This is a genomic window from Superficieibacter sp., assembly GCF_032071645.1.
Taxonomy (GTDB): Bacteria; Pseudomonadota; Gammaproteobacteria; order Enterobacterales; family Enterobacteriaceae; genus Superficieibacter.
The window spans coordinates 1-87,064 of record NZ_DAMAPU010000015.1 but is presented as its reverse complement, the minus strand read 5'-3'; the positions used below and the strand labels follow the sequence as shown (position 1 = coordinate 87,064).

Annotated in this window: 71 protein-coding genes, 2 pseudogenes and 2 CRISPR repeat arrays; of the genes and pseudogenes, 51 read left to right on the top strand and 22 right to left on the bottom strand. The window is 55.7% G+C overall.

Annotated features, from left to right (window positions below):
- Positions 1-256 precede the first annotated feature (256 nt).
- Together mltA and tcdA are read left to right on the top strand one after the other, a co-directional pair.
- The gene (gene mltA / locus RT197_RS18920; RefSeq protein WP_312952705.1) at positions 257-1,378 is read left to right on the top strand and encodes a murein transglycosylase A; all 1,122 of its coding nucleotides are present in this window, start codon (positions 257-259) and stop codon (positions 1,376-1,378) included.
- A 538-nt stretch (positions 1,379-1,916) separates the two neighbouring features.
- A complete protein-coding gene (gene tcdA, locus RT197_RS18915; RefSeq protein ID WP_312952700.1) occupies positions 1,917-2,723 on the top strand; it encodes a tRNA cyclic N6-threonylcarbamoyladenosine(37) synthase TcdA in 807 nt (268 codons plus the stop codon).
- On the opposite strand, the gene csdE is transcribed toward tcdA, so the two are convergent.
- Positions 2,714-3,157, bottom strand: a complete 444-nt coding sequence (csdE, locus tag RT197_RS18910) for a cysteine desulfurase sulfur acceptor subunit CsdE (protein ID WP_312952699.1) — start codon at positions 3,155-3,157, stop codon at positions 2,714-2,716. The genes tcdA and csdE overlap by 10 nt on opposite strands.
- Positions 3,154-4,362, bottom strand: coding sequence for a cysteine desulfurase CsdA (csdA, locus tag RT197_RS18905; protein ID WP_312952698.1), 1,209 nt, complete (start codon positions 4,360-4,362; stop codon positions 3,154-3,156). Before csdA ends, csdE begins: the two co-directional genes overlap by 4 nt.
- A 193-nt stretch (positions 4,363-4,555) precedes the next feature.
- On the opposite strand from csdA, the gene RT197_RS18900 reads away from it, so the two are divergent.
- From RT197_RS18900 to rlmM, 4 genes are all read left to right on the top strand, one after another.
- Positions 4,556-4,783: a YgdI/YgdR family lipoprotein gene (locus RT197_RS18900; protein WP_312952697.1), complete on the top strand. Its 228-nt coding sequence runs from the start codon at positions 4,556-4,558 to the stop codon at positions 4,781-4,783.
- A gap of 346 nt (positions 4,784-5,129) precedes the next feature.
- Positions 5,130-6,047, top strand: a complete 918-nt coding sequence (gene gcvA, locus RT197_RS18895) for a glycine cleavage system transcriptional regulator GcvA (RefSeq protein WP_312952696.1) — start codon at positions 5,130-5,132, stop codon at positions 6,045-6,047.
- Between the two features lie 20 nt (positions 6,048-6,067).
- Positions 6,068-6,463 (top strand): DUF423 domain-containing protein, encoded by a 396-nt coding sequence (locus RT197_RS18890; protein ID WP_312952695.1) that lies wholly within the window; start codon positions 6,068-6,070, stop codon positions 6,461-6,463.
- Entirely contained in the window at positions 6,456-7,556 is a 1,101-nt protein-coding gene (rlmM, locus tag RT197_RS18885) for a 23S rRNA (cytidine(2498)-2'-O)-methyltransferase RlmM (RefSeq protein WP_312952694.1), read from the top strand. The genes RT197_RS18890 and rlmM overlap by 8 nt, the downstream gene beginning before the upstream one ends.
- 82 nt (positions 7,557-7,638) lie before the next feature.
- Here rlmM and xni read toward each other — a convergent pair whose 3' ends face one another.
- From xni to queF, 5 genes are all read right to left on the bottom strand, one after another.
- A complete protein-coding gene (xni, locus tag RT197_RS18880) occupies positions 7,639-8,394 on the bottom strand; it encodes a flap endonuclease Xni (RefSeq protein ID WP_312952693.1) in 756 nt (251 codons plus the stop codon).
- 111 nt (positions 8,395-8,505) lie between these two features.
- The gene (locus RT197_RS18875) at positions 8,506-9,873 is read right to left on the bottom strand and encodes an L-serine ammonia-lyase (RefSeq protein ID WP_312952692.1); all 1,368 of its coding nucleotides are present in this window, start codon (positions 9,871-9,873) and stop codon (positions 8,506-8,508) included.
- Positions 9,874-9,924: 51 nt separating this feature from the next.
- Positions 9,925-11,214, bottom strand: a complete 1,290-nt coding sequence (locus tag RT197_RS18870; protein WP_312952691.1) for an HAAAP family serine/threonine permease — start codon at positions 11,212-11,214, stop codon at positions 9,925-9,927.
- Between the two features lie 457 nt (positions 11,215-11,671).
- Positions 11,672-13,036 (bottom strand): nucleotide 5'-monophosphate nucleosidase PpnN, encoded by a 1,365-nt coding sequence (gene ppnN / locus RT197_RS18865; protein ID WP_312952690.1) that lies wholly within the window; start codon positions 13,034-13,036, stop codon positions 11,672-11,674.
- Between the two features lie 114 nt (positions 13,037-13,150).
- Positions 13,151-13,996: an NADPH-dependent 7-cyano-7-deazaguanine reductase QueF gene (gene queF, locus RT197_RS18860; RefSeq protein WP_312952689.1), complete on the bottom strand. Its 846-nt coding sequence runs from the start codon at positions 13,994-13,996 to the stop codon at positions 13,151-13,153.
- 68 nt (positions 13,997-14,064) lie between these two features.
- Here queF and syd point away from each other — a divergent pair, with 68 nt between their 5' ends.
- The 8 genes and pseudogenes from syd (at position 14,065) to RT197_RS18820 (ending at position 22,552) form a co-directional block, all read left to right on the top strand.
- Positions 14,065-14,610: a SecY-interacting protein gene (gene syd, locus RT197_RS18855; RefSeq protein WP_312952688.1), complete on the top strand. Its 546-nt coding sequence runs from the start codon at positions 14,065-14,067 to the stop codon at positions 14,608-14,610.
- Between the two features lie 633 nt (positions 14,611-15,243).
- The gene (locus tag RT197_RS18850; RefSeq protein WP_312952687.1) at positions 15,244-15,573 is read left to right on the top strand and encodes a YqcC family protein; all 330 of its coding nucleotides are present in this window, start codon (positions 15,244-15,246) and stop codon (positions 15,571-15,573) included.
- A pseudogene (gene truC / locus RT197_RS18845) lies at positions 15,573-16,339 on the top strand (tRNA pseudouridine(65) synthase TruC). Before RT197_RS18850 ends, truC begins: the two are co-directional and overlap by 1 nt.
- A gap of 15 nt (positions 16,340-16,354) precedes the next feature.
- Positions 16,355-16,804, top strand: coding sequence for a flavodoxin (locus RT197_RS18840; RefSeq protein ID WP_312952686.1), 450 nt, complete (start codon positions 16,355-16,357; stop codon positions 16,802-16,804).
- A 467-nt stretch (positions 16,805-17,271) separates the two neighbouring features.
- Positions 17,272-18,624, top strand: a complete 1,353-nt coding sequence (locus tag RT197_RS18835) for an MFS transporter (protein WP_312952685.1) — start codon at positions 17,272-17,274, stop codon at positions 18,622-18,624.
- A gap of 2 nt (positions 18,625-18,626) precedes the next feature.
- Positions 18,627-19,967: an enolase C-terminal domain-like protein gene (locus tag RT197_RS18830; protein WP_312952684.1), complete on the top strand. Its 1,341-nt coding sequence runs from the start codon at positions 18,627-18,629 to the stop codon at positions 19,965-19,967.
- Positions 19,968-19,982: 15 nt separating this feature from the next.
- Positions 19,983-21,323 (top strand): glucarate dehydratase, encoded by a 1,341-nt coding sequence (gudD, locus tag RT197_RS18825; protein WP_312952683.1) that lies wholly within the window; start codon positions 19,983-19,985, stop codon positions 21,321-21,323.
- A gap of 86 nt (positions 21,324-21,409) precedes the next feature.
- Positions 21,410-22,552 carry a glycerate kinase gene (locus RT197_RS18820; RefSeq protein WP_312952682.1) on the top strand — a complete coding sequence of 381 codons (1,143 nt, stop codon included), beginning with the start codon at positions 21,410-21,412 and terminating at the stop codon, positions 22,550-22,552.
- A gap of 39 nt (positions 22,553-22,591) precedes the next feature.
- Here RT197_RS18820 and barA read toward each other — a convergent pair whose 3' ends face one another.
- Complete coding sequence (gene barA, locus RT197_RS18815) at positions 22,592-25,342, bottom strand: two-component sensor histidine kinase BarA (protein ID WP_312952680.1); 2,751 nt, start codon at positions 25,340-25,342, stop codon at positions 22,592-22,594.
- Positions 25,343-25,399: 57 nt separating this feature from the next.
- Here barA and rlmD point away from each other — a divergent pair, with 57 nt between their 5' ends.
- From rlmD to eno, 5 genes are all read left to right on the top strand, one after another.
- Complete coding sequence (gene rlmD, locus RT197_RS18810; protein ID WP_312952679.1) at positions 25,400-26,698, top strand: 23S rRNA (uracil(1939)-C(5))-methyltransferase RlmD; 1,299 nt, start codon at positions 25,400-25,402, stop codon at positions 26,696-26,698.
- Between the two features lie 52 nt (positions 26,699-26,750).
- Positions 26,751-28,988: a GTP diphosphokinase gene (gene relA / locus RT197_RS18805; RefSeq protein WP_312952678.1), complete on the top strand. Its 2,238-nt coding sequence runs from the start codon at positions 26,751-26,753 to the stop codon at positions 28,986-28,988.
- Positions 28,989-29,064: 76 nt separating this feature from the next.
- Positions 29,065-29,856 carry a nucleoside triphosphate pyrophosphohydrolase gene (gene mazG, locus RT197_RS18800; protein WP_312952677.1) on the top strand — a complete coding sequence of 264 codons (792 nt, stop codon included), beginning with the start codon at positions 29,065-29,067 and terminating at the stop codon, positions 29,854-29,856.
- 225 nt (positions 29,857-30,081) lie between these two features.
- A complete protein-coding gene (gene pyrG, locus RT197_RS18795; RefSeq protein ID WP_312952675.1) occupies positions 30,082-31,719 on the top strand; it encodes a glutamine hydrolyzing CTP synthase in 1,638 nt (545 codons plus the stop codon).
- 78 nt (positions 31,720-31,797) lie between these two features.
- On the top strand, positions 31,798-33,096 hold the full coding sequence (gene eno / locus RT197_RS18790; protein WP_312952674.1) for a phosphopyruvate hydratase: 1,299 nt from the start codon (positions 31,798-31,800) through the stop codon (positions 33,094-33,096).
- A gap of 54 nt (positions 33,097-33,150) precedes the next feature.
- Here eno and RT197_RS18785 read toward each other — a convergent pair whose 3' ends face one another.
- Positions 33,151-33,975, bottom strand: a complete 825-nt coding sequence (locus RT197_RS18785) for a MurR/RpiR family transcriptional regulator (protein ID WP_312952672.1) — start codon at positions 33,973-33,975, stop codon at positions 33,151-33,153.
- A gap of 165 nt (positions 33,976-34,140) precedes the next feature.
- Here RT197_RS18785 and RT197_RS18780 point away from each other — a divergent pair, with 165 nt between their 5' ends.
- The 3 genes from RT197_RS18780 to queE are packed head-to-tail and all read left to right on the top strand — an operon-like array spanning position 34,141 to position 37,126.
- Positions 34,141-35,697: a PTS transporter subunit EIIC gene (locus RT197_RS18780; protein ID WP_312952671.1), complete on the top strand. Its 1,557-nt coding sequence runs from the start codon at positions 34,141-34,143 to the stop codon at positions 35,695-35,697.
- The gene (locus RT197_RS18775) at positions 35,694-36,401 is read left to right on the top strand and encodes an N-acetylmannosamine-6-phosphate 2-epimerase (RefSeq protein WP_312952704.1); all 708 of its coding nucleotides are present in this window, start codon (positions 35,694-35,696) and stop codon (positions 36,399-36,401) included. Before RT197_RS18780 ends, RT197_RS18775 begins: the two co-directional genes overlap by 4 nt.
- Before the next feature lie 53 nt (positions 36,402-36,454).
- Positions 36,455-37,126: a 7-carboxy-7-deazaguanine synthase QueE gene (gene queE / locus RT197_RS18770; RefSeq protein WP_312952670.1), complete on the top strand. Its 672-nt coding sequence runs from the start codon at positions 36,455-36,457 to the stop codon at positions 37,124-37,126.
- 392 nt (positions 37,127-37,518) lie between these two features.
- A CRISPR array of direct repeats spans positions 37,519-38,645; the repeat unit is 29 nt; unit sequence GTGTTCCCCGCGCGAGCGGGGATAAACCG.
- A 175-nt stretch (positions 38,646-38,820) separates the two neighbouring features.
- Here queE and queD read toward each other — a convergent pair.
- On the bottom strand, positions 38,821-39,183 hold the full coding sequence (queD, locus tag RT197_RS18765; protein ID WP_312952669.1) for a 6-carboxytetrahydropterin synthase QueD: 363 nt from the start codon (positions 39,181-39,183) through the stop codon (positions 38,821-38,823).
- A gap of 302 nt (positions 39,184-39,485) precedes the next feature.
- On the opposite strand from queD, the gene cysJ reads away from it, so the two are divergent.
- The 3 genes from cysJ to cysH are packed head-to-tail and all read left to right on the top strand — an operon-like array spanning position 39,486 to position 43,786.
- The gene (gene cysJ / locus RT197_RS18760; protein ID WP_312952668.1) at positions 39,486-41,291 is read left to right on the top strand and encodes an NADPH-dependent assimilatory sulfite reductase flavoprotein subunit; all 1,806 of its coding nucleotides are present in this window, start codon (positions 39,486-39,488) and stop codon (positions 41,289-41,291) included.
- Positions 41,291-43,003 (top strand): assimilatory sulfite reductase (NADPH) hemoprotein subunit, encoded by a 1,713-nt coding sequence (gene cysI, locus RT197_RS18755; protein WP_312952667.1) that lies wholly within the window; start codon positions 41,291-41,293, stop codon positions 43,001-43,003. Before cysJ ends, cysI begins: the two co-directional genes overlap by 1 nt.
- A gap of 48 nt (positions 43,004-43,051) precedes the next feature.
- Positions 43,052-43,786 (top strand): phosphoadenosine phosphosulfate reductase, encoded by a 735-nt coding sequence (gene cysH / locus RT197_RS18750; RefSeq protein ID WP_312952666.1) that lies wholly within the window; start codon positions 43,052-43,054, stop codon positions 43,784-43,786.
- Positions 43,787-43,836: 50 nt separating this feature from the next.
- Here the strand turns inward: cysH and cas3 are convergent, their stop codons facing one another.
- The gene (gene cas3, locus RT197_RS18745) at positions 43,837-46,536 is read right to left on the bottom strand and encodes a CRISPR-associated helicase Cas3' (protein ID WP_312952665.1); all 2,700 of its coding nucleotides are present in this window, start codon (positions 46,534-46,536) and stop codon (positions 43,837-43,839) included.
- A gap of 611 nt (positions 46,537-47,147) precedes the next feature.
- Between cas3 and casA the strand changes: the two genes are divergently transcribed.
- The 7 genes from casA to cas2e are packed head-to-tail and all read left to right on the top strand — an operon-like array spanning position 47,148 to position 53,026.
- Entirely contained in the window at positions 47,148-48,713 is a 1,566-nt protein-coding gene (gene casA, locus RT197_RS18740; RefSeq protein WP_312952664.1) for a type I-E CRISPR-associated protein Cse1/CasA, read from the top strand.
- The gene (casB, locus tag RT197_RS18735) at positions 48,700-49,302 is read left to right on the top strand and encodes a type I-E CRISPR-associated protein Cse2/CasB (RefSeq protein ID WP_312952663.1); all 603 of its coding nucleotides are present in this window, start codon (positions 48,700-48,702) and stop codon (positions 49,300-49,302) included. Before casA ends, casB begins: the two co-directional genes overlap by 14 nt.
- Positions 49,303-49,323: 21 nt before the next feature.
- Positions 49,324-50,382 carry a type I-E CRISPR-associated protein Cas7/Cse4/CasC gene (gene cas7e, locus RT197_RS18730; RefSeq protein ID WP_312952662.1) on the top strand — a complete coding sequence of 353 codons (1,059 nt, stop codon included), beginning with the start codon at positions 49,324-49,326 and terminating at the stop codon, positions 50,380-50,382.
- Positions 50,383-50,391: 9 nt separating this feature from the next.
- Positions 50,392-51,117, top strand: coding sequence for a type I-E CRISPR-associated protein Cas5/CasD (gene cas5e, locus RT197_RS18725; RefSeq protein ID WP_312952661.1), 726 nt, complete (start codon positions 50,392-50,394; stop codon positions 51,115-51,117).
- Positions 51,117-51,821, top strand: a complete 705-nt coding sequence (gene cas6e, locus RT197_RS18720) for a type I-E CRISPR-associated protein Cas6/Cse3/CasE (protein ID WP_312952703.1) — start codon at positions 51,117-51,119, stop codon at positions 51,819-51,821. The genes cas5e and cas6e overlap by 1 nt, the downstream gene beginning before the upstream one ends.
- Complete coding sequence (gene cas1e, locus RT197_RS18715) at positions 51,822-52,739, top strand: type I-E CRISPR-associated endonuclease Cas1e (RefSeq protein WP_312952660.1); 918 nt, start codon at positions 51,822-51,824, stop codon at positions 52,737-52,739.
- A 2-nt stretch (positions 52,740-52,741) separates the two neighbouring features.
- The gene (cas2e, locus tag RT197_RS18710) at positions 52,742-53,026 is read left to right on the top strand and encodes a type I-E CRISPR-associated endoribonuclease Cas2e (RefSeq protein ID WP_312952659.1); all 285 of its coding nucleotides are present in this window, start codon (positions 52,742-52,744) and stop codon (positions 53,024-53,026) included.
- 105 nt (positions 53,027-53,131) lie between these two features.
- Positions 53,132-54,625: a CRISPR direct-repeat array (repeat unit 29 nt; unit sequence GTGTTCCCCGCGCGAGCGGGGATAAACCG).
- 138 nt (positions 54,626-54,763) lie between these two features.
- On the opposite strand, the pseudogene RT197_RS18705 reads toward cas2e, so the two are convergent.
- Positions 54,764-55,795 (bottom strand): annotated as a pseudogene (locus tag RT197_RS18705) (aminopeptidase); the annotation flags it as partial.
- 248 nt (positions 55,796-56,043) lie between these two features.
- On the opposite strand from RT197_RS18705, the gene cysG reads away from it, so the two are divergent.
- The 13 genes from cysG (at position 56,044) to rpoS (ending at position 67,201) form a co-directional block, all read left to right on the top strand.
- Entirely contained in the window at positions 56,044-57,447 is a 1,404-nt protein-coding gene (gene cysG, locus RT197_RS18700) for a siroheme synthase CysG (protein WP_312952702.1), read from the top strand.
- A 9-nt stretch (positions 57,448-57,456) separates the two neighbouring features.
- Entirely contained in the window at positions 57,457-58,365 is a 909-nt protein-coding gene (cysD, locus tag RT197_RS18695; RefSeq protein WP_312952658.1) for a sulfate adenylyltransferase subunit CysD, read from the top strand.
- A 9-nt stretch (positions 58,366-58,374) separates the two neighbouring features.
- Complete coding sequence (gene cysN, locus RT197_RS18690) at positions 58,375-59,802, top strand: sulfate adenylyltransferase subunit CysN (RefSeq protein WP_312952657.1); 1,428 nt, start codon at positions 58,375-58,377, stop codon at positions 59,800-59,802.
- Positions 59,802-60,407, top strand: a complete 606-nt coding sequence (cysC, locus tag RT197_RS18685; protein WP_312952655.1) for an adenylyl-sulfate kinase — start codon at positions 59,802-59,804, stop codon at positions 60,405-60,407. The genes cysN and cysC overlap by 1 nt, the downstream gene beginning before the upstream one ends.
- A 51-nt stretch (positions 60,408-60,458) precedes the next feature.
- Positions 60,459-60,782, top strand: coding sequence for a DUF3561 family protein (locus tag RT197_RS18680; protein ID WP_312952653.1), 324 nt, complete (start codon positions 60,459-60,461; stop codon positions 60,780-60,782).
- A 175-nt stretch (positions 60,783-60,957) separates the two neighbouring features.
- The gene (gene ftsB, locus RT197_RS18675) at positions 60,958-61,269 is read left to right on the top strand and encodes a cell division protein FtsB (protein WP_312952652.1); all 312 of its coding nucleotides are present in this window, start codon (positions 60,958-60,960) and stop codon (positions 61,267-61,269) included.
- Positions 61,270-61,287: 18 nt separating this feature from the next.
- A complete protein-coding gene (ispD, locus tag RT197_RS18670) occupies positions 61,288-61,998 on the top strand; it encodes a 2-C-methyl-D-erythritol 4-phosphate cytidylyltransferase (RefSeq protein ID WP_312952651.1) in 711 nt (236 codons plus the stop codon).
- Positions 61,998-62,477: a 2-C-methyl-D-erythritol 2,4-cyclodiphosphate synthase gene (gene ispF / locus RT197_RS18665; protein WP_312952650.1), complete on the top strand. Its 480-nt coding sequence runs from the start codon at positions 61,998-62,000 to the stop codon at positions 62,475-62,477. Before ispD ends, ispF begins: the two co-directional genes overlap by 1 nt.
- Positions 62,474-63,523 carry a tRNA pseudouridine(13) synthase TruD gene (truD, locus tag RT197_RS18660; protein ID WP_312952649.1) on the top strand — a complete coding sequence of 350 codons (1,050 nt, stop codon included), beginning with the start codon at positions 62,474-62,476 and terminating at the stop codon, positions 63,521-63,523. The genes ispF and truD overlap by 4 nt, the downstream gene beginning before the upstream one ends.
- Positions 63,504-64,262, top strand: coding sequence for a 5'/3'-nucleotidase SurE (surE, locus tag RT197_RS18655; protein WP_312952648.1), 759 nt, complete (start codon positions 63,504-63,506; stop codon positions 64,260-64,262). The genes truD and surE overlap by 20 nt, the downstream gene beginning before the upstream one ends.
- Positions 64,259-64,885, top strand: a complete 627-nt coding sequence (locus RT197_RS18650) for a protein-L-isoaspartate(D-aspartate) O-methyltransferase (protein ID WP_312952647.1) — start codon at positions 64,259-64,261, stop codon at positions 64,883-64,885. The genes surE and RT197_RS18650 overlap by 4 nt, the downstream gene beginning before the upstream one ends.
- A gap of 123 nt (positions 64,886-65,008) precedes the next feature.
- Positions 65,009-66,148, top strand: a complete 1,140-nt coding sequence (gene nlpD, locus RT197_RS18645; protein ID WP_312952646.1) for a murein hydrolase activator NlpD — start codon at positions 65,009-65,011, stop codon at positions 66,146-66,148.
- Positions 66,149-66,208: 60 nt separating this feature from the next.
- The gene (gene rpoS / locus RT197_RS18640) at positions 66,209-67,201 is read left to right on the top strand and encodes an RNA polymerase sigma factor RpoS (protein WP_312952645.1); all 993 of its coding nucleotides are present in this window, start codon (positions 66,209-66,211) and stop codon (positions 67,199-67,201) included.
- 191 nt (positions 67,202-67,392) lie between these two features.
- Here rpoS and pphB read toward each other — a convergent pair whose 3' ends face one another.
- The 3 genes from pphB to mutS form a co-directional block, all read right to left on the bottom strand.
- Complete coding sequence (gene pphB / locus RT197_RS18635; protein ID WP_312952644.1) at positions 67,393-68,049, bottom strand: protein-serine/threonine phosphatase; 657 nt, start codon at positions 68,047-68,049, stop codon at positions 67,393-67,395.
- A complete protein-coding gene (locus RT197_RS18630) occupies positions 68,022-68,345 on the bottom strand; it encodes a hypothetical protein (RefSeq protein ID WP_312952643.1) in 324 nt (107 codons plus the stop codon). Before RT197_RS18630 ends, pphB begins: the two co-directional genes overlap by 28 nt.
- Before the next feature lie 66 nt (positions 68,346-68,411).
- Positions 68,412-70,979, bottom strand: a complete 2,568-nt coding sequence (gene mutS / locus RT197_RS18625) for a DNA mismatch repair protein MutS (protein WP_312952701.1) — start codon at positions 70,977-70,979, stop codon at positions 68,412-68,414.
- A gap of 691 nt (positions 70,980-71,670) precedes the next feature.
- Here mutS and RT197_RS18620 point away from each other — a divergent pair.
- A complete protein-coding gene (locus RT197_RS18620) occupies positions 71,671-72,444 on the top strand; it encodes a type IV toxin-antitoxin system AbiEi family antitoxin domain-containing protein (protein ID WP_312952642.1) in 774 nt (257 codons plus the stop codon).
- Positions 72,437-73,354, top strand: coding sequence for a nucleotidyl transferase AbiEii/AbiGii toxin family protein (locus RT197_RS18615; RefSeq protein ID WP_312952641.1), 918 nt, complete (start codon positions 72,437-72,439; stop codon positions 73,352-73,354). Before RT197_RS18620 ends, RT197_RS18615 begins: the two co-directional genes overlap by 8 nt.
- 154 nt (positions 73,355-73,508) lie before the next feature.
- On the opposite strand, the gene RT197_RS18610 is transcribed toward RT197_RS18615, so the two are convergent.
- The 7 genes from RT197_RS18610 to RT197_RS18580 all read right to left on the bottom strand — a co-directional run bounded on the left by RT197_RS18610 (position 73,509) and on the right by RT197_RS18580 (position 80,408).
- Positions 73,509-74,792, bottom strand: a complete 1,284-nt coding sequence (locus RT197_RS18610; RefSeq protein WP_312952640.1) for an MFS transporter — start codon at positions 74,790-74,792, stop codon at positions 73,509-73,511.
- 93 nt (positions 74,793-74,885) lie between these two features.
- On the bottom strand, positions 74,886-75,347 hold the full coding sequence (locus RT197_RS18605) for a RidA family protein (RefSeq protein WP_312952638.1): 462 nt from the start codon (positions 75,345-75,347) through the stop codon (positions 74,886-74,888).
- Between the two features lie 18 nt (positions 75,348-75,365).
- Entirely contained in the window at positions 75,366-76,526 is a 1,161-nt protein-coding gene (locus RT197_RS18600; protein ID WP_312952637.1) for a M20 family metallopeptidase, read from the bottom strand.
- Between the two features lie 18 nt (positions 76,527-76,544).
- Positions 76,545-77,624 carry an alanine racemase gene (locus RT197_RS18595; protein WP_312952636.1) on the bottom strand — a complete coding sequence of 360 codons (1,080 nt, stop codon included), beginning with the start codon at positions 77,622-77,624 and terminating at the stop codon, positions 76,545-76,547.
- A 15-nt stretch (positions 77,625-77,639) separates the two neighbouring features.
- Positions 77,640-78,311: a helix-turn-helix transcriptional regulator gene (locus RT197_RS18590; protein WP_312952635.1), complete on the bottom strand. Its 672-nt coding sequence runs from the start codon at positions 78,309-78,311 to the stop codon at positions 77,640-77,642.
- Between the two features lie 169 nt (positions 78,312-78,480).
- On the bottom strand, positions 78,481-79,401 hold the full coding sequence (locus RT197_RS18585) for a LysR family transcriptional regulator (RefSeq protein ID WP_312952634.1): 921 nt from the start codon (positions 79,399-79,401) through the stop codon (positions 78,481-78,483).
- A 29-nt stretch (positions 79,402-79,430) separates the two neighbouring features.
- Complete coding sequence (locus RT197_RS18580; RefSeq protein WP_312952633.1) at positions 79,431-80,408, bottom strand: MBL fold metallo-hydrolase; 978 nt, start codon at positions 80,406-80,408, stop codon at positions 79,431-79,433.
- Between the two features lie 189 nt (positions 80,409-80,597).
- On the opposite strand from RT197_RS18580, the gene treZ reads away from it, so the two are divergent.
- From treZ to RT197_RS18560, 4 genes are all read left to right on the top strand, one after another.
- Positions 80,598-82,385: a malto-oligosyltrehalose trehalohydrolase gene (gene treZ / locus RT197_RS18575; RefSeq protein ID WP_312952632.1), complete on the top strand. Its 1,788-nt coding sequence runs from the start codon at positions 80,598-80,600 to the stop codon at positions 82,383-82,385.
- Positions 82,382-84,910: a malto-oligosyltrehalose synthase gene (gene treY / locus RT197_RS18570; protein ID WP_312952631.1), complete on the top strand. Its 2,529-nt coding sequence runs from the start codon at positions 82,382-82,384 to the stop codon at positions 84,908-84,910. Before treZ ends, treY begins: the two co-directional genes overlap by 4 nt.
- Before the next feature lie 142 nt (positions 84,911-85,052).
- Positions 85,053-85,979 carry an aminoimidazole riboside kinase gene (locus RT197_RS18565; RefSeq protein WP_312952630.1) on the top strand — a complete coding sequence of 309 codons (927 nt, stop codon included), beginning with the start codon at positions 85,053-85,055 and terminating at the stop codon, positions 85,977-85,979.
- 214 nt (positions 85,980-86,193) lie between these two features.
- The gene (locus RT197_RS18560; protein ID WP_312952629.1) at positions 86,194-86,559 is read left to right on the top strand and encodes a nitrous oxide-stimulated promoter family protein; all 366 of its coding nucleotides are present in this window, start codon (positions 86,194-86,196) and stop codon (positions 86,557-86,559) included.
- Positions 86,560-87,064: the final 505 nt, after the last annotated feature.

Sequence of the window (87,064 nt, the reverse complement as noted above, 5' to 3'; positions counted from 1 at the left end):
CGACCTTCGGGTTATGAGCCCGACGAGCTACCAGGCTGCTCCACCCCGCGTCCGTGGAAGCGCACTATACTCTCCTGGCTTTCTGATGCAACCCTTTTTTCAACAGAAGTCACAATTATGTCACTGACTGTATAAAAAGAGGACGGATGGTTCACTTTTTAAGCGGAATTCGTTTCTGGTTACGTATCTGCGTTTCATTAGAGGGTGGGGTTTGTTATCTTCAACACGTCTCCCGGGTAACGAAAAGATGAATAATATGAAAGGATGTTGGGGTAAGTATCTGCTGACAGGCGCAATGATTGCCATGCTGGCAGCCTGTAGTTCCAAACCGACCGATCGCGGTCAACAGTATAAAGACGGGAAATTAACCCAGCCTTTCTCCCTGGTGAATCAGCCGGAAGCCGTCGGCGCGCCGATTAATGCCGGTGATTTTGCCGAGCAGGTAAGCCAGATCCGCAGCGCCTCGCCGCGTCTTTATGGTTCGCAGAGTAATGTGTATAACGCCATCCAGGAATGGCTGCGGGCAGGCGGGGATACGCGCACCATGCGGCAGTATGGGATTGATGCCTGGCAGATGGAAGGCACTGATAACTACGGTAACGTGCAGTTCACCGGCTATTACACGCCCGTTGTGCAGGCTCGTCACACGCGTCAGGGCGAGTTCCAGTATCCTATCTACCGGATGCCACCGAAGCGCGGGAAGCTGCCTTCACGGGCGAGCATTTATGCGGGCGGCCTGAGCGACAGCTATGTGCTGGCATACAGTAATTCACTGATGGATAATTTCATCATGGATGTGCAGGGCAGCGGCTATATCGATTTTGGCGACGGCTCGCCGCTGAACTTCTTTAGTTATTCCGGCAAAAACGGCTGGCCCTACCGCAGTATCGGTAAAGTGTTGATCGACCGTGGCGAAGTGAAGCGGGAAGATATGTCGATGCAGGCGATCCGCCACTGGGGAGAAACCCACAGCGAAGCGCAGGTGCAGGAGCTGTTGGAGCAGAATCCTTCTTTCGTATTCTTTAAACCACAGTCTTATGCGCCAGTGAAGGGCGCGAGCGCCGTACCGCTGATTGGTCGCGCGTCGGTCGCCTCTGACCGGAGTATTATTCCGGCGGGGACCACGCTGCTGGCGGAAGTGCCGCTGCTGGATAACAACGGCAAATTTAGCGGCCAGTACGAGTTGCGCCTGATGGTGGCGCTGGACGTGGGCGGAGCGATTAAAGGCCAGCACTTTGATATTTATCAGGGGATTGGTTCTGAGGCCGGTCATCGCGCGGGCTGGTATAATCACTACGGTCGCGTCTGGGTGCTGAAAACAGCGCCGGGGGCGGGTAACGTGTTTAGCAGCAGCGGCGGGAATGTGTTCAGCGGCTAACCCCTCACCCCGACCCTCTCCCTAAGGGAGAGGGAGAAGGGCGGCGCTGGGGACGGATAACGTGTTTAGTGGCTGATCCTTCAATGTGGGGGAGGCGGGCTAACGCCCCCCTCACCCCGACCCTCTCCCTGAGGGAGAGAGAGAAGGGCGGCGCTGGGGACGGGTAACGTGTTTAGTGGCTGATCCTTCAATGTGGGAAAGGCGGGCTAACGCATCCCCTCACCCCAACCCTCTCCCCCGGGGAGAAGGCGAAGGGCGGCGTTGGGGACGGGTAACGTGTTTAGCGGCTGATCCTTCAATGTGGGGGAAGGCAGGCTAACGCTCCCCCTCACCCCAACCCTCTCCATAAGGGAGAAGGGCGGCACCGGACGCAACCAGCGTGAGGTGGAGAAAATCGGCGGACCTAACCACGAACGCGATCGGTCCCCTCTCCCGGCGGGAGAGGGTTAGGGAGAGGGGGAAAGCCCCCCCCCTCGTCGCCAAAAAATCAGAGGGCCAAATCCCCTCCGCACTTACAGTTTTCACATTCTGAGGTTCTATGTCTGTAGTAATCAGCGATGCCTGGCGTCAGCGCTTTGGTGGCACCGCACGTTTATATGGTGAGTCAGCGCTCCAGCTTTTCGCCGACGCGCATTTCTGCGTGGTGGGGATTGGCGGCGTCGGTTCATGGGTGGCGGAAGCGCTGGCGCGTACCGGTATTGGCGCAATCACGCTGATTGATATGGATGACGTTTGCGTCACCAATACCAACCGGCAGATCCACGCCCTGCGTGAAACCGTAGGCCTGGCAAAAGCTGAGGTGATGGCCGAACGCATTCGCCAGATCAACCCGGAATGCCGGGTAACGGTCATTGATGATTTCGTCACGGCGGAAAACGTCGCAGGCTATATAAATCAGGGCTACAGCTACGTTATTGACGCCATCGACAGCGTGCGCCCGAAGGCTGCGCTGATTGCGTACTGCCGCCGGAATAAAATTCCGCTGGTGACGACCGGTGGGGCGGGCGGACAGATCGATCCGACGCAGATCCAGGTCAGCGATCTGGCGAAAACCATTCAGGACCCGCTGGCGGCAAAACTGCGCGAGCGGCTGAAAAGTGATTTTGGCATCGTTAAAAACAGCAAAGGCAAGCTTGGCGTGGATTGCGTATTTTCCACCGAAGCGCTGGTGTATCCACAGTCGGACGGCTCCGTCTGCGCGATGAAAAGCACCGCTGAGGGGCCAAAGCGGATGGACTGCGCGTCCGGTTTTGGTGCGGCAACGATGGTAACGGCGACCTTTGGATTCATCGCCGTTTCCCATGCGCTGAAAAAGATGATGGCAAAGGCCGCGCGTCAGGCCTGACGCGCGGCTTCCAGTATCGCCTCGCCGAGCGCGTTCAGTCCCTGATTACGTGACGCGCTAAGCTGGTTGCGCAGCCCCAGTTCATCAAACAGCGCCAGCGGATCGCCCGCCAGTAATTCCGCAGCGCGTTTTCCTTCCACGGCGGTCAACAGCACCGCCAGCAGGCCGCGCACGATGCGGCCTTCGCTGTCGCCAAAAAAGTGTAGTTTTCCTTCCGGGGAGACGCGCCAGCCCAGCCATACCCGATTCTCACAGCCGGGAATTTCCCGCGCCTGCGCCCGTAGATCGTCAGGCAGCGCCGGAAGCTGTTTGCCTAACAGGATTAACTGGCGATATTTATCTTCCCACTGACTGAGCGGGGCGAAGGTATTTTTTAACGTCTCTTCCGTGACCGTGGTGCCGAACGGATGTCCGGCGAGGGCTGCACTTGTCATTCATCCACCAGTATCGCAAGAGCACGGTCAACGGCGCTGACCAGTGCGGTAACATCGTTCTGTGTATTATAAGGCGCAAAGGAGAGCCGCAGGGTGCCGTCCACGCCTAATGCCGCCAGTAGCGGCTGGGCGCAGTGCTGACCGGCGCGCAGGGCGATGCCGTAGCCCGCCAGTAGCGTCACCATGTCGCTGTGATGAACGCCGGCAAAATTAAAGGCCAGCAGGCTGGAATCCTGCACGCGCCAGGAGCGAAAGCCAGGGCGCTTCGCCAGCGCATCTTCGGCAAGCGTGGCAAGACCCCGGCTCCAGCTTTCAGCCTGGGCGATGTCGGTGTTTTCCAGCCATTCCAGCGCGGCGCTAAGGCCAATCACCCCCGCCACGTTTGGCGTTCCCGCTTCCAGGCGATAAGGCACCGGCTGGGTTTTATAGCCGTTAAAACTGACTTCGGTGATCATCTTTCCACCGCCAAGCCACGGCGACATACTCTCCAGCAGCTCCGCTTTGCCGAATAACACGCCGATACCGTTAGGGCCGTAAAGTTTATGGCCAGAGAAGGCGTAGAAGTCGATATCCAGTTTTTGTACGTCCGCCGGGTAGTGAACCGCGCCTTGCGCGCCATCAACCATTACCACGATGCCGGAGGCATGGGCGATTTTGATGGCCTGCGCCAGATCCGGACAGCCGCCGGTAACGTTGGACATCTGACCCAGCGCCAGGATGCGGCTGCGCGGGGTGATGATTTCTGGCAGGCGCGCGACGTCCGGTAAATAGTCCGCGCCCAGCGGCAGTTTGACGATTTTCGCACCGGTTTGCTCCGCCACCATCAGCCACGGCACAAAATTCGCGTGATGCTCCGCCTCGCTGACGATGATCTCATCGCCGGGCTTCAGGCGCGGGCGGGCGTAGCACTGGGCCACCATATTAATGGCTTCGGTGGTGCCGCGCGTCCAGACGATATTTTTGCCTGAAGGCGCATTCAACAGCCGGGCCACCCGGTCGCGCGCCGCTTCATAACGCTCGGTCAGACGCTGCGCCTCGGCAAACTGGCTGCGGTGTACGTTCCCGGCACTCAGGCTGTAAAACTGCTGCGTGGCATCAATGACCGCCTGCGGTTTAAGCGCGGTAGCCGCGCTGTCGAGATAAACGCCCGCATCAGCCAGCGCCGGAAATTGCGCGCGAAATTGCGCAGGATTGAACGTAGTCATAGCACTCCTCATCATCGTCAGCGGGATCGTCGCGCAATTCATTCCCCGGCGCAAGCATGTTGAAAACCATCGGAATTATCCTGTAATCCTGGCAGGTTTCCCACGGTGGGTTATGCTGATATCTGTTAGGTGAATGTTTTTGCCTGTTACTAAATGATGGTTCTATAGCATTTATTGCTAAAAGGAGAAGAAGATGAAAAAGACTGCCGCAATTATTTCTGCCTGTATGCTGACTTTTGCCCTGAGCGCCTGTTCAGGTCCGAACTATGTAATGCATACCAATGATGGCCGCACCATCGTTTCTGACGGGAAACCGGTGACGGATAACGATACCGGCATGATTTCCTACAAGGATGCCAACGGTAACAAGCAGCAGATCAACCGTGCTGATGTGAAAGAGATGGTTGCTCTGGAAAAATAAGCACTAAATAAGCAAAAAAAAGCACCGCATTTTGCGGTGCTACATTAATCACTATGGACAGACAGGGTAAATGTACAGGAAGTGAAAGAGGTAGCCAGGCTACCGAGGCCTGAATCGCAGACCTAATGCAAACACAACAACACAACATCACAACCGTAAGCCAAAAGTTCATCAGAACACGCATCCCAACAAAACTTTTCGTTCCGGCTCAGGAAGTGCGGCCACTATAGGTATTTGCTGGTAGAAGCTCAACGGACAAATTATAATGGCTCAGATAAAAAAAACTAATAGGTTACACCCCGTGTCCTGTTTGTTAATTTGCGTTAACATTTGAGCCAGAATCCCTATGTCAAAGCGATTACCCCCTCTCAATGCATTACGTGTATTTGATGCAGCCGCCAGGCATTTAAGTTTTACTCGCGCCGCCGATGAGCTTTTTGTGACCCAGGCTGCAGTCAGTCATCAAATCAAGTCTCTTGAGGATTTCTTAGGGCTGAAGCTCTTTCGCCGACGTAATCGATCGCTATTGCTGACCGAAGAAGGGCAGAGTTATTTCCAGGATATAAAAGAGATATTTTCGCAATTAACCGACGCAACACGTAAACTTCAATCGCGCAGTGCCAAAGGGGCGCTGACGGTGAGTTTGCTGCCCAGTTTTGCGATTCACTGGCTGGTTCCTCGTCTCTCCAGCTTTAACTCAGCTTATCCGGGAATTGACGTCAGAATTCAGGCGGTCGATCGTGAAGAAGACAAACTGGCGGACGATGTTGACGTCGCCATTTTTTACGGACGGGGAAACTGGCACGGCCTGCGCGTTGAAAAACTGTACGCCGAATATCTGCTCCCGGTGTGCGCGCCTGTCCTGCTGACCGGCGAGAAAGCGTTGAAAACGCCTGCCGATTTAGCGCAACATACGCTGTTACATGATGCATCCCGTCGCGACTGGCAGACCTACACTCGCCAGTTGGGCCTGAATCATATTAATGTCCAGCAGGGACCGATTTTCAGCCATAGCGCGATGGTGCTCCAGGCCGCAATTCACGGGCAGGGCGTGGCGCTGGCAAATAACGTGATGGCGCAAACTGAAATCGAGGCGGGCCGCCTGGTCTGCCCGTTTAATGATGTTCTGGTCAGTAAGAATGCGTTTTATCTGGTTTGTCATGACAGTCAGGCAGAACTGGGTAAAATAGCCGCTTTTCGTCAGTGGATCCTGGCAAAAGCAGCCAGCGAGCAGGAAAAATTCCGCTTTCGTTACGAACAATAAATGACTTTAGGGTAATAACCATGACCAGCCGTTTCATGCTGATTTTCGCCGCGATTAGTGGCTTTATTTTTGTGGCGCTGGGCGCGTTTGGCGCACACGTGTTAAGTAAGTCGTTGGGGCCCGCCGAAATGGGCTGGCTGAATACCGGCCTTGAATATCAGGCATTTCACACCCTTGCCATCTTCGCGCTGGCGGTTGCCATGCAGCGCCGCATTAGCATCTGGTTTTACTGGAGCAGCGTGTTTCTGGCGCTTGGCACGGTGCTGTTCAGCGGCAGCCTTTATTGTCTGGCGCTTTCGCATTTGCGCCTGTGGGCGTTCGTCACGCCGGTAGGCGGCGTATGTTTTCTTGCTGGCTGGGCGCTCATGTTAGTTGGCGCAATTCGTTTGAAGCGTAAAGGCATTGTTCATGAATAAGCTTGTTTTACTGTGTCGCCCCGGTTTTGAGAAAGAGTGCGCGGCAGAAATTACCGATAAAGCCGCCCGTCTGGAAGTGTTTGGCTTTGCGCGCGTGAAAGAGAACGCGGGCTACGTTATTTTCGAATGCTACCAGCCGGAAGAGGCCGACAAACTGGCTTCCGGGCTGCCTTTTAGCTCGCTGATTTTTGCCCGCCAGATGTTTGTGGCCGGTGAGCTGCTGCAAAATCTGCCGCCGGAAGATCGCATTACGCCGATTGTCGGCATGTTGCAGGGCGTGGTAGAGAAGGGCGGCGAGCTGCGGGTCGAAGTCGCAGACACCAACGAAAGCAAAGAACTGATGAAGTTCTGCCGTAAATTTACCGTGCCGTTACGCGCCGCGCTGCGCGAGGCGAAAGTGCTGACCAGCTACGAAACCGCAAAGCGTCCGGTGGTCCATGTGTTCTTTATTGCGCCGGGCTGCTGCTATACCGGCTATTCGTACAGCAATAATAATTCCCCGTTCTATATGGGCATTCCGCGGCTGAAGTTTCCCGCCGATGCGCCGAGTCGCTCAACGCTTAAGCTCGAAGAAGCGCTGCACGTGTTTATTCCGGCGGATGAGTGGGACGAGCGTCTGGCAAACGGCATGTACGCCGTCGATCTCGGTGCCTGTCCCGGCGGCTGGACCTATCAGCTGGTGAAACGCAATATGTGGGTTTATTCGGTGGATAACGGTCCGATGGCGCAAAGCCTGATGGATACCGGCCAGGTAACCTGGCTGCGTGAAGACGGATTTAAGTATAAGCCGACCCGCAATAACATCTCCTGGATGGTCTGCGATATGGTGGAGAAGCCCGCCAAAGTTGCCGCGCTGATGGCGCAGTGGCTGGTAAACGGCTGGTGTCGCGAAACTATTTTTAACCTCAAGCTGCCTATGAAAAAGCGCTATGAAGAGGTGTCGCATAACCTGGCTTATATTCAGGGAAAACTGGATGAACAGGGAATTAACGCCCAGATCCAGGCGCGTCAGCTGTATCACGATCGGGAAGAAGTGACCGTGCACGTTCGCCGGATGTGGGCCGCCGTCGGCGGTCGTCGCGACGAGCGTTAAGGCTAAACTTCTTTCGACACGCTGCCAGTGTGACGCTGGCAGCGCTTTCCTGTGAATTGCCGCACCCTCGTCACACCTCAAACTATCTGCGCAGTCGAAGCTGCTGCAAATTCCCGTCAATATGCAAATCCGCACGGAGCTGCGCAACCTCCCGGCAAATAAACGCCATCTCGCGATTTTCCTCCAGCTTTTTACGCCATTTCTGTGGCACCTCGTCGAGACGGGCGTAAATCTCTTCCAGCGTGGAGAATTCCGTCAGTAACTGGGTAGCGCTTTTCGCACCAATGCCCGCCACGCCGGGGATTTTTGAACTGCCGATCCCGGCAAGTCCCCAGTAATCAGGGAGCTGCTGCGGCGTCACGCCGAACTCCTGAGCGATGAACGGCGCATCCAGCCAGCGTTTCTGGAAGTAATCGCGGATGCGGATTTCCGGCGAAAGTAGCTGGCAGTAGCCTTTATCCGTGGAGACAATTGTCGCCTGATGTCCGGCCTGCGCGACTTTCATCGCCAGCGTCGCCGCGAGATCGTCGGCTTCGTTACCCGCCGATTCCCAGCTGCGCACGCCGCTGCGGGCAAACGCCGCACGCAGTTGCGCCATCTCTTTTTGCAGATCGTCCGGCATCGGCGCGCGGCCCGCTTTGTATTCGGGCAGCTTCTGGTGACGCCAGCTGGCGCTGCGCGCTTCATCGTCAAACACCGCCACCGCGTGCGTTGGCTGACTGTGCAGGATCAACTGCTCCAGCGCGTGCTGGCAGGCGTCCACGCAGGGCGATCCCTGCACCGCATGGATTCGGCGGATCAGATTTAACGCATCGACAATGAGTAGGTGAACGGTCACGGGCATCCTCCTTTGAAACCTTTATGAAGGGTATCACCGCGAACAGTCGGAGGCTACAAAGCGAGGGAAAATCAGGAAGATGCCTCGCAAAACGAGGCATCTGAGGAGGCTTTAATCGCAGGTGACAATTTTCATCGCCAGCCCACCGCGCGAGGTTTCGCGGTACTTGGCGTTCATGTCTTTGCCGGTTTCATACATGGTCTCAATGACTTTATCGAGGCATACGCGCGGCTCACTGGTACGGCGTAACGCCATCCGCGCGGCGTTTACAGCTTTCACCGCCGCGATAGCATTACGCTCAATGCACGGCACCTGGACCTGTCCGGCGACCGGATCGCAGGTCAGACCGAGATTGTGCTCCATGCCGATTTCCGCCGCGATGCACACCTGACCAGGGCTACCGCCCAGCAGTTCGGTCAGGCCCGCCGCCGCCATTGAGCAGGCCACCCCGACCTCACCCTGACAGCCCACTTCTGCCCCGGAAATCGACGCGTTCATTTTATACAGCGAGCCAATTGCACTGGTCACCAGCAGGTAACGGGCCAGCGAGTTAGCATTTACTTCGCGAATGAATTTATCGTAGTAGGCCAGTACTGCCGGAACAATTCCGCACGCGCCGTTGGTTGGTGCCGTCACTACGCGCCCACCGGCGGCGTTTTCTTCATTTACCGCCAGCGCGAACATGTTGATCCAGTCCACGACCGCCATCGGATCGCTGGTGGTTTTATCCTGGCTGACCAGCATCCGGCGCAGCGCGGCGGCGCGACGTGGCACCCGCAGTTTGCCCGGCAGGACGCCTTCGGTGGTGCTGCCGTGCTCAATGCCGCCGCGCATCACCGCCCAGACGTTGCTGAAATGCTGCTCCAGCTCCGCTTTTGAGTGCAGGGCAAGTTCGTTCTGCATCATCAGCCCGGACAGGGACAGGCCGCTGTCGCGACAGTGCTGCTGAAGGTCCGCCGCCGATTTGTACGGATACGGCACGCTGACCGGCGCATCGTCGGACTGGCCGAAGTGGGCCTCATCGACAATAAATCCGCCACCGATTGAATAATACGTCTGGCTGTGCACCACTTTCTCGCCCGCCAGCGCGGTGATGCGCATTCCGTTCTCATGCAGCGAGAGGTTGTCGGCATGGAAGTTCATGCATTGATCAACCGGGAATTCTACTTCGTGCTCGCCGTGCGCCAGCAGCAGTCGTCCGTGGGTATTCACGTCCTGAATAAAAGCAGGGATCGCCGCAATATCCACGCTGTCCGGCAGGTTTCCTGCCAGTCCCATGATAATGGCGATATCCGTATGGTGGCCTTTACCGGTCAGAGAAAGCGAACCGTAAACATCCACCACCACGCGAGTAACGTCGAACAAGATGCCCTTAGCAATCAGATCGTCGGTGAATTGTTTACCCGCTTTCATCGGGCCAACGGTATGCGAGCTGGAAGGGCCAATGCCGATTTTAAAAATATCGAAAACGCTAATCATAATGCGTCCATGAGGTCATAAAGCGCGCCATCCGAAGATGGCGCGGGGGGATTAGCTGAACAGCGAGTAGAAGATCGCGGACATGGCAACCAGGCCCATCAGCACAACGAAGACGTTGCTGAGATGGCCGCTGTATTTACGCATTGCCGGGACTTTACGAATCGCGTACATCGGCATCAGGAACAGGATCATGGCGATAATCGGGCCGCCCATGGTTTCGATGATGCCAAGAATGCTTGGGTTAAGGGTGGCGACAATCCAGGTCGTTACCAGCATGAACAGCGCGGTAATGCGGTTCAGTTTGTTGATTTCGATGGATTTACCTTTGCCGCGCAAGGATTTGATAATGATGCCGTTAAAGCCTTCACGCGCGCCCAGGTAGTGGCCAAGGAAGGATTTAGTGATGGCAACAATGGCGATGGTCGGGGCCATCCACGCAATGATCGGCGCGTTAAAGTGGTTCGCCAGATAAGACAGAATGGAGATGTTCTGCGCTTTTGCTTCTGCGAGGTCGGCCGGGGAAAGGCTCAGTACGCAGCTGAAGACGAAGAACATTACCGTCAGCACCATCATGATGTGGGCGAAGGCCAGAATGCGGGAGCATTTTTTCTCGGCGTCCACACCGTACTCTTCACGTTTTGCCACGGCAAAAGAGGAGATGATCGGCGAGTGGTTGAAGGAGAAAACCATGACCGGGATCGCCAGCCACAGAGTCATCCACAGGCCGTTGCCGGTGGACGCTGCGCTATCAAAAGACAGGGTTTCGAACGCTGCGCCGCTCCACTGCGGGATCAGGTACAGCGCCAGCAGCATCAGAGCGATAACGAACGGGAACACCAGGATGCTCATCGCCTTCACGATCATCTGCTCGCCGAAGCGCACGATAGTCATCATGCCGACAATCAGGATCAGCGACAGAATAGCGCGCGGCGGCGGGGTCATCATCAACTGGTGGGTCATGAAGGTTTCCACCGTGTTGGTGATCGCCACGCTATACACCAGCAGGATCGGGTAGATGGCGAAGAAGTAGAGCACGGTGATCAGCGCGCCAGCTTTGATACCGAAGTGTTCTTCCACGACTTCTGTAATATCTTCGCCCGGATTTTTACCGGAAAGCACGAAGCGGGTCAGGCCACGGTGCGCAAAGAAGGTCATTGGGAAAGCGATAATCGCCATGATAATCAGCGGCAGCATACCGCCAACGCCTGCGTTGATGGGCAGGAACAATACGCCCGCGCCAATCGCCGTGCCGTAAAGGCCCAGCATCCACATGGTGTCTGTTTTACGCCATGTACTCTGCGCTTTTGCAGAGGTAATGGTGCTGGTTTGAGTGGTTTCCATCTGTTTCTCCTGAGGGATCTAAAGTCATTTTTCTGGTCAAATACAATGCAAAACAACAAATCGGTAACATAAAATTCGTTTCGTAAGCGTTTTTTTATAATTTTTGCCCGTAACTATTTTCGCCGCGAAAGATACATTTATGTTATGAATGCATCAGTGATCGCGATCCCAATTACAATAATCTACTTCTTATGTGAGGTTATTTAGACCTTCGAACTGCCATTTTTTACCCACATAGAGTTTATGGGCGCGAAGGCTACCATCTGTAGCACGCAAAATGAAAGTCAGCGGGAAGAGTTACGCAGTTTTCGCTGTAAAAATTGATTTTGATGGGGTTTATGCGGGCTTTAAGATAATTAAATCAAATAAGTCACCGGATGCGGCGGGCAGGGAATCGATTCATGCGGATTAAAACAGACGCAAGCGATAAGGGCGACTTATGGGTCGCCCTGGTGAGTTATTTGCAGATTTCGTAACAGGGGATGTAGGCGGAGCCGGGTAGCTTCATGCGGTGCTGGGCGACAAAACCCTGAAGCAGATCGTCCATCCGGCGCATCATGTCGCTGTCGCCGTGAATTTTGTAGGGACCGTATTTTTCAATCGCCCGAATGCCCACTTCCTTCACGTTACCCGCGACAATACCGGAGAAGGCGCGACGCAGGTCGGCGGCCAGCACGTCAATTGGCTGATCGGGATACAGCTTCAGATTAGCCATATTTTCATGCGACGGTTCAAACGGCTGCTGAAGATCCGACGCAATGCGGATGGACCAGTTAAAGCTGTAGGCGTCGCCGGTTTCGCGACGGCACTCTTTCACCAGCGGCATCGCTTTTTTCATCTGACGGGCCACTTCGGCGGCGTCATCGATAATGATCTGATAATGACGGCGGGCCGCTTCACCGAGGGTGCTGACGATAAACTCATCCAGCACGCGGAAGTAGTCGGCGCTCTCTTTTGGCCCGGTGAGGATCAGCGGCAGCACCTGCTCTTTGTTAGCCGGATTCATCAGAATACCGAGCAGATAAAGCAGCTCTTCCGCCGTACCCACGCCGCCGGGGAAGATGATAATGCCGTGCGCAATACGCACGAACGCTTCCAGACGTTTTTCGATATCCGGCATGATGATCAGTTCATTGACCAGCGGGTTAGGCGGCTCAGCGGCGATGATTGACGGTTCGGTCATGCCGATAAAACGTCCGTCTTTGTAGCGCTGCTGCGCGTGGCCGACCGCCGCGCCTTTCATCGGCGCTTCCATCGCGCCCGGCCCACAGCCGGTGCAAATATTCAGCTCGCGCAGCCCCAGTTGGGTGCCGACGCGACGTGCGTAGAGATACTCTTTTTCATTGATGGAGTGACCCCCCCAGCACACCACCATGCTCGGCGCTTCACCAACGTGCAGCGCGCGGGCGTTACGCAGGATCGAAAATACCAGGTTGGTGATATGGCTGGAGCTTTCAAGATCGAGGTCAGGATAGCGGACGGTATTGTGGATTTGACCGTAGACGAACAGGATATCGCGCAGAACGGCGAACAGGTTGGCCTGCAATGAACGGATAATTTGCCCGTCCACAAACGCGTCTTCCGGCGGATTAATCAGTTCCAGTTTGACGCCGCGCTCGCGACGCAGAATGTTAATATCAAAACTCTCAAAACGTGACAGTAACTCTTTACTGTTATCAGTCAGACTCCCTGAGTTAAGAACGGCAAGTGAACAGTTACGAAACAGTTGATAAAGGTCGCTACTGGCGGTGCGCTTAAGCATATCCACTTCCAGTTGCGATAACATATCCATTGAGCCGAGAGGGCTTACATGTGTAATCAAGTGAACTCCTTATGGGGCGAAAATCGCCGCTCCCTCTGATTACAATAGCCTCCGCACGCCCCTTTTCACAACCCGCGACCGGTGACCAGCCGCAGATATTGTGAAAAAAATAACTTACTGGCGCACCAGCCTGCCGGTGGCGGGCGTAAAGTGTGTGTTACTGCGCCACGGGTTAATGTCCAGCCCGCCGCGACGGGTGTAGCGGGCATAAACGCTTAATGACTCCGGCTGGCAGAAACGCTGGATATCGTTAAAAATGCGCTCCACGCACTGCTCGTGAAATTCGTTGTGATGGCGGAAAGAAACCAGATAGCGCAGCAGCTTTTCACGGTTAATCGCCGGGCCGCGATACTGAATTTGCACTGAACCCCAGTCGGGCTGATGGGTGATCAGGCAGTTCGATTTCAGCAGATGGCTGACCAGCGTCTCTTCAACCACCTCGTCCTCTGCCGCATCCGCGAGGTAATCGGCATTAAACTGATAGTTATCAATATCGATATCCTGATCGTCAATGCAAACGCCATTGAACGTGGCGATGGGATGGCCTTCCAGCTCGCTTAGCCGGTAAAGATCCACCCGCACTTCACCCTGTGCGCAGGCGCTTAAGTCGCGCTGTAAGGTTTCGCGAACGTCGTCCCAGCTGGCAAAGCGCGTCTGGTTGAAGCTGTTCAGGTACAGCTTGAAACTTTTTGACTCCACCAGCCTGGTGCTGGCGTGATCGAGCTCCACCTGGCCGACCGCCACCTGCGGTAGCCCTCTGGCGTTGAGCCAGGAAAGCTCGTACAGCGTCCAGATATCCGCGCCGTGGAAGGGGAGGCTGTCGGCTTTCAGCCCCAGCGGATCGCGGTTGAGACTTCTCGGCACGCCCTGAAGCAGGCTGGCATCGTAGGTATCGCGGTAGCTCGTGGCTTTACCGAGGGTCAGGCCCGCAAGCGCCTGATGGTTTTCACTGTAAGACATGTTTCACCGTTATAAAGCAGGTACACTATGGCGCAAGTGTATCCTGGCAGACCGAAAGAGAGAAATCAGTGGACTCACAGACCGCACAAGCGCTGGGCGCGTTTACCGACCGTTACTGCGACGCATGGCGTCAGCAGCATGAAAGCTGGCCGCAGAGCGAGGAGCTACACGGCGTGGCGTCGCCCTGTATTGTTTCATCATCCAGCCACGTCGTGCTCTGGCAGCCGCAGCCGTTTACCGGCGAGCAAAATTTGGATGCGGTGGAGCGGGCGATGGATCTCATCATCCAGCCCGCCGTTCACGCTTTTTACACCACGCAGTACGCCGGGGATATGCCCGCACGCTTCGGCACGCAGGCGTTAATGCTGCTCCAGACCTGGAGCGAAGACGATTTTCGCCGCGTTCAGGAAAACCTGATTGGTCATCTGGTGACGCAGAAACGCCTTAAGCTTGCTCCAACGCTGTTTATTGCCACGCTGGACAGCGAGCTGGACGTCATTTCGGTCTGCAATCTGAGCGGGGAAGTGATCCAGGAAACGCTGGGAACGCGTAAACGTAGCGTCCTTGCCCCTTCGCTTGCGGAATTTCTTACCTGCCTGGAACCGATTTTGTAATCCATTGCCCTTATGATCTTGTAAGAGATCTCTCACAAAGCCTGTGAGAGATCGCCAGCGCGTTCATGCGAATTGTCTAATCGCAATCTTTGAGAATCTCTTATAAATCAATAGAATGATTTGTATAGTCATATTTTCGGGACGACCTTTACTTAAGACATTGGCTTAAGGCTGGTTGTAAGACTGACAGGAATAGACGATTCTATGTTCGCCGACAGGGAGTGGCGTTAAGAAGTGATTATCAGGATGATGACGCTTCGCAGGGATACACCAGGACGGTGCTTCAGGGAAGGCTTCAGGATGAAGTTAAGGGATATGCAGGAAGCATAGCAAGGACACCTCCAGGACGGAGAACGTGAGTCGGTCAGGATGTCCGACGGGTCAGGATGGCCAGGAACGCTTAGGGAACAAGTGTAATCACATCGGGGTGGTGTGTTGCAGGATGCGCTGTTTAAGGATGAACGGGTCAGGAGACCCACAGGAAAAGTTGTCACGGATGAGCAGGGAGCATCAAAAAAAGTAGCGGGACGGCTGCGAAACGAATCGGGGGCACTGTTTTTACAGTGCCCCCTTTTTTTGTTTCCCGCAAACAAATGCTATTCTTCGCGCCAGTTTTCTTTTGTTGAGGTTTCTATGACACTCCACGATAGCGTGCGCGAGCAGCTTGGCATCATTGAAGCGCTGCTGCGCCATCACCACCACTGGCAGAGCGCCGCGCCGGACGCCAGCGTTTTTGACAGTACCCAGCCGTTTTGCATGGATACCCTGGAGCCGCTGGAATGGCTTCAGTGGGTGCTGATCCCCCGGATGCACGTGCTGCTCGACAGCGGACAGCCGCTGCCGCAGAGTTTTGCCATCGCGCCGTACTACGAAATCGCCCTTGATGCCGCACATCCGATGCGCGAGCACATTTTGCCCACGCTACAGCAACTGGACGCTTTTTTTGCGGACGAAGAGGCCTGATGCTGGAAATCATTTATCAGGACGAATGGCTGGTGGCGGTAAATAAACCGTCCGGCTGGCTGGTGCATCGTAGCTGGCTGGATCGCGATGAAAAAGTGGTGGTCATGCAGACCGTGCGCGACCAGATTGGTCAGCATGTTTTTACCGCCCATCGCCTGGATCGCCCTACCTCCGGCGTGCTGTTAATGGGCCTGTCGAGCGAGGCGGGCCGCCTGCTGTCGCAGCAGTTCGAGCAGCACCAGATGCAAAAACGCTATCATGCGATCGTGCGCGGCTGGCTGACGGATGACGCGCTGCTGGACTACCCGCTGGTGGAGGAGCTGGACAAGATTGCCGATAAATACGCCCGCGAAAATAAAGATCCGCAGCCTGCGGTCACGCATTATCGGGGGCTCGCCACCGCCGAACTGCCGGTGGCGACCGGGCGCTATCCGACTACCCGCTATTCCCTGGTGGAAATGGAGCCGAAAACCGGGCGTAAGCATCAGCTTCGTCGCCATATGGCCCATCTGCGCCACCCTATTATCGGCGACAGCAAGCACGGCGATCTGCGGCAGAACATTTTGGCTGCCAGCGCCTGATGCTGCACGCCAGTCAGCTTACGCTGACGCACCCGTTTACCGGGCAGCCGCTGGTGTTGCAGGCCGGGCTGGACCCGGTCTGGATGAACGCGCTGACCCATTTCGGCTGGCGTCATCTTCTCCCCGATAATGAAAGGGTTGAGTTTCCGTCAGACTGCGGCCAGGATAACGGCACCGACGCATAATCAGGAAGTGAAGTAATGGCTGAGATTGGCATTTTTGTAGGCACCATGTACGGAAACGCGCTGCTGGTCGCGGAAGAGGCGGAAGCCATCCTTAACGCGCAGGGCCACCACGCCAGAGTTTTTGAAGATCCGCAGCTAGCGGACTGGGAACCCTATAAAGAGGGCTACGCGCTGGTGGTGACCTCCACCACCGGTCAGGGCGAACTGCCGGACAGCATTGTGCCGTTATATCAGGGTATCCACGATAAGCTCGGCTATCAGCCTGAATTACGTTACGGAGTGATTGCGCTCGGCGACAGTACCTACTCCCACTTCTGCGGCGGCGGCAAGAAATTTGATGCGTTACTTCAGGAACAGCACGGTCAGCGTATCGGTGAAGTGCTGCTGATTGATGCCAGCGAAGATCCTGAGCCAGAGACGGTTTCCAGCCCGTGGGTGGAGCAGTGGGGCGCACTCATCAAATAAAGGGGCAGCCCTTCTCCCGCGCGCTTGCCCGTAAGCCGGTCATCACGAACCGGCTTTATTTTATGCTGGCTGAGGCAATTTCACGTCGGTGACAACCATGTAAAAAACGGGATTTTTGGCGGGCCTTTTCACCGCGTCAAGAGAGCTGTTTCACACTCCTGCAATGCCGTTCCCGCTGTCCACCCTTTAATCGCTATCGATTTTCATTTCCGTGAAGCACCGCCCACTGCGTTGTGCTAACGCCATAAATCCCTGTGCGCGCCCCTGTTAATGCTGTGCTCATGCACGGTGAGGGCGCATACCTCTCTTCTTATACTTTTCCTGTCAGTCAAAAAAGACGCAGTACGCCGGGCATTAACGACCCAATGTAAAAAAACTGCGAAAACATCAACACGTCATTCTGATTACCCTACGGTTGTGCTGTTCAGAATGAACGTAGCTACGGGCTATGATTCAGGAGTACAACAATGAGTTCATTAAGCAATACGGCGAGCGCCGCTGAAAAGCGGACTAACGCGCGCTACTGGATTGTGGTGATGCTGTTTATCGTCACTTCCTTCAACTACGGCGACCGTGCCACCCTGTCGATTGCCGGTTCCGAAATGGCAAAAGATATCGGGCTGGACCCGGTAGGGATGGGATACGTTTTCTCTGCCTTTTCCTGGGCCTATGTCATAGGCCAGATCCCTGGCGGTTGGCTGCTTGACCGCTTCGGCTCAAAACGCGTCTATTTCTGGTCGATCTTCATCTGGTCACTGTTTACCCTGTTACAAGGGTTCGTGGATATCTTCAGCGGCTTCGGCATCATCGTTGCGCTGTTTACCCTGCGCTTCCTCGTCGGCCTCGCTGAATCGCCTTCCTTCCCCGGCAACAGTCGCATCGTCGCGGCGTGGTTCCCGGCGCAGGAGAGGGGAACGGCCGTCGCCATCTTCAACTCCGCGCAGTATTTTGCCACCGTTATTTTCGCCCCGATTATGGGCTGGTTAACGCATGAAGTGGGCTGGTCACACGTCTTCTTCTTTATGGGCGGGCTGGGGATCATCATCAGTTTCATCTGGCTTAAAGTGATCTATGAGCCGAATCAGCACCCGGGTGTGAACAAAAAAGAGCTGGAGTACATTGCCGAAGGCGGCGCGCTGATCAATATGGATCAGAAGAAAGATCAGCAAAAAGTGCCGATGAGCGTCAAGTGGGGGCAGATCAAGCAGTTGATCGGTTCGCGGATGATGATCGGGATTTATCTCGGCCAGTACTGCATTAACGCGCTGACCTACTTCTTTATCACCTGGTTCCCGGTGTATCTGGTGCAGGCGCGCGGCATGTCAATTCTGAAAGCGGGCTTTGTGGCATCGGTTCCGGCCATCTGTGGCTTCGTCGGCGGCGTGCTGGGCGGGATCATTTCCGACTGGCTGATGCGGCGAACCGGCTCGCTCAACATCGCCCGTAAAACCCCGATTGTGCTGGGGATGATGCTCTCCATGGTAATGGTGTTCTGTAACTACGTGAGCGCCGAATGGATGATTATCGGCTTTATGGCGATGGCCTTCTTCGGTAAAGGCATTGGCGCGCTGGGCTGGGCAGTGATGGCGGATACCGCGCCGAAAGAAATCAGCGGTCTGTCCGGTGGGCTGTTCAATATGTTCGGTAACATCTCCGGCATCGTGACGCCTATCGCTATCGGTTACATCGTCGGCACTACTGGCTCCTTCAACGGGGCATTGATTTACGTCGGTATCCACGCGCTGGTGGCGGTACTCAGCTATCTGGTGCTGGTCGGCGATATCAAACGTGTTGAACTTAAACCTGTAGCAGGACGGTAAACATGACCATGCAATCCAGTCCCATTATTACTGACATGAAGGTCATTCCGGTGGCCGGTCATGACAGTATGCTGCTGAATATCGGCGGCGCACATAACGCTTACTTCACCCGTAACATCGTCGTGCTCACCGACAGCGCCGGTAATACCGGCGTAGGTGAAGCGCCCGGCGGCGAGGTGATCCTCAAAACGCTGACCGACGCCATCCCGATGGTCATCGGTCAGGAAATTGCCCGCTTGAACCAGGTGGTACAGCGGGTTCATAAAGGCAACCAGGCCGCGGACTTCGACACCTTCGGCAAAGGTGCCTGGACCTTCGAACTGCGGGTGAATGCCGTCGCCGCGCTGGAAGCGGCGCTGCTCGATCTGCTCGGTAAAACCCTGAACGTGCCGGTCTGTGAATTGCTGGGACCGGGCAAACAGCGCGATGCGGTTACGGTGCTCGGCTACCTGTTCTACGTCGGTGACCGTACTAAAACCGATTTGCCGTATCTGGAGACCACGCCAGGCCAGCACGACTGGTATCACCTGCGCCATCAGGAAGCGCTGAACAGCGAGGCGGTCGTGCGGCTGGCGGAAGCTTCGCAGGACCGCTATGGCTTCAGGGACTTTAAGCTGAAAGGTGGCGTGCTGCCAGGCGAGCAGGAAATCGACACCGCCCGCGCGCTGAAGAAACGCTTCCCGGACGCGCGCATTACCGTGGACCCCAACGGGGCCTGGCTGCTTGATGAAGCCATCGCATTGTGCAAAGGGCTGAATGACGTGCTGACCTACGCGGAAGATCCGTGCGGAGCCGAGCAGGGCTTCTCCGGGCGCGAAGTGATGAGCGAGTTCCGCCGCGCCACCGGCCTGCCGGTCGCCACCAACATGATCGCCACCAACTGGCGTGAAATGGGCCATGCGGTGATGCTGAACGCGGTCGATATCCCCCTGGCCGACCCGCATTTCTGGACGCTCTCCGGCGCGGTACGCGTGGCGCAACTGTGCGACGACTGGGGGCTGACCTGGGGCTGCCACTCCAACAACCACTTTGATATTTCGCTGGCGATGTTTACTCACGTCGGCGCGGCGGCTCCGGGTACGCCGACCGCCATCGATACCCACTGGATCTGGCAGGAGGGCGATGCGCGCCTGACTAAAAATCCGCTGGAAATTAAAGACGGCAAAATTGCCGTCCCGGACGCGCCAGGTCTTGGTGTGGAGCTTGACTGGGATCAGGTGCAGCGTGCGCATGAAGCGTACAAAAAGCTGCCAGGCGGTGCGCGTAACGACGCAGGCCCGATGCAGTATCTGATCCCCGGCTGGACATTTGACCGTAAACGTCCTGTTTTCGGCCGTCACTGATAAAAGGATGAACGAATGACAACGCAAACTTCTACTCCCGTTGTGACCTCCATGCAGGTGATCCCGGTTGCCGGGCACGACAGTATGCTGATGAATTTAAGCGGTGCCCATGCGCCTTTCTTTACCCGCAATATCGTCATCATTAAAGACAATTCAGGGCATACCGGGGTGGGTGAAATCCCCGGCGGTGAAAAAATTCGCCAGACGCTGGAAGATGCCGCCAAACTGGTGACGGGCAAAACGCTCGGCGAGTACAAAAATACTTTAAACGCCGTGCGCAATACTTTTGCCGACCGCGATGCGGGCGGGCGCGGATTGCAAACCTTTGACCTGCGCACCACCATTCACGTCGTCACCGGTATTGAAGCGGCGCTGCTGGATTTGCTCGGTCAGCACCTCGGCGTGAACGTGGCCTCGCTGCTCGGCGACGGTCAGCAGCGTAGCGAAGTGGAAATGCTCGGCTACCTGTTCTTCGTCGGCAACCGCAAAGCGACGCCGCTCGAGTACCAGAGCCAGCCGGATGAAAAGTGCGACTGGTATCGTCTGCGTCATGACGAAGCGATGACCCCGGACGCGGTAGTGCGTCTGGCGGAAGCGGCATATGAAAAATACGGCTTCAACGATTTCAAACTGAAAGGCGGCGTGCTGGCGGGCGAGGAAGAAGCCGAATCGATCGTCGCGCTGGCAAAACGTTTCCCGCAGGCGCGCGTAACGCTCGATCCGAACGGCGCATGGTCGCTCAACGAAGCGATCGGCATCGGCAAATACCTGAAAGGAACGCTGGCCTATGCGGAAGATCCGTGCGGGGCCGAGCAGGGCTTCTCCGGTCGCGAAGTGATGGCTGAATTCCGTCGCGCCACCGGTCTGCCGACCGCCACCAATATGATCGCCACCGACTGGCGGCAGATGGGCCACACGCTGTCCCTGCAATCGGTCGATATTCCGCTGGCGGACCCGCACTTCTGGACCATGCAGGGATCGGTGCGCGTGGCGCAGATGTGCCACGAATTCGGCCTGACATGGGGCTCTCACTCCAATAACCACTTTGATATTTCGCTGGCGATGTTTACCCATGTAGCCGCCGCCGCGCCGGGCAAGGTGACCGCTATCGATACCCACTGGATCTGGCAGGAAGGCAACCAGCGCCTGACCAGACAGCCGTTTGAAATTAAAGGCGGCATGGTGCAGGTGCCGACCACGCCGGGTCTGGGCGTTGAACTGGATATGGATCGGGTAATGAAAGCCCATGAGCTGTACCAGAAACACGTACTGGGCGCGCGCGACGATGCGATGGGAATGCAGTACCTGATCCCGAACTGGACGTTTGATAACAAGCGCCCCTGCATGGTGCGTTGATACGGTGCCGGTTCCTGCGCGAACCGGCATTTTTTTCCCTCCTTCGGATGTATGCTCACAGCAGTTAACACGCGTAAGGACAGCCTATGAAAATTGTTATCGCACCTGATTCATACAAGGAAAGTCTGAGCGCCTTAGAGGTGGCGACCGCGATAGAACAGGGATTCAGCGAAATCTTCCCTGACGCGCAGTATGTGAAACTGCCGCTGGCAGACGGCGGGGAGGGCACCGTTGAAGCGATGGTCGCCGCCACGGAAGGACGAATAATTCATGTGAATGTGACCGGGCCGCTTGGCGAGCCGGTGAATGGCTTTTACGGCATTTCCGCCGACGAGCAGAGCGCCTTTATTGAAATGGCGGCGGCAAGCGGTCTGGAGCTGGTGCCTTCTGCCCGGCGCAATCCGCTGCAAACCACTTCCTGGGGCACCGGGGAGCTGATCCGTCACGCGCTGGATGCCGGTGCCCGGCATATCATCATCGGCATTGGCGGCAGCGCGACAAACGATGGCGGAGCCGGAATGGTGCAGGCGCTGGGGGCGAAACTGCTCGATGAACAGGATACGCAAATCGCCCAGGGCGGCGGGGCGCTGGAGACACTGGTGCGGATAGATATCAGCGCGCTGGACCCGCGTCTGGCGGAATGCCGGATTGAAGTGGCCTGCGACGTGACCAATACCCTGACCGGCGAAAAAGGTGCAACGGCGATTTTCGGCCCGCAGAAAGGCGCGACGAAGACGATGATCCCCCGGCTGGATGGCGCACTGGAGCACTTCGCGCAGATTATCGCCCGCGATCTGGATATTCAGGTGCTGGATCTGGCGGGCGGCGGTGCGGCTGGCGGCATGGGCGCGGCGCTGTACGCGTTTTGCGGCGCGCAACTGCGTCAGGGCATTGAAATTGTTACCGACGCGCTGAAGCTGGACCAGCAGGTTGCGGATGCGGATTTAGTGATCACCGGCGAAGGGCGCATCGACAGTCAGACCATTCACGGCAAAGTCCCGGTGGGCGTCGCCCGGATAGCAAAACGCTATAACAAACCGGTGATCGGCATTGCCGGAAGCCTGACGGCTGACGTCGGCGTGGTTCATGAACACGGACTGGATGCGGTATTTAGCGTGCTGTACACCATTTGCACGCTGGAAGAGGCGCTGGATAACGCGGGTGAAAACGTGCGCATGAGCGCACGCAATATTGCCGCCGTGCTGAAAGCCGGGCAAAGCCTGGCATAATGCTTTCAGGCCGGATCATCCTCCGGCCTTTTCGCAAGTTTAACCCCGGGCGAGATGCGCGCCCGCTTCCCGCGTCACATTGTCGATTTCATCTACCAGCTCCAGCAGTTCCGGCTCCAGCTCATCAGCGGGCGTGCCGCTGCGTAACTGTTGTTCAATTAACTGACAGAGGTTTTTCAGGCACGGCACCCCGCTGTAGCCGCAGCTACCATGCAGTTTATGAATAATATCCACCAGGCTGTCGCTGCTTTCGCCCGCAAGCTGTTGCTCCACGCGGGCGCGAACTTCCGGCAGGAATTGCACCAGCATCTGAAGCATCTCACGGGCGAGATCCGCTTTGCCCGCCGCCTGGCGCAGGGCCAGATCCCAGTCCAGAGTGGCGTTCTGATTCACAGGGATCTCTACCGCTTCGGGCCGATTCACCGCCATCTGCGGACCGGGCTTATAGCGCAGCAGCATGTTATGCAGCTTATTCTCTTCAATGGGCTTCGCCAGATAGTCATTCATCCCTGCGCCGAGCAGTTTCTCTTTTTGCCCGGCCATCGCGTGCGCGGTCACGGCCACAATCGGCGTTTGCTGCTGGTGAGGAATTTGACGAATTAATTCGCAGGCGCGAATGCCGTCCATTTCCGGCATCTGAATATCCATCAGAATCGCATCAAACTGCATCTGCTTCGCGCGGTTGACCGCTTCCTGCCCGCTATCGCACAGTTCTACGTGCAGCACCAGATCGTCGAGAAGCGCGCCAATCAGCTTCAGGTTGGCGGGATTATCGTCCACCGCCATCACCGACATCGCCAGCTTGTTATCGTCAGCCAGCGGCGGCGGGACGTTGCTGATGCGGCAAAACTCCGTCAGCGCGGGCAGCAGCCGCACCGGGTTTAATGGCTTGAGCAGGCAGGCCGCCGCGCCGTCCTGCTTCAGCGCCTCCGCATTCACCTGCGCATGGCACGGCAGTGCCAGCAGCAGATAGTCAGTCATCGCCCGCGCCCGCACCAGTTTTTCCTGATGCATACTCAGCTCGCGCACCGCCACCGGCACGCCGATCAGCAGAATATCGTAGCGATCCTCCGGCAGTGCGGCGAGGGTCGGGCTGTAAATCACGTCCAGCGGCGTGGTCGTCAGTAAATCAAGAGTGGATTGCGCGGCGGTGGCGTTCGCCTCAACGTAAGCCAGGCGTTTACCGATCAGGCACTGGGTCATCGGCCCTTCGGAAATAACGTTCGGATTGAGGTCCAGGCTCAGGTGGAACCAGAACGTGGAGCCGCGATTCGGCTGGCTGTGGAACGAAATATCGCCGCCCATTTCGTTGACCAGACGCTGGGTGATAGCCAGTCCCAGCCCCGTGCCGCCGTGGCGACGAGAGATACTGGCGTCGGCCTGACGAAAGGCCTGGAACAGCCGCGACTGGTCAGCCTCCGGGATGCCGATCCCGGTATCGCGGATCTGCACCTCAAGCTGGACGTTGGTATGACTGAGCGCGCGCTTATCGACCACAATGTCGATATTTCCATGCTCGGTAAATTTAATCGCATTCCCCAGCAGATTGGTAATGACCTGCTGAAGACGCAGCGGATCGCCGATAACGTTATCCGGCACGTCATTTTTAATGTTCAGCGTCAGCTCAAGACCTTTATCGTGCGCCGCTTGCGCCAGCAGCGTCACCACTTCATCCAGCAGGCTGCGCAGCGGGAACGGAATGCTCTCCAGCAGAAGTTTACCGGCCTCCAGTTTGGAGAAGTCCAGCACGTCATTAATGATGGTCAGCAGGTTATTGGCAGAGCGCTCGATGGTATTGAGGTGATCGCGCTGGGTCGGATTGAGCTCGGTTTTCAGCGTCAGACGGGTAAAGCCAATCACCCCGTTCAGCGGCGTGCGCAGCTCGTGCGACATATTGGCGAGGAATTCGGATTTAATGCGCGCCGCTTCCTGAGCGCGTTTTTTCGCCAGCCCCAGCTCGACGTTCTGGATCTCCATCTGCTCAAGGGTTTCGCGCAAATCAGAGGTTGCCTGATCGACGTTGTGCTGCATCTCTTCGTGGTAGGCCGCCAGCGACATCGCCATCGAGTTGATGCCGTTTTTCAGCATATCCAGCTCGCCCAGCATAAAACCTTCCACCCGGCTATCAAGCTGCCCGCGACGAATACGGTCAACGGTATTCACCATATTGCGGATCGGGCTGGTCACGTCACGCATTAACCGCCAGCCGAACACCAGCGCGATACCGATGCAGAACAGCATCATCAGGGTGGAAATAATAATTTCCTGATACTGCTGAAGCCGTACCGATTTTAAATCCAGCTCCAGCGCCACGTAACCGAGCATATTGTCCGGCGCTTTGGCGTCGGAGGTGGCGGATTCATCGGGTGAATAGCTTTCTGACAAAATGGGCGTACGCAGGATCATCATATCCCCTGAGCGGACGACTTTCAGGCGACGCGGCCAGGCTTCGTCATTGGACAGGCGCAGCACGTCAGGGTCAAGATGATAATTTGAGGTCACAAACAGCCGATTGTGTTCATCATAGACCGAAATCGCCCGTACAATATCGGAGTGGCGGCGGTGCAGAACGCTGATTAACTGCACGAGCGATTCGCGGTTTTGCAGATTCATCCCGTATTCGCTGGAGACGGCCAGCGGTTCAATAATGCTGGCTCCGGCATCTTCAAGCTGGCGCTGTAGATCGTTATAACGATGGACAACAAAGAAGATACTGAGCAGCAAACCGATTAGCACGGTAGGGGCCAGGATCAAAATCATCATGCGAGCACGCAGGCTGTAGTTGGTCATGGAGTTCCGTTATGGGACAATTAGAGTCATTCTGTATGATTGAGAAAATTCTCGACGATGGCGCAATTCTACTCTGCAAAACGACGCGTGACGACGCGTCAGATCATAACCGTGACGGTAAATGACCTCGATCCTTTCGGCCAGGGCGTTGCCCGCCATCATGGAAAAGCGTTATTCATTGCTGGCCTGCTGCCGCAGGAGAGCGCGGAAGTCGTTATTACCGGAGACAAAAAGCAGTATGCCCAGGCGCAGGTAAAACGTCGACTGAACGACAGCCCGGAGCGCGTTACCCCACGCTGCCCGCATTTTGGCATCTGCGGTGGCTGTCAGCAGCAGCACGCCAGCGTTCCGCTTCAGCAGTGCAGCAAGCAAGCGGCGCTTTCCCGACTGATGAAGCGTGAGGTGGATGAAATCATTGCCGCCGAGCCGTGGGGTTACCGCCGCCGCGCGCGGCTGAGTCTGAATTATCAGCCGAAAACCCAGCGCTTACAGATGGGGTTTCGTAAAATCAGCGCCAGCGATATCGTGGATATACATCAGTGCCCCGTTTTGGTGCCCCGTCTTGAAGCATTACTTCCGGCGCTGCGTGAGTGTCTCACCGATTTAAAAAGCGCACGTCATCTGGGGCATGTGGAACTGGTGCTGGCCGACAACGGCCCGCTGATGATCCTGCGCCATACAGCGCCGCTTCCCGATGCCGATAAAGAAAAACTGGAACGCTTTTCGCATTCTCACGACCTTGCGCTGTACCTTGCGCCGCAAAGCGAGATACTGGAACCCTTAACGGCGAATCAGCCCTGGTATCAGTCCGGCGGACTACGCTTAGCGTTTAGCCCGCGCGATTTTATTCAGGTCAACGATGCGGTGAATCAGCAAATGGTGGCGACCGCGCTGGCATGGCTGGATGTTAAGCCTGACGACTGGGTGCTGGATCTGTTCTGCGGAATGGGGAATTTTACGCTACCTTTGGCGCAGCGGGCGGCAAGCGTGGTGGGCGTAGAAGGCGTGGCAGCGCTGGTGGCGAAAGGTCAGCAGAATGCCGCACAAAATGAATTGCATAATGTAACGTTTTTTCATGAGAATCTTGAAGAGGATGTTACGCAACAGCCGTGGGCACAGCACGGATTTGATAAAATACTGCTCGACCCGGCCCGCGCCGGTGCGCCGGGAGTAATGCAGCATATAATAAAATTAGCCCCGGAACGGGTGGTTTACGTTTCCTGTAACCCGGCGACGCTTGCGCGAGACAGCGAAGCGTTGCTGGCCGCCGGATATCAAATCCAGCGGCTGGCGATGCTTGATATGTTCCCGCATACGGGGCATCTGGAATCAATGGTGTTATTTGAGCGCCAATAAATTGTAGCGGCTTGCTGAATCCGGCAGGCCCGGTCCCTGAAAGGAGAGGACGATGGTTGCGGTAAGAAGTTCACATATTAATAAAGCGGGCGAGTTTGACCCGAAAAAATGGATCGGCAGTCTGGGCATTTCCAGCCAGCAGTCGTGTGAACGCTTAACCGAGACCTGGGCCTACTGTCGCGAGCAGACGCAGGGCCATCCTGATGCCGACCTGTTACTGTGGCGCGGCGTGGAGATGGTCGAAATCCTCTCCATGCTGAGCATGGACATCGATACCCTGCGCGCGGCGCTGCTGTTCCCGCTGGCAGACAGCAACGTGGTTAGCGAAGAGGCGCTTGAGGACGCGGTGGGCAAACCGGTGGTTTTACTGATCCACGGCGTGCGCGATATGGCGGCGATCCGTCAGCTCAAGGCCACCCACACCGATTCCGTCTCGTCCGAGCAGGTTGATAACGTGCGGCGGATGCTGCTGGCGATGGTCGATGATTTCCGCTGCGTGGTCATCAAACTCGCCGAGCGGGTGGCGCACCTGCGTGAAGTTAAAGACGCGCCGGAAGATGAACGCGTGCTGGCGGCCAAAGAGTGCACCAACATCTATGCGCCGCTGGCTAACCGTCTTGGCATCGGGCAGCTGAAATGGGAGCTGGAAGATTACTGCTTCCGCTATCTGCATCCGGCGGAGTACAAACGCATTGCCAAACTGCTGCACGAGCGCCGTCTCGATCGCGAGCAGTACATTGAGGAGTTCGTCGGCCATCTGCGGTCTGAAATTAAAACCGAAGGCGTGAAAGCCGAAGTCTACGGGCGACCAAAACACATCTACAGCATCTGGCGCAAAATGCAGAAAAAACATCTCGCGTTTGACGAGCTGTTTGACGTGCGCGCGGTGCGTATCGTTGCCGAGCGTCTCCAGGATTGCTACGCCGCGCTGGGGATCGTACATACCCACTATCGCCATCTGCCGGACGAGTTCGACGACTACGTTGCCAATCCGAAACCCAACGGCTATCAGTCGATTCACACCGTCGTGCTGGGGCCGGGCGGTAAAACCGTTGAAATTCAGATCCGCACTAAGCAGATGCACGAAGATGCTGAACTGGGCGTTGCCGCGCACTGGAAGTACAAAGAAGGGACCGTGGCGGGCGGCGCGCGTTCCGGGCATGAAGATCGCATCGCCTGGCTGCGCAAGCTGATTGCCTGGCAGGAAGAAATGGCGGACTCCGGCGAAATGCTCGACGAAGTGCGCAGCCAGGTCTTTGACGACCGGGTATACGTCTTTACGCCGAAAGGCGACGTGGTGGATTTGCCCGCTGGCTCCACGCCGCTGGATTTTGCCTATCACATCCACAGCGATGTCGGTCACCGCTGTATCGGGGCCAAGATCAGCGGCCGTATTGTGCCGTTTACCTATCAGTTGCAGATGGGCGATCAGATCGAAATCATCACCCAGAAGCAGCCGAATCCAAGCCGCGACTGGCTGAATCCGAACCTCGGCTATGTCACCACCAGCCGTGGGCGCGCCAAGATCCACAACTGGTTCCGCAAACAGGATCGTGACAAAAACATCCTTGCGGGACGGCAGATCCTCGATGATGAGCTCGAGCATTTGGGTATCAGCCTGAAAGAGGCGGAGAAATTCCTCCTGCCGCGCTATAACTTCAATGAAATCGAGGAGTTACTGGCGGCCATCGGCGGCGGCGATATTCGTCTCAACCAGATGGTTAATTTCCTGCAATCGCAGTTTAATAAACCGAGCGCCGCCGAGCAGGACGCGGCGGCGCTGAAGCAGCTCCAGCAAAAAACCTATGCGCCGCCGAATCGCAGCAGTAAAGACGACGGACGGGTCGTTGTTGAGGGCGTGGGCAATCTGATGCATCACATTGCCCGCTGCTGCCAGCCGATTCCTGGCGATGAAATTGTTGGCTTCATCACTCAGGGGCGCGGGATTTCCGTCCATCGCGCCGACTGCGATCAGCTTGCCGAACTGCAAACCCATGCGCCGGAACGTATCGTCGATGCCGTCTGGGGCGAAAGCTACTCGGCGGGTTACTCGCTGGTGGTGCGCGTCACCGCTAACGATCGCAGCGGCCTGCTGCGCGACATCACCACCATTCTGGCGAATGAGAAGGTGAATGTGCTGGGCGTTGCCAGCCGCAGCGATACCAAACAGCAGCTTGCCAACATCGACATGACCATCGAAATCTATAACCTCCAGGTACTGGGCCGGGTGTTAAGCAAACTTAACCAGGTGCCGGATGTGATTGACGCCAGACGTCTGCACGGCGGCTAACGGCGGCCTTGTCTTTTTCTTCCCCCGGCTGGGCAATCCGCGCCGGGGGATCTCTTTTGTTAATCAGGAAATCCTCATGACTCAAATAACCCGCCTGCTCACCATCATGCAGCGTCTGCGTGACCCGCAAAACGGCTGTCCGTGGGACAAAGAGCAGACTTTCGCCACCATCGCGCCTTACACCCTCGAAGAAACCTACGAAGTGCTGGATGCCATCGCGCGCGAAGATTTTGACGATCTGCGCGGCGAGCTGGGCGACCTGCTGTTTCAGGTGGTGTTTTATGCGCAGATGGCGCAGGAAGAAGGGCGTTTTGATTTTAACGATATCTGCGCTGCCATCAGCGACAAGCTGGAACGTCGCCATCCGCATATTTTTGGCGACGCCAGCGCCGAAAACAGCGAAGAGGTGCTGGTGCGCTGGGAACAAATCAAAAGCGACGAGCGGGCGCAGAAAGCGCAGCACTCCGCGCTGGACGATATTCCGCACAGCTTCCCGGCCCTGATGCGCGCGCATAAAATTCAGAAGCGTTGCTCGGCGGTAGGTTTTGACTGGACCTCTCTCGGCCCGGTACTGGATAAAGTCCATGAAGAAATCGACGAAGTCATGCACGAAGCGCAGCAGGCGGTGGTCGATCAGCAGCGGGTGGAAGAAGAAATGGGCGATTTGCTGTTCGCCACCGTCAATCTTTCCCGTCATCTGGGCGTCAAAGCGGAGGTCGCATTGCAAAAAGCGAACCTTAAATTTGAACGCCGTTTCCGCGAAGTGGAGCGCATTGTGGCGGCGCGTGGCCTCGAAATGACCGGGGTTGACCTCGAAACGATGGAAGAAGTCTGGCAGCAGGTAAAACGCCAGGAATATGATCTCTAACGATTTTCGCGTCGAGCGGCGTTTTGTGCGATTTTTTAAATAACAAGCGCTTGATTTGCGTCAAAAACATTTCGCCAAAAGTGGCTATTTTCTCACTCCTTAACTCGTTGGACCTGATTGAAGAGGGGGAAGAATGAAAGTTTGTGGCGCTCGTCATGTTCCGGTATACTACTTTCCCGTCCTGGTTATTCCATCGTCTTTTAAACCTAACTTCTCAGGTTCAGCATGACAACGAACTATATTTTTGTGACCGGCGGGGTCGTTTCCTCTCTGGGTAAAGGCATTGCCGCAGCCTCCCTCGCAGCCATTTTAGAAGCCCGTGGCCTCAATGTGACCATGATGAAACTGGATCCGTACATTAACGTCGATCCGGGCACCATGAGCCCAATCCAACACGGGGAAGTGTTCGTTACTGAAGACGGCGCTGAAACCGATCTGGACCTCGGCCACTACGAGCGCTTCATCCGCACTAAAATGAGCCGCCGTAACAACTTCACCACGGGTCGCATCTATTCCGACGTTCTGCGTAAAGAGCGCCGTGGCGACTACCTGGGCGCGACCGTTCAGGTTATCCCACATATCACCAATGCCATTAAAGAGCGCGTGCTGGAAGGCGGCGAAGGGCATGACGTGGTACTGGTTGAAATCGGCGGTACGGTCGGCGATATCGAATCTCTGCCGTTCCTGGAAGCGATTCGCCAGCTGGCGGTTGATATTGGTCGTGAACACGCGCTGTTTATGCACCTCACGCTGGTGCCTTACATGGCTGCCGCAGGTGAAGTCAAAACCAAGCCGACCCAGCACTCCGTAAAAGAACTACTCTCCATCGGTATCCAGCCGGATGTCCTGATTTGCCGCTCCGACCGCGCCATTCCTGCCAATGAGCGTGCGAAAATTGCTTTGTTCTGTAACGTTCCAGAAAAAGCCGTTATTTCTCTGAAAGACGTCGATTCGATTTATAAAATTCCTGGCCTGTTGAAATCACAGGGGCTGGACGATTATATTTGTAAACGATTCAGCCTGAACTGTCAGGAAGCAAATCTGTCAGAATGGGAGCAGGTGATTTATCAGGAAGCGAATCCGGCGGGTGAAGTCAACATCGGTATGGTCGGCAAGTACATCGAACTGCCGGACGCCTACAAATCAGTGATCGAAGCGTTGAAGCACGGCGGCCTGAAAAACCGTGTGACCGTCAACATCAAACTGATTGATTCGCAGGATGTCGAAACGCGCGGCGTGGAGATCCTCAAAGATCTGGATGCCATTCTGATCCCCGGCGGCTTTGGCTACCGTGGTGTTGAAGGCAAAATCGCCACCGCGCGTTATGCGCGTGAAAACAATATTCCGTACCTGGGCATTTGCCTGGGGATGCAGGTTGCATTGATTGAGTTTGCCCGCAACGTGGTGGGCATGGACAACGCCAACTCAACTGAATTTGTGCCAGACTGTAAGTACCCGGTTGTGGCGCTGATCACTGAATGGCGTGATGAAGAAGGCAATGTTGAAGTGCGTACCGAAAAGAGCGATCTCGGTGGCACAATGCGCCTGGGCGCACAGCAGTGTCAGCTTGGCGATGACAGCCTGGTACGCCAGCTGTACGGTACGCCGACGATTGTCGAGCGTCATCGTCATCGTTACGAAGTCAACAATATGCTGTTGAAACAAATTGAAGCTGCGGGCCTGCGCGTTGCAGGCCGTTCCGGTGATGATCAGTTAGTCGAGATCATTGAAGTGCCGAATCATCCATGGTTCGTCGCCTGTCAGTTCCACCCGGAATTTACTTCCACCCCGCGTGACGGGCATCCGCTGTTTGCAGGCTTTGTGAAAGCCGCCAGCGAGTACCAGAAGCGTCAGGCGAAGTAAAAGAGTTAGAACGGCAACGCCCCATGCGGGGCGTTGTTTGTCTGGAGTTTTAGTTTAACTTGTACTGAGGAAAACCTAATGTCCAAAATCGTTAAAGTCATCGGTCGTGAAATCATCGACTCCCGTGGTAACCCGACTGTTGAAGCCGAAGTACACCTGGAAGGTGGTTTCGTTGGTATGGCAGCTGCTCCGTCAGGTGCTTCAACGGGTTCCCGCGAAGCGCTGGAACTGCGCGATGGCGACAAATCCCGTTTCCTGGGTAAAGGCGTAACCAAAGCCGTTGGCGCGGTTAACGGCCCGATCGCTCAGGCTATCCTTGGCAAAGACGCCAAAGATCAGGCTGGCATCGACAAAATCATGATCGACCTGGATGGTACTGAAAACAAATCCAACTTCGGTGCGAACGCTATCCTGGCCGTGTCTCTGGCTAACGCCAAAGCTGCTGCTGCCGCTAAAGGCCAGCCGCTGTACGAGCACATCGCTGAACTGAACGGCACCCCGGGCAAATACTCCATGCCGGTTCCGATGATGAACATCATCAACGGTGGTGAGCACGCAGACAACAACGTTGATATTCAGGAATTCATGATTCAGCCAGTAGGCGCGAAATCCCTGAAAGAAGCCGTACGTATGGGTTCTGAAGTGTTCCACAACCTGGCTAAAGTGCTGAAAGGCAAAGGCCTGAACACTGCTGTTGGCGACGAAGGCGGCTATGCGCCGAACCTGGGTTCCAACGCTGAAGCGCTGGCTGTTATCGCTGAAGCTGTTAAAGCCGCTGGCTACGAGCTGGGCAAAGACATCACTCTGGCGATGGACTGTGCAGCATCTGAATTCTACAAAGACGGTAAATACGTTCTGGCTGGCGAAGGCAACAAAGCGTTCACCTCTGAAGAATTCACCCACTTCCTGGAAGATCTGACCAAACAGTATCCGATCGTTTCCATCGAAGATGGTCTGGACGAATCTGACTGGGCTGGCTTCGCTTACCAGACCAAAGTACTGGGCGACAAAATCCAGCTGGTTGGTGACGATCTGTTCGTAACCAACACCAAGATCCTGAAAGAAGGCATCGAAAAAGGCATCGTTAACTCCATCCTGATCAAATTCAACCAGATCGGTTCTCTGACCGAAACTCTGGCTGCAATCAAGATGGCGAAAGACGCTGGCTACACCGCTGTCATCTCTCACCGTTCTGGTGAAACTGAAGATGCCACCATCGCTGACCTGGCTGTGGGCACCGCTGCTGGCCAGATCAAAACCGGTTCCATGAGCCGTTCTGACCGCGTTGCTAAATACAACCAGCTGATTCGTATCGAAGAAGCGCTGGGCGCGAAAGCACCGTACAACGGTCGTAAAGAGATCAAAGGCCAGGCATAATCGTCTGCTCTTAAGCTCTTAATAAAAAACCCGCTTCGGCGGGTTTTTTTATGCCTACAGCAGCAGGGGCAGCGTCGCGCTGGCGGTTTGCTGGCTGGCCTCGCCGTAATGCGGGTCATGGGACATTAGCGCTGAGATCACCAGTTCCACCAGCAGCATCGCGCCCACTTTGGCATTGAGCGCCCCGGCGCTGAGCGGGCCTTCAGGCCTGGCGGCTACCAGCAGAATATCGCTGAGCGACGCCAGCGGACTGCGCGGCGTATTGCTGATGACCAGCACCTGCGCACCGCTTTTACGCGCCAGTTTGACGACGTGGAGCAGGTCGCGGGTAGAGCCGGAGCTGGAAATCGCCACCACCACATCCGTCGGACCCAGCGCGGTGGCATTCATCGCCGCGCGGTGCATATCACTAAAAAGCTGACCGGCCTTGCTGAGGCGCAGCAGCTTGTAATGCAGATAATCGCCGATAATCGCGCTGGCGGCGACACCGTAAATTTGCACGGAACGCGCCCGATGCAGCACCGCGGCGGCCTGCTCCAGCACGCTGCGATCCAGCAGCCTGGCGGTATCGCGCAACGCCTGCACCGACTCATCCACCAGCGTATCTATCTCATCGCCCTGTTCACGCGGAGCCTGTGAACGCTGCACGTCCAGCGCCAGCGCCATTTTGAATTCGGTATAGCCCTTGCAGCCCAGCGCCCGGCACAGGCGGGTCACGCTGGCTTCGCTGGTTTCGCTCTCGCGCGCCAGTTCGGTGATGGTCATATACAGCACCCGCGCGGGATCGGCCTGCACATACTCCCCCAGCTTTTGCTGAGTGGGACTGTAGCCCGCCAGGCTTTGTCGCAGACGGAGTAGTACATTTTCATTTTCAGCCATGCCAGTTTCCTTTCACATCTTCATGCCGCTCAGTGTGGCGGAAATCGGGCCTCCGGTGCCAGTCATTTTAAAAAAGTATGATCAACCTCTGCTTTATTGATGATAATTTTCACTAATAAATATTTATATGGTAAAAATTTTCAACATAACAAGAGGGCGGGGAACATGACACTATTTAGCGGAGCCTCTTCCGGGGGCTGGTTTGAGAAAGCACAGAGGTTTGGCAAGTCCTTTATGCTGCCCATCGCCGTCCTTCCGGCGGCGGGTCTGCTGCTTGGCATCGGCGGCGCGTTGTCGAATCCGAATACCCTGACGGCATATCCCTTTTTAGACGTCGGCTGGCTACAGGCGATCTTCACCATTATGAGCAGCGCGGGCGCTATTGTCTTCGCCAACCTGTCGGTGCTGTTTGCGGTGGGCGTGGCGGTGGGGCTGGCTAAAACCGATAAGGGAACGGCGGGACTGGCGGCGCTGCTGGCTTTCCTGGTGATGAATGCCACCATTAATGCGCTGCTGACGCTAAGCGGCGAGCTGGCGCAGAGTAATCCGGGCGCGGCAGGGCAGGGAATGGTGCTCGGCGTACAGACGCTGGAGACCGGCGTTTTTGGCGGCGTGGTGATCGGCCTCGTCACCTGCGCGCTGCATCACCGATTTAATAAAATCGCGCTGCCGCAGTTCCTCGGCTTTTTCGGCGGCTCGCGGTTTGTACCCATTATCAGCTCGCTGGCGGCGATTGTGGTCGGGGCGCTGATGACCGTTATCTGGCCACATTTCCAGAAGCTGATTTTTGGCCTCGGCGGTCTGGTGGATGCGACCGGTTATCTGGGCACGCTGCTGTACGGTTTTATCCTGCGGATGCTTGGCCCGTTCGGGCTGCACCATATCTTTTACCTGCCATTCTGGACCACTGCGCTTGGCGGCAGTGAAATCGTCAACGGACAGCTGGTGGAAGGCACCCAGCGTATTTTCTTCGCCCAGCTTGCCGATCCGAGCACCCAACAGTTTTACGCTGGCACCTCGCGTTTTATGTCGGGTCGCTTTATCACCATGATGTTCGGCCTGATCGGCGCGTGCCTGGCGATGTATCACACCGCCAAACCGGAGAATAAAAAGCGCGTGGCCGGGTTACTGCTTTCAGCGGCGCTCACCTCCTTTTTAACCGGCATTACCGAACCCATTGAGTTCTCATTTCTGTTTGTCGCGCCGGTGCTGTATGTCATTCATGCGTTCTTTGACGGACTGGCGTTCATGCTGGCGCACATGCTGCACATCACTATCGGGCAGACCTTTTCCGGCGGATTTATCGACTTCATCCTGTTCGGCATTTTGCAGGGCGAAGCCAAAACGCACTGGCTGTACGTCCCGCTGGTCGGCGTGCCGTGGTTCTTCCTGTACTACTTTACGTTCCGCTTTTTGATTACGCGTTTCGATTTCCTTACGCCTGGCCGGGAAAAAGAGCAGGCGGCGGTGGTGAGCGTCAGCGGCAGCGAGCGTGCGCAGGCTATCGTCGCCGCGCTGGGCGGGCGGGAAAATCTTGATGAAGTGGACTGCTGCGCGACAAGACTGCGGATCTCGGTGAAAGAGAGCCGCAAAGTAGACGATGCGGCGCTGAAAGCGACTGGCGCACGCGGGGTGATCCTGCGCGGTAACGGCGTCCAGGTGATCTACGGCCCGCACGTCACGATTATCAAAAACGAAATTGAAGAGATGTTGGTGGGATAAAAACGATGTTAGAACAAATCAAAGGCAAACTGGTGGTTTCCTGTCAGGCGCTGGCCGACGAACCGCTGCACAGTGCGTTTATTATGTCGCGAATGGCGCTGGCGGCGGAGCAGGGAGGCGCGGCGGGTATCCGCGCCAACAGCGTCGTGGATATTCAGGCGATTAAAGAGCAGGTGGATCTGCCGGTCATCGGTATTATCAAGCGCGACTATGCGGACAGCGACGTTTTCATCACCGCGACGCTGCGTGAGATCGACGAACTGATGACGGCGGCCCCGGAGATGATCGCCCTCGATGCCACCCTGCGACCGCGACCGGGCGGAGAAGCGCTCGCAACTCTGGTCAGACAGATTCGCCAGCGTTATCCGCAGGTGCTGCTGATGGCTGACATTGCCAGCGCTGAGGATGCCAAAAGCGCAGAACAGCTTGGTTTTGACTGCGTCGGCACCACGCTGTATGGCTATACCGCCGCCTCAGCGGGCCACCGCCTGCCGGAGAACGACTGCGCATTTTTGCAGACGGTGCTCGCCGCCGTCACCCTGCCGGTGATTGCCGAAGGCAATGTCGATACGCCGGCGCTGGCGGCACGCTGCCTCGCCCTTGGCGCGCATTCTGTTGTGGTCGGCGGGGCGATCACCCGTCCGCAGCAAATCACCGCCCGGTTTACGGCGGCAATTGCGCAACAGAGCGCGAATCGTACATGATCGTTACGCCAGGATCTGCGATAATTACGGTTTAGACGCTAAACGAGATGATTATGCAGTACCCGATAAATGAGATGTTCCAGACCCTCCAGGGTGAAGGTTACTTTACCGGCGTTCCCGCCATTTTTATTCGTTTACAGGGATGCCCGGTAGGCTGCGCGTGGTGTGATACCAAGCATACCTGGGATAAGCTTGCGGATCGGGAAGTATCGCTTTACAGCATTCTGGCGAAAACCAAAGAGAGTGATAAGTGGGGCGCGGCAAGCAGTGAAGATCTGCTGGCGATTATTGACCGTCAGGGCTACACCGCGCGCCACATCGTCATCACCGGCGGCGAACCCTGCATTCATGATTTACTGCCGCTGACCCTGCTGCTGGAGAAAAACGGCTTTAGCTGCCAGATTGAAACCAGCGGCACCCACGAGATCCGCTGTACGCCGAACTCCTGGGTCACGGTGTCCCCGAAAGTCAACATGCGCGGCGGTTATGACGTGCTGGAGCAGGCATTGCAGCGCGCGGATGAAATCAAGCACCCGGTCGGTCGCGTGCGGGATATCGAAGCGCTGGATGAACTGCTGACCGTACTGAAAGATGATAAACCGCGTGTGATCGCGCTTCAGCCGATCAGTCAGAAAGAAGATGCGACCCGCCTGTGCATCGAAACCTGTATCGCCCGCAACTGGCGACTGTCGATGCAAACGCATAAATATCTGAATATTGCTTAAAGTTTTGGCTGTATCCGGCTAACTTTTCATTTTACTACCAGCCAAATCGGCGCGTTTTGGGAGCAACATGGTTGTCTCCTTCAAAGCGCCGACTTTTCCCCTCTGTTCTTCAAACGCTGGTCAGCGATTTGTTTTCATTCCTGCACTGGATTTAGCGCCAGCACCGCACGTAACCGCACGTAATAGTTAACGTTTTCTTGATGGTGGAGAGAGAATCGCCATCGGTGTGGTAGCGCCGGGAGGGGCGTTGAGTGGTTTAAAGGGTTTCTCCTGGTAAAACAACGGGTTGGCGGATCTTTAACAAAATAGATTTGTTGTGAAAATGTTGGTGGTGAGTTGGTGGGATGTTTGAAGGGGAAAAGATCTTTTTTAAACAATGGGATAGGGTTGGAGTGTTCCCCGCGCGAGCGGGGATAAACCGGTGGCGCTTGGTGTCCTAAAGTTCTCGGGTAAGTGTTCCCCGCGCGAGCGGGGATAAACCGCGTATCTCCCGGCAATATAGAATAGCAGGAGCGTGTTCCCCGCGCGAGCGGGGATAAACCGTTCTTCAAAAAGAGCTAGTTGGGACTAACGACGTGTTCCCCGCGCGAGCGGGGATAAACCGCGTCCAGACTGTTCCCGCAGCTGGGCGCTTTCGTGTTCCCCGCGCGAGCGGGGATAAACCGCAAAACATGGAATCAAAAATGATAAAAACAATGTGTTCCCCGCGCGAGCGGGGATAAACCGATTTTGTAATAACGAAACGAAAACCGAATTCAGTGTTCCCCGCGCGAGCGGGGATAAACCGAGCAAATGAACCAGGCGCAGGTGCTGGCGCAGGTGTTCCCCGCGCGAGCGGGGATAAACCGACTTCTGGCTGCATCCAAAGGCCACCGACACGGTGTTCCCCGCGCGAGCGGGGATAAACCGGTTGATATCGCAAACCGGCTCCTTAAAGGTGAGTGTTCCCCGCGCGAGCGGGGATAAACCGAATTGGTCGGTACCAACGACGCGCGTTCGATAGTGTTCCCCGCGCGAGCGGGGATAAACCGGATTTTGTTGGCATCAACTGTAATGATATTCGGTGTTCCCCGCGCGAGCGGGGATAAACCGGCCCGAGACAAGGGCGCGTTGTGCGAACCTGAGTGTTCCCCGCGCGAGCGGGGATAAACCGAAATCTGCTGCTGTTGCTCATCGCTCATATCTGTGTTCCCCGCGCGAGCGGGGATAAACCGAAATCTGCTGCTGTTGCTCATCGCTCATATCTGTGTTCCCCGCGCGAGCGGGGATAAACCGACAAATCCTCAGGCACTGGCCTGATTCAGGATGTGTTCCCCGCGGGAGCGGGGATAAACCGATCGTTGCGCTGTGGGGTTGACTAATGTTGTTGTGTTCCCCGCGCGAGCGGGGATAAACCGTCTTTCGCGGCCTTCAGTTCCGGTACGGTTGTGTGTTCCCCGCGTGAGCGGGGATAAACCGCTCTCGTCGACGCTCAGGTTGCTAACTCCAACGTGTTCCCCGCGCAAGCGGGAATAAACCTGGCAAGAGAAGAAGGACGGGGCGAAACAATACGTGTTCCACTGCCGAGGCAAAAATAAACCCAACCAACCCCGTTAAGCCCGACTTCTGGCACGAACATTTCTATCCATACCCGGCCGTGGTTTACCACAGATGCTTTACATCTGTAGCAGGATTATAAGCAAGCAGCCCCGCCATTACTCGCCGCGATAAATACACCCTGCCGTACAGGTCTCTTTCACCATCACCGCGCTTAGCAACGGTACGACGGGCTTAACCTGATCCCAGATCCACTTTGCCAGCACTTCGCTGGTGGGATTGGAAAGACCTGGAATATCATTCAGATAGTAGTGATCCAGACGATCGTAAGTCGGCTTAAACGCCGCTTTCAGTTCAGCAAAATCGATAATCCAGCCGGTATGCGGATCGACTTCACCGGTAATTTCAAGGCGCACCATAAAGGAGTGTCCGTGCAGACGACCGCATTTGTGGCCTTCCGGGACGTGCGGCAGATGGTGGGCGGCTTCAAAGGTGAAATCTTTAAACAACGTGGTGGACATGATCAACTCTCAGGCTTACGAAAAACCGCCGCATAGTACCGGAAAGTACATTTTTTAGCATTAACTAAAATGGCCGCCGTGTGCAGGCCACAAAAATCATCGCGCGAATGCAATTTTTTACTTTATAAATCATGTGGTTATTCAATCGTTTTTATTGTTAATAACTATCTGTAAATAAGGTTAGTCCTTTTGGTTATTTATTATTTCCATCCCGTCTTTAATTGTTATTATCCAGGTCGTTAACCTTACATTCTCTTCTGTTTTTCGTTGAAAACAGCTTTGCTACTGGAACATAACGACGCATGACGACTCAGGCTCCACCTTCCGCTTTGCTTCCGCTGACCCCGGAGCAGATGGCGCGCCTTCAGGCGGCCACCACCGATCTAACACCGACCCAGCTTGCGTGGGTATCCGGCTATTTTTGGGGCGTGCTGAATCAGCAACCCGGTGCCGCAGTAGCCACGCCTGCGCCGGTTGCTGAAACCACCACCATTACCCTGCTGTCGGCTTCGCAAACCGGCAACGCGCGCCGGGTAGCGGAAGCGCTGCGTGACGATCTGCTGGCGGCAAAACTTAACGTGAACCTGGTCAACGCGGGCGACTATAAATTCAAACAAATCGCCAGTGAAAAACTGCTCGTCGTTATCGCCTCCACGCAAGGGGAAGGGGAGCCGCCGGAAGAAGCGGTTGCCCTGCATAAATTCCTCACCTCTAAAAAAGCACCTAAGCTCAACAATACCGCCTTTGCCGTCTTTGGCCTTGGCGACACCTCCTATGAATTTTTCTGCCAGTGCGGGAAAGATTTTGATAGCAAACTGGCGGAGCTGGGCGGTGAACGCTTGCTGGATCGCGTCGATGCCGACGTTGAATACCAGAATGCCGCCGCCGAATGGCGTGCGCGCGTGGTCGATGTCCTCAAATCCCGCGTGCCGAAAGAGACGCCTGCCCAGGCGGCCGTCACTGCGACCGGCGCGGTGAACGACGTCCACTCCAGCCCCTATACTAAAGAAGAACCGCTGACCGCGACGCTGGCTGTGAATCAGAAAATCACCGGCCGCGACTCACAAAAAGATGTGCGCCATATTGAAATCGACCTCGGTGACGCCGGGCTGCGCTATCAGCCGGGCGACGCGCTGGGCGTGTGGTATCAGAACGATCCGGCACTGGTCAAAGAGCTGGTCGAGCTGCTGTGGCTGAAAGGCGATGAACCGGTGACGGTCGACGGGAAAACTCTGCCGCTGGCAGAAGCGCTGGAATGGCATTTTGAGCTGACGGTTAACACCGCCAACATCGTCGAGAACTACGCCACGCTGTCTCGCAGTGAAACGCTGCTGCCGCTGGCGGGCGATAAAACCCAGCTTCAGCACTATGCGGCGACTACCCCGATTGTCGATATGGTGCGCTTTTCCCCCGCGCAGCTGGATGCCGACACCTTAATTGGCCTGCTGCGTCCGCTGACGCCGCGCCTCTACTCCATCGCCTCGTCGCAGGCGGAAGTGGAGAACGAGGTGCATATCACCGTCGGCGCAGTGCGTTATGACATCGAAGGACGTGCCCGTGCGGGTGGCGCATCCAGCTTCCTCGCCGATCGCGTCGAAGAAGACGGCGAAATCCGCGTGTTCATTGAACATAACGATAACTTCCGTCTGCCCGCCAACCCGGAAACCCCGGTCATTATGATTGGCCCTGGTACGGGCATCGCACCGTTCCGCGCCTTTATGCAGCAGCGTGCGGCGGATGAAGCGCCGGGCAAAAACTGGTTGTTCTTCGGCAACCCTCATTTCACCGAAGATTTTCTCTATCAGGTGGAATGGCAGCGTTATGTTAAAGAGGGGGTACTAAGCCGTATCGATCTGGCCTGGTCCCGCGATCAAAAAGAAAAAGTCTATGTACAGGACAAACTGCGCGAACAGGGCGCAGAGCTGTGGCGCTGGATCAATGACGGCGCGCACATTTATGTCTGCGGCGACGCCAATCGCATGGCGAAAGACGTTGAGCAGGCGTTGCTGGAAGTGATTGCTGAATTCGGCGGTATGGATGTCGAATCGGCGGATGAATTTTTAAGTGAGCTGCGCGTAGAGCGCCGTTATCAGCGAGATGTCTACTAATGAGCGAAAAACATCCAGGCCCACTGGTGGTCGAAGGCAAACTGGTCGATGCCGAGCGCATGAAGCTGGAAAGCAACTACCTGCGTGGCACCATTGCCGAAGATTTAAATGACGGTCTGACCGGCGGCTTCAAAGGCGATAATTTCCTGCTGATCCGCTTTCACGGGATGTATCAGCAGGATGACCGCGATATCCGCGCCGAACGCGCCGAGCAGAAACTGGAACCGCGCCATGCGATGATGCTGCGCTGCCGTCTGCCAGGTGGGGTGATCACCACCAAACAGTGGCAGGCGATGGATAAATTCGCCGACGACAACACCCTTTACGGCAGTATTCGCCTGACTAACCGTCAGACGTTTCAGTTCCACGGCATTCTGAAGAAGCACGTCAAACCGGTACACCAGTTACTGCATTCGGTCGGGCTGGACGCGCTGGCGACCGCCAACGACGTAAACCGTAACGTGCTGTGTACGTCCAACCCGTATGAGTCCGAGTTACACGCGCAAGCCTACGAGTGGGCGAAAAAAATCTCCGAGCATCTGCTACCGCGCACCCGCGCCTATGCGGAGATCTGGCTCGATCAGGAAAAAGTCGCCACGACCGATGAAGAGCCGATCCTCGGTCAGACCTATCTGCCGCGTAAGTTTAAAACCACGGTGGTGATCCCGCCGCAGAACGATATCGATCTGCACGCCAACGACATGAACTTTGTCGCGGTGGCGGAGAACGGCAAACTGGTCGGCTTCAACCTGCTGGTGGGCGGCGGTCTTTCCATTGAGCACGGCAACAAAAAAACCTACGCCCGTACCGCGAGCGAGTTTGGTTATCTGCCGCTGGAGCACACGCTGGCGGTGGCGGAAGCGGTGGTCACCACCCAGCGCGACTGGGGCAACCGTACCGACCGTAAAAACGCCAAAACCAAATACACGCTGGAACGGGTGGGCGTTGAGACGTTTAAAGCGGAAGTGGAACGCCGCGCGGGCATTACGTTCGAACCGATCCGCCCATATGAGTTCACCGGGCGCGGGGATCGCATTGGCTGGGTAAAAGGCATCGACAATAAATGGCACCTGACGCTGTTTATCGAGAGCGGTCGTATTCTGGATTATCCGGGTCGTCCGCTGAAAACCGGGCTGCTGGAGATCGCCAAAGTCCACAAAGGCGAGTTCCGCATTACCGCTAACCAGAACCTGATTATTGCTGGCGTCCCCGACAGCCAGAAGAACAAAATCGAAAAGCTGGCCCGCGAGCATGGCCTGATGAACGCAGTGACGCCGCAGCGTGAAAATTCTATGGCCTGCGTGTCGTTCCCCACCTGCCCGCTGGCGATGGCGGAAGCGGAACGTTTTCTGCCGTCGTTCACCGATAAAGTGGAAACGATTCTGGAAAAACACGGTATTCCTGACGAGCATATTGTGATGCGCGTTACCGGCTGCCCGAATGGCTGCGGACGCGCGATGCTGGCCGAGCTGGGGCTGATCGGCAAAGCGCCGGGTCGCTACAATGTGCATCTTGGCGGCAACCGCATCGGTACGCGCATTCCGCGCATGTACCGGGAAAATATTACCGAACCCGAAATTCTCGACACTATCGACGAGTTAGTCGGGCGCTGGGCAAAAGAGCGCGAAGCGGGTGAAGGCTTCGGCGATTTTACGGTGCGTGCGGGCATCGTGCGCCCGGTGCTCGATCCCGCCAGGGATTTATGGGACTAACCCTTTTCCCTCTCCTGCGGGAGAGGGAACCCGACTAAAGAGGTCACTATGTCCGTACTTAATCTGAACGCGCTGAACGAGTTAGCCAAAGACGAGCGCGCGCAGGCGCTGGCCGACACCAACGCCCAACTGGAGCAGCGCAGTGCTGAAGAGCGCGTGGCGTGGGCGCTGGAAAATTTGCCCGGTGAATACGTGCTCTCGTCGAGCTTTGGCATCCAGGCAGCGGTCAGCCTGCATCTGGTAAATCAGGTAAGCCCGAATATCCCGGTGATCCTTACCGATACCGGCTATCTGTTCCCGGAAACCTACCGTTTTATTGATGAGTTAACGGATAAACTCAACCTCAATCTGAAAGTGTATCGCGCCCGGGAAAGCGCGGCCTGGCAGGAAGCGCGCTACGGCAAACTGTGGGAGCAGGGTGTCGAAGGGATCGAGAAGTACAACGACATCAACAAAGTCGAGCCGATGAACCGCGCGCTTGCCGATCTCAACGCGCAAACCTGGTTTGCGGGCCTGCGCCGCGAGCAGTCCGGCAGCCGCGCCAGCCTGCCGGTGCTGGGCATTCAGCGCGGCGTGTTTAAAGTCCTGCCCATCATCGACTGGGATAACCGCACGGTATATCAGTACCTGCAAAAACATGGTCTGAAGTACCATCCGTTGTGGGATGAAGGCTATTTGTCGGTGGGCGACACGCATACCACCCGCAAATGGGAGCCTGGCATGGCAGAGGAAGACACGCGCTTCTTTGGCCTGAAGCGCGAGTGCGGGCTGCACGAGGGGTGACCGGACGGTATCAGGGCGCAGCAATGCGCCCTTGAGTCATTTTAAATCGGTTATCCCGTTAAGCCCGCGCGTTTACTGTAATAGCGGGCTTCTCCGCTATTTGATACCAGCACAATCTGTCCTTTCGGGCGATGATACTTTTGTCGGAACTGCTCCAGTTTTTCTTCATCGGGGAGGTTGAATTCCCCGGCATTTTTTCGCCACCACGGGATCCGCACCGACAACCGGCTCATTTCCCAACAGAAATCGCCCTCTGTGACCACAGGATGCAGTGTGCCTTCTTCATCCTGCCAGGCGAGATAGAGATCCACGCTCTCTTCGCCCAGACGAGTAGAAAACTCCCTGTCGTTACTCCATAAAAAGTCGCTGGCTTCCCGATCGTAGCCTTTATCATGACGCAGCAGATTCTGCGCGGCGACGGAGCGTTGGCTAAGCACTTTGCCGAATGCTAAATCGGAAAGCGTTTGCAGCCCTGCGGGAGCGGGCAGGGTTTGCTCATAAACGCCGTCTACCAGGTGGCGGGCATTTTCCGGCATCCGAATTTCACCGTATTGTCGCAGCAGAGCCTGCGTCCGCCACAGACAGGCATGATCGGCATACACATAGCCAGTGCCGCGAAGCTCCTGGCCCAGCCATCCCGGTTCCGCCTGCGCCTGCCACTCTGGGGCTAAAATGTGCAATACTGGCGGCTGGCGCTCATCAGGCAGCGCCGTTTTACGCTCACCGTGAGCATCGCGAATATGCCGCTGTAATCTCCCGGCGCGCTGGATCAGTAAATCAATCGGGGCCAGATCGGAGATCATCCAGTCAAAATCGAGATCGAGACTTTGTTCAACAACCTGCGTGGCGATAAGTACCTTTCCCTTACGCCCTGAAGCGGGCGCATGATGACCGAACCACTCCAGCGTTTTATTCTCAATCGCCAGTCGGTCGGCGAAGGCAAACCGGCTATGAAACAACAAAAGATCCTGTTCAGGAATGAGGCCTTCCTCCAGTAGTTGCTGAAATATTTCCCGCGCATCATCCACGGTATTACGGATCCAACACACGCATTGCCCGGCTTCCACCACGCGGTAAATCGTGTCGATCGCCTCGCTTCGCTGCTGAAGCCAGTTAATCGCAACGCTGCGCCGTACTTCAGGGCGCGTTGCCAGCGGCTGTTCTGCCAGTCCTGCGGCGGACAGATGGGTCAGCCACGGATAATCTGCCTCACTGCTGGCATCCGTGCTGGAAAATCCTGCGCCCTCATTGAATGCAATGAGCAATCTTTCCCGCAGCGTGGCGGGGAGGGTGGCGCTCAGAATAATCGCGCTGCCGCCCTGCGAGGCATGAAAGCGCAACAGTCCCTCCAGCAATTTCACCATATAGCCGTCGTAAGCGTGGACTTCGTCCAGCAACAGAATTTTGCCGCACATGCCTAACAGCCGGAGCGACTGATGGCGAAAAGGCATGACCGCCATCAGTAGCTGGTCGAGCGTGCCGACCCCCACTTCTGCCAGCAGCGCTTTTTTACGTGAGTCGGCGAACCAGGCGTGGCATTCACTGGTCGCGCTGTCGTCATCGCGCGCGTAGTTATCACCCATCGTCTCTGACGGCTGCCAGATCGAGTGACGAAAAGCGTCCGACATTTCCCGTCCGCCGTGCGCCAGAAGCAATGAAGGTCGGGCACCATCGGCAAACAGTGCGTGGTAAGCCTCTGCCAGCCGTTTATACATGGCATTGGCAGTGGCCATTGTCGGCAACCCCACATAAAGCCCATGCCCTTTGTCAGCGGACATCAGGCGATGAGCAAGGATCAGCGCGGCTTCTGTTTTTCCTGCTCCTGTGACGTCTTCCAGTATCACAAGCTGCGGTCCGGGCGCAGAAATATCAAGCGTACTCGCCCGCTGCTGAAGGGGCGTTAGCGTCTGGATAAAAGGGAAAAGCGCATGGTGATCGATATACTGGCTACGGGGCGATACCGGCGGCAGGCTGGCAAGCGCCCGTCGGGCTTTTTCGCAGGCCAGCGGCCAGTAATCCTTAAGCGGCATTGGCGTGCTAACCAGCGGAAACATTTCCTGATCCGAACCCATCCAGTCTGCCAGCGTCATTATTCCGGCGAAAATCCAGCTTTGCTGTTTTAATTTCTTTTTGGCTGCTTTTGTTTTCCATGATTCAGGAAGCTGGAAAGGAAATAGCTCTATTAAGTCCTCAATGTAATGACCGGCTGCGACAATATCCTCATCAGTGAAAGCGAGTGAACTACCGTTTTTAAGTGTATTGGGGGGGATGCCATGATGCCCGGTGCTCATTAACATCCAGGTATTTAATGCGCTCTTGAATTTTTCACGATTTTCTGGAGCGGGATAAGGGAGGATATTATTTTCGCCGTCGATCCATGCTTCTAATAATAATTCCCATAAATAGAACCCCAGTGAATCATGTCTCTCAAGGGCTGCCACGCCGCTGACAGGCGACACCAGAGGTGAACCCGGGAACGCAGCGTACTGTTGAAATCCTCTGGCAAATTTGCCGATGTCATGGCAGGCAAAAAGCCAGGCGATATAATTTCCGACATCCTCACTGCTAATGTCACATTCAATCAATGTATTTCTACAATTAAAAATATTGGCTTCGGTTATATAATATCCACAAGCGGCGACATCAAGGCAATGATATGGCAGTAAATGATAGGGATCATTGTTCTCGCTGGTTTCTTTATTTGTTTTACCCCAGTAACGGAGATAGTCAGGGATTATTATTGGTGCCATATTTTAATTCTCTGAAAAGGGGATATAGTAGAAGGGATTTTAAAGCGAGAAAGGAAAAGTGGGCAGAGATTTTTGCAACCCAATCGAAAGAATTATCCCCGCTGACGCGGGGAACGTCGTATGAGGCGACCAGGTAGCCGGTTCATCCCCGCCGATGCAAGGAACATACAGGCAAGAGAATAGCATAAGTCGTTAAATACTGTGTTCTGATTATTTTACTATGAGGTATCCATGTAGCCTTGTTTGATGGAGAGCATGTAGCCTTAAATATACTGCTTTACACCACAAAAATGATGCTGCTATCATCGCCTTCAACAGAAAAACCCCAAGGTTGGGGTGGTTTCTGGATAAGGAACGTCCAACCCTGGGGCAGCCTGAAGAACTGCATCTTACTATGGAATGGGCGTCCGGGTCACCGGTTACAAGGGCAAGGTTTCTTATGTTAATTAATCTCGCGCTTAGCCACACAGAAATAGTGCTGCTTTTGGCTTTTTTCTGTTCTGGACTGAAGCGGTAACGTCCAGTTGGCTCCTTCGGGAGCCAACTTCCTGGGTGTAGTTCCAGCCCTCGCTAACTGATTTTGCTGCACTCCCCTATACAGGAGTAACTCTATGGATTTAACCAGGGAAAAATGGTTACCCGTTTTCCTCTCAGACGGCAAGAAAACCAAAATCTCGCTCTACGATCTGTTCGATGAGTCGGTGCGGGATGTCGCCTGGCCCCGGCCCGACTTTCAGGGGGACGGATGGAAAATGTTAATTGGCCTTCTGCAATGCTCTATAGCCCCAGAGGACGAAGACGACTGGGAGGAGGTTTGGCAAGAGGGCATTGAGCCAAAACGTTGGACAGAGGCTTTGCAGACTCTTTCGCCTGCCCTACAGTTCGGCGAACAAAAACCCGCCTTTTTGCAAAGCTTTGATCCCCTTGATAGTGAATACCTCTCTGTCGCCAGCCTGCTCATTGATGCGCCTGGTGGTAACACGCTCAAACTGAATAAAGATCATTTTATTAAAAGGGGATGCGTTGAGCGCATTTGTCCTCATTGTGCGGTTATTGCACTGTTCTCCGTTCAGACCAACTCGCCCGCAGGCGGAGCCGGGTATCGCGTCGGAATGCGCGGCGGTGGACCACTTACTACGCTGGTGGTGCCTGAAGATGAAGCCAGGTTTCCGCTGTGGAAAAAACTGTGGCTGAACGTTCTGCCACAGGACAATCTCCCCGGCGTCGCACAGTTTCCGCTTATCTTCCCGTGGCTTGCGCCCACGAAAACCAGTGAAAAACCGGGTAACGTTGTCACCCCGGAAAATGCCCACCCGTTGCAGGCGTACTGGGGAATGCCCCGGCGTATTGAACTGGATTTTACCCATGCCGAAGCCGGAAAGTGCGATTTATGCGGCGAGCACCATGATTCACTGCTGAGCCAAATGCGCACGAAAAATTATGGCGTGCAGTATGAGGGCTGGCGACATCCGTTTTCTCCGTATCGGCAGGCATTAAAAGATGCCTCCGCGCCATGGCTTGCCCTAAAAGGGCAACCGGGCGGCCTGAGCTATAAAGACTGGCTGGGACTGCTCATGGAGCGCGAAGACAAATTTAACAAAATGCAGCCCGCGAAGGTGGTGCAGGCAGCCGGACGGCGGAAAAATCTGGGGCTGTGGTGTTTTGCCTGGGATATGGATAACGCCAAAGCGCGCTGCTGGTATCAGCATTGTATACCGCTGTTCAACCTTCCGCGCTCCACACAGTTTATCGATACGGTTTCTCTGATGGTTTTGCTGGCTTCCGAAGCGCTGTCGCTCCTGCGAAATGCGCTGAAAAGCGCCAGATTTGAAGCGCCAAAAGAGGCTAAGGTCGATTTTAGCATGGTAGATATTGCCTTCTGGCAGGAGACCGAACCTTCTTTCCGCACATTATTGAATATCCTGGCTAACGATCCGCAGCGTAAAGAGGTGTTTACCCGCAAGGCATTACGCCAGTGGGAACGCGAGTTACATAGCTATCTGTTTCGCGTTTTTGACCGTGAAGAGCTGACCGATCCAGATTGCCCCGACTCTATCCTGTTACGCCAAATGAATGCCCGACGTGGGCTGGAAAATAGCTATCGTAAAAATAAAGCGCTTAAGGATGTACTGGCGCTGGCTGAAGAACAGAAGGAAGCTAAACATGCAGAATCTTGATACTGCTGCGCTGCGCAGAATCACCCATCCGCAGGCGCAAAAAGCGCTGGTTAACTGGTTTGCCGTATTGTCCGAGCGCTATGCCGACGAAGAGGGCAAACGCATTAACGGGCGGGCCTGGCGGGCAGAGCTAAAAAGAATGGAACCGCCTTACGGCGTGATGATGTGCGAGGGTTTTCACGCGCTGTACCAGCAGCTGAAAGGCCCTATGTCATTGCGTCCGCTGGATAAAATGGCGCTGGCGCTGTTTGTCAGCGTCGCCGCTCATATTAAGAGCAATAAAGAAAAGCTTAGCTTTGCGGCACAGCTGGGGGAAAAACTCAACGGATCAACATCCTGCGTTTCTTCCCTGCGCTTTGAACGGCTGCAAAAAGCGAGCGATCCAGACACGTTTTGCCAGTTACTGATTCAGGCAGTGAAAATCCGTGGTAGCGAGGGAGTGAACGTCCTGTCGCTTGCTGACAGCATTTTCCTGTGGATGGAAGAGTGGCAAAGACGGGAGAACCATGAACCAGAAACCAGCCACCCTTTTGATCGCAACCGCATTCGTTGGGCAAGTGAATATATTTCCACGTCTCATGGCAACTAATTATTTTAGAGGGATTTAATAATGACTACCTTTATTCAACTGCATTTATTGACCGCTTACGCTCCCGCCAACCTTAACCGCGATGATTCTGGCAGACCCAAAACGGCCTATATGGGCGGCGTTGAACGCTTGCGCGTTTCGTCGCAAAGCCTGAAGCGTGCCTGGCGTGTGTCTGAAACATTTGAAGATGCGATGGATGGCTACATTGGCAAGCGCACCCGCCGAATCGGTGTAGATTATGTCTTTCGCCCGATGACCAGCGCAGGCATTGCCGAAAAAACGGCGAAGGCAGCAGCGGAGAAAATTGCCGCTCAGTTCGGCAAAGTAAAAAATGACAAAAACGCACCAGTCGAGAAAAACCTGGAAATTGAACAGATTGTTCATGTCAGCCAGCATGAAATCGATCTGATTAAAAGCCTTGTGGCGACGCTGATTGCTGAAAATCGCGAGCCAACGGACAACGAAGTAAAACTGCTACGCAAAGAGAAACGCAGCGTCGACATGGCGATGTTTGGTCGGATGCTGGCGTCATCGCCGGAATTCAATGTAGAGGCCGCCTGTCAGGTTTCCCATGCGCTGGGCGTGAGCGCCGTCACCATCGAAAGTGATTTCTTCACGGCCGTAGACGATCTGAATAACAAAGAGGAGGATGCCGGTTCCGGTCATCTGGGCGAGCAGGGCTTTGCTTCCGCACTCTTCTATACCTATATCTGCATCAGTCGCGACCTGCTGGTGGAAAATCTGGGCGGTGATGAAGAGCTGGCTAAACGCGCGATTGCGGCGTTGACCGAAACGGCGCTGACCGTATCGCCGACCGGTAAACAAAATAGCTTCGCCTCCCGCGCCTATGCCACCTACGCGCTGGCGGAAAGGGGGAACAGACAACCGCGCTCGCTGGCAGCGGCATTCTTCCAGCCGATACGCGATCCCGACCAGATTGCGGCGGCCATCGCCTGTTTAAAACAGCAGCGTGACAGCTTCGATCGCGTCTACGGGGACTGTACTGACGATCATAACGAATTGAACGTTCAGAAAGGTGAAGGATCGCTGGCGGAATTACTGGCCTTTGTCAGCCAGTAAGGATGAACAATGAAGCAATATCTGGTTTTTCAGCTGTACGCGCCGCTGGCGTCGTGGGGGGAGGAAGCGCCCGGCGAGATGCGCCACTCTGCCACGGTGCCCACGCGTTCAGCGTTGCTGGGGCTGCTCGCCGCTGCGCTGGGCGTCCGTCGGGATGAAGAAGAGCGGTTGAATAACATCAACCAGCACTACCATCTGGCGGTGCACGCGCTGTCTGCGCAGGATCGCTGGCTGCGGGATTATCACACCGTCAGCGCTCCGCGTGAGAATAAAAAATATCGCTATTACACCCGGCGTGATGAGCTATGCCATGCGCCGGATGAGGTCAGTACGCTGATCTCACAGCGTGAATATCGCTGCGATGGTTACTGGCACGTGGCCATCAGTGCTATGCCGGGAGCACCATATTCACCTGAAGAACTGCGTGATGCGCTGTTAGCGCCGCATTTCCCGCTCTATCTGGGACGAAAATCCTGTCCGTTGGCGCTGCCGCTGGCACCGCGTTTAATCACCGGTACGTTAAAAGAGGTACTGGTACAGGCGTCGCAGGAAATCACTGCCACAGAGCTGACCGGTTTTACGCTCAACGAAGGAATGTGCTACTGGGACGATCCTGCTGAAACTAGCCTGGCCTGGCAGCAGCAACAGCGCAGCAATAATCAGCCGTTAAGTCGCCAGCGCTGGCAGTTTGGCAGTTATACCCGTTTCAGCGGTCCGCTACAGGGGGAAGCATGATGTACCTGTCTCGCATTCAACTCCTGTTCAATAAACTGCAACCGGAGATGTTAGAAAAATGGGACTCGGCACAACCTTACGCCAGTCACCAGTGGTTATGGCAACTCTTCCCCGAACAGGAAAAGCGCCATTTTCTGTTCCGTCAGGAGGAACGTGGAGGCTTTTTTGTACTGTCGGCGACGCCGCCGCTAACGCAACATGCGCTGTTTAATGTTGCGACAAAACCGTTTCAACCGCAGTTAGTCGATGGTATGGCGCTTGATTTCCAGCTACGCGCTAATCCGGTCATCACCCGTAACGATAAGCGCAGTGATGTGATGATGAATGCAAAGCATCAGGCGAAGATGGATGGCGTACCAAAGAGTCAGTGGTGGGAGCTACAGCAGCAGGCGGCGCAGTCATGGCTGGAAAGGCAGGGGGCGCAGCATGGTTTTCGTCTCCTCGTGCCAGACACTGATGATTTTGCCGAGTGGGCGGGTGAAGAGTCTACCCAGACGCAGGCGATGGGTAGATGTGTAACAGCCTACCAGCAGCATCGTTTTGTCCGTAAAACAGGCGAAGCGCCGATCGTATTCAGCAGCGTCGATTTTGCAGGAAGTTTATGTATCACCGATGCTTCGTTGTTTGAACAGGCGCTGTTTTCAGGGCTGGGTAAAAGCAAAGCATTAGGCTGCGGTATGCTGATGGTGAAAAGGAGGCGCTAAATGAGCTGGCTTCCTCTGAATCCGATCCCGCTCAAAGATCGTGTATCAATGATCTTCCTTCAGTACGGGCAGATCGACGTGATCGACGGTGCGTTTGTATTAATTGATAAGACGGGAATTCGCACGCATATTCCCGTCGGATCGGTTGCCTGCATCATGCTGGAGCCGGGAACACGCGTGTCTCACGCGGCTGTTCGCCTGGCCGCTCAGGTGGGTACGTTACTGGTGTGGGTTGGCGAAGCCGGAGTGCGTGTATACGCCTCCGGTCAGCCTGGCGGAGCACGTTCAGACAAACTGCTTTACCAGGCAAAGCTGGCGTTGGACGAGGATTTACGGCTGAAAGTGGTGCGTAAAATGTATGAACTACGGTTTGGCGAACCTGCGCCAGCCCGTCGTTCTGTCGAACAATTGCGCGGTATTGAAGGCAGTCGGGTACGAGCAACTTACGCCCTGCTGGCGAAACAGTATGGCGTAAAATGGAATGGCCGCCGCTACGATCCCAAGGACTGGGAAAAGGGCGACACGGTGAACCAGTGCATCAGTGCGGCGACTTCATGTTTATACGGTGTCACCGAAGCCGCTGTGCTTGCCGCAGGCTATGCGCCAGCGATTGGTTTTGTGCACACCGGCAAACCACTTTCTTTCGTTTACGATATCGCCGATATCATCAAATTCGATACTGTTGTACCCAAAGCATTCGAAATTGCCCGCCGGGAACCTGACGATCCCGACCGACAAGTCCGTCTTGCCTGTCGGGATATTTTCCGCAGCAGTAAAACGCTGGCAAAGCTGATCCCACTTATCGAAGAGGTGCTTGCTGCCGGAGAGATCCAGCCGCCGCTTCCTCCTGAAGATGCGCAGCCTGTTGCGATCCCTCTCCCCATTTCTTTAGGCGACGCAGGTCACCGGAGTAATTAGCCATGAGTATGTTAGTTGTGGTGACTGAAAACGTGCCGCCGCGCTTGCGCGGCAGGATGGCGGTCTGGTTGCTGGAAATTCGGGCTGGAGTGTATGTAGGCGATGTTTCCGCAAAAATTCGCGAAATGATATGGGAGCAGGTTTGCGGTCTGGCAGACGAAGGAAACGTTGTGATGGCATGGGCGACAAATACGGAATCAGGATTTGAATTCCAGACTTTCGGTGAAAACCGACGTATTCCGGTAGATTTGGATGGACTAAGATTAGTTTCTTTTCTTCCCCTTTAAAATCAATGGATTACGAGTTCTTTAATAATAAGGAAATGTTTGAAATAAGTTGGTAGATTGTTGTAGTTGAAGTATGTGATTGATATTTAGGTGTAATTTTTTAGAGTGTTCCCCGCGCGAGCGGGGATAAACCGCTCGTCGCGTGTAGCTGCTGCACGTACTGGGGGTGTTCCCCGCGCGAGCGGGGATAAACCGTAACGTTGCACATTTAGAGATACAACCGGTATGTGTTCCCCGCGCGAGCGGGGATAAACCGAGTCACCTAAAATATATAAAACATCTACGTTTGTGTTCCCCGCGCGAGCGGGGATAAACCGCGGCCGGATTCGTGGTTATTGTCACTGATGTGGTGTTCCCCGCGCGAGCGGGGATAAACCGTAACTACGACAGTCAGCGTTAATGACACTGACGTGTTCCCCGCGCGAGCGGGGATAAACCGCCGCCTTTAGCGAGGGTGGGGGATCAAAAAACGTGTTCCCCGCGCGAGCGGGGATAAACCGACGCCAGCTCGGACACTGAAAACATGATCACCGTGTTCCCCGCGCGAGCGGGGATAAACCGTAAGCTGGGATACAAGGGGGATGTGTCCGAGCGTGTTCCCCGCGCGAGCGGGGATAAACCGCACGAAAATGGCAGTCAGCCATATAGCAATGAGTGTTCCCCGCGCGAGCGGGGATAAACCGTGATTAAACTATTACCAATTTAACCACATAAGGTGTTCCCCGCGCGAGCGGGGATAAACCGCCAACCATGAAGATAGCGTGGTTAACACCGACGTGTTCCCCGCGCGAGCGGGGATAAACCGCCAGTTTTCAGCACCGCCCACTGCGGGCCGTTGTGTTCCCCGCGCGAGCGGGGATAAACCGTGAATTCCGGACTGTTACCGAAATACATTTCGGTGTTCCCCGCGCGAGCGGGGATAAACCGTTAATGCACATGAGGGGGTGCATTTATACTGTGTGTTCCCCGCGCGAGCGGGGATAAACCGACGCCGACAATAAACAACATGTTCAGCTAATGGTGTTCCCCGCGCGAGCGGGGATAAACCGTACCAAAAAAACCGCTGCTAATAGTCGGCTTGGGTGTTCCCCGCGCGAGCGGGGATAAACCGGTGATCGAATTGTTTGGCCTAATCAGTCTGAGGTGTTCCCCGCGCGAGCGGGGATAAACCGTAAACATGGCAGCACCGATTCAGATCATTTTTGTGTTCCCCGCGCGAGCGGGGATAAACCGCCAGCAACATGATGCGTGATGAAAGAATCCAGGTGTTCCCCGCGCGAGCGGGGATAAACCGGCGTACGACTGGACAGGGTTCGATGTGCTCCCGTGTTCCCCGCGCGAGTGGGGATAAACCGAATTTTATTGCCCGCGCATCTTCTTAATTTCAGTGTTCCCCGCGCGAACGGGGATAAACCGATAATAGCGTTCCTGTTTTACTTTTACACGTTGTGTTCCCCGCGCGAGCGGGGATAAACCGGGTCAGCAATACACCCAGCAGTTTGATGTGCAGTGTTCCCCGCGCCAGCGGGGATAAACCGAATTCTTTATCCGTGCCGCCTGCGTTTGCCCAGTGTTCCCCGCGCCAGCGGGGATAAACCGGACTTAAACCAACGTTTGCACGGTCTATCCGCGTGTTCCCCGCCTCAGCGGGAACAACCCATCACCCACGCCCTCAACCCCCGCGCTTTTCCTCCCTCCACGAGAAAATCCCCATTCCCCATCGCAACTATTTACCCCTGCCTTCGCCAGTTCTTTCACCAGCGGTAGCATAATCTTCACCACTTCCCGGCTGCGGCGTTCGATGCGTCCTGGTAGCGCTTTATCAATATATTGTTGGTTATCCAGCCGCACGTTGTGCCAGCTGGTCCCCGTCGGGAAACTGGCTGACTTTGCCCGCTGTTGATAGCCGTCTTTCTTGCCAAGCGACCAGTTGGTGGCTTCGACCGAAAGCACCGGTATGCCAGCTTTATCAAACGGCTCGGCATCGTTGCAGCAGCTTGTGCCTTGCGGATAATCCGGGTTCAGGCCGGGGTTCATGGTGGCGTTGATACCCTGGCGTTTAGCGAGCGCCAGCGCGCGGTCGCGGGTGATTTTACGCACCGTCGCCGGGGTGTTTTTGCCGCTGTTAAAATAAAGCTTGTCGCCGACGATCAGGTTATCAAGGTTGATCACCAGCAGCGTATTTTTCTTCTCGGCGTCGCTCATCCGCTGTAATAAATTCTCAGCGCCCAGCTTGCCTTCTTCTTCGCCGCTGGTGGCAACAAAGCGAATGCCGTACTCGGTGGGAATATTTTTAAGCTGCGAGGCCAGCTCCAGCATTACGCCCAGCCCGGCGGCGTTGTCGTCGATGCCCTGGAGCGTCAGGCCGCCCAGGTTTTGGGCGGTGTCGGCATCGCTGCGCGGCGCGTAGGTGTCAAGATGCGCCATAATCACAATCTGTTGCCTGGCGCGTCCTTCGTGCGCGGCAATCACCGTGCTGCCGGTGACGTTGTGCCAGTTCTGCTGTTTATCCGCAGAGGTATAAAGGTAGCGACTGTGAAAGGTGCGGATGTCGCTTTGATAACCCATCGCGGCAAACTGCTGACGCAGATAATCCGCTGCCAGCATCTCGGCGGGGGAGCCGGTCATGCGGCCGGGAAAATAGGTCGCAATGTAACGCGCCTGAGTGGTCGCGAACGTGCCCGGGGGAGTTGATTTCGCCAGTACGGGGAGGGCAAAGCCTACGCTGAACGCCAGGGCAGCTAAACTGCGGCGCGATGCGGACAACATACAATATCCTTAAAAAATCCAAAAAAAATCGCCGCCTACAGTATGAAACTGTGACCTGGGTTACACAATTCGAATCACACGTAACACGCCGAAAACGCGCGGGTTAAGCACTTTTTGATATTAGCTTTTTCGGGATGTTATTCCTTTGAGGAACTACTCATTCCATTTCGTAATTTCATTTGAACTAAGCCGCACCCTATAGTCCCTCTCATTATTAAAAATAAGTGAGTTGTCGTGCTGTGGAATACCTGCCTCTTTTTGCTGCCCTGAAAGATCGCCCGGTACTGGTCATCGGCGGCGGTGAAATTGCCGCCCGTAAAATCGTGTTCCTGCGCCGGGCCGGAGCAAAGATACAGGTTGTGGCAACGCGCCTCGACCCGGAGGTCCACGAGCTGGCAGAGCAGGGGCAGATCCACTGGCTGGCGACAGAATTTACCGAAGAGCAGATCGATAACGTTTTTCTGGTGATTGCCGCGACCAATAACCGTGAGCTGAACCAGCGCGTTTTCGCGGCGGCAGATGCCCGCCACCGGCTGGTCAACGTCGTTGATAACCAGCCGCTGTGCTCGTTTATTTTTCCTTCTATTGTCGATCGCTCGCCGCTGCTGATTGCCATTTCTTCCGGCGGAAATGCGCCAGTCCTGGCGCGGCTACTGCGCGAAAAAATCGAAGCGCTGCTGCCAAAAGAGTTAGGGCGCATGGCGGAAGTGGCAGGCCGCTGGCGCGAGCGCATCAAAGACACGCTGAAAACCACCGCCGAGCGCCGTCGATTCTGGGAACGTGCCTTTCGCGGGCGCTTTGCCAGCCTGATGGCGGCCGGTAATCAGCAGGCGGCGGAGCAGGTTCTGGCGCAGACGTTACAGCAGCCGGAGCGCGCGCAGGGCGAAATTATCCTCGTCGGTGCGGGGCCAGGCGATGCGGGACTGCTGACCTTGCGTGGTTTACAGGTGCTCCAGCAGGCCGACGTGGTGTTTTACGACCATCTGGTCACGGATGAGATCCGCGAACTGGTGCGCCGCGATGCGGATCTGATCTGCGTCGGCAAACGTGCCGGGAAACACGCGGTGCCGCAGCATGAAACCAACCGGATGCTGACAGACGCCGCGCGGGAAGGCAAAACGGTGGTGCGACTTAAGGGCGGCGATCCGTTTATTTTTGGGCGCGGCGGCGAAGAACTTCAGGCGGCAGCAGCGGCAGGCATCCCGTTTCAGGTGGTGCCGGGCGTGACGGCGGCCTCTGGCGCGACGGCTTACGCGGGCATCCCGCTGACCCATCGCGAACACGCCCAGAGCGTCACCTTTGTGACCGGACATTACAAGCCCGACAGCGCGCCGTTCGACTGGGCGCAGCTGGCGCAGAGCCGCCAGACGCTGGCGATTTACATGGGCACCATGAAAGCGGCGGAAATCAGCGCCCAGCTTATTAAGCATGGTCGTGACGGAACGACGCCCGTGGCGGTGATATCGCGCGGCACCCGTGCCGACCAGCAGGTCAGCACCGGCACATTACAACAACTCGAAAACCTGGCGAAAGATGCGCCGATGCCCGCGCTGCTGGTCATCGGTGAGGTGGTAAACCTGCATCACGAACTGGCCTGGTTTCAACACACTACAGGTGCGGAAGGCTTTGCCTCCGTGGTTAATCTGGCTTAAGGAATGGTTATGGATCAAAAACGACTGACTCACCTGCGGCAACTGGAGGCGGAAAGCATCCATATCATCCGTGAAGTTGCCGCCGAGTTTGCTAATCCGGTGATGCTTTACTCAATCGGTAAAGACTCCAGCGTGATGCTGCATCTGGCGCGTAAGGCGTTCTATCCGGGGACGCTGCCGTTCCCGCTGCTGCATGTTGATACCGGCTGGAAATTCCGTGAGATGTATGAGTTCCGTGACCGTACCGCCAAAGCCTACGGCTGCGAACTGCTGGTGCATAAAAACCCGGAAGGTGTGGCGATGGGCATCAACCCGTTTGTTCACGGCAGTGCCAAACATACCGACATCATGAAAACCGAAGGGCTGAAGCAGGCGCTGAATAAATACGGCTTCGACGCCGCGTTTGGCGGCGCGCGTCGTGACGAAGAGAAATCGCGCGCCAAAGAGCGCATCTACTCCTTCCGCGACCGCTTCCACCGCTGGGACCCGAAAAATCAGCGCCCGGAACTGTGGCACAACTATAATGGCCAGATTAACAAGGGCGAAAGCATCCGCGTATTCCCGCTCTCCAACTGGACTGAACAGGACATCTGGCAGTACATCTGGCTGGAAAATATCGACATTGTTCCTCTGTATCTGGCCGCTGAGCGCCCGGTGCTGGAGCGTGACGGAATGCTGATGATGATTGACGACGATCGCATCGACCTGCAGCCGGGCGAGGTCATTGAGCAGCGGATGGTACGCTTCCGTACTCTCGGCTGCTGGCCGCTGACCGGCGCGGTGGAATCGAACGCGCAGACATTACCGGAAATCATCGAGGAAATGCTGGTCTCCACCACCAGCGAGCGCCAGGGCCGCGTGATTGACCGCGATCAGGCTGGCTCGATGGAACTGAAGAAACGTCAGGGATACTTCTAAGGAGCCGCCATGAATACGACACTTGCACAACAAATCGCTAACGAAGGCGGCGTAGAAGCCTGGATGCACGCTCAGCAGCACAAAAGCCTGCTGCGCTTTCTGACCTGTGGCAGCGTGGACGACGGTAAAAGTACCCTGATTGGTCGCCTGTTGCACGATACCCGGCAGATCTACGAAGATCAGCTCTCTTCGCTGCATAACGACAGCAAGCGCCACGGTACTCAGGGCGAAAGGCTGGATCTGGCGCTGCTGGTGGACGGCCTGCAAGCGGAGCGCGAGCAGGGCATTACCATTGACGTTGCCTATCGTTATTTTTCGACTGAAAAACGCAAATTTATCATCGCCGACACGCCGGGGCACGAGCAGTACACCCGTAATATGGCGACCGGGGCATCCACCTGCGATCTGGCGATCCTGCTGATCGACGCACGCAAAGGCGTGCTGGATCAAACCCGTCGTCACAGCTTTATCTCCACGCTGCTGGGTATTAAGCATCTGGTGGTGGCGATCAATAAAATGGATCTGGTGAACTTCAGCGAAGAAACGTTCAACAGCATTCGTGAAGACTATCTGACCTTTGCCGCTCAGTTGCCGGGCGATCTGGACATCCGCTTTGTGCCGCTGTCCGCGCTGGAGGGCGACAACGTGGCGAGCGGCAGCGCGAATCTGCCGTGGTACAGCGGCCCGACGCTGCTGGAAGTGCTGGAAACCGTTGAGATCCAGCGGGTGGTCGATCAGCAACCGATGCGCTTCCCGGTACAGTATGTGAACCGTCCGAACCTCGATTTTCGCGGCTATTCTGGCACGCTGGCATCTGGCGTGGTGAAAGTCGGCCAGCGGATCAAAGTGCTGCCGTCCGGCGTGGAATCTGCCGTAGCGCGGATCGTCACCTTCGACGGTGACCTGGAACAGGCGGCGGCAGGCGAAGCCATTACCCTGGTGCTGAAAGATGAAATCGACATCAGCCGTGGCGATTTGTTGCTGGATGCGCAGGAATCGCTGCCTGCGGTGCAAAGCGCGTCGGTCAACGTGGTCTGGATGACCGAGCAGCCGCTGACGGCGGGGCAAACGCTGGATATTAAAATTGCCGGAAAGAAAACCCGCGCCCGCGTGGATGCTATCCGCCATCAGTTTGATATCAACAACCTGACCCGCCACGATGCGGAAAACCTGCCGCTGAACGGCATCGGGCTGGTCGAGCTGACGTTTGATGAGCCGCTGGTGCTCGACAGCTATCAGGCTAATCCGGTCACCGGCGGGATGATTTTCATCGATCGCCTCTCTAACGTGACCGTCGGGGCGGGACTGGTGGAAGAAGCGCATGCGCAGGCGAGCGCCGCGCCGTCGGAGTTCAGCGCTTTTGAACTGGAACTGAACGCGCTGGTCCGCAAGCACTTCCCGCACTGGGGCGCGCGCGATCTGCTGGGAGGCAAGTAATGGCGCAGCATGACGAAAACGTCGTCTGGCACGCCCATCCGGTCACGGCGGAACAGCGCGAGCAGCTCCACGGGCATCGCGGCGTGGTGCTGTGGTTTACCGGGCTTTCCGGCTCCGGGAAATCCACCGTTGCCGGGGCGCTGGAAGAAGCGCTGCACCGTCTGGGCGTCAGCACCTATCTGCTGGATGGCGATAACGTGCGCCACGGCCTGTGTAGCGATCTCGGCTTCAGCGATGCCGATCGCAAAGAAAATATCCGCCGCGTCGGGGAAGTCTCCCGGCTGATGGTGGATGCAGGACTGGTGGTGCTGACCGCCTTTATCTCTCCGCACCGCGCCGAACGGCACATGGTGCGCGAGCGGGTAGGGGAAGGGCGCTTTTTTGAAGTGTTTGTTGATACGCCGCTGGCCATCTGCGAAACCCGCGATCCTAAAGGGCTGTACAAAAAGGCGCGCGCGGGCGAACTGCGGAACTTCACCGGTATTGATTCGGTTTATGAAGCCCCGGAAGCAGCGGAAGTGCATCTGGATGGTGAACAATTAGTAACAAATTTGGTGAACCGTTTATTAGACCTGTTAAGACAGAGCGATATTATCAGATCCTGACATGCTGGCGGACGAGGTAACCGTCCGCTAAGCCAGGTAACAGGATGAGATATGCGCGATAGCCAGAATTTAAGTATCACCACCACAGAGCCGCTAATGGCAGAGGAAGAGGCCAGTTGGTCTTTTCCGGGAGCCGTGGTGGGCTTTATCTCGTGGTTGCTGGCGGCGGGTATCCCGTTTTTAATTTATGGTCCCAACACGCTTTTTTTCTTTCTTTATACCTGGCCTTTCTTCCTCGCATTAATGCCCGTCGCCGTGGTGGTGGGCATTGCGCTGCACTCTCTTCTCGGTGGCAAATTTCTCTATACCATTCTGGCGACCGCACTGACGGTTATAGCGATGTTTGGCATTCTGTTTATGTGGCTGATGGGGTAGATTCTTCCCAAAGCTGAATTATTATTGATGGGGGCTATTTCCCTCACCGTGACGTGACATACTGATCCGCAGATAAAATGTGGTACATTTGGCGCGGTTACGCGGCATCGCCCGCGGCCGGGGTAGTGTCCTCGGGCGAGTTATGGGATGATGATGCCGTTTTTCAGGGGGCAGGATGGGTAAACTAACGCTGATATTGCTGGCTTTGCTGGTCTGGCTCCAGTATTCGCTGTGGTTTGGCAAAAACGGATTACATGACTACAGCCGTGTCAGCGATGATGTCCAGGCACAGCAAACAACGAACGCCAAATTAAAAACGCGTAACGATCAGCTTTTTGCTGAAATTGACGATCTTAACGGTGGTCAGGAAGCGATTGAAGAACGTGCACGCAACGAACTCAGTATGACCCGACCGGGCGAAACCTTTTATCGTCTGGTGCCGGATGCGTCTAAACGCAATCTGAGTGCAGGGCAAAATAACCGATAACAGGCCCAGGAACGCAAGATGGCAGCAACTTTTCCGGGCGTTTGCGCCGTGGTTCCGGCAGCCGGTTTTGGCCGCCGTATGCAAACGGAGTGTCCGAAACAATACCTCTCAATTGGTAACAAAACGATTCTTGAACACGCGGTGGCCGCGCTTCTGGCGCACCCTCGCGTGCAAAACGTGATTATCGCCATTACACCCGGCGACACGCGTTTTCAGCAATTACCGCTGGCAAATCATCCGCACATCACCGTGGTAGACGGCGGCAGCGAGCGCGCCGATTCCGTCCTTGCTGGGCTTAAAGCCGCAGGCGACGTTGAATGGGTGCTGGTGCATGACGCCGCGCGTCCCTGCTTGTGTCAGGATGATTTAGACCGTCTGCTGCGCCTGAGTGAAACCAGCCGCGTGGGCGGCATTCTGGCCGCGCCGGTGCGCGACACCATGAAGCGCGGCGAACCGGGTAAATCTGCGATCGCCCATACGGTGGACCGCAACGATCTCTGGCACGCCCTGACGCCGCAATTTTTCCCGCGAGAGCTTCTCACTGCCTGCCTGACGCGCGCGCTCCACGAAGGCGCAACGATCACCGACGAAGCCTCCGCGCTGGAATACTGCGGTTTTCATCCCGAACTGATCCCCGGCCGCGCGGATAATATCAAAGTTACCCGCCCGGAAGATCTGGCGCTCGCCGAATTTTATCTCACCCGCTTTCATCCTCAGGAGCAGACCTAATGCGAATTGGACACGGTTTTGACGTACATGCCTTTGGCGGCCCAGGCCCGATTATCATTGGCGGCGTGCGCGTCCCTTACGAACAGGGGCTGCTGGCCCACTCCGACGGCGACGTGGCGCTGCACGCGCTGACCGATGCGCTGCTCGGCGCGGCGGCGCTGGGCGACATCGGCAAACTGTTCCCCGATACCGATCCGGCGTTTAAAGGTGCGGACAGCCGCGAACTGCTGCGTGAGGCGTGGCGGCGTATCCAGGCGAAAGGTTATACGCTCGGCAATGTCGACGTCACCATTATCGCCCAGGCCCCGAAAATGCTGCCGCACATCCCACAAATGCGCATCTTTATCGCCGAAGATCTCGGTTGTCATATGGATGACGTCAACGTTAAAGCCACCACCACAGAAAAACTCGGCTTTACCGGGCGCGGCGAAGGCATTGCCTGCGAAGCGGTAGCGCTGCTGCACAAGGCGGCGAAATGATTGCGTTTGACGACCTGACGTACCTGCACGGCAAACCGCCGGGGCAGGGGCTGTTAAAAGCCAGCCCGGAAGATTTTCTGGTGGTGGAAGATCTTGGTTTTGCGCCGGACGGTGAAGGCGAGCATCTGCTGGTCAGGATCCTGAAAAACGGCTGCAATACCCGCTTCGTGGCCGACGCGCTGGCGAAGTTCCTGAAAATTCCGGCGCGGGAAGTCAGCTTCGCCGGGCAAAAAGACAAGCACGCGGTCACTGAACAATGGCTTTGCGCGCGGTTGCCGGGCAAAGCAATGCCCGATCTGAGCGCCTTTCAGCTTGAAGGCTGCCAGGTGCTGGAGTATGCCCGCCATCAGCGTAAGCTGCGCACCGGTGCGCTGAAAGGCAACGACTTCACCCTGATCCTGCGGGAAGTGTCCCATCGCGATGACGTCGAATCCCGGCTTCAGGCGATCCAGGTGGCAGGCGTGCCGAATTACTTTGGCGCACAGCGTTTTGGCATCGGCGGCAGCAATTTGCAGGGCGCGCTGCGCTGGGCAGAAAGTGCGGTTCCGGTTCGCGATCGGAATAAACGCAGTTTTTGGTTGTCGGCAGCCCGCAGCGCGTTGTTTAATCAGATAGTCAGTGACCGCCTGAAAAAACCAGACTTTAATCAAGTTGTTGACGGCGATGCGCTACAATTAGCGGGGCGCGGCAGCTGGTTTGTCGCCACGGAAGACGAGCTGAACGCGCTTCAGTCCCGCGTCAATAATCATGAACTGATGATCACTGCGTCCCTGCCCGGTAGCGGCGACTGGGGCACGCAGCGTAATGCGCTGGCGTTTGAACAGGCCGCTATTGGCGAAGAAACGCTGTTACAGCAGTTGCTGCTGCGCGAAAAAGTCGAGGCGGCACGCCGCGCCATGCTGCTCTGTCCGCAAAATATGCGCTGGAGCTGGTGGGATGACGTCACCGTTGAATTACGCTTCTGGCTTCCGGCAGGCAGTTTTGCCACCAGCGTCGTCAGGGAACTTATTAACACAGCAGGTGATTATGCGAATATTGCTGAGTAATGATGACGGCATCCATGCGCCCGGCATTCAGACGCTGGCGAAAGCCCTGCGCGAATTTGCCGAGGTTCAGGTGGTCGCGCCCGATCGTAACCGCAGCGGCGCATCCAACTCATTGACGCTGGAATCTTCCCTGCGCACCTTCAGTTATGAAAATGGCGATATTGCCGTCCAGATGGGCACGCCCACTGACTGCGTGTATCTCGGCGTGAATGCCCTGATGCGTCCGCGCCCGGACGTGGTGGTTTCTGGTATTAATGCCGGGCCAAATCTTGGCGACGACGTCATTTACTCCGGCACTGTCGCTGCCGCGATGGAAGGGCGACATCTTGGTTTCCCTGCGCTGGCTGTATCGCTGAACGGCCACAAGCATTACGACACTGCCGCAGCGGTCACCTGCACCATTTTGCGGGCGTTAAGCCGCGAACCGCTGCGCACCGGGCGGATCCTCAACATTAACGTGCCGGACCTGCCGCTTAACGAAATCAAAGGTTTTCGCGTTACCCGCTGTGGCAGCCGTCATCCTGCCGATCAGGTGATCCCGCAGGAAGACCCGCGCGGTAACACGCTGTACTGGATCGGACCGCCGGGTGAGAAATTTGATGCTGGCCCGGACACGGACTTTGCCGCCATTGACGACGGCTACGTTTCCGTCACGCCGCTGCACGTAGACCTCACGGCGCACGGCGCGCATGATGTTGTTTCTGACTGGTTAAAACGCGTGGGAGCAAACACGCAATGATTAGCAAACGCGTACAGAGCCTCCTCGATCAACTGCGTACTCAGGGAATCAAAGATGAGCATGTGCTTGAGGCAATTGCTCTGGTTCCGCGTGAAAAATTTATTGATGAGGCGTTTGAACACCAGGCGTGGGAGAACGTGGCGCTGCCCATCGGGCAAGGGCAAACCATTTCGCAGCCCTATATGGTGGCGCGAATGACCGAGCTGCTGGAGCTGACGCCGGAATGCCGGGTGCTGGAAGTGGGGACCGGGTCAGGCTATCAAACCGCCATCCTCGCGCACCTTGTGCATCACGTCTGCTCGGTCGAGCGGATCAAAAGCCTGCAATGGCACGCAAGGCGTCGCCTGAAACAGCTCGATCTGCATAATGTGTCTACTCGTCACGGCGATGGCTGGCAGGGATGGCACGCGCGTGCGCCCTTCGACGCCATCATCGTAACGGCGGCTCCACCGGAAATACCAGCGGCCCTGATGTCACAACTGGCAGAGGGCGGCGTGATGGTATTGCCCGTGGGGGATGAGCACCAGTATCTGAAACGGGTGTATCGCCGCAAAGACGAATTTATTATCGATACCGTCGAGGCAGTGCGCTTCGTTCCTCTGGTCAAAGGGGAACTGGCCTGAGACCCGGATTTATCCTGGTTATTTCATGGATTTTCAGCGTATGGTGAACGCATTTGTCAGTGTTCACGCCGCTGCCTTGCACGGTTCTAAATCACTGGTAGTTAACCTTTTCCTGGGGGATAAATGAGCGCGGGAAGCCCAAAATTCACCGTAAGTCGCGTAGCGACATTATCACTGATTTCACTTTGCCTCGCCGGTTGCGGTAATTCGGACAATACCCCGGCGCCGGTCAGCTCGGTTAACGGCTCGACGCCCGCCAGTGCTGATTCCGGGATGCTCATCACGCCGCCGCCTAAAATGGGAACGGCCTCGCAGACGGCGAACGTGCCTGTTCAGCCGATACAACCGATGCCGCCACAGCCAACGCAGATCCAGCCGCAGACCCAGCCCGTCGCGCAGCAGTCTGTGCAAACGGAAAACGGGCGCATTGTTTACAACCGCAAATACGGCAATATTCCGAAGGGCAGCTACACCGGCGGCAGCACTTATACGGTGAAAAAAGGCGATACGCTGTTCTACATCGCCTGGATAACCGGGAACGATTTCCGTGACTTAGCGCAGCGCAACAACGTTGCCGCACCGTATGGCCTGAACGTCGGACAGACCCTGCAGGTAGGTAACGCATCCGGTACGCCAATCACTGGCGGCAACGCCGTTACCCAGGCTGATGCAAATGCACAAGGAATAATCTTAAAACCTGCACAGAATTCAACCGTAGCTGTTGCGTCGCAGCCGACAATTACGTATTCTGAAACCTCAGGTGAACAAAGTGCTAACAAAATGTTGCCTAACAACCGACCGACGAGTACACCCGTCACGGCACCGGTTACGGCTCCATCAACCGTTAGCGTTACTGAACCCACTGCCAGCAGTACCAACACCAGCTCGCCGATTTCGGCATGGCGTTGGCCAACTGAAGGCAATGTTATCGAAAACTTCTCTGCCACTGATAACGGCAATAAAGGGATCGATATCGCAGGTAGCAAAGGTCAGGCTATCGTAGCGACCGCTGATGGTCGCGTAGTATATGCCGGGAGTGCGCTGCGCGGTTACGGTAATCTTATTATCATCAAACATAACGATGATTACCTGAGTGCCTACGCCCATAACGATACAATGCTGGTTCGGGAGCAACAAGAAATTAAGGCGGGGCAGAAAATAGCTACCATGGGTAGCACCGGAACCAGTTCAACACGTTTACATTTTGAAATTCGTTACAAGGGGAAATCCGTAAACCCGCTGCGTTACTTGCCGCAGCGATAATCAGGCGGGATACACGGCAAACGTGTATGCCGTTCAGGGATCACGGGTAGGAGCCACCTTATGAGTCAGAATACGCTGAAAGTTCATGATTTAAATGAAGACGCGCAATTTGATGAGAATGGAGTAGAGGCTTTTGATGAAAAAGCCTTAGTCGTTGAGGAACCTGGTGATAGTGACCTGGCAGAGGAAGAGCTGTTAGCGCAGGGCGCGACACAACGCGTACTGGATGCCACCCAGCTTTACCTCGGAGAGATCGGTTATTCTCCATTATTAACTGCGGAAGAAGAAGTTTATTTCGCCCGTCGCGCTCTGCGCGGAGATGTTGCCTCACGCCGTCGCATGATTGAAAGTAACCTGCGTCTGGTGGTGAAAATTGCCCGTCGTTACGGCAATCGTGGTCTGGCACTGCTGGATCTGATTGAAGAGGGCAACCTGGGGCTGATCCGTGCCGTTGAGAAGTTTGACCCGGAACGTGGTTTCCGTTTCTCAACCTACGCGACGTGGTGGATCCGTCAGACCATTGAACGGGCGATCATGAATCAAACCCGTACTATTCGTCTGCCGATTCATATTGTTAAAGAGCTGAACGTGTATCTGCGTACCGCGCGTGAACTGTCCCATAAGCTGGACCACGAGCCGAGTGCGGAAGAAATTGCCGAACAGCTGGATAAACCGGTTGATGACGTAAGCCGTATGCTGCGTCTCAACGAGCGCATCACCTCGGTAGACACCCCTCTGGGTGGCGATTCCGAAAAAGCGCTGCTGGACATCCTGGCCGATGAAAAAGACAACGGTCCGGAAGACACCACGCAAGACGATGATATGAAACAAAGCATCGTTAAATGGCTGTTCGAACTGAACGCCAAACAGCGTGAAGTGCTGGCACGTCGTTTCGGTCTGCTGGGTTATGAAGCGGCTACGCTCGAAGATGTGGGTCGTGAAATCGGCCTGACACGCGAACGCGTTCGTCAGATCCAGGTTGAAGGTCTGCGTCGCCTGCGTGAAATCCTTCAGGCGCAAGGGCTGAATATCGAAGCGCTGTTCCGCGAGTAATAAACAGTTCCATCAAAAAAGGCCACTCTTACGGAGTGGCCTTTTTCTTTGCGTGGCGATCGCGCTTTAGCCTGTTGGCTGATGGATACCCGCGCCCGAAGGATAAGTGACTCCTGGCGGAAACGACATGCATCCTGTAAATGTCGATGCAGGAGAAAGCCGTTCTCGTATCCAAAAATCAACTGGCCTGTTTACTGAAGTTGGTAAAACGATAATTTCCCCGATTTTGCCGAGCCGGTATCAATATAAACCTGGTTGGCAAAAGTTTGCTGGTGAGTAAATATCATATGACCAAAAATAAACACATCGGCACCGTCAACAGGACGGGTATTTCCTTCCAGCGATTGTAATACGCGATCGACTGACCATAATACGCCATTCAGATCGACCGGTTTATTGAAGCGGTAACGGTTATCAGGATAATCTGCGTGAGCAATAACATGCTTACCTTTGGCGGTATCAATTTCAATAATATGCGGCAACCGGTGAAAGCGTAGCAGCAGATCGATAGCCTCCTGCTGTTCCGCCGCATTCAGGTCAAAGAACCAGCCGCCGCCGCTGTTCAGCCACATATTGCCATCCTGCGTGGCGAACGCTTCCAGCGCCATTGCTTCATGGTTACCCATCACCGATACAAACCACGGCCGATCCAGCAGACGTAGCACTTCCAGGTTTTCCGGGCCGCGGTCAATATTATCGCCAACGGAAATTAATAAATCTTTTTCAGGAGAGAAATCCAGATCGGCGAGGCGTGATTGCAGTAAAGAATAGCAACCGTGAATATCCCCGACGGCCCAAATATGGCGGCAGGTGCTGGCATCTATTTTATGGTAGCGGACCTCTGGCATGACTCACCTTTTAATGTGGAGGGAGGTGAGATTATATCATATTGGCCCTGATTTTTAACGCGCTTAAAGCAGCCTGTCAATTTCTCTGCTTCTGGCGCTCTTTTTATCGAATGTGGCAAAAAATTATTAGTTGCCACGCTTTCCGACAATGTTTTACTGATGGCAGCTTTTAGTTCAGCATCACCATAAAATAAAAGACCATTATTTAATTGCTGATTAATCTTATCGGCCATTTCTTTTATGATTCGTTCAGGATGGTTGATTTTTAAATCGCCACCAAATCTAATTAATGTCATTTTATAGCAACATTTCGTATTGCTGCGGAAACCTGCCCGGCAGTTTTGCGCTGCCGGGCAGGTAAATCAGACCAGATTCTTCAGCCGGTAAATCCACTCCAATGCCTGACGCGGGGTCAGGGAGTCCGGGTCGAGATTTTCCAGCGCTTCCACTGCCGGGGACGTTTCTTCCGCAACCGTCAGCAGCGACATTTGCGTGCCGTCAACCTGCGTTGCAGCGGCATTCGGCGAGAGACTTTCCAGCTCGCGCAATTTCTGCCGGGCGCGTTTGATCACATCTTTCGGAACGCCCGCCAGCGCTGCGACAGCCAGACCGTAGCTTTTGCTCGCCGCGCCGTCCTGCACGCTGTGCATAAAGGCGATGGTATCACCATGCTCCAGCGCGTCGAGGTGGACGTTGGCCACGCCTTCCATTTTTTCCGGTAGCTGCGTCAGCTCGAAGTAGTGGGTGGCAAACAGGGTCAGTGCTTTGATACGGTTGGCGAGACTTTCGGCGCAGGCCCACGCCAGCGACAGACCGTCGTAGGTTGAGGTGCCGCGACCAATCTCATCCATCAGTACCAGGCTGTTTTCGGTGGCGTTATGCAGGATATTGGCGGTTTCGGTCATCTCCACCATAAAGGTTGAGCGCCCGCTTGCCAGATCGTCCGCTGCACCAACGCGGGTGAAAATGCGGTCCACCGGACCCATTTCCGCCTTTTGCGCCGGAACATAGCTGCCAATATAGGCCAGCAGCGCAATCAGCGCGGTCTGGCGCATATAGGTACTTTTACCGCCCATGTTCGGACCGGTAATGATTAACATCCGGCGCTGGGGTGAAAGGTTCAGCGGGTTGGCGATAAACGGTTCGTTCAGCACCTGTTCAACCACCGGGTGGCGACCTTCTTCAATGCGAATGCCCGGTTTATCGCTGAACGTCGGACAACAGTAATTTAGCGTATCGGCGCGCTCGGCGAGGTTCACCAGCACGTCCAGCTCCGCCAGCGCCGCCGCGCTGAGTTGCAGATCGCCCAGATGCGGGAGCAGCAGATCGAACAGTTCATCGTAGAGCTGTTTTTCCAGCGCCAGCGCCTTGCCCTTCGACGTCAGCACTTTATCTTCGTACTCTTTCAGTTCCGGGATGATGTAACGCTCGGCGTTCTTCAGCGTCTGGCGGCGAACGTAGTTAATCGGCGCCAGATGGCTCTGCCCACGGCTGATCTGAATATAGTAACCGTGGACGGCGTTGTAGCCGACTTTCAGCGTATCCAGCCCGGTGCGCTCGCGTTCGCGGATTTCCAGCTTATCCAGATAATCAGTCGCGCCATCCGCCAGCGCGCGCCACTCATCCAGCTCAGCGTTATAGCCGGGAGCAATGACGCCGCCGTCGCGCACCAGCACCGGCGGCGCGTCGATGATCGCTCGCTCCAGCAGCCCGCGAAACTCGCTGAACTCACCCATTTTCTCACGCAGCGCCTGCACTGGCGCGCTGGCGACGGTTTCAAGCTGCGCACGCAGTTCCGGCAACTGCTGGAACGCGTGACGCATCCGCGCCAGATCGCGTGGACGCGCGGTGCGCAGCGCCAGACGGGCCAGAATGCGCTCCAGATCGCCGACCTGCCGCAGCACCGGTTGCAGCTCGCCGGTATATTCCTGAAGCGCGCCGATGGTCTGCTGGCGGTTGGTTAACGTACGGGTATCGCGCACCGGCATATGCAGCCAGCGTTTTAACATCCGGCTGCCCATTGGCGTGACGGTACGGTCCAGCACCGATGCCAGCGTGTTATCGACTCCGCCCGCCAGGTTCTGGGTGATCTCCAGATTACGGCGCGTGGCGGCGTCCATAATGATGCTGTCCTGCTGACGTTCCATAGTGATGGAGCGAATATGAGGCAGGGCGGTGCGTTGGGTGTCTTTCACATATTGCAGCAGACAGCCCGCCGCGCACAGGCCGCGCGGGGCGTTCTCAACACCAAAGCCGATTAAATCACGGGTGCCAAATTGCAGGTTAAGCTGCTGACGAGCGGTATCAATTTCGAATTCCCACAGCGGACGGCGACGCAGCCCGCGACGGCCTTCAATCAGCGACAGTTCGGCAAAATCTTCCGCATACAGCAGTTCCGCCGGATTAGTGCGCTGAAGCTCGGCGGCCATCGTTTCGCGATCCGCCGGTTCGCTAAGGCGAAAACGCCCGGAGCTGATGTCCATCGTCGCGTAGCCAAAACCTTTGCTGTCCTGCCAGATGGCGGCAAGCAGATTGTCCTGGCGCTCCTGCAACAGTGCTTCATCGCTGATGGTGCCCGGCGTGACAATGCGGACCACCTTGCGCTCCACCGGCCCTTTGCTGGTCGCCGGATCGCCGATTTGCTCGCAGATGGCGACCGACTCCCCAAGGCTCACCAGCTTCGCCAGATAGTTTTCCACCGCATGATGCGGCACGCCCGCCATCGGAATGGGTTCACCCGCCGACGCCCCGCGTTTGGTCAGGGAGATATCCATCAGCTGCGATGCGCGTTTGGCATCGTCATAAAACAGCTCGTAAAAATCACCCATCCGGTAAAAAAGCAGAATGTCGGGATGCTGCGCTTTAAGCTTCAGATACTGCTGCATCATGGGGGTGTGGTCTGATAGATCCTTGTCGATAGACTCTTGCATATTGATTTTACTCATTCTTTAAGTCTTTTGGGTGCTCAGGTGGCTCCCTGTGGAACCACGTAAACCCATTTAAATCGATAAATTTTAACTCAGGCGTAGACCGGGTCTGGGTTTTGACTTGCTGGCAGACATTAACAACAATGGAACGCGATCAGTTGATGATAATCAACAGGTTACCTGTCAACGTCCAGCTATTTCCCGGCCAGCAAGGGCGAGTTGTCTGATTAGCCAATCCTGAACGAAACCTTATCTTATCACTGACAACCACCGGGATTCATCCGTTGGTTTGTCGTCAAAATTAACGCCACTAACAGGCATATATCGTTCAACGACGCGGATCTTAGACTCGCGTCGGGTGGCAAGGCACCGTGAGAGGTTATCAGATCTGCGACGGGCAGTGTCTCAGATTTTGCCAGTGATGATCGGGCACGCGAGGCGGCTCGCAATTTTGATGATTTTGCTTCCGGCGCACCAGCCGCAGCGGTGCGCCGGGTGAACAGGGCGGTACGGGATGAGATTCAGAGAGACGCGGGAAAGGGTGACTGCCGACACTGAGCTACAAGAGGGAACACATAAAAGCAGTCTGAAAATCCGGGTCACGTAGTTTCGCCGGACCGATTTCTCTCACTATTGACATATCAGCCACTCAATAGTTTATTATTTGATATATTGTTAAACCAGGGGTGAATCTATGTCATCAAAATTAAACTGGCTTCTACAAAACACAATGCCAGGATCTATGGTATTGCAGTCCTGGTTAACCAAAAATGGTATCAGTCCTTCTTTAGCCAATAAATATATGCACAGCGGTTGGTTACAAAAGCTACGTGCAGGGGTATACGTGCGGAGTGGTCGTGATCCTCAGTGGAGTGATGCCGTTCTGTGCTTACAAAATCAGTTTGGAGTTTCTGTGCATCTGGCGGGGCTTACCAGTCTGACCTGGCAGGGACGCTCTCATTATCTTCACTTAACGCATCAGGCGATTTGGCTTTGCGTAAAAGATAAAGCTTCATTGCCAAAGTGGTTCAAAGAATTTCCCAATGTCGAGTGGGTTTTAATTTATAATCAAAAACTTACAGTGCATGACGAAAAATATCTGTCTGAGGTAGACATTAAGGGCGAGCGCCTGAAAACGAGCATACCGGAATTAGCGGCTTACGAGATTGCTAATGCAGTTCCCGGTTCGCTTTCATTTGAACATGCTGCGGAACTCTTTCAGGGATTGGTCAATCTGAGTCCACGTAAAGTCGAAGGATTGTTACGGGCTAGTCGGGCAGTGCAAACCAACCGTCTTTACCTGTTTTTGGCCGAACACTATGATCATGCATGGGTTAAGCGAATAGATAAAACCCACATTGATCTGGGGGCCGGAAAACGCCAAATCGTAACGGGTGGCAAGCTGGACCAAAAATACCAGATTACTGTTCCAGAACGTTTTATTAGCAAAAGGATTTCATATGGATAAGCATTCTCCTTATTATCGGCAAGTGGCGTTACTGCTTAGTGCATTACCTGCTGTGGCATCAGAGCGCTGTTTTGCGCTAAAAGGTGGAACAGCGATAAACTTGTTTATTCGTGATTTTCCACGTTTATCGGTTGATATCGATTTAGCTTACATTCCGCTGGAAAGCAGAGATGTGGCGTTGCCAAATGTTCGGGCTGCTTTAACGCGTATCGCTGAAAGACTACAGCATCAGGGGGGCATTTCGGCGGTGCTCCAGACAAATAACGCTGATGAAATGCGTATTGTTGTTTCCTCTCAGCACGCGCAGATAAAGATAGAAGTTTCACCTGTTGCGCGAGGTACGCTTTATCCTCCAGAAGAACGCGACATTGTTGAAGCGGTAGAAGACGAATTCGGTTTTGCTAATATTCAGGTTGTCTCCCTGGCCGATCTCTATGGCGGCAAGCTTTGCGCTGCTCTGGATCGGCAACATCCCCGTGATTTCTATGACATTAAAATGTTACTCGAAACGCAAGGTATTGATCGTCATATCTTTAATGGATTCATCACCTATCTACTGGGACATCCACGCCCATTATCAGAGGTATTGAATCCCCACTGGAAAGATATTTCTCAGCTTTATGCCAATGAGTTTGACGGAATGACATTCAATGCGGTCTCTCTGGAAGAACTCAATGCGATACCCGAATTAATGATTGCTGCTCTCAAAGCACAATTTACGCAGCGGGATTATGATTTTTTGATGTCTTTCAAACGCGGTCAGCCAGACTGGCGTCTCGCTCCTGAAGAATTTATTCAGCATCTGCCAGCGGTTAAGTGGAAGTTACAAAATGTTGGTCGCATATCAAAAGAGAAACATATTCAGGCGATGGCAAAGCTTGAGACTATCCTTACCGAATGGCTAAAATAGTTTAGCTTTTCATCTCTACATTCACCTGTGGTGTCACTATACGCATTTTTCTAAACTCCCGGCGCTTCTTCATCAAAGCCCGGTCACTCGTCACCCAGCGTAAAGTTTGATGCGGAAAAACCATGCAGAAGGGGGCGCGGCCCCCTTTCTGTGATTAGCGTGACGCTGACGGGTCAACAATGGGTTTATTGACCAGAAAGAAATAGACCAGCGAGGCCGTAAAGGCGATGACGGAAGAAACCACCAGCGCGAGGGTAAAAGACCCGGTGCGATCGAGGATCATCCCGGTGATGATCGGGGCGAACGAACCGCCGATAAATCCGCCAAAATTCTGGATGCCGCTGACGGAAGTCACCAGCCGGGAAGGCACGGAAACCAGGATCAATCCCCACGCCGAGGTCCCGGCAAAATGGATGGAAAAGAGCGCCATGCTGATGCAGGCAACCGCCGTAAAGGTGCTTTCAGTATAGGCCGCTGGCAGGGTGAAACCTGCGGCGCACAGCAGTCCGAGGCAGATCATCCATTTACGGCTTTTCATTTTATCCGCGCCGCGCTTCATCACCCAGTCGGCAACCACCCCGTTGACCAGCATCCCCGCCGCGCCGAACAGGAACGGAATGGCGGCGACCCAGCCGGTTTTTTGCAGGCTTAAGCCACGGGACATTTCAAGGTACGAAGGCAGCCAGGTCAGGAACAGCCAGACCATATAGCCGACGCCGTTAAAGCCGATAATCATTCCCCACATCGATTTTTGTTTAAACAGCCCCGCCCAGTCTTTGAACGTGACTTTTGCGGTGCTGGATGGCGGGGTTTCTTCTTCAAGATGCGCAATGTCCTGCGCTGAAAGCCCGGCATCTTCGCGGTTGCGATAGAAAATGAACCACAGGACAGAGAGCAGGATCCCACTGACACCGATGATGATAAACATCATGCGCCAGCCAAATGCCAGCATCATGGCAATCAGCAGCGGCGGAGCCAGCGCCTGCGCCAGCGTAGATGACATGTTGACAATGCCCATCGGCACGCCGCGTTTACGAATGTTATACCAGTCGTTGACGACTTTTACCCCGGTCGGGAGGTGCGGCGCTTCACCGATCCCCAGCACCACGCGCGCGACGATCATCTGGCTGAAAGAGCCGACAAACCCCAGCGCCGTCTGGGCCACCGACCAGAGAAAAATGCCGAACCCGTACACCTTTTTAACGCCAAATCGTTCCATCACCATCCCAATCGGGAGCTGGCAGAGTGCATAGCCGAAAGAAAATACCGATAATAAAAGCCCCATCTCTGTCGCCGATAATCCCATTTCCTCGCGGATGGTGGTATTAGCAATCGAAAGCGATGTTCTGTCGAGAAAATTAATAATACCCGCCACGAGCAAAAACAGTAATGCCATAATTTGCAAACGCTTCAGGCGAGAGCTTGCTTGACTGGACATAGATTACCCTTTTGTAATGTTATATACGCCATTATTTAACGGCAATAATGGCGTGACAGGAGCCGGTTTTATTCCCGGAGGTATCAATACAAATTAAATATTAATTTCGAGAATTAATTCAATTTCAACAGGTGTATCGAAAGGGAGGGCATTCGTGCCAATCGCCGAACGCGCGTGCTTGCCACTTTCACCGAAGATGTCGATTAATAAATCGGATGCGCTGTTGATGACCAGCGGCTGATCTTTAAACGCATCAGCACTCTGAACAAAACCCAGCATTTTGACGCAGCCGGTGATGCGATCCAGATCGCCAAGATAGCCTTTCAGGGAAGACAGAATATTGATAATGCACTGACGCGCGGCGGCTTGCCCTTGTTGCAGGGTTAAATCCGCTCCCAGGCTTCCCGCATACATCAGTTCGCCCTTCACCCGGCAGTCATTACCGGAGGTATAGAGTAAATTACCGGTCTGTTTTACCGGAACGTAGGAAAATTTCGGCGCAGTGGGTTCACTGAGCGTAATACTCAGCTCGGCTAAACGAGATTCAATTTTCATTAAAAATTCCCTGGTATTTTAATTCAACAACGTTAATGCCAGCGCGGTATAAATTTGCGCGGCCTGATGTAATTCCTCAATACGAACAAATTCATCCTTGACGTGCGCCTGCGCTAAATCTCCCGGACCCATAATAATAGTGGGAATATGGCACTGAACGGAGAAAAACGGTGCCTCACAGGTGGCGTCAAAAATAGTTTTACGCGCTGTGCCAGTAATGGCATCCACCGCCTGGCAGGCGGTTTCCACCAGCGGATGCGTTTCGTTGATGGAAGAGGCCGGAATAAAAAGATAATTCTCCAGCGCATAATCGTTTTGCGCGTCCAGCCCGGACTCTGCCAGCGACGCCAGCAGGCTGGCATTGATCGCGCTGCGTTCCTCGCCCGGCAGCACCCGGCGGTCGATTTCAATACTGCACGACTGCGGCACAATATTCGGCGCGCTACCGCCGTTAATGGTGGTGATCAGCATTGAGGCGTTGCCTAACAGCGGATGATGCAGTGTTTTTACCCGCTGGCATTCTTTCATCAGTTCAGGCAGCAGCAGAGCCATTTTATCGATGGCGCTGTCGGGATCGCGGGTTTTCGCCGCATGGCCTGCCGTGCCGTGGGTGGTCAGCCGGGTACGGCTCACGCCTTTATGCGCCACGCAAATTTCCAGCGAAGTCGGCTCGCCGATAATGGCATAATCCGCCTCAACGCCCTGGGCGACAAAATGCGCCATGCCGAGGTTAACCCGCTCTTCATCGACGTTAAAAAGCAGCGTGATTTCACCATTAAAGGCATACTGGCGGCGCTTAATCAGCAGCGCGGTGTAAATCATCGCCGCCACGCCGGATTTCATATCCGCCGCGCCGCGGCCAATAATGCGGTCGCCGTCGATAACAGCGGCAAATGGCTCAACCGACCATCCGCTCCCGCAGGGCACCACGTCAGTATGACCGTTAAAAATAAGCCGTTTGCCGGGCTTCTGCCCCTTCAGGCGAGCGATAACATTCGGCCTGCCCGGTGCCACTTCCTGCACCTCGGTATCAATACCTTCGCGACGTAATAACTCCGCAATATATAACGCTACCGAATTTTCATTGCCCGGCGGATTTTCCGACGGATACTGGATCAGGCTGCAAAGAAGCGTGACCAGTTCCTGCCGTTCATCGGCAGTTAATGGAATATCAGTCATAATACTATTTCCGGCTAGTTAAAAACTTTTTCCGCGCGCGTCAATGGTAATGGTTTCGCTGTATTCGCCATTGCGGAAGGCATATATTTCATCGACGAGATTAGCGACCACGCAACAGTGATTTGGAATAATATGGATCTGCTCACCTATGGTCAGCGTGAATTGCTGTGGATCGTAGCGTAAATAACCGTGCTCTTCGTTGAGTTTCACCAGTTCGATTTTCGGGTATTCCTGAATCAGGCCGTAAGAACCTGGCGTGGCAGAAAGATCGGAAGTCAGCGATTTAGTGCCCGCATCAACGGTCGCATAACCCGGAAGCGGAATACTCACCACCGTCGCGCAAATCGTCAGCGCGCAGTTTTCCGGGGTATAAATTCCGCCGTTGATCGCATTCATATCGCCAAAAATAAAGTTACCCGCTCTCGATTCCGTAATGCCTTTTAATTCGTCGGCATACCATGAGGAAAGCGTTGAACCGCCGGATAATGTGGCGATGGCAAAGCCATTGGCATTGAGCAGATCCCGACTCCTGATTAACAACTGTGCTTCCTGGCGGGCGGCGCGGCGGATATCCTGCTCGGTGTGATACTGATAAATCGTGCCCGCGTAGGTGAACACGCCGGTCACGCGCAGCCCCGGCAGCGCGGCAACCTTCAGCGCGAAATCCAGCAGTTCTTCAGGCTGTACCCCTTCCCGGTGCGCGCCGTAATCAATAGCGATATCAATATCAAAGGTCAGCCCGTTATTCACTGCCGCCTGCGAAAGGCCCTGCGCGCCCGGCACACTGTCAACGATTGTGCGCATCGTGATTTTGCGCGCCAGCTCCGCGTAACGCTGGCATTTCTCCTCACCGATAAGCGGATAGGCCAGCAGGATGGCGTCAATGCCTGCGGCGGCCATGACTTCGGCCTCAGAAAGTTTGGCGCAGGTGATGCCGCTCGCCCCCAGGTGTTGCTCAAGCCTGGCCAGACGCACAGATTTATGCGTCTTAATATGCGGCCAGTGTTGAATGCCATTGCGGATAAGGCCGGAGGTCATGGTGGTAATATTTTTCTCCATGATATCCATATCCAGCGCGACATAAGGTGTGGTCAGCATTATTCCTCCTGACGGTTAACCGTCAATAGTCGGGTTCTCCCCTCGCAGTTCGCCCAAATAGGCGTAGAGGGTGTATTTTGAAATATTCAGAAATTCGCAAATCCTTTCGCCGGACTTTTTAATAAGAAATACCCCCTTGTCGTCAAAAAATTTAATCGCATTGAGTTTATCCTGACGAGTCATATTACTGACGGGTACGTCGATTAACGTCATGCACTCGGCGATTAAATAATCGAGCAGTTCGTTGACGTCCTTAACAAACACTTCATTCACTTCTTTAGCGGCGGCAGGCGTGCTGTCCGGGCGGCCCGCCATTTTGTTAAGCATTTTTTCAGCCTGCAAAATGTCGCTGATATCTAAATTAATGCACAGCGCGCCAATCACTTTTTTCTCGCCGTTACGCAAATAAACCGACGTCGAGCGCAGGGTTTTACCCTCGCGGGTTTTGGTAAAATAATTGTGCCTGTCGCCGTTCACGTCAGTACCACGCAGGACTTCCAGTCCGAGATTGCTGCTGGGATCGCCGACCTGGCGTCCGGTGACGTGACCATTGATAATGGCAACAATGCTGCTTTCCAGACCCTGCGAATGGTCATGCAATACCACTTCACAATTGTCGCCAAACTGGCCCGCGATCCCTTCCATCATCGGCATTAAAAAATCGAGATTCTCTTTGATGCTTTCCATATCAACCTGAAATTTAGTTAGACTAACAAACTTTTTGTATTGTATAGCGGCAATCGCGGGCAGGGATCAACCAAAAAATGAGCAAAAAGGGAGCGGGATCACAGTATAAGGCAAACGTTTTGTCAGGAATTAATCCATAACAAAACTTTTTGTTTGGTCTTTTTTTGCGCTACGGAAGGCTGGAAGCGTCAGAGGCGACGGAGAAAATTTGTGACCGCAGCCAGCTGTTTGCGGCATCGCCATCATTTTTGGGATGCCAGAACATACTGATGGTTAAAGGCGCAAGCTGCACCGGCGGTTCAAACAGATCCAGCGTTTCAGTGAAGCGCTGAAGCAGACGGCGCGGCAGGGTGCAAAGCAGATCGGTACTGGCGACCAGCGGCGGGGCGGTGGCGTAGCTTTGCGTTGACATCACCACGTTACGTTGTAGCCCTTTTGCCGCCAGCGCACGATCGACAAAGCCGGTAAAAGGATCGCCCTCCGAGGACACCAGCAGATGCGGGGCGGCGCAAAAGGTCTTTATATCAAGCCTGGCGGTGCCGCGCGGATGGCCTTTACGCTGTGCCGTGGCAAATTTATCGCTGAATAACCGACGGCCAATCCATGCGGGATGCGCGCCTGCGCTTACGCCGATATAAATATCCACCTCATTATTTTCCATTTCCGCAGGCAGACGGCTTAATTCCGGGAGCGAGAAGCGCAGCCGCATGCCGGGCGCGTTCGCCATCAGTTGATTAAGCAGATCGGCTCCCAGCATTAACGCCGGGTTTTCATGCAGGGCAACGACAAAAGTGCGGCGGCTTCGGGCGGGATCGAACTGTGCAGGCTCCAGCAGGGTGGTGATATTGCGCAGGATCTCGCTCACCTGTGGGCGAAGCGCCTCGGCGCGCGGGGAGGGGATCACCCCACGGCCATGCGGAGAAGAAATAAACAGCCGCTCGCCAAAAATCTCCCGCAGACGGGTCAGCCTTGCGGACATTGCAGGCTGACTGATACCCAGCCGCCGGGCGGCGTGGGTAATATTTTGCTCAGTCAGCAGGGCATCCAGGGTCAGCAGAAGATCGATATTAATATCGGCAATACGGGACATGACTGGCACCACTCTGACCGCGCACCCGCTTATTTCGCCGCGCGATTGGTATAGTTGACGGGGATCCAGTTATACCCGCCGCGCGCGTTATCGGCAATATGCCCTATCCCCGGCCACGGCAGATGAGGTGCGGCAATCAGTTCGCCCTCTTTAGCAAAATCCGCGAAGGCGGTCTGACGCACCGTAGCCGCCTGGGCCGGGTTTTCGTCATAGGTGATAGTAATCGCCGGTTCGGCGAACTGTACGGGGGCGACGTGAATAATATCGCCGATGAAGACGATCCGCTCACCCGCGCGCTGGAGCGTATAAAACGCGGAGCCTGGCGTATGGCCCGGATGTACCGTTCCGGTGATCCCTGGCAGCAGCTCAGCGCTGGCGCTGAACGTCCTGAGCTTACCAGCCTTCAGATAGGGGCCAAGCGCACGCTGGGCAAAGTCAAAATGCTGCTGGTCATAGCCGGTTTTTTTCTGGTTTTCATTATTGAAAAAGAAGTCGACATCAGGCTTGCCGACATACACGCTGGCATTGGTAAACACCCGCTGACCGTCTTTCACCAGCCCGCCTTCATGATCGGAATGGGCGTGGGTCAGCAAAACGTCGGTGATATCCTGCGGACGAATGCCCTGTGTCGCCAGACTCTCTACCAGTCGTCCGCCCAGCCCCGGCCCGAACAGTTGCCCCACGCCAGTATCAACAAGGATCTTGTGGCCGGGATATTCAATCAAAAAGGCATTGATCGACAATTCGACAGGATTCGCCTGAAACGATTTCGCCAGCAGGCCGTCGATGTGCTGCCGGGTCGTGTGCTGAAGCAGCGGATAGAGATCCTGCGGAACCGTGCCATCGGTAAACGACGTGACCCGCGCATCCCCGACCTGAATGCTGTATCCCCCCGCTGGCTGGGCTAAAACGTGCTGCGGTCCGACATCCGCCGCCTGGCCTGTGGCGCTCTGGAGCAGTGCGCCCGTCAGGATCAGTGCGCTGATAATCTTATTGTGCTTGATCATGTGAAAACTCCTTAGTGAAAAACACAGAATAGTCAGGCCGGAGCTATTAAAGAAGACAGATAAAATCAATATCACCTATCCATTATATGGATGGCTCTCACCGCCTCGCGTCCGCGCAGGCGGCACATTTGAACTATGATTGATGCGATATCGTCCATCGCTCAACTGCGGATCACATGAGGCTACAGAATGGAGTCCAGTTCTTTTCATAAAAGTTGGGGGGCGGAGTTTATCGCCCCGGATACAGTTCAGTTTCGCCTCTGGGCAACCGCGCATAACACCGTCGCCGTCCGGCTTAATGGTCAGGACACCGCGATGAAAGCCGTCGGCGACGGCTGGTTTGAACTTCAGCTCGCAGGCGTGGCACCCGGCGCGGAATATTACTTTGTGCTGCCCGACGGCACGGCGGTGCCGGACCCGGCATCGCGGGCGCAAAAGTCTGACGTTAACGGGCCTTCTCTGGTTGTCGATCCTGACCGTTACCCGTGGCAGCACGATGACTGGGCGGGACGCCCGTGGGAAGAGTCGGTGGTGTACGAGATGCACATCGGCACCTTTACCCCGGAAGGCACCTTCCGGGCGGCAATGAGCAAATTACCGGCCCTCGCCAGCCTCGGCATCACTATGCTTGAAGTGCTGCCGCTGTCACAGTTCAGCGGCAACCGTGGCTGGGGTTATGACGGCGTGCTGCTTTATGCGCCGCATTCCGCCTACGGTACGCCGGACGATTTCCGGGCGTTTGTCGATGCCGCCCACGGCCACGGACTGTCGGTGGTCCTCGATATCGTGCTCAACCATTTTGGCCCGGAAGGCAATTACCTGCCGCTGTTGTCCCCCGATTTCTTCCATAAGGAGCGGGTCACGCCGTGGGGGGCGGGCATCGCGTATGATGTGGACGCCGCGCGTCGCTATATTGCCGAAGCGCCGCTCTACTGGCTGAAAGAATTCCGGCTCGACGGCCTGCGCTTTGATGCTATCGATCAGATTGAAGACCGCGCCGATCGCCACGTTTTAATGGAGATTGCCCGACGCATCCGCGCGGACATTACCGATCGGCCGATCCACCTCACCACCGAAGACTCGCGCAACGTGACTTTCCTGCATCCGCGCGCGCAGGACGGCTCCGCGCCGCTGTTTACCGGCGAGTGGAATGATGATTTCCACAATGCGATACATGTCCTCGCGACCGGTGAAACCCACGCTTACTACCAGGATTTTGCCGACGCACCGGAAAAACACGTTGCCAGAGTGCTGGCGGAAGGCTTTGCTTATCAGGGCGAGGTATCACCGCAATCGGGCGACGCGCGCGGCGTGGACAGCCGCAGCCAGCCGCCGGTGGCGTTTGTCGATTTTATTCAGAATCACGATCAGGTCGGCAACCGCGCCCACGGGGAAAGGCTGCTTACCCTCGCCGGTGCCGCGCGCACCAAAGCCCTGCTGGCAACGCTGCTGCTTTCGCCGCATATTCCGCTAATTTTTATGGGCGAAGAGTTTGGCGAAACGCATCCTTTCCTGTTTTTCACCGATTTTCATGGCGATTTGGCCCGCGCGGTGAGGGAAGGGCGGGCGAAGGAATTTGCCGGTCACGCCGGTCATGAAGAGGGCAGCGTGCCCGATCCCAACGCACAAACCACGTTTACCCAATCGAAGCTCGACTGGCAGAAAGTGCAGAGCGAAGAGGGCAAACGCTGGCTGGCGCTGACCCGGCAACTGCTGGCGCTGCGTCAGCAATCTATTGTCCCGCTGCTGGCGGGTGCAGGCGGTAATACCGGGCAGGTGGTGGCGACCGCGGAAGGCTTCCTCGCGGTTCGCTGGGATCTGCCGAAAGGCACGCTGTCTCTGGCGCTGAATACCGGCCAACAGCCGCAGCCCCTGCCCGAACTGCCGGGCGAGATCCTCTTTAGCTCGTCCGATGCGTCAGACGTTTTGCCCCCCAACGCCGTTATTGTCCGCCTTGCGCCGGGAGAACCTGCATGAATATTCCCGCTTCGACTTATCGCATTCAGTTTCGTAACGGCATGACCTTCGACCGCGCCGCTGCACTGGTCCCGTACCTGAAACGCCTCGGCATTAGCGATCTTTACGCCTCGCCGATTTTCACCGCGACTTCCGACTCTACCCACGGCTATGACGTCACCAACGCCGGGGAAATTGAACCCTCTATCGGCGGTCGCGAAGGCTTTGAGCGGATGGTCAGCGCACTGAAAAGCGCCGGTCTTGGCCTGATCATCGACATCGTGCCGAACCACATGGCGGCCTCGCTGGAAAACCCGTGGTGGCGCGATGTGATTGAGAACGGCGAACGCAGCCGCTACGCCCGGCATTTTGATATCGACTGGTCGCGTCGGCTGACTCTGCCGTTCCTCGGCGATCCCTTCGACGAGGCGCTGGAAAAAGGGGATATCGTCATTAAGCGCGATCCGCAAACCGGCAAACCGGCGCTGGCCTGTTATGAAAGCCTGTATCCGCTGGCCCCGGAGAGCTGGCAGGGCCGGGAAGACGACGTGCTGCAACTCCGCGAGGCCAGAGATATCGCCGAGCTTCACGCGCGTCAGCCTTACGAACTGACCTGCTGGCGCGACGCCGCCAGCAATCTCTCATACCGCCGCTTTTTTGAGATCACCGGCCTCGTCGGGGTGCGGGTGGAAGACAAAACCGTTTTTGACGACACCCACCGGCTGATCCTCGAACTGGTGCATTCCGGGGCGGTTAACGGCCTGCGGGTCGACCACGTTGACGGCCTCGCCGATCCGAAAGCCTACCTTGCGCGTTTGCGTGAGGAAGCCGGGCCGGAGTGCTGGATAACGGTCGAAAAAATCCTCGGCAAGGGAGAGCATTTGCCGGAAGACTGGCCGATTTCCGGGACCACCGGCTATGAGTTTATCGCCGCGCTTTCCGATGTGCTGGTGGATAACGACAAAGTAGCGGCCCTGCGCCAGGCGTATGACCAGGTTGTCGGGGAGACCGTCAATCTGACCGCCGAACTGCGCGATGCGAAGCTGTTAATGGTGGACCGAAACTTCGAGGGAGAATTCACCACCCTGCTGCGGATTGCCGTGACGATTGCCCGCGCGGAAAACGTGGCGGCAGAGGAGGCGGCGATTCGAGACGCGCTGCGCGAACTGCTGGTTGCCTTCCCGGTGTATCGTACCTATGGCACGGACAGCGGCTTAACCGAGGCCGATAACGCGCTGCTGCAAAAGGTCATTGCCCGCCTCAGGATGGATCAACACGCTCCGCATCCCGGCGCGCTGAATTTCCTGCGGGATATTCTTAGCGGCACGCTTTCCCCGGCGGTGGCTGACCAGGCCGCGACCTTCCGCACCCGTTTCCAGCAGCTAACCGGCCCGCTGATGGCGAAATCGGTGGAGGATACGCTTTTCTTCCGCCAGAACATGGATCTGGCGCTCAATGAAGTGGGCGCGGAGCCGCTGCCGCGCACGTTTTCCATTCACCGTTTCCACAGGGAGATGCAGACCCGCCTTGAACGCCAGCCGGATGCGCTCTCCTCGACCTCAACGCACGATACCAAACGCGGCGAAGATGCCCGCGCCCGGCTGTACGCGCTGACCGAAGCGCCGGAAAACTGGGCGGAGTGCGTGGAGCGCTGGCGCAAAATTAATCAGCATAAAGTCGCGCTGCTGGATGATGGCGTTGCCCCTCGCGCTGCCGACACCTGGATGCTGTATCAGGCGCTGGCGGGCGTCTGGCCGCCCGATCTCCAGCCGCAGGACGCGGCGGAACTCAGCGCGCTGGAGGCGCGATTCGAGGCGTTTGTCGAAAAAGCGTTACGCGAGGCGAAGCTGCGTACCGACTGGGCCGACAGTAATGACGCTTACGAAAATGCGGTGCTGGACTACGCCCGGCATTTGCTCTCCCCGGACAATCAGGAATTCCTCACGGATTTCACCACCGCGCTTCAGCCGTTTATCCGCGCGGGGCTGATTAACAGTCTGACCCAGGCGGTGATCAAACTCACTGCGCCCGGCGTACCGGATATTTATCAGGGCAGCGAAACGCTCAATTTCAGCCTGGTGGATCCCGATAACCGTCGCGAGCCGGATTTCGCCGGGCTTGAGCAACTGCTGATCGCCGACGATCCGCTGGCCGCGCCGACGGAAGAAAGCTGGCGCAGCGGGCAACTGAAGCAGCACGTCACCACTCACCTGCTGCATCTGCGTCAGCAAAAACCGGCGCTGTTCCGCGAGGGCGACTATCTGCCGCTGGAGGCGACGGGCAGCCGGGAAGAAAACGTGCTGGCCTTCGCGCGGGCGGATGGTGACGACGCGCTGATTGTCATCGCTCCCCGGCTGGCCTTCGACGAGCATCACGACAGCCTCGTCCATATCGCCCGCTGGGCCGACACCCAAATCCTGCTGCCTGAACGCCTCGCCGGACAGCGCTATCGCGACATCTTCAGCGGCGACGTGATTTCGCCGGGGGAGAGGATCAACCTGTCATCCTTTGAAGGCGGCGCGTGCGTGGTGCTGGTAAAAGAGTAACAACCCCCTCCCGGCTCCGTTCGGAGCCGGGATCTGTGATCGCTTTCGAAAATTGCACTTAAACCGATGCGCAAAAGTGGACGCTATTGTGTTGCTAAACCGATTTAGTTAATTTAACTAAAAATTTTACAGGGAGAAGGTTATGTCAGCACAAGTATGGTGCCTGGGGGATGCGGTGGTCGATTTGCTGCCTGAAGAACCAGGGAAATTAAGGCAGTGTCCCGGCGGCGCGCCCGCCAATGTGGCGGTCGGCGTTGCCAGGCTGGGCGGCAAAAGCGGTTTTATTGGCCGGGTCGGGGACGACCCTTTTGGCCGTTTCATGCGCCAGACGCTGGCGGAGGAACGGGTCCAGGTTGAGTTTATGACCCTCGACGAGCAGCGGCGCACCTCGACGGTAGTGGTTGCGCTGGATGCAGGCGGTGAACGTTCGTTCACGTTTATGGTGCGTCCGAGCGCCGACCTGTTTCTGCGGGCGCAGGATTTACCCGTTTTTCAGGCGGGCGAATGGCTGCACAGTTGCTCCATTGCGCTGTCCGCCGAGCCGTCACGCTCCACGACTCTGGCGGCGATGCAGCAAATCCGCGCAGCGGGCGGCTTCGTGAGCTTCGATCCTAACATTCGCGCGGATCTGTGGACCGACGAAACGCTGCTGCGCGACTGTCTGGCGCAGGCATTACAGCTTGCCGACGTGGTGAAACTGTCTGAAGAAGAACTGGCCTTTATCAGCGGCACGGCGGAAATGGAGACGGCTATCCGGCAACTGGCGGCGCGTTTTGCCATCAAATTGCTGCTGGTAACCCAGGGGAAAAACGGTGTTCAGGCCTGGCATCACGGCGAGCTTAATCACTATCCCTGTTTGCCGGTCGTGAGCGTTGATACCACCGGGGCCGGAGATGCCTTTGTCGCCGGTTTGCTGTGGGGGCTGGCGCAGCACGGCCTGCCGGACGATGAGCCGCAGCTCGCCGCCCGCCTTGCCAGCGCGCAAATTTGTGGTGCGCTGGCAACCACCGCGAAAGGTGCGATGACCGCGCTGCCGTACCTTGAACAGTTGCAGGCGCAGCTCGCCTGACGCTGGATGCGCAAAGCGTGGAGCCGAAACTACGCGGCCAGACGGTGCTGAAATGCGTGACTGGCCGTTGCTCGACGGCAGGGTATTCATTAACTCTGTAAAGCCGTAAGAAAAACAAAACGCCTCGCTGCGTCTGCATTACCGCCAAAGGGGGAGTTGGTTGCCCCCTGTAAAAGAGGTAACATTCAAGCCTCTTTTACAGGCGTTAAACACCATGTCCGGCAAACGAATCGATCGTGAAAAACGCACTATCCGCAAGATGATTGCGCTATACCAGCGCCGTTGTCCCAACGCGCTGCCTGATGAGCAGCATTATCAGGCGCTCAACGCTTACGCCGAAAAGCGGCTGGATAAGTGCGTGTTTGGCGAAGAAAAACCCGCCTGCAAGCAGTGTCCGGTGCATTGTTACCAGCCTGTGAAGCGGGAAGAGATGAAGCTGATCATGCGCTGGGCCGGGCCGCGAATGCTGTGGCGGCATCCAGTCCTCACCGTGCGCCACCTGATTGACGATAAACGCCCGGTGCCGGAACTGCCGGAAAAGTACCGGCCGAAAAAACCGGCTGGCGCGAGCGAAAAATAACCCCGTCAGGACAGCGTAATACTGGTCAGTTAAGAACACCTGGCCGGATTATTCGAGGCTCAGAAGAAGATAAACCTGGCTGAAAGTCTGATGCTGGTTTTCCGCCCTCTCCCTGGCCCTCTCCCCCGGGAGAGGGGATGGTCCGCGTTCGTGGTAACGACTGGCGTCGGTTTTCTCCTTCTCCCTTAAGGGAGGGGAACTGTCCGGCGTTGTTATTAGTCAGGCTGCGCGATCCACCAAACTCCAGCCGGGGCACGTCCTGCCCCCTCTCCCCTGAGGGAGAGGGCTGGGGAGAGGGGGGAATTGCGGGTACTTAACACATCCAGATCCGATTACCCAAGTCTTTGAAAAAGATGAATTTGGCTGAAGGCCTGACTACTCCCCGGGAGAGGGGATGGTCCGCGTTTTCGGTAACGACCAGCGTCGGTTTCTCCCTCTCCCTCAAGGGATGGGAACTGTCCGGCGTTGTTATTAGTCAGGCTGCGCGATCCACCAAACTCCAGCC

Coding starts and splice junctions, on each gene's coding strand:
- csdA (WP_312952698.1), bottom strand. CDS start 4,362: ATGACTACGTTCAATCCTGCGCAATTTCGCGCGCAATTTCCGGCGCTG.
- RT197_RS18875 (WP_312952692.1), bottom strand. CDS start 9,873: ATGATTAGCGTTTTCGATATTTTTAAAATCGGCATTGGCCCTTCCAGC.
- cas2e (WP_312952659.1), top strand. CDS start 52,742: ATGAGTATGTTAGTTGTGGTGACTGAAAACGTGCCGCCGCGCTTGCGC.
- RT197_RS18780 (WP_312952671.1), top strand. CDS start 34,141: ATGACACTATTTAGCGGAGCCTCTTCCGGGGGCTGGTTTGAGAAAGCA.
- cysN (WP_312952657.1), top strand. CDS start 58,375: ATGAATACGACACTTGCACAACAAATCGCTAACGAAGGCGGCGTAGAA.
- cas1e (WP_312952660.1), top strand. CDS start 51,822: ATGAGCTGGCTTCCTCTGAATCCGATCCCGCTCAAAGATCGTGTATCA.
- rlmM (WP_312952694.1), top strand. CDS start 6,456: ATGAATAAGCTTGTTTTACTGTGTCGCCCCGGTTTTGAGAAAGAGTGC.
- RT197_RS18835 (WP_312952685.1), top strand. CDS start 17,272: ATGAGTTCATTAAGCAATACGGCGAGCGCCGCTGAAAAGCGGACTAAC.
- RT197_RS18605 (WP_312952638.1), bottom strand. CDS start 75,347: ATGAAAATTGAATCTCGTTTAGCCGAGCTGAGTATTACGCTCAGTGAA.
- gcvA (WP_312952696.1), top strand. CDS start 5,130: ATGTCAAAGCGATTACCCCCTCTCAATGCATTACGTGTATTTGATGCA.
- cas7e (WP_312952662.1), top strand. CDS start 49,324: ATGACTACCTTTATTCAACTGCATTTATTGACCGCTTACGCTCCCGCC.
- queF (WP_312952689.1), bottom strand. CDS start 13,996: ATGTCTTACAGTGAAAACCATCAGGCGCTTGCGGGCCTGACCCTCGGT.
- queD (WP_312952669.1), bottom strand. CDS start 39,183: ATGTCCACCACGTTGTTTAAAGATTTCACCTTTGAAGCCGCCCACCAT.
- queE (WP_312952670.1), top strand. CDS start 36,455: ATGCAGTACCCGATAAATGAGATGTTCCAGACCCTCCAGGGTGAAGGT.
- RT197_RS18900 (WP_312952697.1), top strand. CDS start 4,556: ATGAAAAAGACTGCCGCAATTATTTCTGCCTGTATGCTGACTTTTGCC.
- mazG (WP_312952677.1), top strand. CDS start 29,065: ATGACTCAAATAACCCGCCTGCTCACCATCATGCAGCGTCTGCGTGAC.
- RT197_RS18830 (WP_312952684.1), top strand. CDS start 18,627: ATGACCATGCAATCCAGTCCCATTATTACTGACATGAAGGTCATTCCG.
- RT197_RS18630 (WP_312952643.1), bottom strand. CDS start 68,345: ATGACATTAATTAGATTTGGTGGCGATTTAAAAATCAACCATCCTGAA.
- cas3 (WP_312952665.1), bottom strand. CDS start 46,536: ATGGCACCAATAATAATCCCTGACTATCTCCGTTACTGGGGTAAAACA.
- rpoS (WP_312952645.1), top strand. CDS start 66,209: ATGAGTCAGAATACGCTGAAAGTTCATGATTTAAATGAAGACGCGCAA.
- RT197_RS18595 (WP_312952636.1), bottom strand. CDS start 77,624: ATGCTGACCACACCTTATGTCGCGCTGGATATGGATATCATGGAGAAA.
- cysI (WP_312952667.1), top strand. CDS start 41,291: ATGAGCGAAAAACATCCAGGCCCACTGGTGGTCGAAGGCAAACTGGTC.
- pphB (WP_312952644.1), bottom strand. CDS start 68,049: ATGCCAGAGGTCCGCTACCATAAAATAGATGCCAGCACCTGCCGCCAT.
- relA (WP_312952678.1), top strand. CDS start 26,751: ATGGTTGCGGTAAGAAGTTCACATATTAATAAAGCGGGCGAGTTTGAC.
- RT197_RS18680 (WP_312952653.1), top strand. CDS start 60,459: ATGCGCGATAGCCAGAATTTAAGTATCACCACCACAGAGCCGCTAATG.
- RT197_RS18610 (WP_312952640.1), bottom strand. CDS start 74,792: ATGTCCAGTCAAGCAAGCTCTCGCCTGAAGCGTTTGCAAATTATGGCA.
- RT197_RS18560 (WP_312952629.1), top strand. CDS start 86,194: ATGTCCGGCAAACGAATCGATCGTGAAAAACGCACTATCCGCAAGATG.
- truD (WP_312952649.1), top strand. CDS start 62,474: ATGATTGCGTTTGACGACCTGACGTACCTGCACGGCAAACCGCCGGGG.
- nlpD (WP_312952646.1), top strand. CDS start 65,009: ATGAGCGCGGGAAGCCCAAAATTCACCGTAAGTCGCGTAGCGACATTA.
- surE (WP_312952648.1), top strand. CDS start 63,504: ATGCGAATATTGCTGAGTAATGATGACGGCATCCATGCGCCCGGCATT.
- RT197_RS18785 (WP_312952672.1), bottom strand. CDS start 33,975: ATGGCTGAAAATGAAAATGTACTACTCCGTCTGCGACAAAGCCTGGCG.
- mutS (WP_312952701.1), bottom strand. CDS start 70,979: ATGCAAGAGTCTATCGACAAGGATCTATCAGACCACACCCCCATGATG.
- RT197_RS18565 (WP_312952630.1), top strand. CDS start 85,053: ATGTCAGCACAAGTATGGTGCCTGGGGGATGCGGTGGTCGATTTGCTG.
- treZ (WP_312952632.1), top strand. CDS start 80,598: ATGGAGTCCAGTTCTTTTCATAAAAGTTGGGGGGCGGAGTTTATCGCC.
- casA (WP_312952664.1), top strand. CDS start 47,148: ATGGATTTAACCAGGGAAAAATGGTTACCCGTTTTCCTCTCAGACGGC.
- ispD (WP_312952651.1), top strand. CDS start 61,288: ATGGCAGCAACTTTTCCGGGCGTTTGCGCCGTGGTTCCGGCAGCCGGT.
- RT197_RS18580 (WP_312952633.1), bottom strand. CDS start 80,408: ATGATCAAGCACAATAAGATTATCAGCGCACTGATCCTGACGGGCGCA.
- RT197_RS18615 (WP_312952641.1), top strand. CDS start 72,437: ATGGATAAGCATTCTCCTTATTATCGGCAAGTGGCGTTACTGCTTAGT.
- cysJ (WP_312952668.1), top strand. CDS start 39,486: ATGACGACTCAGGCTCCACCTTCCGCTTTGCTTCCGCTGACCCCGGAG.
- RT197_RS18870 (WP_312952691.1), bottom strand. CDS start 11,214: ATGGAAACCACTCAAACCAGCACCATTACCTCTGCAAAAGCGCAGAGT.
- barA (WP_312952680.1), bottom strand. CDS start 25,342: ATGACCAACTACAGCCTGCGTGCTCGCATGATGATTTTGATCCTGGCC.
- ispF (WP_312952650.1), top strand. CDS start 61,998: ATGCGAATTGGACACGGTTTTGACGTACATGCCTTTGGCGGCCCAGGC.
- RT197_RS18650 (WP_312952647.1), top strand. CDS start 64,259: ATGATTAGCAAACGCGTACAGAGCCTCCTCGATCAACTGCGTACTCAG.
- tcdA (WP_312952700.1), top strand. CDS start 1,917: ATGTCTGTAGTAATCAGCGATGCCTGGCGTCAGCGCTTTGGTGGCACC.
- RT197_RS18590 (WP_312952635.1), bottom strand. CDS start 78,311: ATGGAAAGCATCAAAGAGAATCTCGATTTTTTAATGCCGATGATGGAA.
- eno (WP_312952674.1), top strand. CDS start 31,798: ATGTCCAAAATCGTTAAAGTCATCGGTCGTGAAATCATCGACTCCCGT.
- cas6e (WP_312952703.1), top strand. CDS start 51,117: ATGTACCTGTCTCGCATTCAACTCCTGTTCAATAAACTGCAACCGGAG.
- RT197_RS18890 (WP_312952695.1), top strand. CDS start 6,068: ATGACCAGCCGTTTCATGCTGATTTTCGCCGCGATTAGTGGCTTTATT.
- RT197_RS18820 (WP_312952682.1), top strand. CDS start 21,410: ATGAAAATTGTTATCGCACCTGATTCATACAAGGAAAGTCTGAGCGCC.
- cysD (WP_312952658.1), top strand. CDS start 57,457: ATGGATCAAAAACGACTGACTCACCTGCGGCAACTGGAGGCGGAAAGC.
- RT197_RS18585 (WP_312952634.1), bottom strand. CDS start 79,401: ATGTCCCGTATTGCCGATATTAATATCGATCTTCTGCTGACCCTGGAT.
- rlmD (WP_312952679.1), top strand. CDS start 25,400: ATGGCGCAATTCTACTCTGCAAAACGACGCGTGACGACGCGTCAGATC.
- cas5e (WP_312952661.1), top strand. CDS start 50,392: ATGAAGCAATATCTGGTTTTTCAGCTGTACGCGCCGCTGGCGTCGTGG.
- RT197_RS18620 (WP_312952642.1), top strand. CDS start 71,671: ATGTCATCAAAATTAAACTGGCTTCTACAAAACACAATGCCAGGATCT.
- pyrG (WP_312952675.1), top strand. CDS start 30,082: ATGACAACGAACTATATTTTTGTGACCGGCGGGGTCGTTTCCTCTCTG.
- RT197_RS18840 (WP_312952686.1), top strand. CDS start 16,355: ATGGCTGAGATTGGCATTTTTGTAGGCACCATGTACGGAAACGCGCTG.
- cysC (WP_312952655.1), top strand. CDS start 59,802: ATGGCGCAGCATGACGAAAACGTCGTCTGGCACGCCCATCCGGTCACG.
- casB (WP_312952663.1), top strand. CDS start 48,700: ATGCAGAATCTTGATACTGCTGCGCTGCGCAGAATCACCCATCCGCAG.
- cysH (WP_312952666.1), top strand. CDS start 43,052: ATGTCCGTACTTAATCTGAACGCGCTGAACGAGTTAGCCAAAGACGAG.
- mltA (WP_312952705.1), top strand. CDS start 257: ATGAAAGGATGTTGGGGTAAGTATCTGCTGACAGGCGCAATGATTGCC.
- gudD (WP_312952683.1), top strand. CDS start 19,983: ATGACAACGCAAACTTCTACTCCCGTTGTGACCTCCATGCAGGTGATC.
- ftsB (WP_312952652.1), top strand. CDS start 60,958: ATGGGTAAACTAACGCTGATATTGCTGGCTTTGCTGGTCTGGCTCCAG.
- treY (WP_312952631.1), top strand. CDS start 82,382: ATGAATATTCCCGCTTCGACTTATCGCATTCAGTTTCGTAACGGCATG.
- RT197_RS18600 (WP_312952637.1), bottom strand. CDS start 76,526: ATGACTGATATTCCATTAACTGCCGATGAACGGCAGGAACTGGTCACG.
- csdE (WP_312952699.1), bottom strand. CDS start 3,157: ATGACAAGTGCAGCCCTCGCCGGACATCCGTTCGGCACCACGGTCACG.
- RT197_RS18850 (WP_312952687.1), top strand. CDS start 15,244: ATGACACTCCACGATAGCGTGCGCGAGCAGCTTGGCATCATTGAAGCG.